The sequence below is a fragment of the Xanthomonas sp. NCPPB 3583 genome, assembly GCF_041475715.2.
Lineage (GTDB): Bacteria > Pseudomonadota > Gammaproteobacteria > Xanthomonadales > Xanthomonadaceae > Xanthomonas > Xanthomonas euvesicatoria.
Genome location: NZ_CM191263.1, coordinates 4,122,395 through 4,234,582 on the forward strand (window position 1 = coordinate 4,122,395; position 112,188 = coordinate 4,234,582).

Annotated in this window: 106 protein-coding genes and 1 other RNA gene (2 of these 107 only partly in view); 48 read left to right on the forward strand and 59 right to left on the reverse strand. The window is 65.1% G+C overall.

The window, feature by feature from the left end:
* Both gph and dinB read right to left on the reverse strand, forming a co-directional pair.
* A protein-coding gene (gph, locus tag ACCQ07_RS17615; protein WP_031424958.1) for a phosphoglycolate phosphatase crosses the window boundary here: on the reverse strand, positions 1–143 show its 5' end (the start). Its footprint begins 508 nt before the window's first position; only the first 143 of its 651 coding nucleotides appear in the window; its start codon is at positions 141–143; its stop codon lies off the left edge, out of view.
* 142 nt (positions 144–285) lie between these two features.
* Positions 286–1,365 (reverse strand): DNA polymerase IV, encoded by a 1,080-nt coding sequence (gene dinB / locus ACCQ07_RS17620; RefSeq protein WP_008571016.1) that lies wholly within the window; start codon positions 1,363–1,365, stop codon positions 286–288.
* A 346-nt stretch (positions 1,366–1,711) separates the two neighbouring features.
* Here dinB and fabA point away from each other — a divergent pair, with 346 nt between their 5' ends.
* Both fabA and fabB read left to right on the forward strand, forming a co-directional pair.
* Entirely contained in the window at positions 1,712–2,227 is a 516-nt protein-coding gene (gene fabA / locus ACCQ07_RS17625; protein ID WP_057681147.1) for a 3-hydroxyacyl-[acyl-carrier-protein] dehydratase FabA, read from the forward strand.
* Complete coding sequence (fabB, locus tag ACCQ07_RS17630; protein WP_372164405.1) at positions 2,227–3,435, forward strand: beta-ketoacyl-ACP synthase I; 1,209 nt, start codon at positions 2,227–2,229, stop codon at positions 3,433–3,435. Before fabA ends, fabB begins: the two co-directional genes overlap by 1 nt.
* Before the next feature lie 98 nt (positions 3,436–3,533).
* On the opposite strand, the gene ACCQ07_RS17635 is transcribed toward fabB, so the two are convergent.
* From ACCQ07_RS17635 to ACCQ07_RS17650, 4 genes are all read right to left on the reverse strand, one after another.
* Positions 3,534–4,364: a hypothetical protein gene (locus ACCQ07_RS17635; RefSeq protein WP_240495954.1), complete on the reverse strand. Its 831-nt coding sequence runs from the start codon at positions 4,362–4,364 to the stop codon at positions 3,534–3,536.
* A 400-nt stretch (positions 4,365–4,764) separates the two neighbouring features.
* Positions 4,765–5,535, reverse strand: a complete 771-nt coding sequence (locus ACCQ07_RS17640) for an SH3 domain-containing protein (RefSeq protein ID WP_372164407.1) — start codon at positions 5,533–5,535, stop codon at positions 4,765–4,767.
* A 139-nt stretch (positions 5,536–5,674) separates the two neighbouring features.
* Entirely contained in the window at positions 5,675–7,699 is a 2,025-nt protein-coding gene (locus ACCQ07_RS17645) for a M3 family metallopeptidase (RefSeq protein WP_372363506.1), read from the reverse strand.
* 183 nt (positions 7,700–7,882) lie between these two features.
* The gene (locus ACCQ07_RS17650; RefSeq protein ID WP_005914733.1) at positions 7,883–8,986 is read right to left on the reverse strand and encodes a PLP-dependent cysteine synthase family protein; all 1,104 of its coding nucleotides are present in this window, start codon (positions 8,984–8,986) and stop codon (positions 7,883–7,885) included.
* A gap of 91 nt (positions 8,987–9,077) precedes the next feature.
* Here ACCQ07_RS17650 and ACCQ07_RS17655 point away from each other — a divergent pair, with 91 nt between their 5' ends.
* The 6 genes from ACCQ07_RS17655 to ACCQ07_RS17680 all read left to right on the forward strand — a co-directional run bounded on the left by ACCQ07_RS17655 (position 9,078) and on the right by ACCQ07_RS17680 (position 16,250).
* Positions 9,078–9,533 (forward strand): CopL family metal-binding regulatory protein, encoded by a 456-nt coding sequence (locus ACCQ07_RS17655; RefSeq protein ID WP_372363507.1) that lies wholly within the window; start codon positions 9,078–9,080, stop codon positions 9,531–9,533.
* Between the two features lie 86 nt (positions 9,534–9,619).
* Positions 9,620–11,425, forward strand: coding sequence for a copper resistance system multicopper oxidase (locus tag ACCQ07_RS17660; protein ID WP_372363508.1), 1,806 nt, complete (start codon positions 9,620–9,622; stop codon positions 11,423–11,425).
* Positions 11,422–12,516: a copper resistance protein B gene (locus tag ACCQ07_RS17665; RefSeq protein WP_011348642.1), complete on the forward strand. Its 1,095-nt coding sequence runs from the start codon at positions 11,422–11,424 to the stop codon at positions 12,514–12,516. Before ACCQ07_RS17660 ends, ACCQ07_RS17665 begins: the two co-directional genes overlap by 4 nt.
* 161 nt (positions 12,517–12,677) lie before the next feature.
* The gene (gloA, locus tag ACCQ07_RS17670; protein ID WP_218555508.1) at positions 12,678–13,202 is read left to right on the forward strand and encodes a lactoylglutathione lyase; all 525 of its coding nucleotides are present in this window, start codon (positions 12,678–12,680) and stop codon (positions 13,200–13,202) included.
* A gap of 323 nt (positions 13,203–13,525) precedes the next feature.
* Positions 13,526–14,284, forward strand: a complete 759-nt coding sequence (locus ACCQ07_RS17675; protein ID WP_372364163.1) for a hypothetical protein — start codon at positions 13,526–13,528, stop codon at positions 14,282–14,284.
* A 106-nt stretch (positions 14,285–14,390) separates the two neighbouring features.
* The gene (locus ACCQ07_RS17680; protein ID WP_136733240.1) at positions 14,391–16,250 is read left to right on the forward strand and encodes a peptidoglycan-binding protein; all 1,860 of its coding nucleotides are present in this window, start codon (positions 14,391–14,393) and stop codon (positions 16,248–16,250) included.
* Between the two features lie 130 nt (positions 16,251–16,380).
* On the opposite strand, the gene ACCQ07_RS17685 is transcribed toward ACCQ07_RS17680, so the two are convergent.
* The 3 genes from ACCQ07_RS17685 to glmS form a co-directional block, all read right to left on the reverse strand.
* Positions 16,381–17,520 carry a hypothetical protein gene (locus ACCQ07_RS17685; protein ID WP_372164414.1) on the reverse strand — a complete coding sequence of 380 codons (1,140 nt, stop codon included), beginning with the start codon at positions 17,518–17,520 and terminating at the stop codon, positions 16,381–16,383.
* Between the two features lie 233 nt (positions 17,521–17,753).
* Positions 17,754–18,227 (reverse strand): hypothetical protein, encoded by a 474-nt coding sequence (locus ACCQ07_RS17690; protein WP_005914723.1) that lies wholly within the window; start codon positions 18,225–18,227, stop codon positions 17,754–17,756.
* A gap of 350 nt (positions 18,228–18,577) precedes the next feature.
* The gene (gene glmS, locus ACCQ07_RS17695; protein ID WP_372363509.1) at positions 18,578–20,407 is read right to left on the reverse strand and encodes a glutamine--fructose-6-phosphate transaminase (isomerizing); all 1,830 of its coding nucleotides are present in this window, start codon (positions 20,405–20,407) and stop codon (positions 18,578–18,580) included.
* Between the two features lie 205 nt (positions 20,408–20,612).
* Here glmS and ACCQ07_RS17700 point away from each other — a divergent pair, with 205 nt between their 5' ends.
* From ACCQ07_RS17700 to ACCQ07_RS17730, 7 genes are all read left to right on the forward strand, one after another.
* A complete protein-coding gene (locus ACCQ07_RS17700; protein WP_008571028.1) occupies positions 20,613–21,884 on the forward strand; it encodes an efflux RND transporter periplasmic adaptor subunit in 1,272 nt (423 codons plus the stop codon).
* A gap of 48 nt (positions 21,885–21,932) precedes the next feature.
* The gene (locus ACCQ07_RS17705) at positions 21,933–22,652 is read left to right on the forward strand and encodes an ABC transporter ATP-binding protein (RefSeq protein WP_011348648.1); all 720 of its coding nucleotides are present in this window, start codon (positions 21,933–21,935) and stop codon (positions 22,650–22,652) included.
* Between the two features lie 11 nt (positions 22,653–22,663).
* Positions 22,664–23,965, forward strand: a complete 1,302-nt coding sequence (locus ACCQ07_RS17710) for an ABC transporter permease (RefSeq protein WP_011348649.1) — start codon at positions 22,664–22,666, stop codon at positions 23,963–23,965.
* 55 nt (positions 23,966–24,020) lie between these two features.
* Complete coding sequence (locus ACCQ07_RS17715) at positions 24,021–25,247, forward strand: ABC transporter permease (protein ID WP_218555505.1); 1,227 nt, start codon at positions 24,021–24,023, stop codon at positions 25,245–25,247.
* Positions 25,248–25,472: 225 nt separating this feature from the next.
* Complete coding sequence (locus tag ACCQ07_RS17720; RefSeq protein ID WP_031424968.1) at positions 25,473–25,778, forward strand: hypothetical protein; 306 nt, start codon at positions 25,473–25,475, stop codon at positions 25,776–25,778.
* A 160-nt stretch (positions 25,779–25,938) separates the two neighbouring features.
* Positions 25,939–27,282 (forward strand): sigma-54-dependent transcriptional regulator, encoded by a 1,344-nt coding sequence (locus ACCQ07_RS17725; protein ID WP_218552571.1) that lies wholly within the window; start codon positions 25,939–25,941, stop codon positions 27,280–27,282.
* An 8-nt stretch (positions 27,283–27,290) separates the two neighbouring features.
* Positions 27,291–28,637, forward strand: coding sequence for a sensor histidine kinase (locus ACCQ07_RS17730; RefSeq protein ID WP_218196589.1), 1,347 nt, complete (start codon positions 27,291–27,293; stop codon positions 28,635–28,637).
* Positions 28,638–28,938: 301 nt separating this feature from the next.
* Here ACCQ07_RS17730 and glmU read toward each other — a convergent pair whose 3' ends face one another.
* The gene (gene glmU, locus ACCQ07_RS17735; protein WP_218555504.1) at positions 28,939–30,303 is read right to left on the reverse strand and encodes a bifunctional UDP-N-acetylglucosamine diphosphorylase/glucosamine-1-phosphate N-acetyltransferase GlmU; all 1,365 of its coding nucleotides are present in this window, start codon (positions 30,301–30,303) and stop codon (positions 28,939–28,941) included.
* Positions 30,304–30,447: 144 nt separating this feature from the next.
* On the opposite strand from glmU, the gene ACCQ07_RS17740 reads away from it, so the two are divergent.
* Positions 30,448–30,831, forward strand: coding sequence for a GtrA family protein (locus ACCQ07_RS17740; protein WP_008571035.1), 384 nt, complete (start codon positions 30,448–30,450; stop codon positions 30,829–30,831).
* A 518-nt stretch (positions 30,832–31,349) separates the two neighbouring features.
* Here ACCQ07_RS17740 and ACCQ07_RS17745 read toward each other — a convergent pair.
* From ACCQ07_RS17745 to ACCQ07_RS17795, 11 genes are all read right to left on the reverse strand, one after another.
* The gene (locus tag ACCQ07_RS17745) at positions 31,350–31,919 is read right to left on the reverse strand and encodes a chorismate mutase (RefSeq protein ID WP_031424971.1); all 570 of its coding nucleotides are present in this window, start codon (positions 31,917–31,919) and stop codon (positions 31,350–31,352) included.
* A complete protein-coding gene (locus ACCQ07_RS17750) occupies positions 31,916–32,086 on the reverse strand; it encodes a hypothetical protein (RefSeq protein WP_154671624.1) in 171 nt (56 codons plus the stop codon). Before ACCQ07_RS17750 ends, ACCQ07_RS17745 begins: the two co-directional genes overlap by 4 nt.
* A gap of 64 nt (positions 32,087–32,150) precedes the next feature.
* Entirely contained in the window at positions 32,151–32,573 is a 423-nt protein-coding gene (locus ACCQ07_RS17755) for a F0F1 ATP synthase subunit epsilon (protein ID WP_003484011.1), read from the reverse strand.
* 143 nt (positions 32,574–32,716) lie between these two features.
* Positions 32,717–34,123 (reverse strand): F0F1 ATP synthase subunit beta, encoded by a 1,407-nt coding sequence (atpD, locus tag ACCQ07_RS17760; protein WP_003484008.1) that lies wholly within the window; start codon positions 34,121–34,123, stop codon positions 32,717–32,719.
* A 142-nt stretch (positions 34,124–34,265) separates the two neighbouring features.
* Entirely contained in the window at positions 34,266–35,129 is an 864-nt protein-coding gene (gene atpG, locus ACCQ07_RS17765) for a F0F1 ATP synthase subunit gamma (RefSeq protein ID WP_008571039.1), read from the reverse strand.
* 197 nt (positions 35,130–35,326) lie between these two features.
* Positions 35,327–36,874, reverse strand: coding sequence for a F0F1 ATP synthase subunit alpha (gene atpA, locus ACCQ07_RS17770; protein ID WP_003484004.1), 1,548 nt, complete (start codon positions 36,872–36,874; stop codon positions 35,327–35,329).
* Between the two features lie 47 nt (positions 36,875–36,921).
* Positions 36,922–37,449, reverse strand: coding sequence for a F0F1 ATP synthase subunit delta (locus ACCQ07_RS17775; RefSeq protein WP_008571041.1), 528 nt, complete (start codon positions 37,447–37,449; stop codon positions 36,922–36,924).
* A gap of 3 nt (positions 37,450–37,452) precedes the next feature.
* Positions 37,453–37,923 (reverse strand): F0F1 ATP synthase subunit B, encoded by a 471-nt coding sequence (locus ACCQ07_RS17780; protein ID WP_003483999.1) that lies wholly within the window; start codon positions 37,921–37,923, stop codon positions 37,453–37,455.
* A 114-nt stretch (positions 37,924–38,037) separates the two neighbouring features.
* The gene (gene atpE, locus ACCQ07_RS17785; RefSeq protein WP_002814105.1) at positions 38,038–38,340 is read right to left on the reverse strand and encodes a F0F1 ATP synthase subunit C; all 303 of its coding nucleotides are present in this window, start codon (positions 38,338–38,340) and stop codon (positions 38,038–38,040) included.
* 72 nt (positions 38,341–38,412) lie between these two features.
* Entirely contained in the window at positions 38,413–39,213 is an 801-nt protein-coding gene (gene atpB, locus ACCQ07_RS17790; RefSeq protein ID WP_005914709.1) for a F0F1 ATP synthase subunit A, read from the reverse strand.
* A gap of 25 nt (positions 39,214–39,238) precedes the next feature.
* Positions 39,239–39,604: a hypothetical protein gene (locus ACCQ07_RS17795; protein WP_005920882.1), complete on the reverse strand. Its 366-nt coding sequence runs from the start codon at positions 39,602–39,604 to the stop codon at positions 39,239–39,241.
* A gap of 522 nt (positions 39,605–40,126) precedes the next feature.
* Here ACCQ07_RS17795 and ACCQ07_RS17800 point away from each other — a divergent pair.
* Entirely contained in the window at positions 40,127–40,939 is an 813-nt protein-coding gene (locus ACCQ07_RS17800; protein WP_008571043.1) for a hypothetical protein, read from the forward strand.
* Positions 40,940–41,077: 138 nt separating this feature from the next.
* Here the strand turns inward: ACCQ07_RS17800 and ACCQ07_RS17805 are convergent, their stop codons facing one another.
* From ACCQ07_RS17805 to ACCQ07_RS17830, 6 genes are all read right to left on the reverse strand, one after another.
* The gene (locus ACCQ07_RS17805) at positions 41,078–41,377 is read right to left on the reverse strand and encodes a hypothetical protein (RefSeq protein ID WP_127166901.1); all 300 of its coding nucleotides are present in this window, start codon (positions 41,375–41,377) and stop codon (positions 41,078–41,080) included.
* Between the two features lie 49 nt (positions 41,378–41,426).
* Positions 41,427–43,250 carry a dihydrolipoyl dehydrogenase gene (lpdA, locus tag ACCQ07_RS17810; RefSeq protein ID WP_011348660.1) on the reverse strand — a complete coding sequence of 608 codons (1,824 nt, stop codon included), beginning with the start codon at positions 43,248–43,250 and terminating at the stop codon, positions 41,427–41,429.
* 16 nt (positions 43,251–43,266) lie between these two features.
* The gene (locus ACCQ07_RS17815; protein ID WP_008572889.1) at positions 43,267–43,914 is read right to left on the reverse strand and encodes a hypothetical protein; all 648 of its coding nucleotides are present in this window, start codon (positions 43,912–43,914) and stop codon (positions 43,267–43,269) included.
* Complete coding sequence (locus ACCQ07_RS17820) at positions 43,911–45,686, reverse strand: dihydrolipoyllysine-residue acetyltransferase (protein ID WP_372167093.1); 1,776 nt, start codon at positions 45,684–45,686, stop codon at positions 43,911–43,913. Before ACCQ07_RS17820 ends, ACCQ07_RS17815 begins: the two co-directional genes overlap by 4 nt.
* 129 nt (positions 45,687–45,815) lie before the next feature.
* Complete coding sequence (locus ACCQ07_RS17825; protein ID WP_372164423.1) at positions 45,816–46,580, reverse strand: DUF2884 family protein; 765 nt, start codon at positions 46,578–46,580, stop codon at positions 45,816–45,818.
* 227 nt (positions 46,581–46,807) lie between these two features.
* Positions 46,808–47,368, reverse strand: a complete 561-nt coding sequence (locus ACCQ07_RS17830) for a DNA-deoxyinosine glycosylase (protein ID WP_011348664.1) — start codon at positions 47,366–47,368, stop codon at positions 46,808–46,810.
* Positions 47,369–47,508: 140 nt separating this feature from the next.
* Between ACCQ07_RS17830 and ACCQ07_RS17835 the strand changes: the two genes are divergently transcribed.
* Positions 47,509–48,195, forward strand: a complete 687-nt coding sequence (locus ACCQ07_RS17835; protein ID WP_014091128.1) for an OmpW/AlkL family protein — start codon at positions 47,509–47,511, stop codon at positions 48,193–48,195.
* A gap of 276 nt (positions 48,196–48,471) precedes the next feature.
* On the opposite strand, the gene ACCQ07_RS17840 is transcribed toward ACCQ07_RS17835, so the two are convergent.
* The gene (locus ACCQ07_RS17840) at positions 48,472–49,029 is read right to left on the reverse strand and encodes a CcdC protein domain-containing protein (RefSeq protein WP_372164425.1); all 558 of its coding nucleotides are present in this window, start codon (positions 49,027–49,029) and stop codon (positions 48,472–48,474) included.
* 466 nt (positions 49,030–49,495) lie between these two features.
* Between ACCQ07_RS17840 and xopAK the strand changes: the two genes are divergently transcribed.
* Positions 49,496–50,284: a XopAK family type III secretion system effector gene (xopAK, locus tag ACCQ07_RS17845; RefSeq protein WP_372364164.1), complete on the forward strand. Its 789-nt coding sequence runs from the start codon at positions 49,496–49,498 to the stop codon at positions 50,282–50,284.
* 34 nt (positions 50,285–50,318) lie between these two features.
* On the opposite strand, the gene ACCQ07_RS17850 is transcribed toward xopAK, so the two are convergent.
* The 4 genes from ACCQ07_RS17850 to ACCQ07_RS17865 form a co-directional block, all read right to left on the reverse strand.
* Positions 50,319–51,119: a MetQ/NlpA family ABC transporter substrate-binding protein gene (locus ACCQ07_RS17850; RefSeq protein WP_011348670.1), complete on the reverse strand. Its 801-nt coding sequence runs from the start codon at positions 51,117–51,119 to the stop codon at positions 50,319–50,321.
* A 145-nt stretch (positions 51,120–51,264) separates the two neighbouring features.
* The gene (locus tag ACCQ07_RS17855; RefSeq protein WP_003489185.1) at positions 51,265–51,960 is read right to left on the reverse strand and encodes a methionine ABC transporter permease; all 696 of its coding nucleotides are present in this window, start codon (positions 51,958–51,960) and stop codon (positions 51,265–51,267) included.
* On the reverse strand, positions 51,957–52,964 hold the full coding sequence (locus ACCQ07_RS17860) for a methionine ABC transporter ATP-binding protein (protein ID WP_008578010.1): 1,008 nt from the start codon (positions 52,962–52,964) through the stop codon (positions 51,957–51,959). The genes ACCQ07_RS17855 and ACCQ07_RS17860 overlap by 4 nt, the downstream gene beginning before the upstream one ends.
* A gap of 218 nt (positions 52,965–53,182) precedes the next feature.
* A complete protein-coding gene (locus ACCQ07_RS17865; RefSeq protein WP_071118094.1) occupies positions 53,183–54,079 on the reverse strand; it encodes a DMT family transporter in 897 nt (298 codons plus the stop codon).
* A gap of 107 nt (positions 54,080–54,186) precedes the next feature.
* On the opposite strand from ACCQ07_RS17865, the gene ACCQ07_RS17870 reads away from it, so the two are divergent.
* From ACCQ07_RS17870 to ACCQ07_RS17895, 6 genes are all read left to right on the forward strand, one after another.
* Positions 54,187–54,672 (forward strand): YajQ family cyclic di-GMP-binding protein, encoded by a 486-nt coding sequence (locus ACCQ07_RS17870; protein WP_372164429.1) that lies wholly within the window; start codon positions 54,187–54,189, stop codon positions 54,670–54,672.
* A gap of 145 nt (positions 54,673–54,817) precedes the next feature.
* Positions 54,818–55,279 (forward strand): hypothetical protein, encoded by a 462-nt coding sequence (locus ACCQ07_RS17875; protein WP_031424982.1) that lies wholly within the window; start codon positions 54,818–54,820, stop codon positions 55,277–55,279.
* On the forward strand, positions 55,272–57,008 hold the full coding sequence (locus tag ACCQ07_RS17880) for an ATP-binding response regulator (protein WP_372363510.1): 1,737 nt from the start codon (positions 55,272–55,274) through the stop codon (positions 57,006–57,008). The genes ACCQ07_RS17875 and ACCQ07_RS17880 overlap by 8 nt, the downstream gene beginning before the upstream one ends.
* On the forward strand, positions 56,995–57,822 hold the full coding sequence (locus ACCQ07_RS17885; RefSeq protein WP_029820349.1) for an alpha/beta hydrolase: 828 nt from the start codon (positions 56,995–56,997) through the stop codon (positions 57,820–57,822). Before ACCQ07_RS17880 ends, ACCQ07_RS17885 begins: the two co-directional genes overlap by 14 nt.
* A 153-nt stretch (positions 57,823–57,975) precedes the next feature.
* The gene (locus ACCQ07_RS17890; RefSeq protein WP_007962251.1) at positions 57,976–58,536 is read left to right on the forward strand and encodes a DUF1415 domain-containing protein; all 561 of its coding nucleotides are present in this window, start codon (positions 57,976–57,978) and stop codon (positions 58,534–58,536) included.
* 411 nt (positions 58,537–58,947) lie between these two features.
* Positions 58,948–59,754: an SDR family oxidoreductase gene (locus tag ACCQ07_RS17895; protein WP_031424985.1), complete on the forward strand. Its 807-nt coding sequence runs from the start codon at positions 58,948–58,950 to the stop codon at positions 59,752–59,754.
* Between the two features lie 85 nt (positions 59,755–59,839).
* Here ACCQ07_RS17895 and ACCQ07_RS17900 read toward each other — a convergent pair whose 3' ends face one another.
* Genes ACCQ07_RS17900 through ACCQ07_RS17910 form a run of 3 tightly spaced genes read right to left on the reverse strand, consistent with a single transcriptional unit; the run spans position 59,840 to position 62,294 of the window.
* Positions 59,840–60,520 carry an HAD family hydrolase gene (locus ACCQ07_RS17900; protein WP_218502256.1) on the reverse strand — a complete coding sequence of 227 codons (681 nt, stop codon included), beginning with the start codon at positions 60,518–60,520 and terminating at the stop codon, positions 59,840–59,842.
* On the reverse strand, positions 60,517–61,230 hold the full coding sequence (locus tag ACCQ07_RS17905) for a pseudouridine synthase (protein WP_372363512.1): 714 nt from the start codon (positions 61,228–61,230) through the stop codon (positions 60,517–60,519). Before ACCQ07_RS17905 ends, ACCQ07_RS17900 begins: the two co-directional genes overlap by 4 nt.
* Entirely contained in the window at positions 61,227–62,294 is a 1,068-nt protein-coding gene (locus ACCQ07_RS17910) for a class I SAM-dependent methyltransferase (RefSeq protein WP_136733222.1), read from the reverse strand. Before ACCQ07_RS17910 ends, ACCQ07_RS17905 begins: the two co-directional genes overlap by 4 nt.
* 330 nt (positions 62,295–62,624) lie before the next feature.
* Between ACCQ07_RS17910 and ACCQ07_RS17915 the strand changes: the two genes are divergently transcribed.
* Positions 62,625–63,098 (forward strand): hypothetical protein, encoded by a 474-nt coding sequence (locus tag ACCQ07_RS17915; protein ID WP_005911251.1) that lies wholly within the window; start codon positions 62,625–62,627, stop codon positions 63,096–63,098.
* A 284-nt stretch (positions 63,099–63,382) separates the two neighbouring features.
* Positions 63,383–63,646, forward strand: coding sequence for a hypothetical protein (locus tag ACCQ07_RS17920; RefSeq protein ID WP_011348681.1), 264 nt, complete (start codon positions 63,383–63,385; stop codon positions 63,644–63,646).
* A 39-nt stretch (positions 63,647–63,685) separates the two neighbouring features.
* On the opposite strand, the gene ACCQ07_RS17925 is transcribed toward ACCQ07_RS17920, so the two are convergent.
* The 5 genes from ACCQ07_RS17925 to ACCQ07_RS17945 form a co-directional block, all read right to left on the reverse strand.
* Positions 63,686–65,023, reverse strand: coding sequence for a PQQ-dependent sugar dehydrogenase (locus tag ACCQ07_RS17925; protein ID WP_372363513.1), 1,338 nt, complete (start codon positions 65,021–65,023; stop codon positions 63,686–63,688).
* 88 nt (positions 65,024–65,111) lie between these two features.
* A complete protein-coding gene (locus ACCQ07_RS17930; RefSeq protein ID WP_011348683.1) occupies positions 65,112–65,420 on the reverse strand; it encodes a DUF3247 family protein in 309 nt (102 codons plus the stop codon).
* A gap of 331 nt (positions 65,421–65,751) precedes the next feature.
* Positions 65,752–67,788, reverse strand: coding sequence for a PAS domain-containing hybrid sensor histidine kinase/response regulator (locus ACCQ07_RS17935; RefSeq protein ID WP_005911255.1), 2,037 nt, complete (start codon positions 67,786–67,788; stop codon positions 65,752–65,754).
* A gap of 105 nt (positions 67,789–67,893) precedes the next feature.
* Complete coding sequence (locus ACCQ07_RS17940) at positions 67,894–68,184, reverse strand: hypothetical protein (protein ID WP_008578030.1); 291 nt, start codon at positions 68,182–68,184, stop codon at positions 67,894–67,896.
* The gene (locus ACCQ07_RS17945; protein ID WP_008578031.1) at positions 68,171–68,617 is read right to left on the reverse strand and encodes a hypothetical protein; all 447 of its coding nucleotides are present in this window, start codon (positions 68,615–68,617) and stop codon (positions 68,171–68,173) included. The genes ACCQ07_RS17940 and ACCQ07_RS17945 overlap by 14 nt, the downstream gene beginning before the upstream one ends.
* Before the next feature lie 249 nt (positions 68,618–68,866).
* On the opposite strand from ACCQ07_RS17945, the gene ACCQ07_RS17950 reads away from it, so the two are divergent.
* Complete coding sequence (locus ACCQ07_RS17950; RefSeq protein ID WP_008578032.1) at positions 68,867–69,442, forward strand: DUF3016 domain-containing protein; 576 nt, start codon at positions 68,867–68,869, stop codon at positions 69,440–69,442.
* Between the two features lie 230 nt (positions 69,443–69,672).
* Here the strand turns inward: ACCQ07_RS17950 and alr are convergent, their stop codons facing one another.
* Positions 69,673–70,770 (reverse strand): alanine racemase, encoded by a 1,098-nt coding sequence (alr, locus tag ACCQ07_RS17955; protein WP_014091138.1) that lies wholly within the window; start codon positions 70,768–70,770, stop codon positions 69,673–69,675.
* Entirely contained in the window at positions 70,770–72,059 is a 1,290-nt protein-coding gene (locus ACCQ07_RS17960; RefSeq protein ID WP_014091139.1) for a D-amino acid dehydrogenase, read from the reverse strand. The genes alr and ACCQ07_RS17960 overlap by 1 nt, the downstream gene beginning before the upstream one ends.
* A 148-nt stretch (positions 72,060–72,207) precedes the next feature.
* Between ACCQ07_RS17960 and ACCQ07_RS17965 the strand changes: the two genes are divergently transcribed.
* Positions 72,208–72,687, forward strand: coding sequence for an Lrp/AsnC ligand binding domain-containing protein (locus ACCQ07_RS17965; protein WP_007963043.1), 480 nt, complete (start codon positions 72,208–72,210; stop codon positions 72,685–72,687).
* 78 nt (positions 72,688–72,765) lie between these two features.
* On the opposite strand, the gene ACCQ07_RS17970 is transcribed toward ACCQ07_RS17965, so the two are convergent.
* Entirely contained in the window at positions 72,766–73,194 is a 429-nt protein-coding gene (locus tag ACCQ07_RS17970; RefSeq protein ID WP_372363514.1) for a hypothetical protein, read from the reverse strand.
* A gap of 240 nt (positions 73,195–73,434) precedes the next feature.
* Here ACCQ07_RS17970 and msrB point away from each other — a divergent pair, with 240 nt between their 5' ends.
* From msrB to ACCQ07_RS18000, 6 genes are all read left to right on the forward strand, one after another.
* On the forward strand, positions 73,435–73,899 hold the full coding sequence (gene msrB / locus ACCQ07_RS17975; RefSeq protein ID WP_011348688.1) for a peptide-methionine (R)-S-oxide reductase MsrB: 465 nt from the start codon (positions 73,435–73,437) through the stop codon (positions 73,897–73,899).
* A gap of 346 nt (positions 73,900–74,245) precedes the next feature.
* Positions 74,246–74,734, forward strand: a complete 489-nt coding sequence (locus ACCQ07_RS17980) for an MliC family protein (RefSeq protein ID WP_029820359.1) — start codon at positions 74,246–74,248, stop codon at positions 74,732–74,734.
* Between the two features lie 97 nt (positions 74,735–74,831).
* Positions 74,832–75,686: a flagellar motor stator protein MotA gene (gene motA / locus ACCQ07_RS17985; protein ID WP_008573335.1), complete on the forward strand. Its 855-nt coding sequence runs from the start codon at positions 74,832–74,834 to the stop codon at positions 75,684–75,686.
* Positions 75,687–75,696: 10 nt separating this feature from the next.
* The gene (gene motB, locus ACCQ07_RS17990; protein ID WP_005911263.1) at positions 75,697–76,854 is read left to right on the forward strand and encodes a flagellar motor protein MotB; all 1,158 of its coding nucleotides are present in this window, start codon (positions 75,697–75,699) and stop codon (positions 76,852–76,854) included.
* Between the two features lie 241 nt (positions 76,855–77,095).
* Entirely contained in the window at positions 77,096–77,680 is a 585-nt protein-coding gene (locus ACCQ07_RS17995) for a hypothetical protein (RefSeq protein ID WP_057680897.1), read from the forward strand.
* Positions 77,681–77,688: 8 nt separating this feature from the next.
* On the forward strand, positions 77,689–77,973 hold the full coding sequence (locus ACCQ07_RS18000) for a DUF4031 domain-containing protein (protein WP_008573332.1): 285 nt from the start codon (positions 77,689–77,691) through the stop codon (positions 77,971–77,973).
* A 432-nt stretch (positions 77,974–78,405) separates the two neighbouring features.
* Here ACCQ07_RS18000 and ACCQ07_RS18005 read toward each other — a convergent pair whose 3' ends face one another.
* A complete protein-coding gene (locus ACCQ07_RS18005; protein ID WP_005911265.1) occupies positions 78,406–78,957 on the reverse strand; it encodes a DUF6630 family protein in 552 nt (183 codons plus the stop codon).
* Positions 78,958–79,121: 164 nt separating this feature from the next.
* Here ACCQ07_RS18005 and ACCQ07_RS18010 point away from each other — a divergent pair, with 164 nt between their 5' ends.
* Positions 79,122–79,388, forward strand: coding sequence for a DUF3297 family protein (locus tag ACCQ07_RS18010; protein ID WP_041469831.1), 267 nt, complete (start codon positions 79,122–79,124; stop codon positions 79,386–79,388).
* Positions 79,389–79,802: 414 nt separating this feature from the next.
* On the opposite strand, the gene ACCQ07_RS18015 is transcribed toward ACCQ07_RS18010, so the two are convergent.
* From ACCQ07_RS18015 to ACCQ07_RS18025, 3 genes are all read right to left on the reverse strand, one after another.
* Positions 79,803–80,564 carry an ABC transporter permease gene (locus tag ACCQ07_RS18015; RefSeq protein WP_372363515.1) on the reverse strand — a complete coding sequence of 254 codons (762 nt, stop codon included), beginning with the start codon at positions 80,562–80,564 and terminating at the stop codon, positions 79,803–79,805.
* Entirely contained in the window at positions 80,561–81,505 is a 945-nt protein-coding gene (locus ACCQ07_RS18020; RefSeq protein WP_011348695.1) for an ABC transporter ATP-binding protein, read from the reverse strand. Before ACCQ07_RS18020 ends, ACCQ07_RS18015 begins: the two co-directional genes overlap by 4 nt.
* Positions 81,506–81,806: 301 nt before the next feature.
* Positions 81,807–83,483 (reverse strand): Na+/H+ antiporter, encoded by a 1,677-nt coding sequence (locus tag ACCQ07_RS18025; protein WP_008573327.1) that lies wholly within the window; start codon positions 83,481–83,483, stop codon positions 81,807–81,809.
* 661 nt (positions 83,484–84,144) lie between these two features.
* Between ACCQ07_RS18025 and ACCQ07_RS18030 the strand changes: the two genes are divergently transcribed.
* Positions 84,145–84,702 (forward strand): fasciclin domain-containing protein, encoded by a 558-nt coding sequence (locus ACCQ07_RS18030; protein ID WP_372363516.1) that lies wholly within the window; start codon positions 84,145–84,147, stop codon positions 84,700–84,702.
* 517 nt (positions 84,703–85,219) lie between these two features.
* Here ACCQ07_RS18030 and ACCQ07_RS18035 read toward each other — a convergent pair.
* The 3 genes from ACCQ07_RS18035 to ACCQ07_RS18045 all read right to left on the reverse strand — a co-directional run bounded on the left by ACCQ07_RS18035 (position 85,220) and on the right by ACCQ07_RS18045 (position 89,174).
* Complete coding sequence (locus tag ACCQ07_RS18035) at positions 85,220–86,656, reverse strand: UdgX family uracil-DNA binding protein (RefSeq protein ID WP_011348696.1); 1,437 nt, start codon at positions 86,654–86,656, stop codon at positions 85,220–85,222.
* Between the two features lie 248 nt (positions 86,657–86,904).
* Positions 86,905–88,149 carry a putative DNA modification/repair radical SAM protein gene (locus ACCQ07_RS18040; RefSeq protein WP_008573323.1) on the reverse strand — a complete coding sequence of 415 codons (1,245 nt, stop codon included), beginning with the start codon at positions 88,147–88,149 and terminating at the stop codon, positions 86,905–86,907.
* 206 nt (positions 88,150–88,355) lie between these two features.
* On the reverse strand, positions 88,356–89,174 hold the full coding sequence (locus ACCQ07_RS18045) for a DODA-type extradiol aromatic ring-opening family dioxygenase (protein WP_071118303.1): 819 nt from the start codon (positions 89,172–89,174) through the stop codon (positions 88,356–88,358).
* Between the two features lie 417 nt (positions 89,175–89,591).
* Between ACCQ07_RS18045 and ACCQ07_RS18050 the strand changes: the two genes are divergently transcribed.
* The 3 genes from ACCQ07_RS18050 to ACCQ07_RS18060 all read left to right on the forward strand — a co-directional run bounded on the left by ACCQ07_RS18050 (position 89,592) and on the right by ACCQ07_RS18060 (position 92,417).
* A complete protein-coding gene (locus ACCQ07_RS18050) occupies positions 89,592–90,488 on the forward strand; it encodes a LysR family transcriptional regulator (RefSeq protein WP_008573321.1) in 897 nt (298 codons plus the stop codon).
* Between the two features lie 226 nt (positions 90,489–90,714).
* Positions 90,715–91,284: a flavodoxin family protein gene (locus tag ACCQ07_RS18055; protein WP_008573320.1), complete on the forward strand. Its 570-nt coding sequence runs from the start codon at positions 90,715–90,717 to the stop codon at positions 91,282–91,284.
* 137 nt (positions 91,285–91,421) lie between these two features.
* The gene (locus ACCQ07_RS18060; RefSeq protein WP_014091147.1) at positions 91,422–92,417 is read left to right on the forward strand and encodes an aldo/keto reductase; all 996 of its coding nucleotides are present in this window, start codon (positions 91,422–91,424) and stop codon (positions 92,415–92,417) included.
* Between the two features lie 22 nt (positions 92,418–92,439).
* Here ACCQ07_RS18060 and ACCQ07_RS18065 read toward each other — a convergent pair.
* Positions 92,440–92,514, reverse strand: a non-coding RNA gene (locus ACCQ07_RS18065) — sX9 sRNA.
* Positions 92,515–92,797: 283 nt separating this feature from the next.
* Here ACCQ07_RS18065 and ACCQ07_RS18070 point away from each other — a divergent pair.
* On the forward strand, positions 92,798–93,493 hold the full coding sequence (locus tag ACCQ07_RS18070) for a glycosyltransferase (RefSeq protein ID WP_008573318.1): 696 nt from the start codon (positions 92,798–92,800) through the stop codon (positions 93,491–93,493).
* A gap of 149 nt (positions 93,494–93,642) precedes the next feature.
* Positions 93,643–95,712, forward strand: coding sequence for a M13 family metallopeptidase (locus ACCQ07_RS18075; RefSeq protein WP_033478725.1), 2,070 nt, complete (start codon positions 93,643–93,645; stop codon positions 95,710–95,712).
* Between the two features lie 203 nt (positions 95,713–95,915).
* Here the strand turns inward: ACCQ07_RS18075 and ACCQ07_RS18080 are convergent, their stop codons facing one another.
* On the reverse strand, positions 95,916–96,899 hold the full coding sequence (locus ACCQ07_RS18080; protein ID WP_014091150.1) for an oxygenase MpaB family protein: 984 nt from the start codon (positions 96,897–96,899) through the stop codon (positions 95,916–95,918).
* Positions 96,900–97,314: 415 nt separating this feature from the next.
* Here ACCQ07_RS18080 and ACCQ07_RS18085 point away from each other — a divergent pair, with 415 nt between their 5' ends.
* Positions 97,315–97,989 carry a hypothetical protein gene (locus ACCQ07_RS18085; RefSeq protein ID WP_008573315.1) on the forward strand — a complete coding sequence of 225 codons (675 nt, stop codon included), beginning with the start codon at positions 97,315–97,317 and terminating at the stop codon, positions 97,987–97,989.
* A gap of 177 nt (positions 97,990–98,166) precedes the next feature.
* Here ACCQ07_RS18085 and ACCQ07_RS18090 read toward each other — a convergent pair whose 3' ends face one another.
* The 4 genes from ACCQ07_RS18090 to ACCQ07_RS18105 all read right to left on the reverse strand — a co-directional run bounded on the left by ACCQ07_RS18090 (position 98,167) and on the right by ACCQ07_RS18105 (position 102,698).
* Positions 98,167–99,762: an APC family permease gene (locus ACCQ07_RS18090; protein ID WP_011348704.1), complete on the reverse strand. Its 1,596-nt coding sequence runs from the start codon at positions 99,760–99,762 to the stop codon at positions 98,167–98,169.
* A gap of 322 nt (positions 99,763–100,084) precedes the next feature.
* Entirely contained in the window at positions 100,085–100,456 is a 372-nt protein-coding gene (locus tag ACCQ07_RS18095; protein WP_218502265.1) for a hypothetical protein, read from the reverse strand.
* Positions 100,457–100,623: 167 nt separating this feature from the next.
* Complete coding sequence (locus ACCQ07_RS18100) at positions 100,624–101,400, reverse strand: LytR/AlgR family response regulator transcription factor (protein WP_011348706.1); 777 nt, start codon at positions 101,398–101,400, stop codon at positions 100,624–100,626.
* Positions 101,397–102,698: a sensor histidine kinase gene (locus ACCQ07_RS18105; protein WP_008577729.1), complete on the reverse strand. Its 1,302-nt coding sequence runs from the start codon at positions 102,696–102,698 to the stop codon at positions 101,397–101,399. Before ACCQ07_RS18105 ends, ACCQ07_RS18100 begins: the two co-directional genes overlap by 4 nt.
* Positions 102,699–103,008: 310 nt before the next feature.
* Here ACCQ07_RS18105 and ACCQ07_RS18110 point away from each other — a divergent pair, with 310 nt between their 5' ends.
* The gene (locus tag ACCQ07_RS18110; RefSeq protein WP_372363517.1) at positions 103,009–104,223 is read left to right on the forward strand and encodes an FAD-dependent oxidoreductase; all 1,215 of its coding nucleotides are present in this window, start codon (positions 103,009–103,011) and stop codon (positions 104,221–104,223) included.
* A gap of 311 nt (positions 104,224–104,534) precedes the next feature.
* Here ACCQ07_RS18110 and ACCQ07_RS18115 read toward each other — a convergent pair whose 3' ends face one another.
* Positions 104,535–104,729 (reverse strand): hypothetical protein, encoded by a 195-nt coding sequence (locus tag ACCQ07_RS18115; RefSeq protein WP_057680890.1) that lies wholly within the window; start codon positions 104,727–104,729, stop codon positions 104,535–104,537.
* Positions 104,730–105,210: 481 nt separating this feature from the next.
* Between ACCQ07_RS18115 and ACCQ07_RS18120 the strand changes: the two genes are divergently transcribed.
* From ACCQ07_RS18120 to ACCQ07_RS18130, 3 genes are all read left to right on the forward strand, one after another.
* The gene (locus ACCQ07_RS18120) at positions 105,211–105,717 is read left to right on the forward strand and encodes a YciE/YciF ferroxidase family protein (protein WP_372363519.1); all 507 of its coding nucleotides are present in this window, start codon (positions 105,211–105,213) and stop codon (positions 105,715–105,717) included.
* Between the two features lie 136 nt (positions 105,718–105,853).
* Positions 105,854–106,753, forward strand: a complete 900-nt coding sequence (locus ACCQ07_RS18125; RefSeq protein ID WP_008577723.1) for a manganese catalase family protein — start codon at positions 105,854–105,856, stop codon at positions 106,751–106,753.
* An 82-nt stretch (positions 106,754–106,835) separates the two neighbouring features.
* Positions 106,836–107,174 carry a hypothetical protein gene (locus ACCQ07_RS18130; RefSeq protein ID WP_071118302.1) on the forward strand — a complete coding sequence of 113 codons (339 nt, stop codon included), beginning with the start codon at positions 106,836–106,838 and terminating at the stop codon, positions 107,172–107,174.
* Positions 107,175–107,314: 140 nt separating this feature from the next.
* On the opposite strand, the gene ACCQ07_RS18135 is transcribed toward ACCQ07_RS18130, so the two are convergent.
* Together ACCQ07_RS18135 and ACCQ07_RS18140 are read right to left on the reverse strand one after the other, a co-directional pair.
* The gene (locus ACCQ07_RS18135; RefSeq protein WP_209261851.1) at positions 107,315–107,887 is read right to left on the reverse strand and encodes a hypothetical protein; all 573 of its coding nucleotides are present in this window, start codon (positions 107,885–107,887) and stop codon (positions 107,315–107,317) included.
* Positions 107,888–108,335: 448 nt separating this feature from the next.
* On the reverse strand, positions 108,336–111,878 hold the full coding sequence (locus ACCQ07_RS18140) for a CheR family methyltransferase (protein WP_372363520.1): 3,543 nt from the start codon (positions 111,876–111,878) through the stop codon (positions 108,336–108,338).
* Positions 111,879–112,086: 208 nt separating this feature from the next.
* Here ACCQ07_RS18140 and ACCQ07_RS18145 point away from each other — a divergent pair, with 208 nt between their 5' ends.
* A protein-coding gene (locus ACCQ07_RS18145; RefSeq protein WP_008577717.1) for a response regulator crosses the window boundary here: on the forward strand, positions 112,087–112,188 show its 5' end (the start). Its footprint extends 279 nt past the window's final position; 102 of the gene's 381 nt are visible here — the first part of the coding sequence; the start codon lies at positions 112,087–112,089; the stop codon falls past the right edge of the window.

Sequence of the window (112,188 nt, forward strand, 5' to 3'; positions counted from 1 at the left end):
CCGATCCAGCTGCGGATCGTGGCTTGGCTGAACTGCTGTAGCCCCAACTCCTGCAAGGTACCGTTGAGAGCCTCGGCGATATTGGGTGCGCTGTCCACCAGCGTGCCATCCAGGTCGAAGATCACCAGCGGATACGGAAACATTCGGACGGCCTCGTGCGTGGGAGAGCCGCAGTGTACGCAGTGCAAGATTCAGCGCGTGTCACTGCCAAGCGCTGGGGATTGCTCGCCACCTGCGTTAGATGCAGTCATCGCCGCATGCGAGACGCAATGCAGCACGGGCCGCTCACTCCAACGGCGGCATCTGGCCGAACAACTGCCCCTGCACGGCGCCATCCTCGACATCGCTGAAACCGCTCAAGCCCACACCGACCAGGCGATAGCGCGTCTGCGTGGGCAGCTCCACGCGGCGGGTCAATGCCAGGGCAATCTGCGCCAGCGCCTCCTGCGAGGTAGGCGGCTGCTCGGGCGTGTAGGAGCGCGTCAGGATGCGAAAATTCGAGGTCTTCAATTTCAGCACGACCGTGCGCCCGATGCGTTCGGTGCGGCGCGTGGCGAGCCAGGTCTTTTCGGCCAGCCGCAGGATGTGCGGGTCCAGTGCATCAAGCGCCAGATCTTCGCTGAAGGTGTCTTCCGAGGAGACCGATTGCACTTCCTGATCCGGCTCGACCGGGCGCTCGTCGATGCCGCGCGCGCGGCGATACAGGCTCTGACCGAAACTGCCGAAATGCGCCTGCAGTTCTTCCAATGGCCGCTGGCGCAGATCGGCCACGGTGACGATGCCCAGCGCCGCCAACTTGCCATCCATCACCTTGCCTACGCCGGGAATGCGATTGACCTTGAGCGGCAACAGAAATGCATCGACGCGGCTGGGCGCAATCACGAACTGGCCATCGGGCTTGCGCCAATCCGACGCGATCTTGGCCAGGAACTTGTTGGGCGCGATGCCGGCCGATGCGGTGAGCTGGGTTTCCTCGCGGATCTGCGTACGGATCAACTGCGCGACCTCGGTGGCCAACTGCATGCCGGTTTTGGCGTGCGTGACGTCCAGATAGGCCTCGTCCAGCGACAACGGCTCCACCAAGTCGGTATGACGATGGAAAATCTCGCGTACTTGCCGCGACACCGCCTTGTAGCGCGCAAAATCCGGCGGCACGAAGATCGCGTCCGGGCACAGGCGCTCGGCACGCACGGCCGGCATCGCCGAGCGAATACCGAAGGTCCGCGCTTCGTAGGAGGCCGCGCACACCACCGAGCGCGCGCCGCGCCAGGCCACCACTACCGGCTTGCCGCGCAGGCCAGGGTCGTCACGCTGCTCCACGGACGCGTAGAACGCATCCATGTCCACGTGCACGATCTTGCGCATCAAGCGGGGTTCTCTGTCGCAGGTCTGCGCCCATGATAAGCCAGCGCCGTCTCACCCCTTGCGTCGAGAGACATCGCCACGGATTGGCGAAGCGAACACGAGCGCGTACTCAATAGCAAGGTAACGCATCCGACGACAGCGCCTGCACGGCCAACCATGCAGGCCTGCCACGCATGTGCCGACGGCGGTCCCGAGCACCGTGACTTCGCCTGCAACAGTGCATCTGCGCACTGCACACTCAGCGGAAAACAGCACGCATGCGTACGGATAAAACGTTTGATTGAACCGCGCGACCTCATGCACCCTTCCCCGCCTCGCCTCTCGCTCCTTGCAGGACACGTTCGTCATGACTCGTCAAAGTACGTACTCGCGCGACCAATTGTTGGCCAGCGCGCGTGGGGAATTGTTTGCGCCCGACAGCGGCCGTCTGCCCAACGATCCGATGCTGATGTTCGACCGCATCACCGAGATCAGCGACGCCGGCGGTACACATGGCAAGGGGCTGATTCGTGCCGAACTGGATATCCGCCCGGACCTGTGGTTCTTCGGCTGCCACTTCATCGGCGACCCGGTGATGCCAGGCTGCCTGGGCCTGGATGCGATGTGGCAACTGACCGGCTTTTTCCTCACCTGGATCGGCGCGCCGGGCCGTGGCCGCGCGTTGGGCTGCGGCGAGGTCAAGTTCACCGGCCAGGTGCTGCCCAGCGCCAAGCTGGTGCGCTACGAGGTCGATGTCAGCCGCGTCATCAACCGCAAGCTGGTGATGGCGCAGACCGATGCACGCATGCTGGTGGATGGGCGCGAGATCTACACCGCCAAGGATCTGCGTGTGGGCATGTTCACTTCAACGGAGAATTTCTGATGCGTCGCGTCGTCATTACCGGAATGGGCATCACCTCATGCCTGGGCAACGATCTGGACACCGTCTCCAGTGCACTGCGCGAGAGCCGCTCCGGTATCACCGCGCTGCCCGATCACGCCGAAGCAGGCCTGCGGAGCCAGGTCGGCGGTGCGGTGGCGCTGGATCTGGACAGCCTGATCGACCGTAAGCTCAAACGCTTCATGGGCGATGCCTCGGCCTATGCATACCTGGCAATGCGCGATGCGATCGCCGATGCGGGCCTGGATGCCGAGCAGGTCAGCGGCCTGCGCACCGGCGTGATTGCCGGCTCCGGTGGCGGCTCCAGCCAATGGCAGGTGGAAACCGCCGATCTGCTGCGCAACCGTGGCGTGCGCAAAGTAGGCCCATACATGGTGCCGCGCACGATGTGTTCGTCGGTGTCCGCATCGCTGGCGACCGCGTTCAAAATACGCGGGCTGAGCTACTCGCTGTCTGCCGCGTGCGCGACGTCTGCGCATTGCATCGGTGCGGCGGCAGATTTGATCCGGCATGGCGCGCAGGACGTGATGTTCGCCGGTGGCGGCGAAGAACTGCACTGGACCATGAGCGTCATGTTCGATGCGATGGGCGCGCTGTCCACCGGCTTCAACGATCGCCCTGCCGTAGCCTCGCGCCCGTACGATGCGCAGCGCGATGGCTTCGTCATCGGCAGCGGCGGCGGCATGCTGGTGCTGGAAGACTACGAACACGCCATCGCGCGTGGCGCACGCATCCATGCCGAACTGCTCGGCTATGGCGTGACCTCCGACGGTGCCGACATGGTCGCGCCCAGCGGCGAAGGCGCCGTGCGCTGCATGCACATGGCCATGCAGGGCTTGCAGCGCCCGATCGATTACCTCAACACGCATGGCACGTCCACGCCGTTGGGCGATGTCACCGAACTGGGCGCGGTGCGCGAGGTATTCGGCGACAACGTGCCGCCGCTGTCGTCGACCAAGGGGCTCTCCGGGCACTCGCTGGGCGCGGCCAGCGTGCACGAGGCGATCTACAGCCTGCTGATGCTGCGCGATGGCTTCATGGCCGGCTCGGCGCATATCGACGAACTCGACCCGCGTGCCGAAGGCTTTCCGATCCTGCGTGAAACGCGCCAGGCCACGTTGAACACCGTCATGTCCAATAGCTTCGGCTTCGGTGGCACGAATGCGGCACTGGTGTTCGGCCGGATCTAAAACCACGCGCGTTCCGTACTACGTCTGAGCCGGTAAAGGCGCACGGACAATCTAGTCGGTTCGCACAGCAACACTCATGTTCGCGCGTGATGGGAGCCTTATCCGGAACTATCGACCAGGCTGCGGTCATCAGGCGGCTCGGCCGACGCAGACGGTGCTTCGCGCGGTCCCGCCAACCATGCCGATCCAAATGCAGCCGCAGCACCGACACCCCATGCCACCGACGAAGCAGTACTGAGATTGACGGCCTTCAGCGGCGCATCTTGCTGAGCGGCCGCAGTGGAGGCGGCGGCCAGCCCGGCAGCCGCGATATTGGCCGCGCCGCTGACACCTTGCAGCACCCGGCTTGGCAGAACGGAGGCGGTGTCGCTGACAGCGCGCACGAGACTCGCTCCTCCATTCAAGGCCCAAGCGGACGCCGACGCATACGCCACGCGACTACTGTCACTTCCACTCAACGACGTCGCCACCGAACTGAGTACGCCAGCGGCGGCGCCTACCGCATTGGCAGTTGAGACAAACGCATTGGCAGGCACGTTGCCGAACTGGTTGACGACCGCGCCACCAGCCCACAATGCGCCGCTGACGATGCCCGTGAGCTTGGCTGATTGCTGCTGCGAAACGGACAGTCGCGCAGCGGCTACCGAGAGACCTGAGGCTGCCGCGTCCACCAGCGGGCCGCCATAGGCCCCTATCTGCTGCAACATGCCCGGCACATTGGCAGGGGAAGGCTGCGTCGATGCGTCCGTACGCACTCGAGCCAGCGACCGGGAGGGTGCTCTACCAAGAGCAGACAACACCGTATCGCCAGGCGGCGTGGTAGAGGCGGATGCTGTCTGGACGGCGGCGCCCAATTCCAAGTCGGTGAATTCCGTGGCGGCGCCAGCGCCAACGTGCGATGCCACCAAACACGGGTTGCTAGTAACCATCTCTACTCCTAGTGGATTAGGACGGCGGCAAATCTAGCGGTTTCGGAAACAAAAAGCAGTAAACCCACGCCTGCCAGGCGTCAATTCTACGTAAATTCTACGCAGCGCTGCGCGCCTCACTGCAGGTGGTTCATCAGCGGAATAGGGCGCACGGGTGGCTCATTCCATGGCTCAAAGCGTCCGAGCGATTACCTTGACAGTCACGAGACTTACAAGCTGCTCGGCGAGGTCACAGATTGGGCGCGCCACGTGAGCTTAGGCGATGACCTGCCGCCGCAGTCGTCCAACAAAGCGCTATCGTGCCATCCGCTGAGTGCAAAAAGTGCGCACGAGGCGATCCTCGGCTTGCTCAGGCCATGCAAACACCGGCAAGTCCTAAAGCATCGGCTTCTGCGACCATCTAATGATCGCTCTGGTCGCGAAGCTTCCGTTCCCGAACCGATTGCTCGTAGTCAATGCTTGCCTGGTCGATACAACTCTGCAAGCTTCCGCTCTGGATTTGCGAGCTTTCGCACCGTTGCCGAACCGATTGCTCGTAATCGCTGCGTGCCTGGGAGATACAGCTCTGCACGGTGCTGTCCTGACTTCCCGAGCGTTCGCACCGATGTATCTTGTCGTCCCGCCTGTCGGCATCTATCCGATTCAGCGCAGCCCGGTCGATCACGGCCCGCTCGCGCTGGGTGCGCTCGGTTTCTGCGCGTGTTTCGGCCTTGGCGCGCCTTGCCAGGGACTGTACTCCGTCCGCCGTCACGCCCTCGCCAGGTGCCAGCAGCTCTAGTGGCAGCGAGTCCCCGGGAGTGTGATCGCGCCAGTAGGCGCGCTCGCTCTCGACGGTCCATTCGCGGCCGCGATAATGCGTGTCCCAGTAGGCATCCAGCGAGAACGTCACTTTCGGCACCACCTGATTCAGGGCGCCGTGAGCGAGCACGATCGAGGCCGCAGGAAGCCAGCCGCGTGCCTCCGGTGAACGCACATCGCACCAGGCGCCGCTCTTGAGACAGCCATAGACCTGCAGCGTACCGCCGGGCTGAACTTCGCCCACGCGCCGGTACTCTTCGGAAGGTCCGGCGCGCAGGCCAACCAGACCGTTGGCGTGGCCGGTGTGCTGCGCCCAAACCGGCAGGGCCGCGGCCATCAGCCATAGTGCACTCCATGAAAAACGTCGCTGCATTGCGCTCTCCTTGTGCCCTATCCCACCGCATGCTGCGCCTCCCGAAGAGGCGCCAGGTCGCGGTTATAGGACAGCTCACCTCAATGCAATGCGAACGCCGTGGCGACGGTAGCAGGTGACGACTGCGCCATCGGCGCCGTCAGCCCGCCATGCCGTTATGCCGTAGCAGCGCATCGATGGTCGGGGCCCGACCGCGGAACGCGCGGAAGTTCTCCGCTGCCGGACGACTGCCGCCACGCGCAAGCACCTCGGCGCGGAACCGTGCGCCGGTCTGCTCCAGTTGGTCGGGCGCCTCTTCGAATGCGGCATAGGCATCGGCGCTGAGCACTTCGGCCCACTTGTAGCTGTAATAGCCGGCCGCATAGCCACCTGCAAAAATATGGCTGAACTGATGCGGGAAGCGATTCCATGCCGGCGGCCGATTGACCGCCACTTCGTCGCGCACGCGCTCGATCAATTGCAGCACGTTGTCCTGCGACGGGTCGTAGGTGCTGTGCAGTTGCATGTCGAACAAGGCGAATTCCAGCTGACGCACGGTGAACATGCCGCTCTGGAAATTGCGCGCCGCCAGCAGGCGATCGAACAGGTTCCGCGGCAGCGGTTCACCGGTCTGCACGTGCGCGGTCATCGCCTGCATGCGCTCCCACTCCCAGCAGAAGTTTTCCATGAACTGGCTGGGCAGCTCTACCGCGTCCCACTCCACGCCATTGATGCCGGCCACGCCCAGCTCGCCAATCCGCGTGAGCAACTGATGCAGGCCGTGGCCCATTTCATGGAACAGCGTGGTGACTTCGCCGTGGCGGAAGGTGGCCGGTGCATCGCCGCTGCCGCGCCCGAAGTTGCACACCAGATACACCAGCGGCGTCTGCACGCCGTTGGCGGTGTTGCGGCGATTGCGGCAATCGTCCATCCACGCGCCGCCGCGTTTGCCTTCGCGCGCGTACAAGTCCAGATAGAACTGGCCAACCAGGGTGCCTTGCGCATCTTCCAACCGGTAGAACCGCACGTCCGGGTGCCACACCGGCGCGCTGTCGGGCTTGACGGTGAGCCCGTACAGGCTGTGGATCACATCGAACAGGCCGGCCAGCACCTTCGGTTCGGTGAAGTACTGCTTCACCTCCTGCTCGGAAAAGCTGTAACGCGCCTGCTTGAGTTTTTCCGAGGCGTAGGCCAGGTCCCAGGCCTGCAGTTCATCCAGACCCAACTCGTCGCGCGCAAAGGCTTCCAGCTCGGCGCGGTCGCGCTGTGCATGCGGCTTGGCGCGCGCGGCCAGATCGCGCAGGAAGCCCATCACCTCGTCGGGGCTCTGCGCCATCTTGGTGGCAACCGAATAGTCGGCGTAACTGGCAAAGCCGAGCAGCTGCGCCAACTCGGCGCGCAGGGCCAGGATGCGATCGATGTTGGCGCTGTTGTCCAGCGTGGCATCGCCGAATTCGGACGCGCGCTCGGCATTGGCGCGATACAGCCGCGCGCGCAGGTCGCGGCTGTCGGCATCGCTCTGCACCGGCAGATAGCACGGCATCTGCAAGGTGAATTTCCAGCCCGGCACGCCGTCCTTTTCGGCGGCGGCGCGTGCGGCGGCGATCACTTCTGCCGGCAGGCCCGACAGCTGGGTCTGGTCTTCGGTCACGTACGACCACGCATCGGTGGCGTCGAGTACGTTCTGCGAGAACTTGGCTGCCAACGCCGAGAGTTCTTCCTGGATCTGTGCGAACCGCGCCTTGGAGGCATCATCGAGTTCTGCACCGCCCAAGCGGAAATCGCGTAGCGCATTTTCCAGCACCTTGCGACGCGCCTCATCGAAGTGTGCGGCTTCCGGCGATTGCGCCAGCGCCTTGTATTGCGCATACAGCGCCAGATTCTGCGCCAGCGCGCTGCCGAAGCGGCTCACCTTGGGCAGGTTGCTGTTATAGGCCTCGCGCAGCTCGGGCGTGTTGACCACCGCCTGCAGGTGACCCACCTGCCCCCACGCACGCCATAGCCGCTCGGTGGCATCGTCCAGCGGCGTGACGAAGCTGTCCCAGCGCACCGGGCTGACCTGCTCGGCTGCCTTCACCGCCGCCTCGGCCTCGGCGAGCAATTGGTCGATCGCCGGGCCCACGTGTTCGGGGCCGATCGCATCGAAGGACGGCAGTCCGGACAGATCGAGCAGCGGGTTGGTCATGGAGCGCTCCGGCAATGGACTGGATGAGTGGATTCAAGGATCGGCAAACGTGGCAGGCAACCGTCAGCAGGTGAGCACGGCACCGAGGGCACGGTGCCGTGCTCACCTGCCGACTGCGAACACCGATCGCACAGGCGTGGCGGTGAGCGCAGCGCCTTGATGCCTACGTCCCGGATATGGCGGTCATTCCAGCGCCGCACAAGGCAAGGCAGGCAAATCGCCGCCGTTCACGGCCAGCGCAATGGCTGTATCGCTGTCGCTGACATCGATCGCGCGCGCCTGGTACCAGGCCGGGTCGTAATAACTGTGCGCGTATCGTTCGCCGGCATCGCACAGGATGGTGACGATTGAACCCTGCCGGCCTTCGTCGCGCATGCGCCGGGCAGCCTGCAACACGCCGACGAAGTTGGTGCCGGTGGAGCCGCCCACGCGGCGGCCCAGCGTGGCGCTGACGTGGCGCATCGCCGCCAGGCTCAGCGCATCGGGCACCTTGATCATCACATCCACGCAGCTGGCAATGAAGCTCGATTCCACCCGCGGGCGGCCGATGCCTTCGATGCGCGAACCGCCGGTGATGGCCAGCTCCTTGGGGCATTGGCCGTCCACTGCGCGGCAATAGCCGTCGAAGAACACCGACACTTCCGGGTCGGCGCACAGGATGCGGGTGGCATGGCGCCGATAGCGCACGTAGCGGCCCAGGGTGGCGCTGGTACCGCCGGTGCCGGGGCTGCAGACGATCCAGTCCGGGATCGGGTGCGGCTCTTCGGCCAGTTGCTTGAAGATCGATTCGGCGATGTTGTTGTTGGCGCGCCAGTCGGTGGCACGCTCGGCATAGGTGAACTGGTCCATGAAGTGCCCGCCGGTCTCGCGTGCGAGCTGGTGCGAGGCGCTGTCCAGGTCGCAGGCGCGTTCGACCAGGTGGCAGCGGCCGCCCTGGAATTGAATCGCGGCGATCTTCTCCGGCGAGGTCGAGGCGGGCATCACCGCGATGAAGGGCACGCCGAGCAAACGCGCGAAATATGCTTCGGAAATGGCCGTGGAGCCACTGGACGCCTCGATCACCGGGCGCCCGGCGCGCAGCCAGCCATTGGTGAGCGCGTACAGGAACAGCGAGCGCGCCAGGCGGTGCTTGAGGCTGCCGGTCGGGTGGCTGGACTCGTCCTTGAAGTACAGGTCGATGCCCGGATAGCCCGGCAGTTCCATCGGAATCAGGTGGGTGTCGGCCGAACGATTGAAATCGGCCTCGATCTTCCGGATGGCGGCGGCCACCCACTGGCGCTGCGACATGGCAGGACTTGGCTGCGAAAGTAGCCTCAATTCTACCGCCCCCACCTGCCCGCTTACGCACCCAGCGCATCGGGCGGACAGCTGGGGGCCGATGCTATGCTCGCTGCACCTGTCACTGCCGCGACTACCTGTGCTGCATCGCCTGCTCCGCCTGCTGCTGTGCCTGAGCCTGGTTGCCAATACGGCCACCGGCGCGTGGGCGTCGGTGGGCATGGCCATGCCGGCAATGGCGTCGGGCGCGATGCCCGCCGCGACCATGGCGGGAGGCACCGCCGCGACCCAGAGCGAGTCGCCGGCAGCCCTGCCGTGCCATGAGGCGATGCCTCCACCGACAGCCATGCAGGGGCACGACAAGGCCACGCGTGCGCACGCGCCCGACTGCTGCAAGCTGGGCAGCTGCGATTGCCTGCAGCACGCCAGCCTCGCCTTGTTGACCTTGCCTGCCGTAGCCGCCGGCCTGCTCGGCCACCCGGCGGTGCCGGACACCCTGACCGAGGGGCGCAGCAGCCCGCTGCCCGACCAACCGGTACGACCTCCCATCGCCTGAGCGCCGACGGCCCTGCCTTGGCCGTCCTCGGCCCCGCGCGTGCTTGCGCGGGTTTCCTCAGTTTTGCGCTGCGCTCCATCTTGCCGATGGAGCGCGCAGGAGATGTCATGTCTTTCGATCCCCCGTTTTCCCACGGCTCAACCGCCAGCGGTCTGAGCCGGCGCCGCTTCGTCCAGGGCCTGGCCCTGGGCGGCGTCGCCGCAGCCAGCGGCCTGTGGCGCTACGACGCGCGCGCCGCCGCCCAGGCCACCACGCCGGTGCTACGTGGAAGCAGCCAGTCGCTGCAGATCGGCCGCCTGCCGGTGAACTTCACCGGACACACCCGCTCCGCAATCACGGTCAACCAGAGCCTGCCGGCGCCCACCCTGCGCTGGCGCGAGGGCGACACGGTGGGCGTGCGCGTGCGTAACGCGCTGGCCGACCAAGCCACCTCGGTGCATTGGCATGGCCTGTTGCTGCCGGCCAACATGGACGGGGTGCCGGGGATGAGTTTCGACGGCATCGCGCCGGGCCAGGAGTATCACTACCGCTTTGCGCTGCGCCAGTCCGGCACCTACTGGTACCACAGCCATTCGATGTTTCAGGAGCAGTCCGGGCTGTATGGCGCCATCGTCATCGACCCGCTGACGCCGCCGCCGTACCGGCACGATCGCGAGCATGTGGTGCTGCTCTCGGACTGGACCGACCTGGACCCGGCCGCCCTGTTCCGCCGGCTCAAGCAGATGCCCAGCCACGACAATTACGCGCAGCGCACGGTCGTCGATTTCCTGCGCGATGCGCGCGACGACGGCCTGCGCGCCACGCTGGCCGACCGCGGCATGTGGGGGCGCATGCGCATGACCCCGACCGACCTGTCCGACGTCAACGCCAACACCTACACCTACCTGCTCAACGGCGTGGCGCCGGCCGGCAACTGGACCGGGTTGTTCAAGCCAGGCGAAAAGGTGTTGCTGCGTTTCATCAACGGCTCGTCGATGACCTACTTCGACATCCGTATTCCCGGCCTGCGCATGACCGTGGTGGCCGCCGACGGGCAGTACGTGCATCCGGTCAGCGTGGACGAACTGCGCATCGCCGCGGCCGAGACCTTCGACGTGATCGTCGAACCGCTCGGCCAGGATGCGTTTACGTTATTCGCGCAGGACATGGGCCGCACCGGCTTTGCCTGTGGCACGCTGGCAGTGCAACACGGCTTGCAGGCGCCGATTCCCGCACTGGATCGGCGCGCCATCCTGACCATGCAGGACATGGGACATGGCGATGGGACGCACCACGCGCTACCCGCAATGCACGGCGCGCCCGGGATGCTGGCGGCGCATGGGACGCACACCATGCACTCGCACGACGATGCCCAGGCACACGACAAGGCGCCGCATCATCCCGCCAGCGAAACCGGCAACCCGCTGATCGACATGCGCAGCAATGCCACCGCACCGCGCCTGGACGACCCCGGCGTGGGCCTGCGCGACAACGGCCGCCGCGTGCTGTGCTACGCCGATCTGCATAGCGTGTTCGAGGATCCGGATGGGCGCGAACCCGGGCGCGACATCGAGCTGCATCTGACCGGGCATATGGAAAAATTCACCTGGTCCTTCGATGGCATCGCGTTCGCTTCCGCGCAACCCTTGCGTCTGCAATACGGCGAGCGGCTGCGTATCGTGCTGGTCAACGACACCATGATGCAGCACCCGATTCACCTGCATGGCATGTGGAGCGACCTGGAAGATGCACACGGCAACTTCCAGGTACGCAAGCACACCATCGACATGCCGCCGGGCACCCGCCGCACCTACCGCGTGCGTGCCGATGCGCTCGGCCGCTGGGCCTATCACTGTCATCTGCTGTACCACATGGAAGCAGGAATGATGCGCGAAGTGCGGGTGGAGGCATGAGTCGCTTTCGCACACAGGCCTGGTTGGCTGCTGCGTTCCTGGCGAGCGCATCTGCACTTGCGCAGGAGCATCAGCACGATGCGCTGGAGGACGCACCGCAGGACATGCAGGACCATGCGATGCAAGTGACCGATGGCATGCAGACGACCCCTGCCTCATCTCAGGCCGCTCACATGGACCACGCTCACATGGCGCACGCTGACACGGGTACCGGCCCCATGGACGATGAATCGATGAAGCATGGATCCATGGGCGATGCATCCATGCACCACCAGGCGATGGATCACGCGTCGATGGATCACTCCAAGATGCACCACACGCAGCCCACACACGCTGCACAAACTCCTGCATCACCCGCCGAGACACGCAGTCACCCACTCCCTCGCGACCCCATTCCCCCACCCACGGCGGACGACATCGCCGCCGCATTCGCACCATTGCACACGCATACGATGCACTCGGCAGGTATCAACCACTATGTCCTGCTCGATCGGCTTGAAGCGTCCAACACGCATCGCGGTAGCGGCCAGGCCTGGGAATCGCGCGCATGGATCGGCGGCGACATCGACCGGCTCTGGCTGCGCAGCGAGGGCGAACGGCACGACGGGCGCACCGAACCTGCCTCGCTGGAGGCGTTCTATGGCCATGCCATTTCGCCATGGTGGGATGTACTCATCGGCGCGCGCCAGGACATCGGCGCAGGCGAACATCGCAGCTGGGCCGCTTTCGGCGTGCAAGGCCTGGCGCCCTACAAGTTCGAAACCGAAGCCACGCTGTATGTGGGCACTGGCAGCCGCGCGGCGCTGCGGCTGGAAGGCGAATACGAGGTACTGCTGACCAACCGTCTGATCCTGCAGCCGCGTGCGGAAGCCGACATCGCGCTTACCGACGACAACCGCCGCGGCATTGGCAGCGGTCTGGAAGCGGTGGAACTTGGCTTGCGCCTGCGCTACGAGATTACCCGCCGCTTCGCGCCGTACATCGGCTGGGTGCACAGCCGCAGCTTCGGCGATAGCGCACAACGCGCCGCGATGGACGATGCCCCCGCACGCGACAGCCGCTTTGTTGCCGGTGTGCGCGTGTGGTTTTGAGGCGATGGCATCGTGCACGGGCAGATGCAGTTGGCCCTCTCCTCCAACGCCAGCGCATTCGAACCGCTGCCCTTTCGCCATGACACGCCGACAACCCTGCCCTGGCTACCATCCCCCTTCGCGCAACACCCCCCACCCGCAATCCACACCAGGAGACCGCCATGCCTTTGAACGATCTGCAACACGTGCCAGGCGCCAATGCCGCGCCCGCCGACACGCACGGCTTCGTGTTCAACCACACCATGCTGCGCGTCAAGGACGCAACACAGTCGCTGAATTTCTATACCCGTGTCCTGGGCTTCCGCCTGCTCGACGCACGCGATTTTGCCGACGCAAAATTCAGCCTGTATTTTCTCGCGCTGCTGCCCGAAGGCACGGCCATTCCCGATGACGACGCGCAGCGTCGCCTGTGGATGGCCGGCATCCCCGGCGTGCTCGAACTCACCCACAACCATGGCACCGAAACCCAGGATGGCCCGGTCTATCACGACGGCAACAGCGACCCACGCGGCTTCGGCCATATCTGTATCTCGGTGCCGGACATCCATGCTGCCTGCGCACGCTTCGACAGCCTCAACGTGCCGTATCAGAAACGCCTGGAAGACGGCCGCATGAAGCACCTGGCCTTCATCAAGGACCCGGACGGTTACTGGGTGGAGATCATTTCCAATACGCCCTTGGCGTAAGTCCGCCGCTCAGCGGCAAGCTGGCGCGTCAGCGGATGCACAGGCCGAACGCAGCGCATCCGCGACGTGGAAGCCCCGCGCCGCAACGACGTGCGGGAGCCGCCAGGCCCGGTGCAACGACTGGACACAACGGCGGGCTGGAGTAGACTTTCGCCGCCCTCCGCAATGGATGCACCCCAATGCTCGTCAGGAAGATTTCACTTGTCCTTGCGCTAGCAACGATCGCCGCCTGCACACAGGCGACACCGGACGCCACCGCTCCGAAGACCGCCGCAGCCGCGGCCGGCACTCCTCCAAAACCGTCAGAAAAGGATGCACCTCCCATGCAGGACGCAACCCAGGGATCGACCCAGCAATTGCAGCCGCCGCGGACCGACAGCGTGTTGTATTTCATCAGCAACGTGGACGGCGATGGCGCAACCTCCTACGAGGTCGCCAATGGCAGCTGGATCAATTATTGGTACGGCTTTCAATTCGAACTCGGCGGTACGCGGTATTACACCGGCTTCGCCTGGGAAACGCCCGAGCTCTATGGCGCCGAGCGCGAGAATCACGATGCTGCCCCTGGTACCAAGGTGACGCTTGCTCACGCCACGTTTGTGGCCAGCGAACCGGGGAGCAAGTCTCCATGGAAGCTGCTTGGCGCAGAGCCCTACATCGGCGAATTCGGCGGTATGGAGCAGGGCAACACCGTCGATACGACGCGTCAACCACAGACCTTTGTCACCGATGACGGCAGGCTGGTCCTGGCCGTGCCGACGTGGAGCCTGCAGTCGGGCGTGCGCATCCTTTCCTACGACGCACTCGTGTTCAACCCGAAAGAAACCGATAACGTCAACGACAAGCATTGGACCTATATCGGCAACATTCCGGCGGGTGAGGACAACAGCGCCAACTGTGGCGAAGATGCGCCCGGCAAGATTGCCTGCGTCAAGAACACCAGCACGCTTGCGTTCGTGAAGCAGCCAGGACTGCCCGCATTGCGGGTAACGGTCTCTGCCGTTCCCCCGACGAGCGGGGGTGACGCGACGGTTGAATACCGCTACGATGCCGCCAGCAAATCGTATTTGCCGACCCTTTGATACAGGACCAAAGGAATTGGTTCGGGCGGCGTACCGCTGCAGCCGCGTGGCTGCAGCACTCAATCAAGGACCTTGAGCGATGCCGACGAACTACTCACGAGCCCAAGTGCTCGACATCATCGAACGCGAAGCGGCCGAGCGGAATATTCCGCGTGACGACTTCCTGCGTTTTGCCCACGTAGAGACTGGCGGCGCCTTCGACGAGTTGGCCAGTCGCGGCCCCGGCGGTGCGAAGGGACTATTCCAGTTCACGCCGCCAACTGCCCAGCAGTACGGCATTGCCGGACGCGAGCTGGACGCGGTGGCCAATACCGACGCAGCAGCGCGGCTGTATCTGGACAACCGGACGAGCCTGGTCAATCGGCATGAACGCGATGGGCGGCCGTACCTGTCGGGCAAGCCCGAGCCCGATGGCCTGGATATGTATCTGGCCCATCAGCAAGGCGCCGGTGGCTATCGCTCTTTGCAGACCGCGATCGCCACGGGATCTTTTGGCCTGGAAAGCACACGCGCCAACATTCTCAACAATGTCGGCGAGAAAGAGCTGAAGTCCCTGACCGGCGTCGATTCGGCGACGTTCCGGCGCATGTCCGACAAGGACATGGCACAGACCTTCGTGCAGTACTGGGATACGAAGATGGACCGTATCCGGATTCCTGAAAAAGGCATCGAGCCGATTTCGACCACGCAGCAGGCACCCTCGCACGCTGCGCCAGCGCACTCTGCGCCTGCCCAGCCGGAAAAACCCGCAGCGCAAGGCATTGCGCTTCACGCAGCCTATGACCTCACCAACAAATACGATCACGTCAAATACGGCCTGGGCGCGAAAGATCCCGACAAAGGCAGGGTCGATTGTTCTGGCTGGGTGGTCGAGATGCAGAACGCGACCATGGACGAGATCAACAAGGGCGCCGGCAAGGCCATCTTCACCAAGGACGAAAAGTTCAGTCCTGGTTTCGACAGTGCATCCGAACTGCTGCGCAAGGCCGAGCTGCGCTCCGGCGTGCTGATCCAAGGCAAGGATGTGACTGCCCAGACCCTCAAGGAAGGCATGATCATCGGCGAGGACAATGGCCCGCAGAGTTGGGACAAGGGGCGCTACAAGGGCATCGACCACATCACGATGGTGGTGCGTGACCCCAAGGATGGCCAGCTCAAGATCAGCCAATCCCGTGGCGGCGAGGGTGTCGAGCTCAGTTCGCTGGATTCCTACCTCGAGCGCAAGCACGCCAAGGGCGTCAAGCTGTATGCGAGCGACCCGCTGTCTGAGGCGCGCGACCTGCTGCAGGAGCGCAGCCAGAACAAGCAGCAATCTCACGCAGCGACCGAGCACAAACCCAGCCAGGCACACGCCGCCGCTGATGCGCCGGGTGTCCTGCGCGAAAATGCGCGTGGCGCAGAAGTGCGCACATTGCAGCAGGCGTTGCAGCAACTGGGTTACAAGGACGCAGGCGGTAACGAACTCAAGGCTGACGGCGCCTATGGCCAACGGACCAGCGAGGCGGTCAAGGCATTCCAGCGTGCGCATGGGCTGCAGGACGATGGCGTGGTTGGCCGCGATACGCAGGCTGCGTTGAAGCAGGCGGAAAAGACGCCCCTGCTCTCGGAGAAAACCAATCCCGACCACCCGCTGTTCAATCAGGCCGTCAACAAGCTGGAGCAGCTCGGTCCGAATGCCTTCGCCAATCGGCAGCAGTTGGTAAATGCGGCCGGCCACATGACCTTCGAAGCCAAGGTCAGCGGCATGCAACGCATCGACATGGTGGCGCAAAGCAAGGACGGCAACGGACTGTTTGCCGTGCAGGGTCAGCCAACCGACCCGGCGCATCAGCGGATCTACACCGACAAGGCAACCGCTGCGGAACGGCCGCTGGAGCAGAGCAGCAATGCTGTGCGGCAGGAAGCGCAGACGCAGGCTCAAGACCAGCAAGAGCAACAACGCAGCCAGGCGCGCAGCGTCGGTTGATCGTCGCGCAACACAAACACAGAAGGGGCACCGATCGATGGATCGGTGCCCCTTCTGGTTTACGCCTGCATTACGCGCTGTTTCCCATCACATCGGGCGCCGGATATCCGGCGCCACCAGCATTGGTCCGTCAGTTGGACGTCGCAACAGCTTCTCTGTCAGGGAACCACTGCGGCAACTGCTCGGCGAATTTCGCTGCGCATTCGTCGCTGTAGGCTTGTGCGGCTGCTTTGACCAACGCGTAATCGTTGGCTTCCCATTCTTCCAGCGAGGCAGTACGCGGTGTCGGCGCGCAGTCCAGACTGACCGGGCTCGCCTTGCGCTTCAAGAAGCCGCTGCGCTCCCCACCGATCGTCACTGCGTAGCGCAGCTCGTAAGGCGACTTGGTATCGGCCAGGCTTTGATACACCAGCAGCCAGTCCGACATCAGCACCTGCAACGGGAACGGTTCTGCCGGTATGGCCCGCGGATGCCCGGTGAAGTAGGTCTTCAAACGCGCGTTGACCGCATCGCGCTGCAATTGATAGCCGGGATTCCCCAGGGCCTCCATCTTTTCGCCTTTCAGCTGATCTTTTCCGAAGGCAGAGACCGCAACACCGCGCGCGAACAGGCTGGTGGCAATCTGCAAACCGACGACCATCCCGGTATGTCCGCGGCGGACGACACGCAGCATTTCGTCGCCGTTGGGCAGGCCGTTCGAGCCCACCCGCATGCTCGAATGCAATGGGAGCTGCAAGGCCCAATCTGCCGAGGGCGTCATGGCAACGCCTGCATCGGACTGCGGACTTGGTTGCGCCTGTGTTGCGGCAACCGCCACAGTGCCTGCAACTGCAGCAGCCGCATAGGCAGTTGCCGTGGAGAAATCCCCGCCTGCAAACGCAGGCACCACCGCAGTGGCTTCGGTCACGCGCGCAGCGGTACAGAAGGTACCAGCCGCCCGCATCTGTGCCTCATGGAAGCCAATGCCGTTGATCTGGTGCACGCCGGCATCCTTGCCGTACTGCTCCACCAGCTTGCCGATCAATGCATCGGACGGCGATTGCTGTTCGCAGACCTTGGCAGCTGCGATGCGCGACCAGGCGAATTGCAGCGCAGGATCCCAGCCCATCGCATCTTCGCCCACGAATCCGTGGTCGTAGTGATACGCATAAATGGCAGGGTCGATCTCCTGCAGCGTCATTCCGCCCTGTCCGGCATAGCCCAGCGGCACGTCTTGCGCAACAGCAAGCCCCGGCAGTGCCAATAGCACCGCCGCGATACACGTCTTCATGAATCCCTGTCCCTATGGATAAGTGCGACGCGCTGCATGTCCCCCATGCAGCGCGACCGATGCGCCACCGCTCGCACACGACGGCTTCCCACATGCAGGGCGCTGATCGACGGGTAATGGCACAACGCACCCGGCCGTTCGTCCTGCAGGGATAGTGTGCCCGCACACGGCAGCCATCGCAGTCGGGGCGGTCCCCACGCATGTGTGGGGACCGCCCCTCAGATGCTCACTGCTTAGGCATGCAAGATTCCGCCTGGGCCTGGTTGCCAATCGCGTGGCGTGCGCAATGCGGCCAATATACGCACCAGCTCGCGATAGCTCTGGGCCAGTTGCGCGAACAGACCTGCATCGCTGCAGCGGGTGTCGGCCACTTCGGAATACGCGCCCCTGCCCAGATCGATGAAGTAATCCACACTGAGGCGCCGGCGTTGCGCCACGCCCGGAAACAGGCCTGCAATCAGCAGGCAACCGTCTCCCACGTCACGCAATGCGTCGGCCCGCACGCTACCGATCTGGTCCTGCGCATGCAGCCATGCCAGCGCCTGCGTGCGCGAAAGCAGATGCGCATCGCGCTGGAAGCGCAGCAACACGAACACCAGATAATGCTCGCGCGATTCGTCCAGCGGACGCGCAATCCGCTGCCCCGCCTCGCGCACCAACGCCTGCCACAACTCGGCCGGCGCCCCCTGTTTGAAAGACTCGTGCATACGTCCTCCTGCGTGGTGTGGACCCTCGCCAGGAGCTTATGCATAACTTGGGCCACTGCGTTGGCAGAGGCTGTGGTGGAGCGCTAAGGACCGGCCGCTGGCAGTGCGACCGCGCCTTCGCCAGACGGATACGGCCACTCCTGGAAGCGGCATCGCCACGTGCATAGGCAGGACGTCGGCGACTGCTTTGCGAGGAGCTGAACCTCGCGCGTTGCGCGTCAGCGCAACCAGCACGACGTTGCACGCAATCGCCATCCTGGAACATGACAGCGATAGAGCCGAACATGCACTGCGTGCATGCATCGACTGCATGCAGCTGGCAGTGCGCGCAGACGACACCGCGGCAGCGCTTACTCCACCGTCACCGACTTGGCCAGATTGCGCGGCTTGTCCACATCGGTGCCGCGTGCCAGGGCGGTGTGGTAAGCCAGCAGCTGCACCGGGATGGTGTGGATCACCGGCGACAGCACGCCGGCATGGCGTGGGGTGCGGATGACATGCACGCCTTCGGAGTCGCTGAAGTGGCTGTCCTGGTCGGCGAACACGAACAGCTCGCCGCCGCGTGCGCGCACTTCCTGCATGTTGGATTTGACCTTTTCCAGCAGGCGGTCGTTCGGTGCGATCACCACCACCGGCATCGCCGCATCCACCAGTGCCAGCGGCCCATGCTTCAACTCGCCGGCCGGATACGCTTCGGCGTGGATATATGAGATTTCCTTGAGCTTGAGCGCGCCTTCCAATGCAATCGGATAATGCAGGCCGCGACCGAGGAACAGCGCATTCTCCTTCGGCGAAAATCGTTCGGCCCAGGCCATGATCTGCGGTTCAAGATTCAATGCATGCTGCACGCTGCCGGGCAAAAAGCGCAGCTGCTCCAGATACTCGGCTTCTTCGGCGTCACTGATGCGGCCCTGCAACTTCCCCAGCACCATGGTGAGCTGGAACAACACCGCCAGCTGGGTGGTGAAAGCCTTGGTCGAGGCCACGCCGATCTCGGCGCCGGCACGCGTGTAGCAGACCAGCTCGCTGGCGCGCGGGATCGCACTTTCCGGCACATTGCAGATCGACAGCGTGTGCAAATGCCCCAGCGATTTGGCGTATTTCAGCGCTTCCATCGTGTCCAGCGTTTCGCCGGACTGGGAGATGGTCACGATCAGATGCTTCGGGTTGGCATACGCGGCGCGGTAGCGGTATTCGCTGGCGATCTCCACGCTGCACGGCAGCCCCGCAATGGCTTCGATCCAGTAACGGGCGGTCATGCCGGCGTAGTAGCTGGTACCGCAGGCCAGGATCTGCACGCCTTCAATGTCGCGCAACACCGCTTCTGCGTTGGCGCCGAACAGCGATGACGGGAAACCCTTGGCATCGATCGCCGCCTCGATGGTGTCGGCCAAGGCGCGCGGCTGCTCGTGGATTTCCTTCTGCATGAAATGCCGGAACGGGCCCAGTTCCAGCGAGGCCAGCGACACGTCCGACAGGTGCAGCGGGCGCTCCACCGGTGCATCGTTGCCGTCGAAGATGCGCACGCCATCGCGGTGCAATTCGGCGGTGTCGCCTTCTTCGAGGAAGATCACCTGGCGCGTGGCCTGCACGATCGCCGACACGTCGGAAGCGACGAAGTTTTCCCCCTCGCCCACCCCGATCAGCAATGGGCAGCCCATGCGCGCGCAGACGAAGCGTTCCGGTTCGGCTTGGCTCATCACCGCCAGCGCATAGGCACCGGTGAGTTCCTTGACGGTGCGCTGCAGCGCGGTGAGCAGGTCGCCGGCGCTGCCCAGATGATGATGGATCAGATGCGCGATGACCTCGGTGTCGGTCTGCGACTCGAAGGTGTAGCCAAGCGCGCGCAATTTTTCGCGCTGCTCCTCGTGGTTTTCGATGATGCCGTTGTGCACCAGCGCCACGCCGGCGCTGATGTGCGGGTGCGCGTTGGCTTCGGTGACGCCGCCATGGGTGGCCCAGCGGGTGTGGCCGATCCCCAGCGTGGCGCCGAACTGTTCGGCCTGCGCGGCCTGCGCCATCTCGGCCACCCGCCCGGTGCGACGCACCCGGCGCACCTGCACGCCATCGAGCACTGCAATGCCGGAGGAATCGTAGCCGCGGTATTCCAGGCGCTTGAGTCCTTCGATCAGGACCGGGACCACATCGCGCCCGGCGATCGCTCCGACAATGCCGCACATAGGACAGCTCTCGCAAAAGAAGTCGGACATTTTAGCGTGTCCGCTCTTGTCCGCTGCATGACCGTGCCCGGACAGCGTGTCCGCCCCCAGTGTCCGCGGACACTGCGGACACCGGTCGCCACACTAACAAAACCATCCATTTCAATGACTTGAACGTTGGCACGGGTCCTGCTTTATCGCAGTGACGCCACCGAGCCAGCCGACCATGATTCGCGATACCTCTGCCCAGGACCAGGTTCTCCGCACACCCGCCCAGCGCGCGCCATGGCGCCGTTGGCTGTGGCCTGGCGTCGCCGCGGTGACGGTGCTTGCCGGGATCGGCTGGGCCGTGACTGCGTGGAGCGCCGGCAGCCGCTCGTTCGACGCCAGCCGCGTGCGCGTTGCCACCGTCACCCGAGGCGACCTGGTACGCGACATCGCCGCCGACGGCCGCGTGATCGCCGCCAACAGCCCGGTGCTGTACGCCATCTCTGCCGGCACGGTGACGCTGAGCGTGGTGGCTGGCGACGTCGTCAAGCAGGGCCAGGAACTGGCGCGCATCGACAGCCCCGAGCTGCGTAGCAAGCTGGCGCAGGAGCAGGCCACCCTGGCCGGCCTGGAGGCCGAATCCAGCCGCGCGGCCCTGGATGCCACCCTGGCGCGTGCCAACGCCAGCAAGCTCACCGACCAGGCCCAGATCGACAAGCAGGCTGCCGCACGCGACCTGGAGCGCTACCAACGCGGCTACGACGGTGGCGCCGTGCCGCAGGTGGAACTGGCCAAGGCGCAGGACACCTTGAAGAAGACCGATATCGACCTGCAGCACGCCCAGCGCGATGCCGCGTTGAAGAGCCAGGGTGCGGACCTGGATTCGCGCAACAAGCGCCTGCTGGCAGACCGCCAACGCGCAGTGGTGGCCGAAGTGCAGCGCCAGGTGGACGCGCTCACGCTGCGCTCGCCCTTCGATGGCCAGGTCGGCCAGGTGCAGGCGGTGCAGCACACCCAGGTGGCGGCGAACGCGCCGATTCTGGGCGTGGTGGATCTGTCCAAGTTCGAAGTGGAGATCAAGGTGCCGGAGAGTTTCGCCCGCGATCTGGCGATCGGCATGCCGGCCCAGCTCACCAGCGGCAGCGGCCAACCGTTCGCCGGCGCCATCTCGGCAGTGTCGCCGGAAGTGGTCAATGGCGAAGTCACCGCGCGCATCCGCTTCACCGACAAGCAGCCGCCAGGCCTGCGCCAGAGCCAGCGCATGAGCGCACGCGTGTTGATGGACACGCGCCGCAACGTGCTCAAGGTCGAACGCGGCCCGTTTGTCGAACAATCCGGCGGCAGCTATGCCTATGTGATGGATGGCAACACCGCCGCGCGGCGCCCGGTCACGCTCGGTGTCAGCAGCCTGGGCGAAGTGCAGGTGCTCTCCGGGCTACAGGTCGGCGACCGCGTGGTGGTCTCCGGTGCAGACAACTTTGGCGACGCACCGCGCGTCACCGTCCACTGATTCACTCATTTCCACTCGTCGCACACTCTCTTCGCAAAGGAATCGGCAATGCTCAAGATGCAAGCGGTCTCCAAGGTCTTCCGCACCGAACAGGTGGAAACGCATGCGCTGCGGTCGCTGGACCTGCATGTGCGCGAAGGCGAGTTCGTCGCGGTCACCGGCCCCTCCGGCTCGGGCAAGACCACCTTCCTCAACCTGGCCGGGCTGCTGGAAACCTTCACCAGCGGGCAGTATCTGCTCGATGGCGAAGACGTCAGCCATCTGTCCGACGATGCACGTTCGCGCCTGCGCAACCGCAAGATCGGCTTCATCTTCCAGGGCTTCAATCTGATTCCCGACCTCAACCTGTTCGACAACGTCGATGTGCCGCTGCGGTATCGCGGTATGGCGGCAGCCGAGCGCAAGCAGCGCATCGAAGAGGCACTGACCAAGGTCGGCCTGGGCTCGCGCCTGCGTCACTACCCCACCGAACTCTCCGGTGGGCAACAGCAGCGCGCTGCGATTGCGCGCGCACTGGCCGGCAGTCCACGCTTGCTGCTGGCCGACGAACCCACCGGCAACCTCGATTCGCAAATGGCGCGCGGGGTGATGGAACTGCTGGAAGAGATCAACAGCCAGGGCACCACCATCGTCATGGTCACCCACGATCCGGAACTGGCCGCACGCGCGCAGCGCAACGTGCACATCGTCGACGGGCAGGCCACCGACCTGGAACGCAATCCCAGCCTGATGCGCACGCCTGCCGCCGTTGCAACCCTGGCCGACTGAGGAGCCCACCCATGTTCGGCTACTACTTCAATCTTGCGGTACGCAGCTTCCGCCGCAACAAGGTACTGACCGCACTGATGGTGCTGGCCATCGCGCTGGGTATCGGCGCCAGCATGACCACGCTGACGGTGTTCCATGTGTTGTCGGGCGACCCGATTCCGCAAAAGAGCGATCGGTTGTTCTATGTGCAGGTGGATGCGGAACCGAAGTCCGGCTATCAGCCGGGAGACGAGCCCGATTACCAGTCCACCCGCTTCGACGCCGAGGCGCTGCTGCGTGAGAAGCGCGCCATGCGTCAGGCGATGATGTCAGGCGGAAGTGTCGCGATCGAGCCACAGCGCAGTGGATTGAGCCCTTTCAAGCTAAACGCTCGTTTCACTTCGGCCGATTTCTTTGCGATGTTCGACGTGCCCTTGCTCTACGGCCAAGCGTGGTCCGGCACAAGCGACGAGCGGCACGAACGTGTCGCGGTGATCAGCAAGTCGCTGAACGAAAAGCTGTTCGACGGTGGCAACAGCGTCGGGCGCGAAGTGCGCGTGGACAAGAACACCTTCCGTATCGTCGGCGTCCTGGATACCTGGAAGATCGACCCACGCTTCTACGACATCACAGACACCTACGGCTCGAACGAACAGCTGTATGTGCCGTTCAGTACGGCGATGGATCTGAAATTGACCCACGCCGGCGGGACCAACTGCTCCGGCAAGGTCGAGGCAGGCGACACCACCGCGCTGAATGCGCCCTGCACCTGGGTGCAGTACTGGGTGGAGCTGGAAAATGCCAAGCAGGCGGGCGACTACAAGGCCTACCTCGAAAACTATTCCGATCAACAACGTGCCGCCGGGCGCTTTACCCGGCCCAACAATGTGCGCCTGCGCAACGTGATGCAGTGGCTGGACTACAACAAGGTGGTTCCCAGCGACGTCCGTCTGCAGTTGTGGCTGGCCATGGGCTTTCTGCTGGTGTGCCTGCTCAACACGGTCGGCCTGTTGCTGGCGAAATTCCTGCGCCGCAGCGGAGAGATTGGCGTGCGGCGTGCGCTTGGCGCGTCGCGCGGCGCAATCTTTGCGCAGTGCCTGGTGGAGGCAGGGACCATCGGCCTGGCCGGCGGCATCGGCGGACTTGGGCTGGCGTGGCTGGGGCTGTGGGCCGTGCGTCAGCAACCGGTGGATTACGCCGCGCTGGCGCACCTGGATATCACGATGCTGCTGCTGACATTCGCCATTGCGATCGCCGCGAGCCTGCTCGCCGGCATCCTGCCGTCCTGGCGCGCCATCCAGGTCGCACCGGCACTGCAATTGAAGTCGTCCTGAACCTCCTGCCCGCCGCATCGCGGCGAGCCACGCTTCCTATCTTCAAGGTCAGCCCATGGACATCCGACCCATCATCTCCACCTTGCGCCGCCATAAGACGGCCGCCGCACTGATCGTGCTCGAGATCGCACTGGCTTGCGCCATCATCTGCAATTCGCTGTTTTTGATCGGCAATCGCCTGGACACGCTCCGGACTCCAAGCGGCATCGCCGAACAGGAGTTGCTCAGTATCCAGCTGGACGGCATCGGCCCACAGGCCAATGCCGATGCACGTACCCGGGAGGATCTGGCAGCGCTGCGCGCGGTACCCGGCGTGCGCAATGCAGTCATCACCAATCAGATCCCCTTCGTCAATTACTCGTCCAACACGGGGCTGACCCTGACCCCGGAGCAGGAACGCCCCACACTCAATGCCGCGCAGTATCTGGTCAGCGAAGGCAGCCTGGATGCACTTGGCCTGCAATTGAATGCCGGCCGCGACTTCAGCCCCGACGAATACATCAGCCAGGAAAAGGCTGATAACGACGATGAAGTCCGCAAGAAGGGTGCGGCGGTCATTCTGACGCAGGGGGCGGCGGACAAGATGTTCCCCGACCACAGCGCGCTCGGCAAGACCATCTACTCTGGCGACGTCCCGCTGCGTATCGTCGGAATCGTGCGCACCCTGGCGCGGCCGAACAATGTCAATGGACTGTCGGCAAAGGACTATTCGATGCTGCTGCCCATCCGTCCACCGTATAACAACGGGCAATACATCGTACGTGTTACCGATCCCTTGCGTCGGGCGGAAGTGCTGAAGGCGGCAGTGGCGGCCTTGATGAAAGTGGACAACAGCCGGTTGGTGCTGAAACAAGAGACCTACACCGAAATCCGCGAAAAGTATTTCCGCAATGATCGCGCCATGATCTGGCTACTCGGCGCAGTGTGCATCGCACTACTGATCGTCACCGCCTTGGGCATCGTCGGCCTGGCGAGTTTCTGGGTGCAGCAACGCACCAAGCAGATCGGTATCCGCCGTGCGCTGGGTGCAACGCGCAGCCAGATCCTGCGCTACTTCCAGATCGAGAATTTCCTGCTCGCCTCGGTCGGCATCGTGCTCGGCATGCTGATGGCCTACTCGATCAACGTCTGGCTGATGGCACGCTATGAATTGCCGCGACTGCCGGCAATCTACCTGCCGATTGGCGCGCTGCTGCTATGGATGCTCGGCCAGCTGGCGGTGTTCTGGCCGGCCCGCCGCGCAGCTGCAGTGCCGCCGGCTGTTGCCACCCGCAGTGCATGATGGCCGGCGTTGCTTTCCCATCGCTTGGCAGTGGGGAAGCAACCAGGCTCGCCATCCACCGTGCGTTTTCACCATCGTTACGAACCGGATTCCCTCATGTCTCGCTCTCTTGCATCATCGGCATTGATCGCCCTGACCGCCTGCTGCCTCCTTCACCCCGGCCAGGCCGATGCGGCAACGCGGGCGCACGCGGCGTCGGCCTCGTCCAGCACTTCGACGCAAGAGGTGCTCGCCATCGACGACACCCGGCTGAACTGGCGCCATGACGATCAAATTCTGGAGCTCGTCGCCAGTAGCGACGGATTGCTGGTGACCCAGGCCAGCGCGTCGCTCAGCCTGCAGTTGCAACGTGGCGACCGCGTGCGCACGGCAGGCCGAACCCAGATCACCACAATCGCAACATTGCTGGCCGCACTGCAGGCTGCTGCAGGCAACCCCATCGCCGTGGATGTCATGCGCGATGGTGTGCAGGTGCACCTGATCTGGACAGCGGCCACGTACACACCGCTGTTGCCGCCCGCGGCTCCATAACCAGCGCCGTGCCGGCAACAGCCGATGCACCCTGCATCGGCCGCTTGAGTCCGCCGACCTTGCCGCCCGGCGATCTGCCGCCCCCGCCGAGCAGCGCGTTGTCGCTGCGTGTTGCCAGTATTCTGTGCCGATCCCATCCCGCGCCTTCTTGAGCAATGCGATGCCGCACATCCTGATCATCGACGACAACACGGCCGTGGCCACTGCATTGGAAGTGCTGTTTTCGTTGCACGACATCGAGGCGCGGCACGCGCATTCGCCGCAGGCCGGGCTGGCGCTGCTGGACGAGCAGGCGTTCGATCTGGTGATCCAGGACATGAACTTCACCGCCGACACCACCTCCGGCGAAGAAGGCGAGGCGCTGTTTACCCAACTGCGTCAGCGTCATCCGGACCTGCCGGTGATCCTGCTCACCGCCTGGACGCACCTGGGCAGCGCGGTGGGCCTGGTCAAGGCCGGTGCGGCCGATTACATCGCCAAGCCCTGGGACGACACCAAGCTGCTGACCACGGTCAACAACCTGCTGGAACTGTCCGAAGCACGCCGCGAACTGGAACGTCGTCGCGAACGCGAACGCCGCGGCCGCGAGCAGCTGACCCAGCGCTACGACCTGCGCGGCGCGGTGTTCGCCGATCCGGCCAGCGAGCGCGCAATCGCCCTGGCCTGCCAGGTCGCACGCTCGGACTTGCCGGTGCTGATCACCGGCCCCAATGGCAGCGGCAAGGAAAAGATTGCCGAGATCATCCAGGCCAATTCGGCCACCAAACATGGCCCGTTCATTGCACTCAACTGCGGCGCCTTGCCAGGTGAATTGATCGAAGCCGAATTATTCGGGGCCGAAGCCGGCGCCTACACCGGCGCCAACAAGGCGCGCGAAGGCAAGTTCGAAGCGGCCGATGGCGGCACGCTGTTTCTCGACGAGATCGGCAACCTGCCGCTGGCGGGTCAAATGAAGTTGCTGCGCGTGCTGGAAACCGGCCGTTACGAGCGGCTGGGTTCCAACCGCGAGCGCCACGCCAAGGTGCGCGTGATCAGCGCCACCAATTCAGATCTGCCGGCGATGATCCGCGACGGCAGTTTTCGCGAGGATCTGTATTACCGGCTCAACACGGTGGAAATCGCACTGCCCGCACTGGCCGAACGCCCCGGCGATATCGGCCCGCTGGCCGAGCACTTCCTTGCCGGTGAAAAGCCGCTATCCGCGCACGCGCGCGATGCCTTGCAACGGCATGCCTGGCCCGGCAACGTGCGCGAGTTACGCAATGTGCTGCAACGCGCCGCCTTGCTCGCGCAGGGCGCGCGCATCGAAGCGGGCGATCTGAATCTGCCGCGTGCAACCGCGCCACGGCCGGCGACGCCGGCTGCAGGCGAGCCGGATCGCGCGCGTATCGAACAGGCGCTGGCACGCGCGCAAGGCGTGATCGCACAAGCGGCCGCCGAGCTGGGGTTGAGCCGCCAGGCGCTGTATCGGCGCATGGACCGCTACGGCATCAGCTCGGAATGAACCTTCGCATGCGGAACCGCTCTTTCACGTTTTCGCTGTTTTTACGCTTGCTGCCAGTGCTTGCGCTGGCGGCTGCATTGCCATGGTTCATGGCGTACTGGCTGGACCACGGCTGGCAGGTGGCGGCGATTTCGGTCCTCGTCCTGCTGGCAGCGATGTGGTTCAGCCTCAACCGCGCCACCGCACCGATGCGCTCGCTGTTTCGTGCGCTGGCCGGCACCACCAGCAGCTACCGCGATGGCGAATACAACTTCGGTGTGTATTGGCGCGGCAACGACGAACTGGCGCAACTGGTGCAGGCGCATGCCGAGCTTGGCGATGTGCTGCGTGCGCAGCGTAGCCATCTGGTACAGCGCGAGCTGATGCTCGACACCATGCTGCAGAACACACCGGTGGCCATGCTGCTGGTGGTCGCCGGCGGCGATGGCCTGCGGCGGATCGGGTTTTCCAACAATGCCGCACGCAAGCTGCTGTATGAAGGACGCAAGCTGGAAGGCCAGCATCTGGACGATGTGCTCGGCCGCATGCCGGCCGAATTGCGCGATGCGCTGGCACGTGGCGGGGATTGCCTGTTCGCGGTACGCGAAGATGGCGACGACGAAGAAGACGAGCAGATCTATCACCTGTCGCGGCGTAGCTTTCACATCAACGGGCGCGGGCACGAGCTGTTGTTGATCCGCACCTTGACCACCGAGTTACGCCGCCAGGAAGTGCAGACCTGGAAAAAAGTCATCCGTGTGATCAGCCACGAATTGAACAATTCGCTGGCACCGATCGCCTCGCTGGCGCATTCGGGCGCCGAGCTGCTGCGCCGCGAACGCACCGATCGCCTGGGGACGGTGTTCGAGACCATCGAAGAACGCGCGCGTCACCTGGAAGGCTTTATCCGCGGCTATGCGCGCTTTGCCAAATTGCCGCAACCGCAGCTGCAGACCATCGAATGGGCGCCGTTTTTGCAGCGCTTGCAGCAGCAGATTCCGTTCCAGATACAGGGCACGCTGACCGATGTCTCCAGCCGGATCGATGCAGCGCAGATCGAGCAGGCGCTGCTCAATCTGCTGAAAAATGCCCACGAGGCCTGCAGCGAAGCACAGCCGCCCAATAGCGATGTCGCCCTGCGCGTCACGCGCGTGCCGCAGTGGCTACGCATCGAAGTGCTCGACCGCGGCAACGGCATGAACGAAGCGGTGCTGCACAACGCACTGATGCCGTTCTATTCGACCAAGCGCAATGGCACAGGTCTTGGGCTTGCCCTCACCCGCGAAATCGCCGAAGCGCACGGCGGCCGCATCTCGCTGCACAACCGCGAACACGGCGGACTGTGCGTGACCTTGCTGTTGCCATTGGCGGCTTGAACGCAGCAAGGCTTGCAGGACTTGCGATGCAATCCATGCGTTGCATCACGCCTTCCGTCAGCGCACGCGCCCCGCGCATGTCATGGCAGCACCCCTGGGCGCGATGGACGGCCGGTCGCGCCCGGGGGCGCTCCTGCACGTTGAGCGCTCCGCCAGCGGCCGGGCCGCCTGGGCCCGCAAGCAGCCTTGACGCGTCGCGCCGAGAACGGCGGAGCTGTTGCGCGCTTCCGATGCATCGGGCCACCAAGCGCAATCAGCGCCGATGCGGCGCTGTTCCCTGCGATCCAGCGTGCACCGCAGCCTATTTCTTGGTCGGCCGCTTCCAGCCTTCGATCACGGTCTGCCGCGCACGCGTCACACTGAGCTGGCCCGCCGGCGCATCGCTCGTGATCACCGAACCGGCACCGATGGTGGAATTGGCGCCAATCTCGATCGGTGCCACCAACGCGCTGTTGGAGCCGACAAACGCACCATCGCCGATGGTGGTCTGCGACTTGTTCACCCCGTCGTAGTTGCAGGTGATGGTGCCGGCGCCGATGTTGACCTTGCTGCCGATCACCGCATCGCCCAGATAGGTCAGATGGTTGGCCTTGCTGCCGACGCCCATGGTGACCTTTTTGGTCTCCACGAAATTGCCGATATGCACGCCATCTGCCAACACGGTGCCGGGGCGCAAACGCGCGAACGGGCCGATCTGCACCGCGCCTTCGGTGACCACGCCTTCCAGATCGCTGTGCGCACGCACGTGCGTGCCGGCACCGAGCGTGACGTCGCGCAAGCGCACGAACGGGCCGATCACCACATCATCGCCCAGCGTCACATTGCCTTCCAGGATCACATCGATATCCAGCTGCACATCGCGCCCCACCCGCACGCTGCCGCGCTGCTCCACACGCGCCGGGTCGGCCATGCGCACGCCCTGCAGGCAAAGCGTGCGCGCGGCGCGCAGTTGCCAGGCACGTTCGAGCTGGGCGAGTTGCCACGGGTCGTTGGCACCCTCCACGTCCTGCGGGTCGGCCACGTGCACCATGTCGGCCGGCGTGAAATCGGCTGCGGCGCTGGCGAACACGTCGGTGAGATAGAACTCGCCCTGCGCATTGTCGTTGGACAAATCAGCCAGCCAACGGCGCAGCGCAGTGGATTCAGCGGTGAGGATGCCGGTATTGATGGTACGAATGCGGCGCTGCTCGTCATTGGCGTCCTTCTGCTCGACGATCGCGGCCACCTTGCCCTCCGCATCGCGCAGGATGCGCCCATAGCCGGTGGGATTGGCCAGTTCAGCAACCAGCACCGCCATGCGGCCCGGTGCATGCAGCAACTGCAACAGGCTTTCGCTGCGGATCAGCGGCACATCGCCATACAACACCAGCACCGTTGCCGCATCGGGTATCGCAGGCATCGCCTGCTGTACGGCATGTCCGGTGCCCAACTGCTCGCGCTGTTCGGCCCACTGCAGATCGCCTTGATCGGCGAAGGCTGCCTGCACCTGGTCGCCACCATGCCCGTACACGATATGGATCGCCGCCGGCTGCAGCTGCCGCGCAGTGGCGATCACATGCGCCAGCATCGGCTGGCCCGCCAGCGGCTGCAGCACCTTGGGCAGGGACGAGCGCATGCGCTTGCCTTCGCCTGCGGCCAGGATCACAACGTGCAGGGGCAGGGTCATCAAGACATTCCAGGCATAGGGATGTCCAAATTCTAGTCGCTGCGCCCCCTCACGTCGTTGCCCGGATGCAGCGTTCGCCCGCACTAACAACGTTTGCGCCTCGCTGCCGCTAGGATGGGCGCCCCTTTCCTTTGCCCCGCACGCATGAGTCTGTTCCGCCAAGGCAGCCAGTTCATGATCATTGGCGCCCTGCAGCTGGTCGTCGATTGCGGCATCTTCATCGCCGCCACCGCCGCAGGCATGCCTGCGGTGCCCGCCAATCTGCTCGGACGCATCGGCGGCGCCATGCTCGGCTTTTGGCTCAACGGCCGCTACACCTTCGCCCAGCAAGGCGATGCGCGGCTGGGTTGGCGACGCTTCGGCCGCTTTGCGGTGATGTGGCTGACGCTCACGCTGATCAGCACCTGGCTGCTCTCGACCACGGTAGACCTACTCGGCCTGCGTCAGGCATGGCTGGCAAAACCGCTGGTCGAAGGCGGGCTGGCGGTCGTGTCGTTCTTCCTGGGCCGGCATGTGGTGTATCGCTGATCGAGGCATGCGCAGGCGCCGAGCGATTGCTCGATCGTGTGGCGATACGACGCAAAAGGGGACACCGCTTGCGCGCAGACATCGCGCAGCACAGGCGCGGCATCTGTTCCAGTGCTGATCGATCGCGCGGATGTCCTTGTCGCTCTTATGCGGCATCCATGCTGCATCGGGTCCACACCCGGTCGGGGAACAAAAACCAGTCGCGTCGGCCGGTGTGCGTGGCATTCAGCCAGGCTGCCAGCGACCTTTCTCGTGCAGCGTCCTCGCCGATTGCATGACAGTTGACGGCATGGATGCCGTCATCGCCTCTCCAGGACGGGTAGAGGGCGCGCCTGGCGAGCGCCGAGTGCACCGCGCCTTGGACACGCTCAGCGTTCGATCTGAACGCCTGACTGCATCCACCAGGATGCGGCCGACAAAACCGCTGCAATCGCCACCAAGCGAACGCGCACACGTGTTGTCGGCCGCTCCAACCGCATGACAGCGCGTTGGTCTCGCAGACACGTTGCCGCTATGGATCAGTGGCAAAAATCGCCCAGGCCGCGCACCAGTGCCGCACGATGCAGCGCATCCAGCTGCCACTGCTCTGCGTAATGCGCAGCGGCACGCGCGGTGCTGGCCGGGCAGTCGGGCGCGCTGCGCGTCGAGGCCACATCGGCCAGCGCATCGAGCAGTTCGCTCTGCAGTTGATCCAGGCGAGCGCGCAGCGCGCTGAGATCCGGACGTGCGGTGTTCGGCGCATGTCCGCGCTCGTGCCAATGGTTGAGCAGCGCGTACTGCACCGACTTGTTGGCCTCGATTTGCGCGCCGAAGAACCGCGCCGCGTCGTCGGCATCCAGCCCATGCGCCGGCGCCTGATCGCGCACGCTCTGCAGCACCGCCGCCTCGCGCGCCTGATCCAGCACCGGCTTGCCGCTGTCCCACTTGCTTAGCGCTACCGCATCGCCAATGGCATTGCGCTGCACGATGCGATCCATCAGCAGATCCAACGGCGGCTGGCTGCGCGCCGGCCATGCGCACCCCAGCAGTCCGGCGGCCAACAGGCCGCTCACCATGTAAGCGCGAATGCCATCGATCGAACGGGTCATGCCATCTTCCTCAACGTGCCGGGATAAGCTTGCCATGCAGCGCTGCGGTGCAGCGGTGCGCCAAGGCACGCAGTGTGCCTGCCGCGCGCCACCGCGGATTCACGCACCCGCACGCGGCGCTCCAAAAACGAAAACGCCGACACGATGGTCGGCGTTTCGAACTTCATATCTGCAGACGAACTTGCAGCAGTCGGACGTGCACGCCCACCCTGGAGGTGGGCAGCCCACCGCTTAGTGCTTGAGGTTGCGACGCAAGCGCTCCAGCGCCTGCAGCTGTACTGTCGCTTCGGCCAGCTGACGCTGTGCCTCGGCCACGTCCACCGTGTTGCCACGGTTGGCCAGCAGCCGCTCGGCCTCTTCCTTGACCTTGCGCACGGCCGCCTCGTCGATGTCCTGCGCACGCACCGCGGTGTCGACCAGGATGGTCACCACCTGCGGCTGCACTTCCAGGATGCCGCCGGAAATGGCGAAATCCAGCTGTTCGCCATTGGCGGTGGTCACCACCACCTTGCCCGGCTTCAGGCGTGTGATCAGCGGCGCGTGCTTGGGCGCAATGCCCAGCTCGCCCAACTCGCCGGTAGCCACGACCAGCGTCGCCTCACCGTGGAAGATTTCCTTCTCGGCGCTGACGATGTCGCAACGGATAGTGCTCATGCTGCCTCACTCTGTGAGGCGGGGATTGGGGATGCGGGATTCGGGATTGGCAACCGCAGCTTTCACTGTGGTCACTCACCTCGTTTCCGCTCCCCAATTACCGCCGTACCAAATCCCGAATCCCGAATGCCAAATCCCGGCTCTTACGCCTTGGCGCTCATCTTGTTAGCTTTCTCGACCGCTTCTTCGATGCTGCCGACCATGTAGAACGCCTGCTCCGGCAGGTGGTCGTATTCGCCGTCGCAGATCGCCTTGAAGCCGCGGATGGTGTCCTTCAGCGACACGTACTTGCCCGGCGAACCGGTGAACACTTCGGCCACGTGGAAGGGCTGGCTGAAGAAGCGCTCGATCTTGCGCGCGCGCGACACCGACTGCTTGTCTTCTTCGCTCAGCTCGTCCATGCCCAGGATGGCGATGATGTCCTTCAGTTCCTTGTACTTCTGCAAGGTCTGCTGGACGCGCTGGGCGGTGTCGTAATGCTCGTGGCCGATCACCAGCGGATCCATCTGGCGGCTGGTCGAGTCCAGCGGATCCACCGCCGGGTAGATACCCAGCGAGGCGATGTTACGGCTCAGCGTGACGGTGGAATCCAGGTGGGCGAAGGTGGTCGCCGGCGACGGGTCGGTCAGGTCGTCCGCAGGCACGTACACGGCCTGGATCGAGGTGATCGAACCGCTCTTGGTCGAGGTGATGCGCTCCTGCAGCACGCCCATTTCCTCGGCCAGGGTCGGCTGGTAGCCCACCGCCGACGGCATGCGGCCGAGCAGCGCCGACACTTCGGTACCGGCCAGCGTGTAGCGGTAGATGTTGTCCACGAACAGCAGCACGTCCTTGCCCTTGCCGCTGGCATCCTTCTCGTCGCGGAAGTACTCGGCCATGGTCAGGCCGGTCAACGCCACGCGCAGACGGTTGCCCGGCGGCTCGTTCATCTGGCCGTACACCATCGCCACCTTGTCCAGGACGTTGGAGTCCTTCATCTCGTGGTAGAAGTCGTTGCCCTCGCGGGTACGCTCGCCCACGCCGGCGAACACGGACAAACCCGAGTGCGCCTTGGCGATGTTGTTGATCAGTTCCATCATGTTGACGGTCTTGCCGACGCCGGCGCCGCCGAACAGGCCGACCTTGCCGCCCTTGGCGAACGGGCACATCAGGTCGATCACCTTGATGCCGGTTTCCAGCAATTCGGTGCTGGAGGACTGGTCTTCATACGACGGTGCGCCGCGATGGATTTCCCAGTGGTCCGAGGCCTGCACGTCGCCGGCTTCGTCGATCGGGCGACCCAGCACGTCCATGATGCGACCCAGCGTACCGGCACCGACCGGCACCGAGATGGCGCGTTCGGTGTTGGTGGCGACCAGGTTGCGCTTCAGGCCGTCGGTGGAGCCGAGCGCAATCGTGCGCACCACGCCGTCGCCGAGCTGCTGCTGCACTTCCAGGGTGATTTCGGTGCCGTCGACCTTCAGCGCGTGATACACCTTCGGCACTTCATTGCGCGGGAATTCGACGTCGACGACCGCGCCGATGATCTGAACGATCTTGCCCTGACTCATTTTGCTGCTCCGGTTAGCTTTGTTCTGTCCGAGTGGCCGATGCCATCTCGTGGAATTTGTGATTTGGGATTCGTGATTGGGGATTCGCAAGGGCGCACTTCGCTGCGCTCCAACCAATCCCGAATCCCCAATCCCGGCGTACTTATACAGCCGCTGCGCCGCTGACGATTTCCGAAATTTCCTGGGTAATCGCCGCCTGACGTGCCTTGTTGTAGACCAGTTGCAAGGTGCCGATCATCTTGTTGGCGTTGTCGCTGGCGGCCTTCATCGCCACCATGCGCGCGGCATGTTCGGACGCAACGTTTTCCAGCACGGCCTGGTACACCAGCGACTCGATGTAGCGCGTCATCACGTGCTCCAGCACGGTGGCGGCATCGGGTTCGTACAGGTAGTCCCAATCGTGGTGCGCCACCTTGTGTTCGGCGGCCGGCAGCGGCAGCAGCTGATCGAAGCTGGCCTTCTGCGTCATGGTGTTCACGAAGCGGTTGTAGACCAGGTAGACGCGGTCCACCTTGCCTTCGATGAAGGCATCGATCATCACCTTGATCACGCCGATCAGCTGCTCCACCTGCGGGCTGTCGCCCAGGTGGGTCACGCTGCCGACCATGTTGACCTTGATGCGACGGAAGAACGCCGAGGCCTTCTGGCCGATGGTCACCACGTCGATCTCGGCACCGGTGTCCTGCCACGGGCGTACTTCGCCCAGCATCTTGCGGAACAGGTTGTTGTTCAGACCGCCGGCCAGGCCGCGGTCGGACGAGATCACGATATAGCCGACCCGCTTGACCTGTTCGCGCTCGACCAGGAACGGATGCTGGAAATCGGTGCTGGCCTGCGCCAGATGCCCGATCACCTGCTTCATCGCCTGCGCATACGGACGCGAGGTCTTCATGCGCTCCTGCGCCTTGCGGATCTTGGAGGCCGAGACCATTTCGAGCGCGCGCGTCACCTTGCGGGTGTTCTGCACGCTCTTGATCTTGGTTTTGATTTCGCGTCCGCCTGCCATACTCGCTCGCTTCGCTCGCTTAGTGAGATTCGGGAATCGGGATTGGGGATTGGCAACAGCCTCCCTACCTCACCGCTTCCGCGAACCCCGGATGCCTAACTTCTGGGATATGGGAACAACGATTCGAAATCGGCCAACGCCCCGAACCATCGCTCCTACGAATCCCGAATGCCCAATCCCAAATCCCGGCGACTGGCTTACCAGCTGCCCGTGGTCTTGAACTCTTCGATGCCTTTCTTGAAGCTGGCTTCGATGTCGTTGTCCCAACCGCCGGTGCTGTTGATCTTGGAGACCAGCTCGCCCTGGGTGTTGGCGAAGTGCGCGTGCAGGCCTTCCTCGAACGCCAGCAGCTTGTTGACCGGCACGTCGTCCAGGTAGCCCTCGTTGACGGCGTAGATCGACAGCGCCTGGTTGGCGATGGACATCGGCGCGTACTGCTTCTGCTTCATCAGCTCGGTGACGCGCTGACCGCGCTCGAGCTGCTTGCGGGTGGCTTCGTCCAGGTCCGAGGCGAACTGCGCGAACGCCGCCAGCTCGCGGTACTGCGCCAGCGAGATACGGATGCCGCCGGACAGCTTCTTGATGATCTTGGTCTGGGCGGCGCCACCGACGCGCGACACCGAGATACCGGCGTTGACGGCCGGACGGATACCGGCATTGAACAGGTCGGTTTCCAGGAAGATCTGGCCGTCGGTGATCGAGATCACGTTGGTCGGCACGAACGCGGACACGTCGCCGGCCTGGGTTTCGATGATCGGCAGCGCAGTCAGCGAGCCGGTCTTGCCGGTCACCGCACCGTTGGTGAACTTCTCCACGTATTCCTCGGACACGCGCGCGGCGCGCTCGAGCAGGCGGGAGTGCAGATAGAACACGTCGCCCGGATAGGCTTCGCGACCCGGCGGGCGCTTGAGCAGCAGCGAGATCTGGCGGTAGGCCACGGCCTGCTTGGACAGATCGTCGTACACGATCAGCGCGTCTTCGCCGCGGTCCATGAAGTACTCGCCCATGGTGCAACCGGCGTAGGGGCTGATGTATTGCATCGCGGCCGATTCGGACGCGGTAGCAGCCACCACCACGGTGTGCGCCAGCGCGCCGTTTTCTTCCAGCTTGCGCACGATGTTGGCAACGGTCGAGGCCTTCTGGCCGATCGCCACGTACACGCACTTGATGCCGGTGCCCTTCTGGTTGATCACCGCGTCGATCGCCAGCGCGGTCTTGCCGGTCTGACGGTCACCGATGACCAGCTCGCGCTGGCCACGGCCGATCGGAATCATCGCATCGACCGACTTGTAACCGGTCTGCACCGGCTGGTCGACCGACTTGCGCCAGATCACGCCGGGCGCAACGCGCTCCACCGGTGCGGTCTGGGTGGCGCCCAGCGGGCCCTTGCCGTCGATCGGCTCGCCCAGTGCGTTGACCACGCGACCCAGCAGTTCCGGACCCACCGGCACTTCCAGGATGCGGCCGGTGGTCTTGGCCACGTCGCCTTCGCGCAGGCTTTCGTAGTCGCCCAGCACCACGGCGCCGACAGAATCGCGCTCCAGGTTCAGTGCCAGCGCGAAGGTGTTGTTCGGCAGTTCGATCATTTCGCCCTGCATCACGTCGGCCAGGCCGAAGATGCGCACGATGCCGTCGGACACGCTGGTCACGGAGCCTTCGTTGCGCGACTCTGCGGACAGCTTGACCGCTTCGATGCGGGTCTTGATCAGGTCGCTGATTTCGGAGGGGTTGAGCGTGGTTGCCATCGTTCAGTCCTAGGTGCCGGCCGCGAGGGCCGTGCGTTTATGTGAATTCAGTGGGCGAGCGAGCTTTGCAGACGCGCAAGCTTGCCCTTCAGCGAGCCGTCGATGACCACGTCGCCGGTGTCGATCACCGCGCCGCCGATCAGCGACGCATCGACTGCGGTGGTGATGTCCACGTCGCGGCCGAAGCGCTTCTTCAGCGCAGCAGCGATCGTGTCGAGTTCGGTCTGGCTCATTGCAGCGGCCGAGGTCACCGTCGCCTTGACGACATGTTCGGCCTCGGCACGCAGTTGTTCGTACAAGCCTGCCACTTCCGGCAGCAGCGACAGCCGCTGCGCATCGGCAAGCACGCCGAGGAAACGCAGATAGTCCTCGCCCGCCTGCGGCGGGGCCAGCAGCGTCACTGCCTGTTCCTGGCCAAGGGCCGGGTTGAGCAGCAATGCGGCCACGCGCGGGTCGCCGGCCACCTGCGCCGAAAACGCCAGCGCATCGGACCAGGGCGCGAAGTTGCCGCCCTCACGCGCGATCGCAAACGCGGCACGGCCGTAGGGACGGGCAAGGGTGAGGGCCTGACTCATCGCTTAAATCTCCGCCGCCAGCTCGTCGAGCAGCGCCTTGTGGGCGTTGGCATCGATTTCGCGCTTGAGCAGCTTTTCTGCACCGCTGACGGCCAGCACCGAGACCTGCTTGCGCAGCTCCTCGCGGGCACGCGTGGCGGATGCGTCGATTTCGGTCTGCGCCAGATCCTTCTGACGGTTGGCTTCGGCAATTGCCTCCAGCTTGGCCGCTTCGATGATCTGGTTGGCGCGCGCATGGGCCTGATCGATGATCTCGTTGGCCTTGGTGCGTGCGTCCTTCAGTGCTTCGTTGACCTTTTCCTGCGCCTGCGCCAGGTCCTTCTGACTGCGGTCGGCCGCAGCCAGACCTTCAGCAATCTTTTGCTGACGCTCTTCGATCGCCTGCAGCAGCGGCGGCCAGATCTTGGTCGCGACGATCCAGATCAGACCGGCGAAGGCCAGCGCCTGGGCAAAGATGGTAAGGGTGATATCCATGGGTCGCTCAATCGCTGTTTAGGGGTGAAAGCGCCACCGCGCGGGCGGCGCTTTCCGACCTTCATCCGCGGATGCAACCGCCAAGGGCCGCATCCACATCCTGCTACCGCTGGATCAGCCGGCAGCCTGCGACAGACGCTCGATGAACACCTGGGCCAGCGGGTTGGCGAAGGCGAACAGCAGGCCGACGGCGACGCTGATGATGAACGCGGCGTCGATCAGGCCGGCGGTGATGAACATACGAACCTGCAGCACCGGGATCAGTTCCGGCTGGCGCGCAGCCGATTCCAGGAACTTGCCAGCCATGATGGCCAGACCGAGGCCGGCACCCAGCGCGGCCAGGCCGATCATGATGCCGACGGCGAGGACGGTGGAGCTCTGGACTTGAGCGAGGTTGGTCAGGACGGCGAGGTACATGGTGATCTCCGAACGAAAGTTTCTAAGGGTGATGGATGAAGCGGAATAAAGCAGATGAAGGGTGACGCAAACTCAGTGACTGTCTTCAGCCAGGCTCAGGTACACGATCGACAGCATCATGAAAATGAAGGCCTGCAGCGGAATCACCAGCAGGTGGAACAGCATCCAGCCCAGGCCGAATGCGCCGCCAGCAACCATGCCGGCGATGCCTGCACCGCCCAGCACCCAGATCAGCAGGAAGACGATCTCGCCGCCGAACATGTTGCCGAACAGTCGCATCGCCAACGAAATCGGCTTGCTCAGCCACTCGACGATGTTCAAAAGCAGGTTGAACGGCATCATCCACTTGCCAAACGGCGCCGTCAGGAATTCCTTGGTCATGCCGCCCACGCCCTTGGAGCGCAGCGAGAACACGATCATCAGGAAGAACACGCTGATCGACATGCCCAAGGTGGCGTTGACGTCGGCGGTCGGCACCGGCTTCCAGGCGTGCACGCCGGCCCAACCCAGCGGAATGGCGATGAAATCGGCCGGGATCATCTTGATGAGGTTCATCAACAGGATCCAGAAGAAGATGGTGATCGCGATCGGCGTCACCAGCTTGCTGCTGCCGTGGTAGGTGTCCTTGGCCTGGCGGTCGACGAACTCCAGGCAGATTTCCACGAACGCCTGCCACTTGCCCGGCACGCCGGCCGTGGCATTGCGGGTCGCCGTCCAGAACGCCAGGACCATGACCAGGCCCATCAACACCGCCATGATCAGGGTGTCGAGGTGGATGGTCCAAAACGTGCCGCCACCATCGCGAACCGGAACGATCAGGTTCTGCAAGTGATGCTGGATATAGGAGGTAGGTGTTGCTGCCTCGCCCGCCATGTGTCCGGAGCCCTTTAAGTTCGAATCAACGCCTGGCCAGAGCCAGAACCTGAAAAATCAGCCCGATGGCGATACCCGCCAACAAAGCCAGAGGAGGCAGCCGCCACAGGCCGAAGCCCAGCGCCAGCGCCACGAAAACCAACACCCACTTCAGCACCATCGCCAGGATCAGCCGCACCATGGCGATGCCCGCTGCCTGGATACCGCCACCTAGCGCGGTACGTGCCGCAACCCAACCGCCCAGCACCGTCGCAAATCCGGTCAATGCCAGACCGGCAGCGTAACGGGGACCGACCAACAGCAACCCCAGACTGGTTATAGCTACGGCGGCGAGCGGATATACCGCAGCGCGCAGCATCAACCGCCGACCCGCGTCAACGGAGTTCAGCACTACGGTTACCTTACGTGTGAATGAGTGGGAAGCGCAGCTGCGCCTCGTCGAGCCGCGAAAGTATAGCAATGGGACAAATTGCGAGACAACCGGCAGAGGTCATCGCTTGCTGCAACGCACCACATGGCTGCCCCGTCGCGGGTGGGAACTTTGCCACAAACCAGCGGTCAGAACTTGCGAGGCCTGCACATCCTCGTCGAAAGGTAGCGCCGCAGGCCGCGTCTGGGAGCCCTGGGAGACCGGGGCTCCTGCTTTTGTACGCATTTTGTCGCACCCTGCGACCTTCCCATCGGCGGTCCAATCGATTTCCTGGTTTGCGTTGCCTCCGAACGACCCTTGGCAGCGCCGCTGCACGTGTTCCGTGACTCCACCAAAGAATTAGCAAAGCGGACCGTTTTGTCCGATTGCTACGGCCGCCTTCACGCCCACTGGACGGCCCCTTCACTTTTGAAAGACGCGCGCTTATCGACTATGCGCTGCACAGGCCGAACCGCCTGACCATTCCAAGAATTCGGAGCCCCCATGAAACACCTCCTCGCACTGGCGATCCCGTGCGTCCTGGCCGTCGCCTATGTCGCGCCCGCACACGCCGAAGACACCGATGATCGCTTCCAGCTCCGCCTTGGCGCGATGAATGTCGACAACGACAACACCCTGCGCGGCAACACCCTGCTGGCCGGCAACAATGTCTCGGTCAACGAAGATTTCAAGTTGGGCGGCAAGGAATGGGAGCCGCGCGTGGATGGCGTGTTCCGCATCAGCACCCGCCAGCGCCTGATCTTCGACTACTTCAAGTACGACAAGGATCGCCGCGAGACCCTGAGCCAGGATCTGAGCGCCGGCGGCGTGACCGTGCCGTCCGGCAGCTTCATCAAGGGCGAGCTGAAGTACCAGGTCGCCACTTTCGTGTACGACTACTCGGTGATCGATTCTCCGGAATTCAGCCTGGGCCTGCAGATTGGTGCCGAGTACGCCAAGGTCGAGGCCAATGCCTACGCCGATCTGGGCACGCTGTTCAGTGGCGACGTCTTGGACGAAAGCGAAGACGGCGTTGCGCCGGTCGTCGGTATCCGCTTCACCGCGCGTCCCAGCGAACACTGGCTGTTCAATGTGCAGGGCCAGTACCTCAACACCAGTTGGGGCGACTTCGGCGACTACGATGGCGACCTGAGCCGCGCCAACGCGATTGCCGAATACCGCTTCACCAAGAACTTCGGCATTTTCGCCGGCTACGACTGGTTCAAGCTGGACGTGGACCGCGAGGGCAGCGACGGCCTGGTCGGCCTGAAGCAGGAGTTCAAGGGCCCGGTGGCAGGCGTGACGTTCGCGTTCTGATCCTCTCGGGCCCCGGGACCCGGGACCCGAAAAGCAGCTTCATGCAGAACCCCGCAGCGATGCGGGGTTCTGTCGTTTGACGGATGCGTGGCACGTAACCGACGCGGCGCCGGCCACAGGGCAGCGGCGGACACAGGCTCAGGGCGGCTTGGTCGCACCCGCTACCAACAGATGCTGGTGCGTGATGCAGTAGCACTCGTCGTGCCACCCGTAGTGCGGATCGGTGCAGATCGCATGCTGCACCGTCGCCGGCAGCGACGCCACGTCGCTGCGCAAGTCGCGCTTCAGCGAGACGAACACCGAGCCCGGATGGGGCCAGTCGGTCCTCCGCGGCGGCTCGGCGATACGGTTGCCGCCGGCCAATTCGCGCTGCAGCAGCGCCTGCAGTTCGGGACACAGATTGCCCTGCCCCACGGCGACCTCCGTGCGTGGCGTCACCGCCGCGGCGACCGTGCCACACGTGGCGGCACGGTCGTGCGGAGCGGCGTCACTTCTTCTTGGGGATGTACAGATCGGTGATGGTGCCGTCGTAGACCTCGGCGGCCATGCCGACCGACTCGCTCAGGGTCGGGTGCGCGTGGATCGTGTGGCCGATGTCTTCGGCCTCGGCACCCATTTCGATCGCCAGGCCAATTTCAGCCAGCAGGTCGCCGGCATGCACGCCGACGATGGCGCCACCGATCACGCGATGCGTCTGTTCATCGAAGATCAGCTTGGTGAAACCTTCGGTACGGCCGATGCCGATCGCGCGGCCGCTGGCGGCCCACGGGAACTTCGCCACGCCCACCTTCAGGCCCTTGGCCTTGGCTTCGGTCTCGGTGACGCCGACCCAGGCGATTTCCGGGTTGGTGTAGGCCACCGACGGGATCACCCGCGCCACCCATTCCTTCTTCTCGCCGGCAGCCACTTCGGCAGCCAGCTTGCCTTCGTGGGTGGCCTTGTGCGCCAGCATCGGGTTACCGACGATGTCGCCGATGGCGAAGATGTGCGGCACGTTGGTGCGCATCTGCCGATCGACCGGAATGAAGCCGCGCTCGGTGACGGTGACGCCGGCCTTTTCCGCACCGATCTTCTTGCCGTTCGGGCTACGGCCCACGGCGACCAGCACGCGGTCGTACGTGGTGGCCTGCAGGCCGGGCTTTTCGCCTTCCACAGCCGCTTCGAAGGACACGGTGATGCCGGCCTTGTCGGCCTTGACGTCGGTGGCCTTGGTCTTGAGATGGACCTCGACGCCCTGCTTTTTCAGGCGATCGGCCAGCGGCTTGACCAGGTCCTTGTCGGCGCCCGGCATCAGCTGGTCCATGAACTCCACCACGGTGACCTTGCTGCCGAGCGCGCTGTACACCGTGGCCATTTCCAGGCCGATGATGCCGCCGCCGACCACCAGCAGGGTCTTGGGAATGTCGTGCAGCTCCAGCGCGTCGGTGGAGTCCATCACGCGCTTGTCGTCCCATGGGAAGTTGGGCAGCTTCACCGCCTGCGAGCCGGCGGCGATGATGCAGTGCTCAAAGCGCAGCAGTTGGGTCTTGCCGTCGTCGCCGACGATTTCCAGCTCGTTGGGCGAGACGAAGCTGGCCACGCCGGTGACGGTGCGCACCTTGCGCTGCTTGGCCATGCTGGCCAGGCCGCCGGTGAGCTTGCCGACCACTTTTTCCTTGTACTCGCGCAGTTTGTCCAGGGCGATCTTGGGCTGGCCGAAGTCCACGCCGAAGTCGCCGGCATGGGCCACTTCGTCGATCACCGCGGCGGCATGCAGCAGCGCCTTGGACGGGATGCAGCCGACGTTGAGGCAGACACCGCCCAGGCTGGCGTAGCGCTCGATCAGCACCGTCTCCAGGCCCAGATCGGCCGCACGGAAGGCAGCGGTGTAGCCGCCGGGGCCTGCGCCGAGCACCACCATCTTGCATTCGATGTCGGCCGGCTTGCCGCTGGCCAGCGCCGGCTTGGGCGCGGCCGGCTCGGCCGGGGCACGGTGCGACGGCGTCACCGGCGGCTTGCTGCCCGGTGCGGCGGCAGGCGCTGCAGCGGCCGGGGCAGCCTTGGGTTCGGCCTTGGCCGGCGCGGCAGCCTCGCCTTCGGTTTCGAGCAGCAGCACGAGCGCGCCTTCGGACAGGGTGTCGCCGACCTTGACCTTGAGTTCCTTGACCACACCGGCCGCCGAGGACGGCACTTCCAGCGTGGCCTTGTCCGATTCCAGCGTCACCAGACCCTGGTCCTTGGCCACGCTGTCGCCGACGGCGACCAGCACTTCGATGACGGGGACATCGCTGTAATCGCCGATGTCGGGAACCTTGATTTCAATGACCGCCATTTGCTTCTCCTGTAGCTCAACCGGCCGTGCCGGCAAGCGTCTGCTGGAGTTCATCCAGCGACGATTCGATTTGGGTCCAGCGCTTGTCGCGCTTCTTTTCCTTGCCTTCGCTGGCTTCGATCAGCAGCGCGGCCTGTTTCAGCAGCAACTCGCCGGCACCGCAGCTGGGGCGCGCGCCGCTGTAGCGCACGCCATCGACCTGGAACGAGAGCACTTCGCCCTCGCTCACCGGCGCGGTGCGTCCGTTCGGTGCGAGCTGGGTCAGCGTGTTGGTCCAGTTGCTGACCAGGCGCTTGGCCAACGGCGCCGGGATCGGGACCTCGACCGTTTCCGGGGTCTGCTCGGTGCGGAACTGCACGCTGCCGCGGTCGGTCTGGCTGACCCAGCTGTAGACGCGCTCGTCGGCGCGGCTATGCCGCAGGGTCCAGTCGGCGCCTTCCTTGCCCGGCACCAGCGACACCGCGCTCTCTACCCCACGTGTGGGCAGCGTCAGCAACGACAAGGCCGGCTTGGTGCCGCCATCCAGCAGCGTGGTCACGGCAGTGCCGTAGTTGCCCACGGCCGGCGGCCAGCCGCGGCCGAGCGTGCTCTCGCATTCGCGTGCGGCCGCGTTTGCCCACGGCAGCACGCCGAGCGCGGCGATGGTCAGCAGCGCGGCCCTCACAGCAGGACGCGACGCATGTCGGCCAGCACCTGGCTGAGGTAGGTGGTGAAACGGGCTGCCAGGGCGCCGTCGATGACGCGGTGGTCATAGCTCAGCGACAACGGCAGCATCAGCTTCGGCGCGAACTCCTTACCGTTCCACACCGGCTGCATCGCCGACTTGGATACGCCCAGGATCGCCACTTCCGGCGCATTGATGATCGGGGTGAACGCGGTGCCGCCGATACCGCCGAGCGAGCTGATCGAGAAGCAGCCGCCGCTCATGTCGGCCGGGCCCAGCTTGCCGTCGCGCGCCTTCTTGGCCAGCTCGCCGCTTTCCTGCGCGATCTGCAGCACGCCCTTCTTGTCGACATCGCGAATCACCGGCACCACCAGGCCGTTGGGCGTATCGGCCGCAAACCCGATGTGGAAGTACTTCTTCAGGGTGAGGTTTTCGCCGGCCGCATCCAGCGAGGCGTTGAACTCGGGGAACTTCTTCAGCGCCGCGGCGCTGGCCTTGATCAGGAACGCGAGCATGGTCAGCTTGATGCCGGCCTTCTCGTTTTCCTTGTTGAGCGCCACGCGCAGGGCTTCCAGGTCGGTGATGTCGGCCGACTCGAACTGGGTGACGTGCGGAATCATGGCCCAGTTGCGCGCCAGGTTGGCACCGGAAATCTTCTTGATGCGCGACAGCGGCTGGGTTTCGGTCTCGCCGAACTTGCTGAAGTCCACCTTCGGCCAGGCCAGCAGGTTCAGGCCGTTGCCGCCACCGGCAGGCGCAGCGCCGGCTGCGGCCGGTGCGCCGCCGCTGAGTGCAGCCTTCACATACCGCTGTACGTCTTCACGGGTGATGCGGCCGCCCTTTTCGCTGCCCTTGAGCTGGTTCAGGTCCACGCCCAGTTCGCGTGCGAACACGCGCACCACCGGGCTGGCGTACGGCACCTTGGACGGCAGCACGCTGTCGGCATCGAAGGTCACCGGCGGGCTGCTCGGGTTGCCCGCGGACGGTTGGCCACCCTGCGCTGCCTGCGTGCCAGCGCCGGAACGCGCGCCCTGCACCTGCGCGATTTCGCGCTGGGCCAGCTTGTCCGGCTCGGCCGGGACGGCAACCGGCTCGACCTTGCCCGCGGTTTCGGCGGTGTCGGTGGTGGGCTTGGCCGGCGACTGCGCCGCACCGGTGCCGCCATCGCTGGCCGCAATGATCGCCACCACATTGCCCTGCGAGAGCGTGTCGCCGACCTTGACCTTGAGTTCCTTGACCACGCCGGCGGCCGAGGACGGGACTTCCATCGTGGCCTTGTCCGATTCCAGCGTGACCAGGCTCTGGTCCTTGGCGACGGTATCGCCCACGGCCACCAGCACCTCGATCACCGGGATGTCGGTGTAGTCGCCGATATCGGGCACGCGCGCTTCGATCAGGCCGCCGTCCGAGGAAGCCGCTGGCGCAGCAGATTCGGCCTTGGCGGCCGGTGCCGGGGCGGCGGCGGGCGCCGCCTTGGCCGGTGCGGCGGGCGCCGCGGCAGCGGCGGGCTTGGCGGTCTCGGCGCCGGCATCGGCCACTTCGATCAACGCCACCAGCGCGCCCTGCGAGAGCGAATCGCCGACCTTGACCTTGAGTTCCTTGACCACGCCCGCCACCGACGAAGGCACTTCCATGGTGGCCTTGTCAGATTCCAGCGTGACCAGGCTCTGGTCCTTGCTGACCGTATCGCCGACGGACACCAGCACCTCGATTACCGGGACGTCGCTGTAGTCACCGATATCGGGGACAAGTGCTTCCTTGATTTCGGCCATACGGGGAACTCCGGCAACAGAATGGGGAAACCCCTATTGTGGCCGGCTGCGGGCCGCAGCGCCAACCATTGCCGTGCAAAAAATCGCGCGCCCGGCGAGATGCAGCGTCCGCATGCGTGCGTACGCCGATCATTTCGCCGCGCGCCGATCGACCCGCAACAGTTGCAGTGGCTCGCCCGACGGCAAACGATACGCTAGCGCATTGTCCAGCGCATCGAGCGCTTCCAGGCGCTGGCACAACTGGTGCGCGCGTGGCCGCAATGCACGCGCCTGCGGCTCGACCAGGCGCTCGATGCGCGCCTCCATGCCATCGAGCGAACGCAGCTGCACGTCATTCCCGGTGATCGCGGACTGCACCGCACCGGCCACCACATCGCCGATCAGCTGCGGCAGCAACTCGGCCACCAGCGCGCCGATGTCGTCGTCGATATCGATCGGGGTCAGCTGGCTCTTGCCGAAGCTCTGCTTCAAGCGCACATCGATCTTCTCGCGCACGTTTGCCAACTGCGCGCGCCTGGCGTCGGGGCTGCGACTGAAGCCGGCGGCCACCTCGCCCAATGCAGTGACTGCGATATCGGCCGCTTCGCGCCCGACTGCCTGCGCCAGCGGCACCACATCGCGGGTCTGGCGCTCGAACTGGACCAGGCGGGCGCGATCGTCTGCGCTCAATGCCACCCAGCGGTCGTCGACGAACAGGGCGCCCTGGCGCATCACCAGCCGCTGCGGCGTGCCGGATTCGCGGATCAGGATCAGGCTGCGGGCGTTGAGCGTGAGGTCGTAATCGCTGCTGACCTCGCAGTGCAGGTCCTGGTCCTTGGCAGCGGCCACCCCTGCGCCGCTCAACAGCCCGAACAGCGCAGCTGCTGCCACCGTGATTGCGTGTTTGATCGCCATCTCGCCACTCCGTTGCGGACCGGTTGCAGCATGCCTGCGCCTGTGGCACGCAGACCTGTGCCGGAGGCTGGCATGACTTCTGGCCAATGGCCGCCACGCGCGCAGCGCGGTGTCGACCGCAGGCAGGCAGGCAGCGTGCGTCAACGATCAGTGCGGGGGCACCGCGACGGCGGCGCGGTCACTGCGACGCTGGCATTCCATATCGACCTCGCGGCATCTCACCTTGGCTAGCGCAGCGCATCGCACAGCGGCTGCCAGGCCGCGGCCAGCCGCGGCAGCGACCAGGCCGCATTGGCCGGGCTGGTGGATGGCAACGCGACGACTGGCAGCGCGCAAAGCTGCGCCGATAGCCGCGGCTGTACATGCCGGCGCCAGGCCTGTGCTGCCGCAGCGCCATTGCAGGCCACCATGCGCAGCTGCGGCAGCGTGGCCAGCAACGCGGGCAGCGGATTGACCACGATGCTCGCCGCCACAATGGACGTATCCAGACTGCCGCGCCGCTCGCATTGGCCGATGACGTCCCACAGGCCCACGCGATGGTCGAGCAATGCTTGCAAGCGCAATGCATAGCTTGCGGCCGCATCAATGCCCAATAGGGCATGCATCAGCGGCCAGAAACGATTGCGTGGATGCGCGTAGTAACGCGCGGCTTCCAGTGACGCGACACCGGGCATCGAACCAAGCAGCAACACCCTGCAATCGCTGCGAACGTGCGCTGGCAAGCCTTGGCTGAGGTGTTTTTTCGTCACGGCAATCGCATCTGCGTGAATGTCTTTTTCAGACTGCATGACGTAACGACGGCCTTCTTGGGGGAATTCCTGAACAAACGAAATTTTAGCGGGCCGCAGGTGGGCGTGGATTCAGATTTTTAGGAATAGTTTTGGCGCGGCCCACTCCACGGGCCCAACAACAAGACGAGGAGACCCTCATGCGTTCCATTTCCATCCTGAGCCTGGCTGCTGTATCTGCACTTGCGATTGCACCGTCCGCGTTCGCGCAGGACACCACCTATACCGGCGACACCTCCTCGACTTCTTCCAGCACGATGTCCACCAGCGGCGATACCGCTTCTGGCAAGCATTGGGCCGTGGTCGGTGGCGTGGCGCTGCTGAACCCCAAGAACAACCCGGCGCCGGGCCTGGACGTCGATGGCGGCCCGGCACCGACGCTGAGCGCCAGCTACTACATCAACGACAACTGGGCCGTTGAACTGTGGGGCGCCGCCGACAAGTTCAACCACCGCGTCAACGCCGATGGCGTGGGCAAGGTCGGTACCGTCGAGCAGCAGCCGATCGCCATCAGCGGTCAGTATCACTTCGGCGAAGCGGACAACGTGTTCCGTCCGTTCGTGGGCGTGGGCTACTACGAGTCGAACTTCAGCAACGAAAAGATCGACGCGGCGTCGACCACCGGCGACCACGTGGGCCTGAGCACCGCCAAGGGCGTCATCGGCACTGTTGGTGTGGACATGAACATCAACTCCACCTGGTTCGCACGTGCCGACGCCCGCTACATGCGTTCGCGTCCGGAACTGCGCGTGGGTGGCCAGGGTACCGGCAGCGAGCTGGAACTGGATCCGTGGACCGTTGGCTTCGGTATTGGTGCGCGATTCTAAGCAGAGCGCTGCCCACCAGGGCGTTGGTTGAAGAAAAAACGGGCCGAAAGGCCCGTTTTTTTTGTGTGTGGCGTGAGATGTGGGGTGCGGGCCGTTACGACCGAGGCCTGAGGTGCCGTGTCAGCTCTCCGGTACGAATGCGAATAGTGGCGTGACTATTTGCCTCCGACTCTGCTTCATCGCTTCCAATGCGTCTGCAACTCCGTGCACCTGCATGCGTCGACACCCCCGTGCATGCGTCGAACACAATCGCCTGGCGCGCGCTTTCAAACGCCCTCACCGCCAATAAACGCTGCCGCGCAAACGTGCGCTGCGCCAGCGCCACCACAGCAAGGTGGCATAGGCGAGCGCATAACCGAGCAAGACGCCCGCAGCGCCGAGCAGGCTGGCATGACTGAGCCACCCGTCGGTTGGCCAGGCCACCCCCTGCCAGGCGCTACGCCAGCCCTGCACCATCCCGGCGATCACCCGGACCACGACCAACGCAGTCAAGCCCAGCACCAGCCACAGGTTGGGCCGGTAAAACAGGCCTTGCGTGGTGCGTTCGAAACGGGTCAGGCGCAACGCCAACGCACCCAGCGCCAACCCGCAGGCCCAGCCGAATGCGGCGTGGCTGATCGCGCCGGGCCAGAACGCCGCCGCGATCAAGCTGAAGATCACAAACAGCACGCTGGAGATGCCCGCCGACACCAGGTTGATCAGCAGCAGCCATCCACGCGCCTGACGACGTGCAGTACTCATGCGGAAGCGCTGCAGCAGCGACAACGGGAACACCACCACGAACACTGCCAGGGCAATGATCACAGCCAGCGGAATGGCAAGCAGCAAAGGCATCGGGAGACTGCCGTAGAAAGATGGCCGATGACGCTACTACGTATACGTGCAGCAGCGCGTGTTCGGTGCCAATTGCGCCCATCTGCAGCACGGCGAACGCGCTCGGCTCGGGGCGAACGCGCCAACGTGATACGCATTGGGAAGGATCGAGCGCGTCCTGCCGAAGATCGGCAGCGACCACGGAGACATCGTCGGCAATGTTGCCGCAGAGCTGCGATCTGGACGCCCTTTGGCAAGAACGGGACACCCGCCTGGCGAGCTGCAACTGGATCGTTGGGCTGTTGATCCCGGTACCGGCGCGCTTCCAGGCGATCAAGACGCGATGTTCGAAGAAGCAGGCCTCGCGCATCCGTTTTCGTCCAAGCAGAACACTTCGTTTTCCAGTCCCATCGGTTCGGCAGCGGGCGTGCCCTCATGCAGGGGCGATGCGAGGATCCAGACGTGTATCGCGGGTGGTCCTGACTCCATGAAGCCGGCTTCCATCAGACCCGACACATCCACCAGCACCGCTTACACCGCGGAGCCGCCGCCGTCGGCCGATCCAGCCGACGGGATTGCGCAATGGCCTGCGCCCCACCCCGACTGCCAGGGGTTGCCGCGCCAACGACCCAGAAAGCGTGTTGCCGACACCGCGGGCGATGGCGATGGCGCACGGGCCGGCAGCCGTGCGCGCCCCTACGGCAGCGACGCATTCGCCATCCCGGACGGCTTTACCCGGGAGCAGATCCAGCCATTTCACGATCTGGAACGACAATACGCCGCACTCTTTTGCACGCCCCACATCCGCGCCGTCCGGTCTGTACGCGATATCCAAGCCAGCCGGACAATGGATGTGGATATGGACGCATGTGTCGTCATCAATCTTGCGCAAGATGGATTTGATTCGATCGGCACGCACGGTTTGTCTTCATGCGTCTGCATTTGTGCAAAAGGAAAAAATCCTCGCGGCCACGACATCCTGGGCCTGCTGCATTATTCGGGGATACAGGATGCACAAGATGCACTTTCCGAAATCCGCGACGATATGCGCGAAGAAGGCGTGCGTAAGCCCGACATATTCCTGGTAGGCGGCATGATCTCCAACCAAGACGAGCTGGGCAGCTTCGAAATCGAGAGAGACCTGCTGGCGCTCGGGCACGACTTCAATATCGTAGGCGCCAAGCTGCACCCCAGCATGAGCGATCGCAACGGCGAGGAGAATGCCATCAACCTGGTCATGACGGCCGATGGCATCTATTACTACAAGTCGTGGTGAAGACGCCTGGGTGTAAAAGCGCCGCTGACCGCACTCAAAACGCCGGCAGCACCGCGCCCTTGTACTTCTGCTCGATAAAGGCTTTCACTTCCGGGCTGGTCAGCGCTTTGGCCAGTTTCTGCACGCGCGCATCGTCCTTGTTGTCGGCGCGCGCCACCAGGAAGTTGACGTACGGCGAGTCCTTGCTTTCGATCGCCAGCGCATCGCGGGTGGGATTAAGCCCGGCGTCGAGCGCGTAATTGGTGTTGATCAGCGCCAGATCGACCTGGTCCAGGACGCGCGGCAGCATGGCCGAATCGAGTTCGCGAAATTTGAGTTGCTTGGGGTTTTCGACGATGTCGCGCTGGCTGGACAGGGCGTTGCTCGGGTCCTTGAGTTTGATCACCCCGGCCTTGTCGAGCAGGATCAGCGCGCGGCTGTTGTTGCTCGGGTCGTTGGGGATCACCACATCGGCGCCGGTGGGTAGCTCGGCCAGCGCCTTGAAGCGGCGCGAATAGGCACCGAAGGGCTCGATATGCACGCCGACGACGGTGACCAGCTGGCTCTTGCGGTCGCGGTTGTACGCATCCAGATAGGGCTCGGTCTGGAAGTAGTTGACGTCGATCTGCTTCTGCACGACCTGGTCGTTGGGCTGCACGTAGTCGTTGAACACCCGTACATCGAGCTTGACGCCCTGCTTGGCCAGCAGCGGTTCGACCACTTCCAGGATTTCGGCATGCGGCACGGCCGTGGCGGCCACGGTCAGGGTGTCGCCGCCGCTGCCGCCACCGCCACCACAGGATGCCAATGCCAGCGTGGCTGCCGCCAGGAGGGAACGAAACGCGAATGTGCTCATGTAGGGATCCGTGGGAGGAGGATGCGGACCTGCCGCAGGCGCTCAACCTACCAGACGCGGCGTGTGGCAGCGATGCACCGCGCGGTGCGGACGGGGCAGCGATGCAGCTGTTGGGTCACGTGCGCTCCAACGGCCGCGCACCGGCTCAGCGCCGGCTGTAATGCGCCACCAGGCGGTCGCCCAGCATCTGCAGCACCTGCACCAATACCAGCAAGGCGATGACAGTGATCAGTGCCACGTCCGAGTGCGAGCGCAGGTAGCCCTCGCGATAGGCCACATCGCCCAGGCCGCCGGAACCGATCGCACCGCCCATCGCGGTGAAGCCGATCAGCGCGATGGTGGTCACGGTGGCACCGGCGATCAGGCCGGGGCGCGCTTCGGGCAACAGCACCCGCAGCACCAGTTGCCGGGTAGTGGCGCCCATTGCCTGGCTGGCTTCGATGATCCCGCGGTCGACTTCGCGCAGCGCGGTTTCCACCAGGCGTGCGTAAAACGGCGCGGCGCCGACCACCAGCGGCAGGATCGCGCCGCGCACGCCCAGCGAAGTGCCCATCAGCATCAGCGTGAGCGGGATCATCGCGATCATCAAAATGATGAAGGGCACCGAGCGCAGCAGGTTGATCAGCGCCGCGAGCGCGCCGTACAGCACCGGGCGCCGGCGCAACTGCGGCGCGCCGCACAGGAACAGCGCAACGCCCAGCGGCAGGCCGATCAGCAATGTCAGCGGCAACGCACCGGCCAGCATCAGCAAGGTATCGAGGGTGGCCTGGCCGATGTCGCCCCACTTGGCGGCATCGAGATTACGGAAGAAACCACCGGCTGCAGCAACGATCGGGGTCATACGCGCAGATCCTCCACCTGCACGCCGGCGGCGACGAAACCGGCGCGTGCAGCGTTCTGGTCGCCGCCGGTCAGGGCGACGATGAGCTGGCCGTAGGGCGTGTCCTTGATGCGATCCACCCGCCCGGACAGGATGTTGTAGTCCACCCCGGTTTCGCGGGCGATGCGGCCCAAGACCGGTTCGTAGGTACCGTTGCCCAGGAAGGTCAGCCGCACGATGCGTCCGCCGACTGCGGCGAAATCGCGATGCAGCTCGGCTTCGTCCACATGTTCGGCTTCGGAGACGAAGCGCCGGGTGGTGGCGTGTTTGGGATGCAGGAACACCTCGGTCACCGGGCCGGTTTCCACCAGCTTGCCGGCGTCCAGCACCGCGACGCGGTCGCAGACACGGCGGATCACATCCATCTCGTGGGTGATCAGCACGATGGTCAGGCCGAGCTCGCGATTGATCTGCGCCAGCAGCTGCAGCACCGAGGCGGTGGTCTGCGGGTCCAGCGCGCTGGTGGCCTCGTCGCACAGCAGGATCTGCGGGCGGGTGGCCAGCGCGCGCGCAATGCCCACGCGCTGCTTCTGCCCGCCCGATAGTTGCGCCGGATACTTGTTGGCGTGCTCCTGCAGCCCGACCCGGGCCAGCAGCTCGGCCACGCGCGCATCGATCTCGGCACGCGGCGTGCCGGCCAGTTCCAGCGGGAAGGCGACATTGCCGGCCACGGTGCGCGAGGACAGCAGGTTGAAGTGCTGGAAAATCATGCCGATGCGGCGGCGCAAGGCGCGCAGGCCCTGGCCGTCCAGCGCGGTCACGTCCTCGTCGCCGATCAGCAGACGACCGCCGCTGGGCTCTTCCAGCCGGTTGATCAGCCGGATCAGCGTGGATTTGCCGGCGCCGGAATGGCCGATGATGCCGAACACCTCACCCGGGCCGATCCGCAGATCGAGCGGGTGCAGCGCCACGATCTGGCGACCGTCGACGGAATAGGACTTGTGCAGGCGCTGAAACTGGATCACCGCGCGTGGCCGGTTGGGGGGTCGTGAAGCCTACCATCGGGATTGGGGATTGGGGATTGGGGATTGGCAAAGGCCACGGCGGCCCCGCTGTTGCCAATCCCGAATCGCGAATCCCGAATCACGGCCGCCAGGGATTCGCAAAGGCCACGGCGCTTCGGCTGTTGCGAATCCCGAATCCCGAATCCCAAATCCCAAATCCCGAATCCCGAATCCCGTCCTCACGGCCTCTCAAGCGGCAACGGCCTGTCCGCCTGGCGTATCCGCTCCCGGCGCAACAAATACAGCCCGCTGGCGACGATGATGCCGGCGCCGGTCCAGGTCCAGCTGTCGGGCAGGGTCTGCCACAGCAGCCAATCCCAGCCGATCACCCAGACCAGACCGGTGTATTCCAGCGGGGCGATCATCGAGGCCTCGCCGCGCATGAAGGCCTGGGTCAGCGCAACCTGGCCCAGCGCACCGGCCAGGCCCATGCCGGCAATCAGCCCGGCGTGCCCGGCCTGTAAGGGCACCCAGCCGGGGATGGCCAGCAACCCGGCGCCGATCGCCATGAACAGCAAGAACCACACCACCATGGCCTGCGGGGTGTCGGTACGGGTCAGCAGGCTCACGGTGATCGCCGCGACGGCATAGGCGGTGGCGGCCAGCAGCACCATCAGCCCGGGCAGCGAGATCAGCCCGTCCACGCCCGGGCGCAGCACCACGATCACCCCGACCAGGCCAATGCCGATCGCGGTCCAGCGGCGCGGGCCGACGTGCTCGCCCAGTAGCGGCACCGACAGCGCGGCCACCAGCAGCGGCGCCACGAAATACAGCGTGTAAGCGGTGGACAACGGCATGCGTTTGATGCCGAAGACGAAGCAGCCGATCATCACCATGCCCAGCACCCCGCGCAGCAGGTGCAGGCCCCAGCGCACCGGCACGATCGCGCGCGGCCCGGCAGTGGCGAACACCCACACCAGCACGAACGGCAACGAGGCAGCGCCGCGCAACAAGGTGACCTGCAGCGGCGGGTAATGCGCCGACAGCAGCTTCATTCCCGCGTCCATCAGCGAGAAACAGGCCACGGCGGCCACCATCCAGGCGATGGCGGGAAGCGGGGAGCGGGTGGTGGGCATGCACGCATTATCGCCGCGGCACTGGCACGCCCGCCAAGGCCCACATGACGGCCGGGCCGGCACGATGGCCTAGAATGGCGGCTGTTTTTCAATTGCAGGAGCTTTGCATGCCTTCCTTCGACGTTGTGTCCGAAGTAGACAAGCACGAACTGACCAATGCGGTGGATCAGGCCAACCGCGAGCTGGACACACGTTTCGACTTCAAGGGAGTCCAGGCCAAGTTCGAGCTGGAAGACGGCAAGGTGATCAACCAGTCCGCGCCCAGCGATTTCCAGATCAAGCAGATGACCGACATCCTGCGCGCGCGGTTGCTGGCGCGCGGCATCGACATCCGCTGCCTGGAGTTTGGCGAGGTGGAAACCAACCTGGCCGGCGCGCGGCAGAAAGTGACCGTCAAGCAAGGCATCGAGCAGAAGCAGGCCAAGCAGCTGGTGGCCAAGTTGAAGGAAGCCAAGCTCAAGGTCGAAGCGCAGATCAGTGGCGACAAGCTGCGCGTCACCGGCAAGAAGCGCGACGATCTGCAGGACGCGATCGCGCTGCTCAAAAAGGCCGACTTCGAACTGCCGCTGCAGTTCGACAACTTCCGCGATTGAGTGCGGCGGGGTGACCGCAACGATCGGGACGGCGCTGCGCGTGCGCGCCGTGCGGCCGGGTGAGCCGGAGTGGCGCCTGCGGCCTGCGCGCGGCACGCGGCGCGGTGGCGCCCGTCACCTCGCCGCACTGGCCTAGCCTGCGAGCATGCGCGACCTGTTCGCCAGCCTGTTGCAACGCCTGCGCATGCACGGGCCGGCCAACGCAGCGGGCGAACATGCCCGGCACGCCGCCGCCCATGCGCAACCACGCATCGAGACCGGCTCGACGCTGCACACCATGGCCGACCTGGATCCGGTGGCGGCAGCGGCGTTTGCCGATGCCTTCCTGGTGGAGATCGAACATGCCATCGCCACCTGCACGCTCGGCGATGCCGGCACGCCGCAGGCGCAGGCGCTGCAGCAGATCCATTCGTTGAAAAACACCATCTCGCTGACCGGCTCGCAGCAACTGCTGAAGGCCTGCGACCAGTTGCGCGATGCCGCAAGCCATGGCGCGCTGGGCGAAACGCTTGCGCAGCGTTTCACTGCGGTGGCGAACGCGGCTGGCCTGCTGGTCAAGCAGTACCGGCGTACCCTTCCCTCCGACGATGCGGACCCTCATGCGTAGCACTCCCAACCGCGCAGCGCCCGGCCTGATCCTGGCCGCCAGGCAGTTGCGCAACGACAGACTGGTGCGGCTGTTCGAGTCGTTCCTGGAATATCGCGCCTGCGTGGGCCGCGTGATCGTGCAGAGCATCGTCACCGCGTGGTGCCTGGGCTGGCTGTACGGGCCGCAACCGGTGCTGGTGGCCGACGCGCACCATGTCTTTCCCACCGCGGTCGGCCTGTGGGTGCTGTCGGTGGTGTGGATGCTGCTGGTACGTCGCCGTGTCATTGCGCCCAGCGAATGGCTCGATGCGATGGACTTTGCGATGAACCTGCTGTTCATCGGCATCCAGACCTACTTGGCCTTCATCCTGTTGATGTCGTTGAATGCATTTTTGCCGTTCATCACCATCGCGGCGGTGGCGCGTTACGGGCAACGCGCGATATTTCCGGTGTTGCTCAGCACCTTCGTGCTGATGCTGTTGACCGCACCGTCAGGCTATTGGCTGTCGCGTCCGGCGTATTTCGTCTATGCCGTGGCGCTGATCATCGTGCTGCCGTTGCTGGTGGCGCGGATCGTGCTTGCGATGCAGGAAGTGGCACTGCAGGCACTGGCCTCGCGCGATGCGCAAAGCCGTTTCATCAGCACCATGAGTCACGAATTGCGCACGCCGCTGAATGCGGTGATCAACTGCGCCCAATTGATCGAAACCGAGCAAATGCCGGCACAGCAACGCGAGCTGCTGCAATCGGTGACCGTCAATGCAACCGCGCTGCGCCATCGTGTCAACGAGGTGCTGGATGTGGCCAGCATCGACGGCGGACGCCTGCAGCTGCATCGCAAGCCGTTAAACCTGCTGGACGTGGTCACCACGGTGAAAGCGGTCTGCGCCACCGCAGCGTCCAGCAAGGGCGTCACGCTCGATGTGCGTGTCGATAGCCCACAGGCACCGCACGTGATGGGCGACGAAGGCCGCATCGAACAGGTGATCAGCAACCTGGTGATCAATGCGATCAAGTTCACCCCGGCCGGCGGCACGGTGGATCTGCTGATCGACGCGACCCAGGTGCAGGAGCGCTGGAGCATCGCGGTGACCGTCACCGACACCGGTATCGGCGTACCGGACGATCAGAAGGCCTACATCTTCACTCCGTTCACTCAGCTCAGTACCGGCTTCAGTCGCGTCGAAGGCGGGGTGGGCCTGGGGCTGTACATCGCGCTGTCGGTTTCCGATGCGATGGGCGGCAGCCTGACCGTGAGCGACAACCCCGCCGGTGGCAGCATCTTCCGCTGGATGTTCGAACTGCCCGCCGCCGCGTCCGGCAGCCATACGCTCGCGCTGCGCGATGCGCTGGCCCAGCACGCAGAAAACGTGCCTTCCCTGCATTGCCTGGTCTTTGAAGACATGGATACCAATCGTCTGGTGATCGGCAATCTGCTGACCCGCGCCGGGCATCGGGTGAGCTTCCAGGTCGATGGCACCGACGCGGTGCAGCGCATCCGCGAGGCAGCGCCGGACCTGGTGTTCCTGGATCTGCACATGCCGGGCACGTCCGGCTGGGATGCGCTGCGGGAGGCGCGCGATGCGATGTCGGCGCTGCCGCCGATCATCGTGCTGACCGCCGACACGCGGACCGATTCGATGCGCGACGCCAGCGCGGCGGGCGTGGCCGGCTATCTGCCCAAGCCGATCAATGCGCACGAGTTGCTGGCACTGCTCGCCCGGCATGCCAGCCATGCACGCCCCTGAGCTCAAGCCGGGCAACGCCGCACGCGCCTACTGGCAGCATGCCGCACACGCCGGCACGCCGCTGGTGGTGCTGTACCTGCACGGCTTCAGCGCCAGCCCGGGCGAAGCAGGCGCGCTACCCGAACAGATGGCCGATGCGCTGGGCGCCAACGGTTACGTGCATCGCTGGCCCGGGCACGGGCTCACCGCCGCCGATGCAATGCAGGGGCTTACACCGGCGGTGTTGCAGGCCTCGGCGCTGGAGGCACTGGCCCAGGCGCAACGCATGGGCGAGCGGGTTGCGATTGTCGGCTCGTCGATGGGCGCGACACTGGGTTTGTGGCTGGCCGCGCGGTACCCGGACGCGGTGGCCGGCGTGGTTGCCTGGTCACCCGGCATCCGGCCAGCCGACCCGGCATTGCTCGAACAGATCTGCGCCGCGCAGGCGCCGTTGATCGACCCGCGCACGCGCACGCCTGCCGCGCGTGCGTTCTGGTCGGAGACGATCCATCCGGACGGATTTCGCGCCTTGCGTGACCTGTTTGCGCTCATCGCCGCCGACCCGCCGTGGCCACAGGTGCGCTGCCCGGTGTTTCTAGGCTATTACCGCGCTGCCGACGGCCGCGAAGACGGCGTTGCCTCGGTGCCGGCGATGCTGCAGATGTTCGCAGCGCTGGGCACTGCGCCGGCACACAGGCAGGCGCTGGCCTTCGACACCGGCGCGCATGCGATCGGGTCGCCGCACAAGACCCCGCTGGCCGGCGCCGTCGCGCAGGCGTCCATCGCGTTCTTGCAGGCACAGCTCCGTGCTGCGCCGCACGGCCTAAATGCGTGAGCGCAAGCTGGTCTGCGCGCGCGGCGGAAGAAACCTGCCGCCTCGCTGGCAGCGTCGCGATGGTGCCCCGCTAGCGCCCGCTGCTGCCAACCACGCGCGCGGTCCGCTGCATGGCGATCGCATACACTGGCGCGCCAGCCCGCTGCCGCCACGATGACCACCACGCCCGCAACCTCCGATCCGATCGCCGACACCCGCAAATGGATCGAACGTGCGGTGATCGGATTGAACCTGTGCCCGTTCGCCAAGGCGGTGTACGTCAAGGAACAGGTGCGGCTGGTGCTCAGCGATGCCAGCACGCCCGAAGCCTTGCTGGAACAACTGGCCGAGGAACTGGTGCTGCTGCGCGATACGCCGGCCGAACAGATCGACACCACGCTGATCGTGCATCCGGACGTGCTCACCGACTTCCTGGACTACAACGACTTTCTCGACAACGCCGATGCGGCGGTGGAAGCGCTGGACCTGCAAGGCGTGTTGCAGGTGGCCAGCTTCCATCCGGATTACCAGTTCGCAGGCGCGGCGCTGGACGATGTGGCCAACTTCACCAACCGCTCGCCCTTCCCCACCTTGCACCTGTTGCGCGAAGACAGCGTGGAGCGTGCGGTGGCGGCGTTCCCGGATCCGGATGTGATTGTGGAACGCAATATCCAGACGCTCGAACGCCTGGGCAGCGATGGCTGGGAGCGCGTGCTCAACGGTGCAGAGCACTGAGTGCTGCACCTGCCGTCCGGGACTGCAGCGAGTGCGATTTTCGCCACTTGCGCCCGCAGGTTGTTGGCATAAAACAGGGCGGAAGTTCTTCAGCCGCATGCGGATCGCGTGCTCAGCGTCGAACTGGTCGAGCGCCGCATGCCGCCGGGCACGCTGCACACGTGTGGCACCGGGCAATTGGGTGATTGAGTGCAGGCGCAGCAGCACCGGCGGCACCGGCGGCACCGGGACATTGCGGAACGCACGCGATCCGGGCAGCTGCCCGGATCAGCCTGCATCCGTCAGGTTCAATGTGGATGACATCGAGCGCACGCATGGCACGTGCGCCGAATCCTCATCCGCGCTCCACGTTGCTGCGACGACGACAGCCCGCGCGCTACAGTGCCGCCACCCTCACCCGTGCCGCATGCCATGGCCTTGATCCCCGCAATTTCCGCATGGAACCCGTCGCCGCTGCAGGACCGCGTGGTGGTGATCACCGGTGGGGCGCAAGGTATCGGCCGCGGCATTGCCCAGGCGGTGCTGGGCGCGGGCGGCAGCGTGGTGATTGGCGATCTGGATGCCGATGCCGGCAAGGCCTGCCTGCAGGAGTGGGCACTGCCGCGCCGTAGCGCTTTCGTCCGCTGCGATGCCGCGCGCCAGGCGCAGGCCACGCGCCTGGTCGCCACGGCGCTCAAGCGCTTCGGGCGCATCGATGGTCTGGTCAACAATGCCGGCGTGCCCGATCCGCATATCGCGGCACTGCCGCAACTGGACTGGGACACCTGGAACAGCCGGCTGTCCAGCCTGCACGGCGCCTTCCTGTGCAGCAGGCAGGCGCTGCCCGCGCTCAGGCAGGCGCCAGCCGGTGGGGCGATCGTCAACATCGCCTCCACCCGCGCCTGGCAATCGGAGCCGCACAGCGAAGCGTACGCCGCAGCCAAGGGCGGCCTGGTGGCCTTTACCCACGCGCTGGCGCTGAGCGAAGGACCGCATGTACGCGTCAACAGCATCAGCCCGGGGTGGATCAGCACCGATGCGTGGCGCGCGCCGCAGCGCCGGCGGGCACCGAAATTGTCGCGTCGCGACCATGCACAGCACCCGGCCGGGCGCGTGGGCACACCCGAAGACATTGCGCAGCTGGCGGTGTATCTGCTTGCGCCGCAGCTGTCCGGTTTCGTCACCGGGCAGGATTTCATCGTCGACGGTGGCATGTCGCGCAAGATGCACTACGCGTAAGCGCAGCGAGGCGGTCGGCAGCACCTGCGTGATCACAGCCGGGTTGGCGCATGAACTGGCCCCGCGACGTATCCACCCGAACCCGTCACCCCGACAAGCGTGCTTCCAGCAAGCGTTGCGCATCACCCAGCGAGGGCAGGATGCGGTGGCCGAGCGCACGCACGGTGGCGTCGGGCTCGAGCAGGTCCGGAATCTGGATCGGTGTCATGCCGGCCGCCAATGCTGCACGCACGCCGGTGGGCGAGTCTTCCAGCACCAGGCAGTGCGCAGGGTCTACCGCCAAGGTGCGCGCAGCCAGCAGGTAGATATCCGGCGCAGGTTTCGGATGGACCACATCGCTGGCCGTGCACACGGCATCGAAGCGCCACAACAGATCGGCCGCTTCCAGCTTGCGCAGCGCCAGCGGGCGCTGGGTGGAGGTGGCCACCGCGCGCGGCATGCGCTGGGCTGCCAGATAGTCCAACAGCGCAACGATGCCGGGCCGATGCGGGACGCCGCGCTCGACCGCAGCGGCATACAGCCGTTGCGCATGCGCCAGCATGGTGTCGGCCGCGGCCTCGCCGATCCGTTCGCCGAGCAGCCGGCGGCAGGCCGCATCGCCGGTGCCCACCATGCGCAACCAGAAGGCCGGTTCGATCTGCAGACCCTGGTCGTCGGCGGCCTGCGCCAGACAGGCCGTGATGGCGCGCTCGCTATCGAGCATCAAGCCATCCATGTCGAAGATCACCGCCTGCGGGCGAAACGGCAGCGCTGCACTGTGGGTCATGCCGGAGCGCCGCGGCCCAACAACACCTCAAGATCGTTCGCTTCCAGCGCACGCCATTGCCCCGACGGCAATCCATCCAGCGACAGGCCGCCGATGCGGCTGCGGTGCAGCGCGACCACGTGGTTACCGGCGGCAGCGAACATGCGCCGCACCTGGTGATAGCGGCCTTCGTGCAAGGTCAGCCGCGCCTGGCGTGGGCCAAGCACCTCCAGCTCGGCCGGCAGCAGCGGCTTGGTTTCGCCGTCCAACAGCAAGCTGCCGCTGGCGAACAGCGCGGCCTCCTCGCCACGCAGGTCCTCGGCCAGGGTGATGTCATACACCTTGTCCAGGGCCGATTTAGGCGAAATGATCCGGTGCAGCAGCGCGCCGTCGTCGGTCATCAACAGCATGCCGCTGGTCTCGCGGTCCAACCGACCCACTGGCGCCAACACCGGCGCGCGCAGGCGGAAACGTGGCGGCAGCAATTCGTAGATCAGCCGGCCGGTGTCCTTGGTCGAGCAGGTGTAGCCGCTGGGTTTATGCAGCAACAGGCTCAAGCCCGCTGGCGGATCGAGCGGTTCGCCATCGATGCGGATGGCGTCGTGCTCCACCTGGTCGTCGGCATACAGCACCTCGCCTTGCGCATCGGTGATCGCGCCCTGCCGGAACAGCTGGGTGACCTGCTTGCGGCTGCCGTAGCCGAGATTGGCGATGTGTTTGACCAGCTTCATGGGCGCGCTCCGCGGCCGCGGATCGCCGCGATCAGCTTGAACCCATCGCGTTCGGCAGCCACGCGGACCTGTCCGAAACTGTCGTTGAGCACCTGTTCGTAAGGCAGGTGCCGGTTGGCGACCAGTATCAATTGCCCGCCCGGGCGCAGTGCCTGTGCGGCCACCGCAATGAAGCGCTGTCCGATGTCCGGGCGGTCGGCACGCGACGGCGTATGGAACGGCGGGTTGCTGACGATGAAATCGTATTGCGCCACCAGCCCGGCGGTGACATCGCGCCAGTGGTAGTGCAGCTGCGCCGGATGCGCGATGTCCTGCAGGTTGCGCCGCGCCAGCGTCAATGCGCGCGCCTCGGCTTCGTACAGATCCAGCGCGGTGACCTTGGGACAACGCGCCAGCACTTCGGCCGATAGATAACCAAAACCAGCGCCCAGGTCGGCGCCATGGCCGGCCAGCGTGGTCGGCAGATGCTCGACCAGCAGCGCGGACGCCGGGTCGATGCGATCCCAGGCGAAGACGCCGGGACGGCTGACAAAGCGGCCGTCCAGAATCTTGCGTGGCGCATCCAGCGCGGCCCAGCGCGCCTGCAGCGCGGCATCGGTGTCGGCCGGCAGCGGCGCGCTCCAATAGGTGCGGCAGTGGTACTTGGTCAGGCTGCCGGCCAGCCCGGTGAGCTGGCGCAGATCGGCTTCCCCCGAGCGTGCGCCTTCGTTGTTGGACTGGCAGGCCACCACACGGCCACCGGGCGCAGTCAGCGCCACCGCACGTGCGAACAGCGCGCGCGCCTCCTCGCGCTGCCGCGGAGGCAGCACCAGCACCAGGGCATAGCGCGTACTGTCGGCCTCGATCTCGCTTTCTTCGCGCACGGTCCACCCATTGCGCTCCAGCGCTTCGGCGAACGGACGGAAGCTCTGCTCGCAGGTCAGCGTTTGGGGGCTTGCCTGCTCGCGCAGCGGAAAACCGTCGCGCGCGCGCAGGAACAACACCGGTCCTTCCGACCATGGCAGCGCGCCTTGGGCAAAAGGCAGGAACAGGGCTTGAAGCGGGGCGTCGTGCGGGCCAGCCATTGGTCGTCGGAGCGGAAATGGGCGGCCATTGTAAGGGAGCGGTGGCGGTGTGACGCCCGCTGCGGTTGCATACTGACTGTCCGGAACAGAAGGGGGAGGCTTGCGTGGCATCCAGATGATTCCATTTGACTGATAAGTAACAAATATGGTGTTGAGCGCAAAGTGATAATGCGATAGCGATCACGTGATTCAATCTCATCCACAGGCTGCCTTCGAATGGCTTACCGAGGCTTGGATGGCTTCTTTAATGAGCGCATTGACAGCGGCAGAGCAAAGGCCCACGCTTGAGCTCGCAGGAAGACCTGCCGATCATTAATAGGAATACTGGATATGAGATATAGGAAATATTTCGGACTGTTTTCCGCAACACTATTTTTGGCGACGTCCGCATATGGTCAGAATTATCGTGCGGCGACGACGCCATCCAGCTCGCTGGTAACAACGCAGAAAAGTTTATATCGCGCCGGATCTAACGAATCGCAATCCATCGTCGCTTGGATCAAGCAGCACTCACCAAAGTATCCGCCGCTGTTACCGACGAGTAGCCTGAGTGTCTCCCGCAGCATAGTCTCGACCGGATTGATTAGTATTCAGTCCGGGCCGGATGGTCCACCGGTTCCTTTGCCCGCCAGCGGCGTCCCTGGCGAGAAAATTACAATCCGTAACGAATTTCCTGGCGGGGCATTTGAACAATGGGATTACGAATGGGCTGGTCAGTCAGGTGGATCATGGCAACTGACAGGCTATCAATTCAGTGCCCCGACAAGTAAAGGCGACAACGACAACCCGCGTCAGCCTTTCTGATTTCTTTTCCTCCGCATAATTGTCGGCCAGCTCCTCTCGCTTGTTTGGGAAGAGGAGCATGGGATATTTGCAGAAGTTCCGGCGAGGCCCAGCATCGCGTCAGAGTCAGCGCTTTCAGTCAACTTTGCGCAGCACTTGGCAATAGACCGTCTTGCGGGCCGGCTATTGCAGGGGATCGATGGAGTTACACCGCCCACTGTGTTGCCGCGCCTGCACAGGCCATTGATGCGCACGCAACATTCCTCCACCTAGGCTGAGGTCAGGCACACACCGGAGAAAGCATTATGACGCGCGCCTTATTCGTAGGTGGAGTGGTCGATAACAGCGAAATGGACTTGGACGACATGCCCCCGCCCATGCACTACCCCGCCAATACCGGCGCAGGTCGCCCCCGATACCGCCTGCACCAGATCGGCGAGCGCGCCGATGGCAGCGTGGCCTACGCAGTCTATGGCGCACCAGAATTGGCCGACGAGGAAATCCAGCGCGTTGCCGAAGAAAGGGGATATGCGCGTCGCTTCTGCGCCTCGCCGGAGGTGCCTCGCTGAAGGGGCTAGTCCACTTGGCCACGCGGCCCGCTGCCCGGCTCAACGCGCCTTCGGCGTCACCCGCCAGATCACATTGCCCACATCGTCGGCCACCAGCAGTGCGCCGCGACTGTCCGACGCCACACCCACCGGGCGGCCCTGCGCATTGCCTTCGGCATCCAGGAATCCATCCAGCACCGTGATCGGCGGGCCGTTGGGTTTGCCATCGGCGAACTGGACAAACAACACCTTGTAGCCGCTGGGCGGGTCGCGATTCCACGAGCCGTGCTGGCCGATGAAGGCGCCCTGGCGGAAACGCTCGGGCAGCAAGGTGCCGCTGGCGAAGCTCAGGCCGAGCGACGCGGTATGCGGGCCGAGCGCGTAATCGGGCTTGATTGCCTTTGCCACCAGTTCGGCATTCTGCGGTTTGACCCGCTCGTCCACATGCTGGCCGTAGTAGCTGTACGGCCAGCCGTAGAAACCGCCGTCGCGCACCGAGGTGAGGTAGTCCGGCACCAGGTCGCTGCCGATTTCGTCGCGCTCGTTGACCACCACCCACAGCGATTTGCTCTGCGGCTCCCATGCGGTGCCCACCGGGTTGCGCAAGCCGCCGGCGAAGATGCGGCTGCTGCCGGTGGCCGGGTCGATTTCCAGGATCGCCGCACGATTGAGCTCGGCTTCCATGCCATTTTCGGCCACGTTGCTGTTGGAACCGACGCCGACATAGAGCTTGCTGCCGTCCGGGCTGGCCAGTAGCGACTTGGTCCAATGATGGTTGATGCCACCGGGCAGATTGGCCACGAAAGTCGGCTTGGCGGTGAGATGCGTGTCGCCGGGCTTGTACGGAAAACTCACCAGCGCATCGGCGTTGGCGACATAGAAGCGGTCGCCGATCAGCGCCATGCCGAACGGCGAAAACAGCCCGCTGACGAACTGCGTGCGCACTTCCGCCACGCCGTCGCCGTCGGCATCGCGCAGCAAGGTGATGCGATTGGCGCTCGCCACCGCCGCGCCGGCCTTTTTCATCATCGCGCCCTGCACTTTCTTGCGCAGCCCACCACCGGCTTCGGCATCCTCGGGCTTGGGCGGCTCGGCCGTTTCGGCCACCAACACATCGCCATTGGGCAGCACGTAGATCCAGCGCGGGTGATCCAGATCGCGCGCAAACGCAGCCACCTGCAGATCGTCGGCCGCGATGGGCTTGGCATTGGCTGCCCAGCGTTTGACCGGCGCCACCTTGACGGTGGGAATCAGACGCTTCACCGGCTCGGGCAATTGCGGGTCCGGCCCGGTCCCCTGTTCGATCGCCAACGTTGCCGTGTCGCCGCACGCGGCGAGCACGGCCAGCGCCATCAACGACAGCGGCCAGCGAGCGAACTTCAATCGGGATGCATTCATTGCGGGCAAATCCTGGACGGTTGCGTCAGCCAGCGATCATGCCGCCAACGCGACGGCGAGAAGTAAACACACCGTCAACACACCACCATCACGGCATGACTTGCGGATCGGCGCCCAGCAACAACGGGTGCACCGCCACGATCCGGTCCATCCAGATCCATTGCGGCTCTTGCGATGCATCCAGCTGGTCCAGCCGCAGCTGACCGTTCAATCCCTCGTTGTCGTGGTCGTCCAGATAGGTCTGCAGGCTTGGGCGCACGGCAACCGTGCCGCTGATCATGCTGCCGTCGTCGAGCTCGATGCGCACACGCTCCTGACCATCGAGCAGGGACACCCAATGTTCGAGCGTGGCGATCTGGACCTGTTCGGAATACACGTGCGGGGCATGCTTGGGCATTGCGCGATCTCCGTGAGCTGAGCGCACCACGCTAGGCCAGCATGCGTGAAAGAGGCAGAAAACGTGTCGTGTGCCGGTGCTCGGCATTGGCGCGGCATTGGCGCCAAGCATGCGCACGCATCCGTCTTCCAGCGCGGCCGCGCTGCAACGGTGGTGAAAGGCTCATCCACGAAACCACCTGTGCGTCGCATGACGATCGGTTGTTCTGGGGTAGATCGGCGCCTCATGGAAAGACGCCAGGTACGCAAGCCACACACACGCTACTGCGCATCCAACGCGTCGCCTCACCACCTTGCGGTGACCCGCTGCGCGGCTGTGCGCTGCGCGCCGGTTACTCCACCGCCTGGCGCGCGGCACGCACGGCCGTGACCAGTTGCGCCACGCTGTAGGGCTTGGCCAGATGTTCCTGAAACCCGGACTCCAGCGCGCGCTTGCGGTCGTCTTCGCGGGCCAGCGCGGTGACTGCCACGGCCGGCAACGCGGTGGCATCCAGCCCGAGGTTTTCGCGCACGGTACGGATCAAGCCGTAACCGTCCATGCCCGGCATGCCGATATCGGTCAGCATCAGATCGAAGCGAGCGTGGCCACGATGATCGATCAATGCCAGCGCATCGGTGGCGCTGCCGGCGACCACCACTTCGGCGCCCTGCTCTTCGAGCAGACGCCGCAGATAATCGAGCATGTCCGGTTGATCTTCGACCGCCAGCAGGCGCAAGCCGTTGAGCGCGCGCGCTTCGACGATCTGTTCGGACATCAGACGCCGCCGCAATTCGCGGCGTGGGCGCTTGGCCTGGTCGGGAATATGTTCCGGCAGCCGCACGGTGAAGGTCGCGCCCTTGCCACGGCCGCCACTGGTGGCGCCGACCTGTCCGCCGTGCATTTCCACCAGCTGCTGCACGATGGCCAGGCCCAGACCCAGCCCGCCATGCTGGCGCGTGGTGGTGCCGTCGGCCTGGCGGAAACGACCGAACAGGTGCGGCAGGAATTCGGCTGCAATGCCATCGCCGGAATCGCAGACCGAGACCACCAGATGCCCATCGTCGCGCTCGATTTTGACGTCGATACGACCATGTGCCGGGGTGAACTTGATTGCGTTGGACAGCAGGTTCCACAACACCTGCTGCAGGCGCGTGGCATCGCCAAGCACCAGACAGGGCGTGGGCGGCACGTGCAGCTCCAGGACCTGGTCCTTGCCTTCGGCAGCCAGTTCCTGGGTGTTCAAGGCTTCACGCACCTGCTCGACCAGATCCAGCGATTCGACTTCCAGCTGCACCTTGCCCAGCAACATGCTGCTGAGATCGAGCATGTCGGAAATCAGCCGCTTCTGCGCGCGTGCGCTGCTGGCGATCACCGACAGCCCCTTGTAGTACGGCTGGCCTTCTTCGACCCGCTGCAGCAGCAACTCGCTCCAGCCCAGGATGGTGGTCAGCGGGGTACGCAATTCGTGCGACAGCGTGGCCAGGAACTCGTCCTTCAACCGCGCCATGCTTTCGGCCTCGTTGCGCGCGCTGCGCTCGGATTCCAGCAATTGCTCGCGCGCCAGTTCGATCTCGCGCTGCTCGGTCACGTCCGGGCTGCTGCCGGCCAGCCCGATGAAGCGGCCGTCGGCCGAATAGCGCGGGGTTGCGGTCATTTCGATCCAGCGCCACTGCCCATCATGGCGGCGCGCACGCACCAGCGCGCGCAGGCCGCGCTGTTCCTGCAGCGATGCGGCCAGCTCGAACTGGAACGTCGGCAAGTCGTCCGGATGCAGCAGTTCGCTCCACGCCGACACCGTACCGCTGGAAATATCCAGGCCAAAAAATTCGCCATACGCGCTGTTGACGAAGCGCACCACGCCTTGCGCGTCCAGCACCCAGACCGGCATCGGCAAGCCGTCGGCCAGCGCACTGAAGCGCGCCTCGCTCTCGGCCAGCTCGCGCTCGACGCGTTTGCGCTCGGTGATGTCCATGAACAGGATCGCCACCCGTGCCTGCTCCGGCTGCCCGACCCGGAACGCATCCACCGAATACCAGCGCTTGAGCGCCTTGGCCTGCATTTCGAAGTGGATGCGGTTGCCGGTGCGCGCGACGTGGCCGTAGCGGTCGAACCATTCCTGCTCGTGCTCGGGGAGCAGGTTGCGGATGGAGACGTTCAGTGCGTTGGGCGACAGGCCGGTGTAGCGCTCGAAGGCACCATTGGTGGTGCGGATCACATAGTCCACCGCCTGCTCGCCGTCGAATACCATGTCGATGACGCAAAACCCGGCATCGATGTTGTGGAAAATCTCGTGATACATCGCCGGGTCCAGAAACGGCTCGGCGATGGCGGCCGGCAGTGCGGCAGCCAGCGTGGGGCTGGAAGAAGGAGTGCTCAAATCGGAAACCACGGATGCTGCCGGAGCGGATGACGGGCAGATGAAACCATGCCTGATGTCGTCAGCGGGTGCACGTGGGGCTGGGCAAGTTCACGCTTTCCTCGCCCAGCCCCGTGTTCACCACAAGGTGGTGGCGGCGAATCCGATGCAGGTTGCCAGCACCACGATGCCGGCGATCACGCCGCGGAACACCCATTCGCCCTCGCGACGCAGCTGTTCGTCCATCCAGCGTTGCGCTTCCTCGCGCCAGGCAGTGGACCGTGCGTAATCGGAATCCAGCAGCAACAGGCGGACCCGCGCCACCCCCATCTGCGCGCATTCCTCGCGGCAGCGCTGGCTGAAGCCGTCTTCCCCACCGGCAATCTGCGCGCCCACCGGCAATTGCAGTTCGAGTTCATGCCTGGACATAACGGGGACGCTCCTGATCAAGCTCATGTTCCAGCGCCATGCGCGCCAGCTGGGTGTAGTTAGCACGCGGACCCTGCCCACGGCCGGTGAGCATTCCCTGATAGTCCAGGTCGTGCCAGACCCGGCCGGTCCACTCCACGCAATCTTCAGCAATGACCAGCATCAGCGAGTAGCGGTAATCCAGGCCATTGGCCGCGGTATAGGTGTAGACCGGCGGGAACTGCACGGCCACATCCACCTGGCGCGCCAGTGCAGCCAGATGCTCGCGAAGCGCCGCGCGCGAATCGGCACCGGGCTCCAGCTGCAGCGCGCGTGTGGCCAGGTCCAGGTCGACCTCGCTCTGCAGTGCCACGAAGGCGGCCGCGCCGGAGGCGGGGTTGTGCCCGTGCTGCTTGGCCCAGTCGATGAATTGCAAACGCACATCCGACGGCATGTGAGCCGGCGCCGAAGACGCTGATTTTGTGCGGAAAGTGTGGGTGTCCATGCTGGCGATCTTCCGGGCTGTGCCGTGAAGCGCGGGCGCAGGCGCAGTGAACCCGCCGTCATGGTGTTCCGCAAGCTGATTAACCGCGCGGCAACGTGGTGACGAACCCAGGCGTGCAGCGCGTTGCGGGCGTTCCGAGGCGCCCCCACACTGCGAAAACAGCCGGTACACACCGTACCTTCCGCTTGGAGGCTTTCGATGAAACTTTCCAATCTTTCCGGCGCCAGCCTGCTGCTGGCGGGTGTGCTTGCCGCGACCGGTGCGCAGGCCGGGGTGCGCAACGTCACCGACCCCGATGCGCCGCGCGCGCTTGGCAGCGACGGCAAGGTGGACGTGCGCTGGACCGACCCTGCGCAGTTCTCCGAGATGCGCTTCAGCGGCAACCGTTGGGAGGCGCAACGCGGCGATTGGGTGACCCAGCTGGCCACCCACTTTCAGAAGAGCGCAGCGCGCCAGTTGCCCGATGGCCAGCATCTGAGCGTGACCATTACCGACATCCGCCGCGCCGGCCAGTACGAGCCCTGGCACGGGCCGCGCATGCAGGACGTGCGCGTGGTCAAGGACATCTACCCGCCGCGCCTGAGCTTCACCTACACGCTTACCGGCGCCGATGGCCGCGTGATCGACCAGGGCGAACGCAAGCTGGTGGATTCGGCCTTTCTGATGAGCGGACCGCGCCTGACCGACAGCGATCCGCTGCGCTTCGAAAAGGCGATGATCGACGATTGGGTGCGCAAGCAGTTCCGTGGCGATCGCAGTACCGCCAGGTTGTGAGTTGCCGCTGAAAGCCCCTCTCCCGTCGGGGCGCCACGGCACAGCTTGCGCGCCACTGGCGCGCGTGCCTTGGTGCGCCTGCGCCGCTGGCGCAGGCCGGCGCGCGGAGCGGGGGTTGGGGGAGAAGGTACCGCGCGCAGCACGCCTGGCATTCAAACTGCACGCAGCTTCGCTCGCACCCTCATCCGGCGCTACGCGCCACCTTCTCCCTGGGGGAGATAGGGATGCACCTACGCTGAAAGTTTGCTTACTTCCGCCTCACCCACATAGATCCGCGGTACCCGCTTGAGCCCGCACAGCAGCTGGTAGGCGCTGACGTTGCATTGCGCTGCCAGCGCGCTGACCTGCGGTGCGTCGCCCCACAGCTGCACCGGCGTGCCGATGTCGGCCTGCGGGTGGTCGGTGAGGTCCACGGTGAGCATGTCCATCGAGACGCGACCGATCAACGGGCAGATCTGCCCGTCCGCCAGCACCGGGGTGCCGTTGGGCGCGAACTGCGGATAGCCGTCGGCATAGCCCATCGCCACCACGCCGACACGCGTGGGTCGTTCGGCAACGAAGCGGGCGCCGTAGCCCACCGGCTCGCCGGCCGGCAACTCGCGCACCGAAATGATGCGCGAGCGCAGCGTCATCACCGGACGCAGCTGCGCGGTGTTCTCGGTATGCTGCGGGAACGGGTTGGCGCCGTACAACATCAACCCGGGGCGCGACCAGTCGTTGCGCAGCGCCGGCCAGCCAAGCAGGCCGGGCGAATTGCGCAGGCTGGTTTCTGCGCGCATGCCGCCGGCGGTGAGCGCAAAGGCCACCGCCTGCTCGTCGGTGCGGCTGCAGTCCAGCTCGTCGGCACGTGCCAGGTGGGTCATCAGCACCAGCGAGGCGATCTGCGGTAGCCCGCGCAGGCGCAACCAGGCGGCGCGGAAATCCTCCGGCGACAGGCCCAGCCGATGCATACCGCTGTCCATCTTCAACCACACCCGCAACGGCCGCGGGCTCTGGAACTCGGCCAGCGCGCGCACCTGCTGCGGCGTGGCCGCCACCGTCCACAGATCGTGCTCGGCGATCAGGCGCAACTCGTCGTGTTCGAAAAATCCCTCCAGCAACAGAATCGGCGCACGGATGCCGGCCTGGCGCAGTTCCAGCGCCTCTTCGATGCAAGCCACCGCGAAGCCATCGGCCTCCGGTTCCAGCGCCTGCGCGCAACGCACTGCGCCATGCCCGTAAGCATCGGCCTTGACCACCGCCAGCGCCTTGCTGCCGCCCAGGCGCCTGGCCAGGCGGTAGTTGTGGCGCAACGCTTCCAGATCGATCGACGCTTGCGCAGGACGCACTACGCGGCCTCCCGCTGCGGGCGTGCGCTGCGTGGCGACAGGTACCGGAACACGTCCAGACCTTCGGTATCGATCTCCGGCGTGCGGCCCTGCATGAGATCGGCCAGGTAGCGTCCGGAGCCGCAGGCCATGGTCCAGCCCAGCGTGCCATGCCCGGTGTTGAGGAACAGGTTGGCATAAGGCGTGGCGCCCACCACCGGGGTGCCATCCGGGGTGGCCGGGCGCAGGCCGGTCCAGAACTCGGCCTGGGCCAGATCGCCGCCGCCGGGGAACAGGTCGTTGACGACCATTTCCAGGGTGGCGCGGCGACGCGGATTCAACGACAGATCGAAGCCGGCCACCTCGGCCATGCCGCCGACGCGGATGCGGTCGTCGAAACGGGTGAGCGCGATCTTGTAGCTCTCGTCCAGCACGGTGGAGGTCGGCGCGCGTTGCGCATCGACGATCGGGATGGTGAGCGAATAGCCTTTGAGCGGGTACACCGGCAGGTGCAGGCCGAGCGAGAGCAGCAAATCGGCCGAATAGCTGCCCAGCGCCAGCACGTAGCGGTCGGCCGTTTCCACGCGGCCATCGATCTGCACGCCGCTGACCTGGCCGCCGCCGTGCTCCAGCCGCTCGATCTGTTGCCCGTAGCGGAACGTGACCCCCGCCTGCGCGGCCAGTTCGGCCAGGCGCTGGGTAAACAGCCGGCAGTCGCCGGTCTGGTCTTCGGGCAGGCGCAGCGCGCCGGCCATCTGCGCGCCGCCGCCGGCCAGGCCGGGTTCGAACTGCGCGATCTGCGCCGGGCTCAGCAGCTCGTACGGTACGCCGTACTGGGCCAGCACCTCGATGTCCTGCGCGGCCGCATCCAGCTGCTGCTGGGTGCGGAACAACTGCGTGGTGCCAAGCTGGCGGCCTTCGAATTCGATGCCGGTCTCGGCGCGCAGGGCGTTGAGGCAATCGCGGCTGTAGTCGGACATGCGCACCATGCGCGCCTTGTTCACCGCATAGCGTTCGGCGGTGCAGTTGCGCAGCATCTGGCTCAGCCAGGCCAGCTGGCGCAGGTCGCGGGTAGGGCGGATCGACAGTGGTGCGTGCTGCTCGAACAGCCATTTCACCGCCTTGCCGGGAACGCCGGGCGCCGCCCACGGCGAGGTGTAGCCGAACGACAGCTGGCCGGCGTTGGCGTAGCTGGTCTCCAGCGCCGCTGCCGGCTGGCGGTCGACCACGGTCACTTCGCAACCGGCCTGCGCCAGGTACCACGCACTGGTCACGCCGATGACGCCGCTACCGAGAATGAGCACACGCATGTCGTTCTCCTGAAAAGGGCATTCCCCCACAACCAAGCGCCGAGGGGGACAGTTAGACGCAGTATATTGCGAGCCAGGCAGTGCCATTTCTGGAATCGGCACGGCTTTGCAGTGAAACTTCCTGCCAAACCCTGCGCAGACAAACCCCATGAGCACCCGCGCCCGCGAGCTGGACAAGATCGACCGCAAGATCCTGCGCATCCTGCAGCAGGAGGGGCGGATTTCGTTCACCGAACTGGGCGAGCGGGTCGGCCTGTCGACCACGCCGTGCACCGAGCGCGTGCGCCGGCTGGAGCGCGACGGCGCCATCACCGGCTATTACGCGCGGCTGGACCCGCACTATCTCAAGGCCAGCCTGCTGGTGTTCGTGGAGATCAGCCTGGCCTACAAGTCCGGCGACATCTTCGAAGAATTCCGCCGCGCCGCGCTGAAGCTGCCCAACGTGCTGGAGTGCCACCTGGTCTCCGGAGACTTCGACTACCTGCTCAAGGCGCGCATCAGCGAGATGGCGTCCTACCGCAAGTTGCTCGGCAGCACCTTGCTGACCATGCCGCATGTGCGCGAATCCAAGAGCTATATCGTGATGGAAGAGGTCAAGGAGACGCTGGCGTTGCCGATCGCCGATTGAGGCGGGGATTCGGGATTGGCGATTGGCGATTGGCGGTTGGCGGTTGGCGGTTGGCGCCATCAGATCGCGCTGCTGCTGTCAGCGCACCACGCGCATGCCATCGCCCGCCGGCACCGCGTCGTAGTAGCGGCCGGTCTTGGTATCCAGCACCCGGTTGGCGCCGGCCGGCTGCATGCCATGCAGCAGACGGCCGTTGCGGTCGTAGACCATCGCCTTGGTCGGCGCCACCTGGCTGCCGGCAGGCGCGACCGGCATTTGTGCCGGCCCATGCGTGGGGATGCTCGGCGCGACCGGGCGTTGCCCCAGTTGCGAAGGCACCGGTGCGGCCGAAGGCGCCGGCTGCAGCGCGCGCGGCGGCGTTACCGTGGGCGGGACGGGCGTCGGCGTGGTGATGGGTTGCAAGGTCGTGGATGAGCGCGTGGTGGTGGCCGACTGCGCCGCCACCGCGCCGGTCAGCGCCAGTAGAACGCATAGCAGAACGCGGCGGCTTGATGCGTGGATCGCCATGACAGGCACCTTGTGTGTTCGAGGGTCATGCAGTGATTGGGGCGCAAGGACGCTGCGGCAATGCATGCGACCGGCCAGGGGATGAACGCTTTCGCAAGGTGGTTGCGGTGCGAAGAAGGGCTGCCCCTCCGCCGCAGTGGCGGGCCGCTGGCTGCGTCTCACCGGTTGAACCACCCCGACACTGCCCACATCACGGAAGCAGGCGCCGGCACCCCGCTGGCGAGCGCATGCGAGAGCCCCATGAGCCAGTTCGATCTGACCCCTCCCTCCCCCGCCCAACGCGATGCCCTGATCGCCGGGCTCAGCGACGAGGAACAGCGCGTGCTGCTGCACCATGGCACCGAGGCGCCATTCTGCGGGGTGTTTCTGGACAACAAGCTGGACGGTGTCTACACCTGCCGGCTGTGCGGGCTGCCGCTGTTCCGTTCCAGCGCCAAATTCGAGTCCGGCACCGGCTGGCCGAGCTTCTTTGCGCCCTACGACCCGGCCCATGTGCGCGAGATCCGCGACACCAGCTACGGCATGATCCGCACCGAAATCGTCTGCGCGCGCTGCGACAGCCACCTGGGCCATGTGTTCCCGGACGGCCCGCCGCCCACCGGCGAGCGCCACTGCCTGAACTCGGTCTCGCTGGGCTTCACCGAAAACGGCCAGGCCCTGCCGAACCCGCTGCAGCGCCAAGGTGCCGAGGCGCAACCGGCCTGATGGCGCCGCGTCTGTGGGCCACCGCCGTTGCAATGCCCGGGAGGAAGTAAACAACGCCTGCCTGCGCTTTTGCGCGCCATGACAGGCACCGCCTGCACGCGGCTCGAGCCGGCAATGTCGATGTGCAGATCGGTTGCCGGCGCGCGAGACGCAGATACGGCTTGATTTCCATACGGCCGCCCACACGCAGGCTAGGTCCCTGCGGTAAAGCGGTCGCATGCTTAGTCGTAGCAGGCCGTCCCGGCCCCGGCGCGCAAGATGCAGGCCCTTGGGGCGCCGGGCCCGGCGCCCCAGGTCCCAACCGCCGCAAACACGGCGGCAATCCGAACCAGGCAGGAGTACGCAGATGCACACGTCCTCATCCCTGATGCTCACCGGCCTGCTGGCGGCCGCACTCGCCGGCTGCAGCGCAGGTAGCCCGCCCCCGGCAGCGCAGGCGGGCAAGCCCGCACATGCCCAGCCAGCCGGTGTCCAAACCGATGCCCGCCCGCTTGCCACAGGCACCGACGCCAGCGTGACCGGCCCGCTGCCGCGTCCGGCCAAGACGCCCGCTCCAGCGGCGGCGGCGGCCGACCCCGCGCTTCCCGCGCAGACGGTGGCCTGGCGCTGCGGCCCGCGCACGGTCGCGACACGTTTCGATGCGGCCACCGATGCCCTGCAGCTGACCCTCGACGACCGCAGGCTGATCCTGCTCAGTGCCCAGGCAGCATCCGGGGCGCGCTTTGCCGATGCACAGGGCAACCAATTCTGGGAACACGCCGGCGAAGCGACACTGTCGCTGGCAGGCGGCGAGGCGATCAGATGCGTGCATGAGACCGCCACCACAATCGGTTAGACATTCAGCTACAGCGCACGTCTTCACGCCACGCGCTTCAAGAATCGGCCGCGCAAGCCGAAACCACTAGCAACCCCAGTTTGCTTCCGGCTGCGCCATGCTCATCATCGTTGGCTTCATCGTCGTCATCGTCAGCGTCCTCGGCGGCTACGTGCTGTCGCACGGAAAGCTGGGCGCGCTGTGGCAGCCGTACGAGCTGATGATCATCGGTGGCGCAGCGCTGGGCGCGTTCCTGGTCAGCACGCCGGGCAAGATCGTCAAGGAAACCCTCAGCGGCATCATGGGCGTGTTCAAGGGCCCGCAGTACAAGTCCGAGGACTACAAGGACACCCTGAGCCTGATCTACGAACTGCTGAACAAGGCGCGCCGCGACGGCTTCATGGCGCTGGAAGACCACGTCGAAAAGCCGCAGGACAGCACCATCTTCGGCAACTACCCCAAGGTAGTGGCCGACCATCACCTGCTGGATTTCATCACCGACTGCCTACGCCTGATGATCGGCAGCAACATCGAGCCGCACGAGCTGGAACCGCTGCTCGAACTGGAACTGGAAAAACACCATCACGAAGCCCTGGCGCCGTCGCATGCGCTGAGCAAGGTCTCCGACGGCCTGCCCGGCTTCGGCATCGTGGCGGCGGTGCTCGGCATCGTGATCACCATGGGCTCGATCGGCGGGCCGATCGAGGAGATCGGCCACCACGTCGGCGCCGCGCTGGTGGGCACCTTCCTCGGCATCCTGCTGGCCTACGGTTTCGTCTCGCCGCTGTCGGCGGCGATGGAAGCGCGGGCCGAGCAGGACGGACGCATCTACGAAGCGGTCAAGACCGCGCTGCTGGCCTGCCTGCGTGGCTACAACCCGAAGATCGCGCTGGAATTCGCGCGCAAGACCCTGCCCTCCAACGTGCGTCCGAGCTTCGGCGATTTCGAAACGCACCTGAAAACGATCAAGTAGGGCCGCGGTCATGGCCGAGGCCAAATCCACCGTCATCATCCGACGGGTCAAGAAGGTACAGGGTGGCGGCCATCATGGCGGCGCCTGGAAGGTGGCGTTTGCCGACTTCGTGACCGCGATGATGGCCTTCTTCCTGGTGCTGTGGCTGATGGCGGCCACCACCAAGGAACAGCGCGCGGCGATCTCCGAATACTTCCGCAACCCCAGCCCGCTGTCCGGCAAATCGCCGGCGCCTTCGCCCGGCATGAACGGACCCGGTGGCGCCAGCACCTCGATGATCAAGCTCGGCGGTACCGCCGACATGGCCAAGGGACAGAAGGACGAAATGGGCCGCAAGCGCGACAACGCGGCCGATACCGACGTGGACAGCCGCGCCAAGGACAAGAGGCGCCTGGAAGCGCTGATGCAGGACCTGAAGGAGGCCATCGACAAGAGCCAGGCGCTGGAGCCGTTCAAGGACCAGCTGCTGCTGGACCTCACGCCAGATGGCCTGCGCATCCAGATCGTGGACAAGCAGAACCGCCCGATGTTCGACATCGGCCGCGACCAGCTCAAGCCGTATACGGTGGCGATCCTGCGCGAGCTGTCCAGCTTCATCAACCAGGTGCCCAACCACATCAGCATCACCGGCCATACCGACACCACCGCCTACAGCAGCGATGCCGGCTACACCAACTGGGAACTCAGCGCCGACCGCGCCAATGCCGCGCGCCGCGCCCTGGTGGCCGGGGGCATGTCCGATGCCAAGGTGACGCGTGTGGTGGGGCTGTCCTCGTCGGTGCTGTTCGACAAGACCGATCCGCAGAACCCGATCAACCGCCGCATCAGTATCGTGGTGATGACCCAGGACGCCGAAAACGCAGCGCTGGCCGGCGCAGACCAGGGCGTGGCACTGGGCAAGTCGCTGCACGATGCCGACACCCAGGTGCCGGATCTGAGCGGCGCCGCGGCCACCGGCACCGCCACCGTGGGGACGCCTGCCGAAAGCGCAAAACCGGCCGCGGCCCCGCCGGTCGCCGCCGCCGCGGCTGCGACCCCGGCTCCGGCCCTGGCATCGGCAGGAACTGCTGCTGCGCGTCCGGCAGGACCACGCATGTCGTCCAGCGCGCAGGTGGCCTCTGCCACGGCGCTCGCCAAAGCGGCCGAAGCGGCGGTGGAGAAGCGGTAACGCAGGCCGGCAGGCTTGGTGGCGCGGGCCGGGATTTTCCGGATTCGCCAGGCACTCGACACCGGGAGATGGCCTGCGGCGGTTCGGGCTTGGGGCGTCCTGGTGGCGGCTCTCAGGTCGGTGCCTGCGGAGACGGTGCCCCCCCGGCGGCCGGTTCGCATCCACGGGCCAACTCCGCTACGCATCGCATCGTGCGGCGCACGCTCTAGAATGGCCGGCCATTCCCAGCGTCGAGAACACCGTGTCCCGTAATTCCAAGGCCAAGCGCGACAAGCGCAAGAAGCAGCAGCCCAAGCGCCCCTTCGTCCGTCTGGGCCAGGCGCCCCAGGTCACCAACCATGCCGTGCTGCAGGACGCCGATGGCCGCGTGGTCGCCGCGATCGGCCTGCAGGGTGGCAGCGAGTGGATGCTGTCGATCGGCGGCCAGACCATGGGCAGCGCCGACAACCCGGTCCCGATGCTGGCCATGCTCAAGCACCTGGCCAACCTGCAGGAAGCCGAAGGCAAGACCATTTCGCTGGAATATTCGACCCAGCTGCAGCAGATGATCGACGACCTGGCCGCCGACGAAGGCCAGACCGCCGAGGAATACCTGACCAAGCTGGTGTCCGAGTTCCAGAACGCCGATGCGGATGAAGACGGCGAGGCGGAAGACGCAGCACAGGACGCCGGCACCGAGGCCGGTGCTGACGACGCGGCTGAAGACGACACTGCCAGCGCCACCGACAGTGCTGCAGATGCCAGCGACCAGGCTTCCGACGCTGCAGCGGACGCGCCCGACGGCGACAGCGCCGGCAAGAAGCCGAAGAAGTCCAAGAAGGCCTGACCCGGCCGATGGCCGTCTACGTCGACGATGCGGTGCACCTGTGGCGCGACCAGCGCTGGGCGCACCTGCTCGGCGATACGCTGGACGAGCTGCATGCCATGGCGGCGCGGCTGGGCATTCCCCGCCGCGCCTTCCAGAACAAACTCAGCGGTGCGCACTACGACGTGCCCGCGCCGCTGCGCCTTGAGGCCATTGCCCTGGGCGCCATTCCCATCTCCCGCCACACCGACCGCGCGCTGCTCAAGGGCTTGATCGCCAATGCGCGGGCGCAGGCGCGCGGCCAGGCGCCTTGAAAACCGGGATTGGGGAGTGGAGATTCGGGATTCGCAAGTGCCGGGCGATTGCGTCGATCACGTGCGCATAAGCACATCGGGAGGCCTGATTTGAACGCACGAGCAAGGCCATTTCCATCACGCGTCATGCCGGCAAGCGTGCTCCCAACCAAGCAGCGCATCTGTCTTGCTGCCGCTTGCCCAAACTTTCCGACCAGCCAGTGCGCGCATCAGCGTGGCGAACAAAACGTTGTGAACAGCCGTCAGGCGGATGCGAACGCCGCGGTGGTCCACCGATTCCGAGCAACAGCCGCACTCGCTCGGCGTCCGCACAGCCTGATGAGTGCGGCTTTACGTTTGTCGCAATTCAGCGCGCGCAAAGATCGACTCACGCGACAGCAAGCACGGGACCGCCCCTGCGAATCCCGAATGCCAACTCCCCAATCCCAACCCTCAGAACGCCTCATTCCCGAGCCGCACTTCCACCCCCAGCAACGAGGTTAGCGCCAGCATGGCGTCGTCGTCGCGGCTGAGCGCAATCCAGCCGGCGTAGGCGTCGCCACCGGTGTTCCAGTTCCACAGCGAGTAGCCGTGCTCGCGCAGGCGATCGAATGCCACCGCCATCAAGTCGGGGACCTCCAGGTTGCCGGCGAAGTCTTCGTCGTCCAGGTCGCCGCCCCAATCGATGCGCAGGTTCCAGCGCGCACTGAGTTCGTCGATGGCGGCGATGAACGCATCGGCGTCCTTCCAGTCCACATAGAAACCCGAGCGCCAATCGATCACGTCCTTCAGCGCCCACAACCAGGCATCGTCGCCGTCGTCGCCATCGGTCTCGGCCTGCGTTTCGCGCCAGGCGTCGAACTGGGCCAGCGCGGTGTCCTCGTCGCCGGGGTTGATCAGCACCAGCAGGTTCCACACCCGCGCCGGATGGTCATCCACATCGTCTTCGTCGCCCTCGGGCTGCAGGCCTTCGTCGTCTTCGTAGTCGGCACTGTTGTCAGGCATTGCGGTCTCGTTTGCTGGAGTGCAGGGCATAAAGTGTGAGGCCTGACGGCGCGCAAGCAAACCGATGGCGCACGTCGCTGCGTCGCCGGGGCTGGTCTTCCCGGCGCAGGCCCGTATCCTGTGCGGCCGAAGACGGCTATCCCGGCCGCCATGACGCCTTTCCCATGAGCGATACCCCTCCCGATCACCTGGCCATCGACGCACGCAGTCCGTTCCACAACGCCGATGCCCTCAACCGCGGCGTCGGCGTGCGCTTCAACGGTATCGAACGCGACAACGTGGAGGAATACTCGGTCAGCGAAGGCTGGATCAAGGTGCAGGTCGGCAAGGCACGCGACCGTCGCGGCAACCCGATGACGATGAAGATCAAGGGCGATGTGGTGGCCTATTACCTGGACACCAAAGACGGCGCCAAACCAGCTGCCGAGTAAGAGCGGCTGACCAAACGACTTCACGCTGTTCCATTGCAGAGATGCTGAGCGGCGAGTTTGCTGCAGGCTGCTTACCCGCCCACCATCGCCGGACACGCTGCAAGTACGTCCCTACAAGCTCTTACTCGGCATCCATGCCGTGTAAGGTCCGGCGACGGTAGGCGGGCAAGCACCTGTCGAGAGTGTCGGTCCGCAGGGTTCAAGCAAAGCAATCGACCAACTTTCTAGCGCGGTGCCCTTGTCGCTTGCGGGACCGTGTGGCGGCATGGATGCCGCCACCGAGCCTACATGGACGTACTTGCGGCGTGTCCCGCGAGCGGCGAGGGCACCGCGCCCTCGCCTCGCTCACCGTTCGACCCGGACCTCTGGCCGCATCCGCCAAACTGCAGCGACAAACACCACTGCCTTCACCACTCACGCCTTGAGCCGATAGCCGCTGCGGAAGATCGCCGCCACCACGCCCAGGCACACCAGCAGGAACAGGAACGTCATGCCGGTGCTCACCGCGATATGCACATCGGCCTTGCCGTAGAAACTCCAGCGAAAGCCGCTGATCAGATACACCACCGGGTTGAACAGGGTGACCTTCTGCCACAACGGCGGCAGCATGTTGATCGAATAGAAACTGCCGCCCAGGAAGGTCAGCGGCGTCACCACCATCAGCGGAATCACCTGCAGTTTTTCGAAGCCATCGGCCCAGATGCCGATGATGAAACCGAACAGGCTGAAGGTCAGCGCGGTGAGCACCAGAAAGCCCAGCATCCACACCGGGTGCGCGATCTCGTATGGCACGAACAGCCGTGCGGTCAGCAGGATCAACAAGCCCAGCATCACCGATTTGGTCGCCGCCGCGCCCACGTAGCCGATCACGATTTCCCACCACGCCACCGGCGCGGACAGCACCTCGTAGATGGTGCCGGCCCAGCGCGGCATGTAGATGCCGAACGAAGCATTGGAGATGCTCTCGTTGAGCAGCGACAACATCACCAGGCCGGGAATGATGAAGGCGCCGTAGCTGATGCCGTCGATATCGCCCATGCGCGAACCGATCGCCGCGCCGAACACCACGAAGTACAGCGAGGTCGACAACACCGGCGAGGCGATCGACTGGTTCAGCGTGCGGAAGGCGCGCGCCATTTCGAAGCGGTAGATCGCCGCAATCGCATGCAGGTTCATGCGCGCACCTCCTGCTGACGTGCGCCATGCACCAGGTTGACGAAGATCTCTTCCAGCGAACTCTCGCTGGAATGCAGGTCCTTGAAGTCGATGCCCTGCTCGTTGAGCCGGCGCAGCAGCGCACCGATGCCGGTCTGCTCGGCCTGGGTATCGAAAGTGTAGATCAAGGCGTTGCCTTCGGCGGCCAACTCCAGCGGCAGGTCGGCCAGCGCGGCGGGCAGCGCCTGCAACGGCGCCTGCAGGCTCAACGTGAGCTGTTTCTTGCCCAGCTTGCGCATCAGCGTGTGCTTGTCTTCCACCAGCACCAGCTCGCCGCGATTGATGACACCGACGCGGTCGGCCATGTCTTCGGCCTCTTCGATGTAGTGGGTGGTCAGGATGATGGTGGTGCCCTGCTCGCGCAGCCGCCGCACCATCTGCCACATGTCGTGACGCAGCTCCACGTCCACACCGGCCGTGGGCTCGTCCAGGAACAGGATGCGCGGCTCGTGGGCGAGCGCCTTGGCGATCAGCACACGCCGCTTCATGCCGCCGGAGAGCGTGGAAATCTTGTTGTTGCGTTTCTCCCACAGCGACAGCTCGCGCAGGATGGTTTCCAGGTACTGCGGATTGGCCGGCTTGCCGAACAGGCCGCGGCTGAAACGCACCGTGGCCCACACCGTTTCGAACGCATCGGTGGCCAGTTCCTGCGGCACCAGGCCGATGCTGGCACGCGCGGCGCGGTAGTCGCGCACGATGTCGTGCCCGTCGGCCAGCACAGTGCCGGTGCTGGGGTTGATCAAGCCGCAGATGATGCTGATCAAGGTGGTCTTGCCGGCGCCGTTGGGGCCGAGCAGCGCGAAGATCTCGCCGCGCCGGATCTCAAGATCCACCTGTTTGAGCGCCTGGAAACCGCCGGCGTAGGTCTTGCTCAAGCCCTGGATGGAGACGATCGAAGTCATGGGTCTGGCACGGGAGGATAAGCGCCACAGGGTAGGCCGTGCGCCATGAAAATGGCAGCAGTGCGAGTGGGATGGTGTCTCCCGACACACGCGCAGGAGCGTGAGCGAACTGGGCTGCGCACGCACGCTGCATCTCGGTGTTGGCGTATCTCTATGTAGGAGCGCGCCTGAGCGCGACGGGGCTTTCCCGCCAACGCCCCATCGCGCCCAGGTGCGCTCCTACCCAAACACGGCAACCGCCTTGGCTCTTGCGATTCCCCACTCCCGATTCCCGATTCCCGATTCACGCGCGTCAGCGCGCTCACGCGCGCTTGCGCGACTCGATCAGATCCAGATTGCGCACCAGCCGCCGCGACAGGTCGTCGGAAATTTCGCGTCGTCGCGCAAGCTTGAACAGCTCATTGCGCTCGGCCACCAAGGCCGCATGGCGAAACTGGCGCAGCGCCTTTTCGTAGGCAACCGCCTCTTCCGGATCGGTCTCGGCCATGTCCACCGCGCCGAGCTTGCGCTGATAGCGCTGGCTCACCTGGTTGGCCGCCGCGTTGTAGCGCTCGGCATGCTTGCTGTCTTCCACCAGCCGCTGGCGCAGCTTTTCCACTGCATCCAGCGCCGCCTGCGAAGCGGCCTTGACGGCCAGGTCTTCCTTGAGCTGCTCGTCTTCTTCTTCGGGCAACTCCAGCCCACGCAACAGCCGCGGCAACGCGACGCTGGCCACCAGCAACGACACCAGAATGACCGAGGCCGCCAGGAAGATCGCCAACTGACGGGCCGGGAAGGGCGAGCCGTCCTCCAGCATCAACGGCAGCGTGAGCACGCCGGCCAGGGTGATCGCACCGCGCACGCCGGCCAGCGACACCGCCACCACGATGCGCCACGGCGGGCTGACATGCGCCTCGCCGCGTCGCTGCGCCTTGAAGATGTTCCAGCGCAACGACAGGAACACCCACACAAAACGCAACGCCATCAGGCTGAGACTGATGGTGGCCACGTACACCGCCAGCCACCAGGGATTGAGGTGCCCGGCCTCCTGCACGCTGCGCACCGCACCGTCCAGGATGCCCGGCAACTGCTCGCCCAGCAGCACGAAGATGATGCCGTTGAAGGTGAACTGCACCGTGTCCCACACCGCCGAACGCTGCAGGCGCATATTGCCCGGGGCGTTGCCGGCCATTTCCACGTAGCTCATGGTGATGCCGGCGGCCACTGCGGCCAGGATGCCGGAGGCATGGAAGGCTTCGGCCAGCAGATACGCCGCAAATGGGGTAAGTAGGTTGACCAGGATCGCCGAACCGGGCTCCTCGCCGAAATGCCGCCAGATCCAGGCCTGGATGCGGCTCAACCCAAAGGTCGTCGCCACGCCCAGGGCCAGGCCGGCCAGCGCCACCCACAGAAAGGTCAGCGAAGCGGCCGCCACCGAGAAGGTGCCGGTCAGCACCGCTGCCACCGCGAACTGGAAACACACCAGGCCCGAGGCGTCGTTGAGCAGCGACTCGCCTTCCAGGATGTGCATCAGGCGCTTGGGGATCGGCACCTTGGAGGCGATCGAGGACACCGCCACCGGGTCGGTTGGCGAAATGATCGCTGCCAGCGCAAACGCCACGGCCAGCGGCATCGCCGGTATCAGCCAATGGATGAAGAAGCCGGCCCCAATCACGGTGAAGATGACCAGCCCCAACGCCAGTTCCAGAATGGCCGCCTTGTCGCGGAACAGGCCTTGCTTGGGAATGCGCCAGCCATCCAGAAACAGCAGTGGCGGCAGGAACAACAGGAAGAACAGCTCCGGTTCCAGCTCGTGCCCGGCATCGAAGACGCCGGAGACCACCGCGCCCAGCGCGATCTGGACCAACGGCAGCGGCAGCGAAAACGGCAGGATGCGGATGAGGTAACCGCTGGCCGCGACCGCCAGCAACATGGCGAGGACGACATCGATCGAATGCATGAAAAACCCGGAATGAAGAAACGGCCGCACGCGCGGCATCGCATATTGCGACGCACAACAACGCACCTACCGGACCATACCGTGTTGCACCCGGTGATGAAAACCACCGCATTGCCTCGCACCTTGGCAGGTTGGGCGATGCGGCAGGGTTGTTGCGGATCGGTTCAATCGGCCGGCGTCCGATACGCTGGCGAATGGAGGCAGGCGCGGTGACGCGCTTCAAGTGCGCGCCCTGCGGCAAACCGATCGTGCAGCGACGCGGTGGCGAGCGGCTGCGGCTCGATCGGTGACGAACGATGCAATGACGCACAGGCGTTTCCGCAACCGCAGCCGGCATGTTGGACACAGGCACGTCTGCGTCGGCCGCAGTGCATGAACGCTCGATCCGATCGAGCCGAAGGCATGTCGCGCCCACGGCATCGAAGGGCGTTGCGCATCGCCTTGCCGCTTTCTTGGAAGGGCACGAACCATCGCGCTATAGCCACGGATGACGCGCGAGCGCGTGCGGGTGCAGCGACCGCTGTCGTATCGCTGTCGGTCGTGGCCCACGCGGGCACCAGCCACCTGTGACGCCACCATCACCACGCCAAACGTGGTGATGAATGTCAAAACAGCGTGATGCATCCGGCCGTTTCGCAGGCGCGTATTGACGTTACGGTTGCCATCCAGGCGATCGCCAACCCAAAAGGATCGATGCCTCATGAAGACTTCATTCCAGTCGCTTGCCGTTGCCACCGCCATTGCCCTGAGCAGCGCCATGGCTCCCGCCTATGCTGCGTCCAATCCGACCGTTGGCGGCGCGCCGATGCTGGCGACCAAGGATATTGTCGACAACGCGGTCAACTCCAAGGACCACACCACGCTGGTCGCTGCCGTCAAAGCCGCCGGCCTGGTCGAGACGCTGAAGGGCCCGGGCCCGTTCACCGTGTTCGCACCGACCAATGCGGCCTTCTCGGCACTGCCGGCCGGCACCGTCGACACCTTGCTGAAGCCCGAATCCAAGGCGACGCTGACCAAGGTGCTGACCTATCACGTGGTGCCGGGCAAGGTGGATGCGGCTTCGCTGATCGCCAAGATCAAGGCCGGCGGCGGCAGCGCCACGCTGACCACCGTGCAGGGCGAACCGCTGACCGCAAAGCTCAATGGCAAAAAGGTCACCATCACCGACGTCAAGGGCAATACCGCCAACGTCACCATTGCCGACGTCACGCAGAGCAATGGCGTGATCCACGTGGTGGACAAAGTGCTGATGCCGTAATGGCCTGCCGTCGCACTGCGACGCGTCGCGGCTGACGCAGGCACGCTGCCATCGGCGGAATGTGGTTTTTCCGCCGATGGCGCAGCGCTTTCATGCAGCGTCATGGCCTCAGACGCGCTGTCTTGAAGAAGTTTCCGTCGATGAGGCGACCGTTTAGCAAGCGCAGACCTTATGCGACATCGACACACAAGATGTCTCGGCTAGTGCGGTATCGGGCAACCAGAGGCACCGCATGACGGCTGCCCTGTGGGTTCTGTTTGTCGCTAGTGGATCAGCAACTCCAAGCCACCGATCGACGGTGGAGGGCAGTGGATCTGCGAACGTCCTACCGAAGGCAGGTCTTCGTTCAACATGCTGTGCGTCGCGCGAGCCAGCCTCCAGCGACCGCAATCAAACCGTCAAGCGGCGGTGATGGAGTGACCGGCGTGCCGGTGGCTCCGCTTGGTGTCCTGATTCTCCGACACCGTGCGCGTGCCCTTGCACGCGTATTTTTTTGCCCGTGCGACGCGCGGTTTCCCTATCTCGACTGATCGCTGGACGGCGGCGGTGGATCCAGCAATCGACGGAGATCTTCGACAAATCCGCGATACCCTTCTTCGCGCGCATCGGTCGATGGCTGGCGCAACACCCAGGACGGATGCACCGTGGTCAACACCGGCGTGCCGTCGTCCAGGCGTTGCCATTGCCCGCGCTCGCGCATCAATCGGAAGCTGCTTCCCAACACCGCTTGCGCCGCAGTCGCGCCCAGGCAGACGATCTGGGCCGGACGCAATTGCGCCCGTTCGGCCTGCAACCACCCGCTACAGGCCTGTACATGGGTGCGCTCGGGATTGCGATGCAGCCGCCGTTTGCCGCGCTGCTCGAAACGGAAATGCTTGACCGCATTGGTGACGTAAAACTTCTCTCGGTCCACACCCAGCTCGCCCAATGCCATGTTGAACAGGCGCCCGGCAGGCCCGACAAACGGACGACCGCTCAAGTCCTCTTCATCGCCAGGCTGCTCGCCGATCACCATCACCGACGCATCGTCGGGCCCTTCGCCGAACACTGTTTGCGTTGCTGGTTGCCACAGCTCGCAACGCCGGCAATCGCGTGCGGCAGTGCGCAACTGGGCCAGGCTTTGGGTGACCACGTCCGGCAGTGGCGCAGGCGCCGCCGGCACCCGTCGCCGTACCGGCTCGGGCGCGCGCTCGGCCATCTCGCGCACGCGCACGCCGGCTTCGCGGATCAGCTCCGGCAACAGCGTGGCTTCGGGCAGGTTCTTCCAATATTTCTGCGGCATTTCCTGCCGCATCATGGTCGGGTTGAGCCGCGCCGGGTTGAAGATGTGCGCGTAGTACGTGCGCCAGAGCGTCTCCTGCGCATCGTCGGCCGGGACCTGGGTGCGCACCGCGCCTTCGCCAAAGGCCAACGCCTGCCCATCCCAACGCACGCTGCGGTACGGGGTCAGGATCGCCCAGCGCATGCCGGCAAACCGGCGCGCAAAAAACGGCGCCACGCGATCCACGATCCAGTGCTCGGGCTCGAACCAGGACACGAAGTCTTCTTCTTCCCCGGGCAGGCGGCGAAAGCGCACGAAGGCCTTCATCTTGTGCGTATCGCGCTGCACCGCTTTTTGCCACTGCCGTAGCCGGTGCACATCCACATCGGTGGCGCGCTCCAGCAAGGCTTTTTCTCCAGAGGCAACGCGCCACAGCAAGCGATACAACACGGCATGCCGTTGCGGGTCGCGGTGACACAGCACCGAGGCCGCCAGCTGCATGAAATCCGCAGAGACCCGTGGTGGTGGCACCACAGCCGGCAAGGCCAACAGGCCCTGCCCCATCAACAAGCCGCCCTGCGCCCCGCCATTCCAGGCCACATCGTCCGGCTCCACCTGCGCGCACCAGCCCGCCCGCGCCAACGCGCGCCACGCCTCAAAGCTCCACGGCGGCTCCACCTCAGCGCTGAACATCGCTCACACCGCACTCCCCAGAGACTAACGCCACCATCAACACCAAGACCCTATCGCCGCTGCTATTGCTATTGCCGTGGCCGTGGCCGTGGCCGTGGATCTTGCTTCACCCCGTCGCCTTAAAGCGAGCCGAGCACCGCAGTCATGCGTGGCCGAAGCGGCGCCCTTGTTTGAGCGTAGCGAGTTTGGGCGCCGTGCCGCGCGTGGCGAGGAGCGCAGGGGACCGGTGCGGCCTTATCGCAGAGGCACTAATCAAACAACCCCGCCTGCCTAGGCGCAGGTGCCAATTGCGCCCGCAACCGCACAGGATCATCCAAGCGTTGACGCGGATGATGATCCAGCACACTCACAAACGGCAGCAACTTCTTCATTGGCACGCGCAGCCGTGCCAGATCCCCAACCCGCAAGCGCGCATGCCGCCGCGACAACAACAGACGCTCCACGTTGCGCGTGCCCAGGCCAGGTACGCGCAGCAGCATTTCGCGCGGTGCCGCATTCAGATCCACCGGAAACCGCTCGGGATTGCGCAATGCCCAGGCCAGCTTGGGGTCCACGTCCAGGTCGAGCATGCCGCTGGACTGCGCCGGCGCAATGTCTTCCACGCTGAACTCGTAGAAACGCAGCAACCAGTCGGCCTGGTACAGCCGGTGCTCGCGCTGCAGGGGCGGCGCCTGCAACGGCAGCTTGGACGAGGCGTCCGGGATGGGGCTGAAGGCAGAGTAATACACCCGGCGCATGCGGTAATTGCCGTAGAGGTTGTGGCTGGTGTCCAGAATGCTGCGGTCGTTGGCATTGTCGGCGCCGACGATCATCTGCGTGCTCTGCCCGGCCGGTGCAAAGCGTGGCGGCTTGGCGCGGCGCACCGTTTCGGCCTTGCGTTCGAGCTGGTTTTCTTCGATGCGCCAGCGCAACTCGCCCATCGCCGAGCGAATGCCGCCCACGCTTTTTTCCGGCGCCAGCAGCGTCAGGCCCTGTTCGGTGGGCAACTCCACATTGATGCTCAAGCGATCGGCATAGCGTCCGGCCGCTGCCAGCAACTCCGGGGCCGCATCCGGGATGGTCTTGAGATGGATGTAACCGGCGAAATGGTGCACCTCGCGCAGCTGCCGCGCCACTTCCACCAGTTGCTCCATGGTGTAGTCGGAGTTGCGGATGATGCCGCTGGAGAGAAACAAGCCTTCGATGTAGTTGCGCTTGTAGAAATCCAGCGTGAGCGTGACCACTTCCTCCGGCGTGAAGCGCGCACGGCGCACATTGCTGGACACGCGATTGACGCAGTACGCGCAGTCGAAGATGCAAAAATTGGTCAGCAGGATCTTCAACAGCGACACGCATCTGCCATCGGGCGTGTACGAGTGGCAGATGCCCATGCCCTCGGTGCTGCCGATGCCGCCGGTGCCCAGCGAGTTGCGCTTGTTGGCGCCACTGGAAGCACAGGAGGCATCGTATTTGGCGGCGTCGGCGAGGACGGCGAGCTTGTCGAGGATTTTCACGCGGGCAGCATGCAGCGGTGGCGTCTCAGCCTATGAGACTCGCATGCACCCGATCGTGAATGCTTCAGAGCGCTGCGGGTTGGCGCGATCCGGCGCTCGCAACTGCATGCGTCCCCGCCCTTGCCGACCGTGCGATTGCACCATCCCGATCGGCATTGCAGCACTTGGCGCAAACATGCCGATGCGCCCACGTCCGCACCCCGGCGCTATGCCGCGATCGGCTCCGCCGCCGCTGCAGGGCCATCGAAGCGATACAGATCCATGGCCATCAAACCCGCATCGATGCCGGCGTCGATGCGCTGCGCACCAAGCCGGTCATCGCCGGCCGCCCCCATCGCCACGTACAGCGGCAGCCAGTGCTCGTCGCTGGGATGCGCGCGTGCGGCATGCGGCGCCTGGCGGCGGTAGTCCAGCAGCGCGGGGATGTCGTTGTCCAGCAGCTTGCGTTCGGTCCATTCGATGAAGGGCCGCACGTACGGCGCTTGCCGCTCGGCGCTGTAGCCGTGGCGCAAGTCGTGCAGGTTATGGGTGATGCTGCCTGAGCCGACCACCAGCACGCCGTCATCGCGCAATGGCGCCAGCGCACGCCCCAACGCGAACTGGTGCGCCGGTCCCAGCTCGGGCTGGATCGATAGCGACACCACCGGGATGTCGGCGTCCGGATACAGCAGGCGCAGCGGCACCCAGACGCCGTGATCGAAGCCGCGCTGCGGGTCCAGCTGCGGATGCAGGCCGGCCTGTTCCAGCCGGCGCACGATCTGCTGCGCCAATGCCGGCTCGCCGGGCGCCGGATAGTCCAGCGCATACAACGGCGCCGGGAAGCCGCCAAAGTCGTGAATGGTCGGCGGCCGCAGCGCACCGCTGACCAGCGGGCGACGGCCCAGCCAGTGCGCGCTCGCCACCACGATGGCACGCGGCCGCGGCAACGCGTGCCGCAGGTCGGCCAGGCGCTCGCCGACCTGCCCCGGCTGCAGCGCAGTCATCGGCGAGCCGTGCGAGATGTACAGGGAAGGCAAGCGGGTCATGGACAGCTCCTTGATCGATGAAAACAGCATCGGCGCGACGGCCTCATGGCGAATGCGCCTGGTCGGGCAAGGCCCGGGCGATCACCGACTCCGCCCATGACGCCAGGTCCCCGGTCGCCGCCCGGGTTTCGGGCGCCAGCCACGGTGACAAGCGTGTCTGTCGGCGGCGGCAAGCCCACAAGCGCCAGGCAGCGCGTGCGAGTGCCGGCCGGAGCGCACGCCATCACTCGGGTCATGCCGGGCACTGCAAACGCCCACGCTGATGCAGACAGGCGTGCCGATGGGGACGCGAAGATGCAAGGCCAGCCGTCATGGCGGACTCCAGTAGGCACCACACCAGCCTATTCATTACAGAATTCTGATAAATACAGTTACTTCAGATAAATTATTTCACTTAAGGTAACAATCGGACCCGCCATGGATACCCTCGATGCGATGCGCGTGTTCGCCGCGGTGGCCGAGCGCAACGGCTTCAGCGCCGCCGCCGATGCATTGGACCGCTCCACTGCCAGCGTCACCCGCCAGGTCGCCGCGCTTGAACAGCGGCTCGGCACCCGCCTGCTCAACCGCACCACCCGCCGGGTCAGCCTGACCAGTGCCGGCAGCGCCTACTACCAGCGCTGCCTGCAGCTGCTGGCCGATCTGGACGACCTGGAGGCCACCATCGGCGCGCAAGCGCTGGAGCCGGCTGGCGTGCTGCGGGTGAACGCGCCGGTGAGCTATGGCATCGAGCGCCTGGGCGCATTGCTGCCGGGCTTTCGTGCACGCTACCCGCAGGTGGAACTGGACCTGTCGCTGTCCGACCGCCTGGTGGACATGGTCGAAGAAGGCTTCGACGTCGCCATCCGCATCACCCGCCAGCCGGCGCCGATGTTGATCGCCCGGCAGTTGGGCAAGGTCCGCATCCTGGCATGTGCATCGCCGGCCTATCTGGCGCGTGCCGGAACACCCCGGCACCCATCCGATCTGGCCGGCCACGAATGCCTGCTCTACCACTACTCCCCCAGCGGCGACGAGGTGCGCTTTCAGGGCCCGGAGGGCGATATCGACGTGCGCCTGCGCGGCGGCCTGCGCGCCAACAACGGGCATGTGCTGAACGCTGCCGCGCTGGCCGGGCAAGGCATCGTGATGCAGCCGGATTTCCTGGCCGAGCCGCACCTCGCCGCAGGGCGGCTGGTGCGCATCCTTCCGGACTACGCACTGGACGAAATCGGCATCTTTGCGGTGTACACCAGCCGCAGCCACCTGGCACCGAAGGTGCGCAGCTTCATCGATTACCTGATCGAATGCATGGCCGAGCCCGGACCTGGTTGAGCCAGCGGCGACGCCAAGAAACAGGTCGCTGATCCGGCACGTGAGCCAATGCGGCCGGGATGTGGGATCGGGGAACTGGGCGCGCAAGCACGCGACATTTCGACAAACGCATCCCGGTTCACCCGCGGCGGCAAACGACCGCGGCAACAGTTCGTCCCGTGCGTGGTCATTCTGCTGTCGCGACCGGTGTGCGCACAATCCGGCTCCCCGTTCAACAGGAGTGCCCATGAGCAAGATCGCCATCGTGTATTTCAGCGGCTACGGCCACACCGTCAAGCAGGCCGAAGCCGTGCACGCGGGCGCGGCCAGCGTTGGTGAGGCCACGCTGTACCGCATCGACCAGGACGGCAACCTGCCCGACGACGCGTGGGATGCCATCAGTGCCGCCGACGCCATCATCTACGGCAGCCCCACCTACATGGGCGGCCCGGCGTGGCAGTTCAAGAAATTTGCCGATGCCAGCTCCAAACCGTGGTTTGCGCAGGCCTGGAAGGACAAGGTCGCTGCCGGCTTCACCAATTCGGCATCGGCCAACGGCGACAAGGCCACCACCATCCAGTACTTGTGGACGCTGTCGCAACAGCATGGCCAGATCTGGGTCGGCACCGGGCTGCCGCCGGCCAACACCAAGGCGCATGGGCCGCAGGACGTGAACTGGACTGGCGGCTGGGGCGGTGCACTGGCGATCTCGCCATCGGACGCGTCGCCGGACGAAGCGCCGCGTCGCGGCGACCTGGAAACGGCCAAGCTGTTCGGCAAGCGCGTGGCCGAAGTGGCCGCCAAGCTCAAGGGCTGATTGCACGCCGCGCCGGCCCGCGCAGATCGCAGCATGGCCTGCCGATCTGCGCGGGCCGTGCGTTAGCGCGTGGGCCACATCGCGCTAACGCCTTTCACGCCATTGTCTCCCGACCTTTTGCTGCACGGAGTCCCCCCATGCAAACCCGCACGCTTGGCCGTTCCGGCCCCACCGTTTCGGCCCTGGGCCTTGGCTGCATGGGGATGAGCGCGTTCTATGGCGACCGCAGCGACGAGGCCGCCTCGATCGCGGTGATCCACCGCGCGCTCGATCGTGGCATCAGCTTGCTCGACACCGCCGACATGTACGGCCCGCACACCAATGAAGTGCTGGTCGGCAAGGCGATTGCCTCGCGCCGGCATGAAGTGTTTCTGGCCACCAAATTCGGCATCAAGCTCGACCCCAACGACCCGTCGGTGCGCGGCATCGACGGCAGCCCGGCGTATGTGCAGTCCGCGTGCGAAGCCAGCCTGCGTCGGCTGGGCGTGGAGCATATCGACCTGTACTACCAACATCGCGTCGACCCCAACGTGCCCATCGAAGACACCGTAGGCGCGATGGCGCGCCTGGTCGAACAGGGCAAGGTGCGCTTTCTCGGTTTATCGGAAGCGGCCGCAGCCACCATTCGCCGTGCGCACGCGGTGCACCCCATCACTGCGGTGCAGACCGAATATTCGCTGTGGTCGCGCGAGCCGGAAGACAACGGCGTATTCGCCGCGGTGCGCGAACTCGGCATCGGGTTCGTGCCGTACTCGCCGCTGGGGCGCGGTTTTTTGACCGGCGCGTTTTCGTCGCCGGACGATTTCGATGCCGACGATTACCGCCGCCATTCGCCGCGTTTTCAAGGCGAAAACTTCACCCGCAACCTGCAACTGGTGGAGCAGGTCAAGACCATTGCTGCCGACAAGGGCATCACACCGGGGCAACTGGCATTGGCCTGGGTGCTGGCGCAAGGCCAGGACCTGGTTCCGATCCCGGGCACCAAGCGGTTGGCCTATCTGGAAGAAAACATCGCTGCGCTGGATGTGGCCCTGATGCCGGACGAACTGGCCCGCATCGATGCCATCTTCCCGCCGCAAGCTGCGGCTGGCACGCGCTACCCGGAAGCGATGATGGGCGCAGTCAACCGCTGAGCCGTGCTGCGTGGCCTAGGTTGGCTGACACGCAGCGGCCGCTGCCAGGTGGGTGCGGACGGCGCGCTTGGAACCGGCGTGTACGAACGTGGCACATGCCGATTCCGGGCACGGCCGCGCCCGCATGGCGGTGAGCGCAATCGCCTTGCGGTGTGCCGCGGGTCCTCGCAGCGCACCGCCAGCGCTGCGGCACTGCGTTGGCGCCGGTGGAGCTTGCTGCGCGCCACTGCTGCCATCCAACTGTCACACCGCAATCGATAGACGCGTGTGTGTTTCGCAGCGCTCGTTCGATCGCGCGCACTGGATGCTGACCGCCCCTGCTCACACTCCCGCTTCGCAGTCCCTTGCACACTGGCTGCAGTTCACACGCCTATTGCCCCATGCTGTCCTTCGTGATTCCCGCCCATGACGAGGCTGCCCTGATCGGCGACACGCTGCAGTGCCTGCATGCCTGCGCGCAGGCCATGCAGCTGGACTATGAAGTGATCGTGGTGGCCGATGCCTGCGAAGACGCCACGGCAGCCATCGCACGCAGCCATGGCGCGCAGGTGCTGGAGGTGCAGTTGCGCCACATCGCCGCCACGCGTAATGCCGGCGCACAGGCCGCACGAGGCGAGCGCCTGTTGTTTCTGGATGCCGACACACTGATCAACCCGCACGTCGTTGGCGCAGCACTGGCTGCGCTCGATGCCGGCGCGGTAGGCGGTGGGGCGCAGGTGCATCTGCAGGGCAAGCGGGTGTGGTCCGAGCGCATGGCGCAGGCGGTGTTTGGCTGGTTTTTCCGTGTTTCCGGCATTGCGCCCGGGTGCTTTCTGTTTTGCACGCGGGTGGCCTTCGTCAGTGCAGGGGGCTTCAACACGCGCTACTACGCCGGTGAAGATGTGGCACTGAGCCGCGCCCTGGCACGCTGCGGACGCTTTGTGATCTTGCGCCAGACCGTGCACACCTCCGACCGCAAGCTGCGCAGCTTTTCCAAGCGCGAGCACCTGAGCCTGCTGTTGCGGTTTCTGTGGCGCGGGCGGCGCATGCTGCAGACCCGCGACGCGCTCGGCTTCTGGTATCAACGCCGGCGCTGAACCGAGCGTGTCCGCATCACCGCGATCCGCGGCGAAGCCTACGCTGGAACCGGCACCCGGCACTGCAGGCCACTACACTGTGCTGTCCGTTTTGGTTATACGAGCTGCGCCGCATGGCTTCTTTGCATCGCCCCGTCCTCATCGCCGCCATGTCTGCCGCGCTGCTGACCAACGCCGCATGCCACCGCGATGGCGCGACACCGGCCGCGAGCACGCACCCCGCGCCGCCCCCTAGCAAGCCCAAGCTCGGCGATTTCGGCTTCGATGCGGCCGGTATGGATCGCAGCGTGGCGCCGGGCGACGACTTCTTCGATTACGCCAGCGGCAACTGGGTCAAGCGCACGCAGATCCCGGAAGATCGCGCCAGCTTCAACAGTTTCGTTTCCATCGCCATCGAGACCGAGCGGCATAGTCGCGACATCATCGAAGGCGCTGCCGCCAACGACCGCGTCACCGGTGAAGACAAACAGATCGGCGACTACTACGCCGCCTACATGGACGAAGCCAGCATCGAGGCCAAGGGCGTGCGCCCGGTGCAACCGGAACTGGAAGCGATCGCCCAGCTCGACGACAAGCAGGCCCTGGCGCGCACCTTGGGCGGCCAGCTGCGTGCCGATGTCGATCTGCTCAACGCCACCAATTTCCATACCGACCGGCTGTTCGGCCTGTGGGTGTCGCAGGACCTGCATCATCCGGGCCGCTACGTGCCCTATCTGGTGCAAGGCGGCCTGGGCATGCCCGAGCGCAGTTTCTACCTGGACGGCGGGCGTATGGCGCAGCTGCGCGAAGCCTACCGCGCGCACATCGTCACCTTGCTGGAGCTGGCCGGCATCGACGATGCGCCCGCCAGGGCCGAGCGCATCCTGGCGCTGGAAATCGCCATGGCACGCGTGCACGCGACTCCCGAGCAGACCAACAACGTGCAGGCCGGCGCCAATGCCTGGAAGCAGTCCGATTTCGCGCGCAATGCGCCCGGCCTGGACTGGGCGGTGTTCTTCGAGGCAGCCGGCCTCAACGCACAACAGGATTTCATCGTATGGCAGCCGCGCGCGGTGAGTGGGTTGTCGGCGTTGGTGCAGTCCGAGCCGCTGCAGACCTGGAAGGATTACCTGAGCTTCCGCGCGCTGGATCGCGCCTCGCCCTACCTGTCCAAGGCCTTCGCCGACGAGCGCTTCGCGTTTTACGGCACCACGCTGGAAGGTACCCCGCAGCAGCGCCAGCGCTGGAAACGCGGCATCGACGCGACCAACGCCGCATTGGGCGAAGCGGTCGGCAAGCGCTACGTGCAGAAGTACGTCAGCGCGCAGACCAAGACGCGTGCCGAAGAGATGGTGAAGAACATCATCATCGCGTTCGGCAAACGCATCGACGCACTGGAGTGGATGAGCGCCGAAACCAAACAGCATGCCAAGGCGAAAATCGCCGGCCTGACGGTGGCGGTCGGCTACCCGGACACCTGGCGCGACTACAGCGGGCTGGACGTGCGCCGCGATGATGCGCTCGGCAACGTGCAACGCGCCGAGGTCTTCGAATACCGCCGCAACCTGGCCAAGCTGGGCAAGGCAGTCGATCATCGCGAGTGGTACATGCTGCCGCAGGAGGTCAACGCGCTGAACGTACCACTGGAAAACCGCCTGATCTTCCCGGCGGCGATCCTGCAACCGCCGTTCTTCGACCCCGCCGCCGACGATGCGGTGAACTATGGCGCGATCGGCGCGGTGATCGGCCACGAGATCAGCCACAGCTTCGACAACATGGGCGCGCTGTTCGACGAACACGGCGAGCTGCACAACTGGTGGACACCGCAAGACCTGAAAAAATTCGAGAGCGCCGGCAACGCCTTGGCCGCGCAGTTCAGCGCCTACCAACCGTTCGACGACTTGTCGGTCAACGGCAAGCTGACGCTGGGCGAAAACATCGCCGACGTTGCAGGCCTGGCCACTGCATATGACGCCTACCAGCTGTCGCTGCAGGGCAAGCAGCCCCGGACCCTGGACGGTTTCAGCCCGGATCAGCGCTTTTTCCTTGGCTTTGCACAGGCCTGGCGCGGCAAGTATCGCGACGCGGCACTGCGCAATGCGCTACTCACCGATGTGCATGCACCTGGCCGCTTCCGCGCGCAAACCGTGCGTAACCTGGATGCCTGGTACCCGGCCTTCGATGTGACACAGGGTCAGCAGCTGTATCTGGCGCCGGAGCAGCGGGTCAGGATCTGGTAGGTGCTGGTCGAGGTCGATGCAGCGCCAATGGAGCTGGTGTCTGCGGCATTGTTTGTCGTGGCGCGCGGCAGTGCCATGCCGGGGGATGGCGAAGTGCGTGAGTACCCACGTCGTGGTTGCCGTCGAAAAAGCGGCACGACCAGCGATTGCCTATCGCGCCACCAGCGCACCTCAGAACACCCGCTCCGCCCGGCCCACCGCCGTTACACGCTGTCAGGCCACTCCAGCAACATCGCCGGCGGCAATTGCATGCGCCTGCATGCGCGCGCAGACAGTCCGTCGCGCAAGGCCGTGCGGAACAGCGGCGACAGGCTGCGCAGCAACCGTGCCGATGCGCGCGCCTGCGCGCGTTGGGTGGTGGTGCGGCCGAGCATGTCGCTGGCCCAGCCGGGCAACAAGGCCGTGCCGGCGCCGAGAAATACCCCGCGCGACAGACCCGCGGCGGGCACCGGCAGCTGGATGCTGGTGAGGATGTCGAGCACCTCGCGCGAGCGCGCGTCCATGCGTAACTCTCCCAGCACCGATGCGAAATACGCATCCACCTGCGCCTCGCTGGCCGGCACATCGGCTGCGCCCAACGCCTCGGCCACGCGTCGCGCTTCGTCGTAGTAGCGGTCGGCGATGGCAGCAGGCACCTGGCGGCAATAACGCCGGCATCCCTGCAAGAACCCATAGGCCTCGGTGACATGCACCCAGGTGAGCAACTGCGGGTCGTTGGCCTCGTAAGGCACGCCGTCGGCAGTGTGGCCGCGAATCTGCGAGTGGATCTTGCGCACGCGCGCAATCAGCTGTTCGGCTTCCGCGGCTGGCGCGTAGGTGGTGCCGGCGACGAAGTTGGTGGTGCGCCGCAGCCGTCCGATCAAATCGGTGCGGAAGTTGGAATGGTCGTAGACCCCGGCCAGCGCCCGCGGATGCAACAACTGCAACATCAATGCGCACAGGCCGCCGGACAGCATGCCCGGAAATTCGGAGTGGATGCGCCAGGTGATGCTGTCGGGCCCGAAGATGCCGGGATCGCCCAGCGGCTGATCGTATTCGATGGTGCTCTGACCACGCGGAAACGCGTCGAGCACCCAGCGATGGATCTGTTTGGCGGCGGGGGCAGTGAGAGTGCGCAGGACGGCTGACATGCGGCAATGATACGCAGCCCATCTGCAACGCCAGGTCAGCGTAGCGCTGACCGGCATCCGTTCGGCACGTCAGCGCGGCGGTGGCGACCAGATGCTGACGGGCATCGTGACCGCGAAGCCGGAAGAACGCGACCTGGCATCTGGGTGGGGTACTGACCATCCGGGCAATCAGGCCCGCTGAGCTTTCTACCAACGGGCCCGGCGTCGCCGAACGCCCTTCCAGCATGTCCGGCAAGCCAGCTTGCCTGTCCTTGGAACCCGGCAATTGCCGCAGCGCCGAGTGTGCAGTGCAGCAAGATCGAAGGCGCCGCGCAGGCACGCGGCGGCGGCATGACCGCAAATCCGCCTGAATTCAGCAATTTGTGCGCGTCCGCGCAAAATTGCGCGGCCAGCGCTTCGTTTGAGGCATTGCCATGCACAGCGAAAGTGCTAGAACTAAGGCCGTCCGTCGACGCACTGCTTCGCCAGCACGTTGAGGACGCTCCAGGGCACCGGCCGCGGCCAGTGCAGCAAGTCGTTCGTACCAGCCATCCGTCAGGAGCTTGTCATGATCGCTTTGTTCCAGGGTTTAGGCCTGCTATTGCAGGACAACGCACTCCATCGGCTCCCCTTCGACGAGCAGGTGGCTCACTGGCGCGACAAGACCGACGCGCAGCTCGACGAAGAGCTCTCGCTGCTCAAGGTGGCCAAAAAGCAGTGGGTGATCGCCTCGATCATCGGCTGGCAGGCGATCTCGCTGATATTGTTGGGCGTGATCACGCACCAGCTGTGGCAGAACGACTACCACCTGACCTTCAGCCGGGTGGTGATCATCTTCACCTCGTGGGCGTCGATCCTGTTCGTGATGTGGTACATCGCCGACCTGTTCGACCACAGCGCCGGTTTCGAACGCTGGCTACGCGCCTTCAACAGCCGCGCGCGGGTGACGCCGGACGCCGACTCGGTCGAATGCGTTGCCGACGCGCTGGACATGACGCGCCGCTACCCGGAGGTGCTGCGCTACAAGCAGGAGGTCACGTCCAAGCGCGAGTTGCGCCACGAAGACATCGTCAACATGCGCGAAATGGGCCGGCTACGCCGCTATACCGAACTGCTGCGCGACCTCGACCGCTTCGATGGCGCGCCACGGCTGGTGGTCAATTCCTGACCAGGGCCCCCCGTGGCGATGCAGCGACGCGTTGACCGAGAAACACGCTACCTGCAGCAATGATTCGGCTGCAAACAGGAACGGCCGGTGCGCACTGCGCCGGCCGTTCTTGTTTATTCCCAGCGGTGACCGCCAGCCGGTTTCCGGGAGTCGGCGCCGGCTAGCGCCTGTGAACATTCACGCCTGCGCAACCGCCTTCTCCACCGAGGGTGTCCGCCAGCCGCTGCGCACGCCCCAGACGTAGAACACCGCGCCCACGACTGCGACCACGACCAGATCGGTGCCGTAGCTGAGGTAGCCATGGCCACCGAAATCGGTGCTGCCGGCCCACGAGACCAGTGCGATGGTGGGCAGGTAGCAGATCATCCAGGCCGCACCCTTGAGGTTGCGGCGCAGATCCGGCCAGCCTTGCTTGGCCTGGTAATAGCAATACACCGGCAGCGCCACGACCATCAGCAGGATGATCTCGCCGGTCAGCGGCCAGCGTGCCCAATACAGCAGTTCGGTGGCCATCACGAAGGCCACGCCGGCCAGCACCGGCAGTGCGGCGATACGCAGCGGGCGGTGCAGTTCCGGCGCGTGCCGGCGTAGCGCCATCGCGCTGATCGGGCCGGTGAGGTAGGAAATGATGGTGGCCACCGAGATCACGGCCGCCAGCGTGCCCCAGCCGCGGAAAAAGAACAGGAACACGAACGACACGGCCAGGTTGAAGAACATCGCCATGCGCGGCACGCCCCAGACCGGGTGCAGCTTGCCCAGCACGGCCGGCATGGTGCCGTTCTTTTCCATGCCGTAGACCATGCGTGCAGTGGTCGCGGTATAGGTGATGCCGGTGCCGCTGGGGCTGACGAACGCATCGATGTAGAGCAGCATCGCCAGCCAATGCAGGTTGACGATGATGGCCAGCTCGGCGAACGGCGAGCGGAAATCGATACCGTGCCAGCCGGCCTTGGCCAGCAGATCCGGCGGCACGGCGCCGATGTAGGCCACCTGCAGGATCACGTACACCACCGTGGCCAGCGCGATCGAACCCAGCACCGCGAACGGAATGCTGCGGCCGGGGTTACGCGCCTCGCCAGCCAGATTCACCGGGCTCTGGAAGCCGTTGAAGCTGAAGACGATGCCGGCGGTGGCCACCGCCGTGAGCACCGCAGCCAGGTCGAGCACATGCGAATCGCCGTGGATGCCGACGCTGAAGTTCTCGCTGTGGAAGCCGCTGGCGATCAGCGCCACGCCAGTGGCGGCAGGCACCACCAGCTTGAACACGGTGATCAGCGTATTGGAGCGGGCGAACAGCTTGACGCTCCAGAAATTCAGAAAGAAATACACCAGCACCAGCACCGCGGAAATCAGCAGGCCGGGCACAGAGAGCTCGCCTGCCCCACCAGGCGCCTGCACATACAAGCCCTGCGCCCAGGCCCATGGCCAGGACGCCATGTACTGCACCGAGGCCTCGGCCTCGACCGGGATCACCGAGACGATGGCGATCCAGTTGGCCCAGCCGGCAATGAAACCCACCAGAGAGCCGTGCGAATAGTGGCTGTAGCGCACCATGCCGCCGGATTCGGGGAACATGGCGCCCAGCTCGGCATACGACAGCGCGATGGTGGTGATGATCGCCGCGCCCAGCACCCAGGCCCAGATCGCGCCGGGGCCGGCCAGGCCGGCCGCGCGCCAGGCGCCGAACAGCCAACCAGAGCCAATGATCGAGCCCAGGCCGGTGAGCATGAGGGCGAAGGGGCCAACGTCGCGGCGTAGCGAGTGTTCGGACATGAGGAGCCTGGCAGTGAGGACGCCGTGAACCGGCAACAAGCCGGTAATGATCGCAGAAGCGACCGCTTGCCGTCAGTGCGTATTCAGGCATGACCGGATTGTCGCTACCGACATCCTGCCGATCCGGCAGTGCGCAGCCGATCCACGCACGCCAGTGCTCGTTATCTGCAGCAGCGACCAGCAGTGCCTGCACAGCCGCCAGGCTGGCCCCGCCGGTGCCCGGAACCCGCAGGCACCCCGCGATGGGCACTAAGGCTTCTGCGCGTGGCCTATGCACACGCACGCACGCCCCACCACAGCTCGGTGCGTGCGTGTGCCTTCCTCAGCCGTGGCAATCGGCCTGCGGTGCGGTGGTCTCCACGCAGGTGTGCGCCTGGCCGGGAACGCCGCGCACTTCGCGCACTTGCCCTGGCACCAGCGCAAAGCTGTCCAAGGTCTTGCGGGCACACGTCGGTGTGCTTGCGCCATCGCCGCTGCCGCGCGCGCCGCACTGCTCCTCAAAGATCAGGTAGTAGCAATGGCCGGTATCGCTGGCCAGGCAATGCACGCTGGTACTGCTCGCGGTGATCAGCGTCTTGCTGAAGATCACATCGTGGCCATCGCGGGTGGCACGGGTGATCGAGGTGGTGCCATTGCGTTCATGGCAGCCGGCCAGGGCAAGCAGGCAATACACCAGGGAGGCGATCAGGCGCATGGAGACAGTCCTTTCAGTCGATGCAAACGGGGGAATCAAAGCAGGCTGCAGCGCGTCAGGCAGCGGTTGTCGGTCATCGGAACGCTGTGGCACTCACGCGCATACGTAGGTTCCACGCGCGCTGTCCGCATCCATCCGGGACTGCGCGCGATGTCTTGCAGTCGCACTTACATGCCGCGGAACAGGCTCATGAACGGCTGGCTGACGGTCAGCGTTTCGCTGCGGCCGCGCAGCGCCAGCCGGCCCTTGCCGGTGTCCTCGCGCACCACCGAGGCAACTGCCTTCATGTTGACGATGGTCGAGCGGTGGATCTGTTTGAACACCTGCGGGTCCAGCACATCCAGCAGTTCGCGCAATGGCGTGCGCAACACCGCGTCGCCGGCCGCAGTCATCACCGTGGTGTACTTCTGATCGGCCTGGAAATACGCCACCTCGTCCAGCGCGATCAAGCGCGTCTCGCGCCCGCTGCTGGCGGTCAGCCAGGCGAGCGGCGGCGTGTGGCTGGCAGCGGCCGGGCGCGCGGACAGACGCTGCAGCAAAGCCTCCAGCAGCGCGCCATCCGGCTGGCCGGCAGTAGCGCGTTGTTGCACGCGCTGCCAGGTGGCCTGCAGCCGCTCGCGGCCGATGGGCTTGAGCAGGTAATCCACTGCGCCGTGTTCGAACGCATCGATGGCGTACTGGTCGTAGGCGGTGACGAACACCACCTGGCTGCGCGGGCTGACCTCGCGCATCGCACGCGCCACCTCGATGCCGGTGAGGCCGGGCATGCGGATATCCAGAAACACCACCTCCGGCTGCTGCGCGGCGATGGTCTCCAGCGCGCTGGCACCGTCCTCGCAGTCGCCCACGATCTGCAACTGCGGGCACACCTCGGCCAGCAGCGTCAGCAACGACTGCCGCAGCAAGGCCTCGTCTTCGGCCACCACGGCGCGCAGCGCGCTCATGCCCGCACCTGTGCGGCGTGTGCGGCCTGCGCGCCCGCAACGGGCAACGGCGGCGGTGGCGCGGCACCCAACTGCGTCGGCAGCGGCAGGCTCAAGGTGGCCGCCACCCCGCTGGGGAAGTTGGACACGATGGCAAAGCTCGCCTTGTCGGCATAAATCAGCTTCAGCCGCTCGCGCAGGTTCTTCAAGCCGATGCCGGTGCCGTGGCTGTGCGTGTTGAAGCCCTGGCCGTCGTCGGCCACGGTGAGCGTGACATGGTCATCGTGGCGACGCGCCAGGATCCACACGGTGCCGCCACCGGGCTTGGCTTCCAGCCCGTGCTTGATGGCGTTTTCCACCAAGGTCTGCAACATCATCGACGGTAGCGGCAACGCACGCAGTTCGTAGGGCACTTCCACCTGCAGGGCCAGCCGCGTGCCCATGCGGATGCGCAGGATCTCCAGATACGCCTGGGTGCGTTCGAGTTCCTCGCCCAGGGTGGCGATGGCACCGTCGGCGCTGGGCAGCGAGCTGCGCAGGTACTGGATCAGATGGCCGATCATGATCTCGGCGCGCGGCGGGTCGGTGCGCGCCAGCACCTGCGCGCTGGCCAGCGTGTTGTAAAGAAAGTGGGGCTCGACCTGGGCGTGCAGCAGATTCAGGCGCGCCACGGCCAGTTCCTTTTCCATGACCGATTGCTCGGCGGCGGCCTGTTCGTCACGACGTTGCTCACCGACCCGGCGCACCACCGCGCGATTGATCGCCTCGGCGTTTTCGTAGTTGCTGCCTTCGTCCACCGCGAACAGATCCACCCAGGCGCCAGCGTCGGGCTCGCACAACACGGTGACGCTGCTGGTGCCCTGCCCCGGCGCGATCGTCGCCAGGATCTGGTTGTGGGTGATGGCAAAGCGCGCGAACAGGTTCCAGCGCGAGGGCTGGCGACCTGCGTACGGGTCGATGCGGCGCACCTTGGCGCGAATCAGCAGGCTGCCCGGCGCGCATTCGATGTCCTGCACACGCGGTAGCGCACGCACCGCCTCTTCCATCACCGCGAAGCTGGCCTGCACATCCAGCGGTACTTCGATCTGGCGGCGCTGGCGGGTGGACAAGGTGGTGTGGTCCAGCCGATCGGCGATCAGGCGCACGCGCCGCACATGGGTGACCGAACTCATCAACGCCAGCGTCAGCAAGACCATGCAGGCCAGCGCGAAGATCGGGCCGATGGAGCCGAACAACTGCGTCCACATGATCCCTGCCACCACCAACGCGGCGGCCCAGGCGAACACGATGCGCACGATCAGGAAGACACTGGCAGACACGGGTGGGCCGCTCGTTGAGATGGGACGGGAGCGAGCATAGCCGGCGCGCGCCACTGCGAAAGCCCCGGGCGACGAATGGCCGCCAGCGTGGCATCAAACGCCAGGATTGCGGTGCGAAACCCTGGTGCCGGGCCATGGCCGCGGCAGATGCGCGCGCTATGCTGGATGCACGCTTGCGCTGCGCATGCCGCGCTCGGTTGCTGCCACGCGGCAGACAGCATCTGAAGATGGCCTCGGCATGCCTCCGCGCAGGCGTGGCGAGCCGCATCATGGCGACCCCATCACCCACCACACCTTGTAAGGGAGTTGCATGCACCGTCGTCATTTTCTACGCAGCGCCGGTGTTGCGCTGGCGGCCGCCTCCACCGCGAGCTGGGCAGCAACGAACAAGGCGCTCGCCGTCCCGCCCGCCACCCAGCCGGTCACGCCGCCGGGTGGTCTGCCTGCGCCGTTCGCAGCTGCCTCGCCATTGGCACCGATGCGCGCCTCGGTCGATCGCATCATCGCCATCAACGGGTGCACGCGCCCGTTCCGCGTGCAGGGGCCGCGGATCGAAGCCGAGCGCATCGGCCGCAAGACGGTGGTGCACAACTATGGGCATGGCGGCAGCGGGTGGTCGCTCTCGTGGGGTGCCGCCGAACAGGCATTACGGTTGGTGCGTGCCGCCGACCCGGCCGCGCGCGCGCTGGCGGTGATCGGCTGCGGCGCGATCGGCTTGACCACTGCCCTGGTGGCGCAACGCGCCGGCCTGCGTGTGCGCATCTACGCGCGCGAGCGCCTGCCGGATGTGCGCTCGTTCTATGCCACCGGCGTGTGGTCGCCGGATTCGCGCGTGTGCACCAGCGAACACGCCACTGCCGACTTCAAGAGGCGCTGGGAAGACATGGCGCGCACGTCGTTTCGCCGCTACCAGACCTTGCTGGGCCTGCCCGGCGAGCCGATTGAATGGCGCGATGGCTACGTGCTCTCGGACGTGCCCTTCGATCAACCTGTCGCCTCTGCCGAAGCGCATGAGCCGGACTATCCGCCGCTGGAGCGCGAACTGCTCGATGATCTGGGCCCGCGCTCGCAGCCGGTGGCGCCCGGTGATCATCCATTTCCGGTGGCGTTCGTGCGCCGCTACAGCCAGCTCACCTTCAACCTCAGCGCGTATGCGCGCTTGTTGATGGATGACTTCCTGAAGGCAGGCGGCGAGCTCTACACGCGCGAGTTCGAGCATCCGCGCCAATTCGGCGATCTGCGCGAGAAGATCCTGATCAACGCCACCGGTTACGGGGCGCGCGCCTTGCTGGGCGACGACAGCGTGATTCCGGTGCGCGGGCAGACCGCACGCCTGATCCCGCAGCCGGAAGTCACCTATGGCCTGGTCTGGCGCGGCCACAATCTCAACGTCGTGCCGCGACGCGACGGGTTGTTGGTGCAGGCGCAAGGCGCACACGACTTCAATAACGCAGACGCCATGCCCGACCGCGCCGCAACGGAAGCGGCGGTGCGCGAACTGGCGCGGCTGTTTGCCACACGCTGAGCGACGCGAGCGCGGTGGTGGCCTGCGTGCATTGCAGAGCGCATCGGTGCTGGCAGTAACGTGCAATGGCCTCTACCGGACGCCGGCATTGCAGGTGGTCGTGCCGAACCAGCCATTGCACTTGTTCTGGTCGTTGGAAGGTCGAGCCACGCCAAGCGCAGCGTCGACCACCATCAAGCACGCCTCAGGTCGGCATGGACGGCGCAGGTGAACCGCGGAGGACGCGCGACCGCACGGTCACCAGCCGCGCCCGCCAGGCGGTGCACGCAGTGGTTCCATTCGCGCTTCACACGCTGCCCGGCACCGCCAGGCTAACGGTCTTCAAGCGAAGCCTGCAATGCACTGGCCAGCGCAGCGTCGCCGCTGACCAGTTCTTCCCAGCGGAAGGTCACGCCTTTGCGCCTGCCTTTTTCGACCAGTTTCAAACCTTGCGGATCGATGATCAAGGTATATGCCTGATCGCCGATCTGCAGTTCGCGACGTAAGGGTTTGTCCAGCGGCGTCATCGCACGGTCTCGCAAAAGGTTCGATCGTCGTTGTACCGCATCGACGTGGATCGATGCTGGAGTGCAGCGATGCGCAAAGCCTAGCCGCATCGGCGCCGAGGTGATGGCTGTAGTAGGTGCGCCATTGCACCCCTTCGTTGCAGGCGCAGCGAGCGCGGCCTGCTCCACAGCACAGCTCGCCATCGCATCGGGATCACCGTTTCCACCAATCCCGCTAACACTCGCAGGGCTAGCGTAGCGACCACGCGGTACTGCCTGGAGATCGACGCGATGACCACGGTGTACTTCGAAGAACGTCAGGTGAAGTGCGCACGACCCTGCGCTGCAGGCGAGTGACACGCACCAGAACGATTTCGGAGTTGTCGCACGTGCTGCATCGGCACGCTTGTTCGCAGGCGTGCAACGCGAGCTCATCAAGGCATCGCCACCAACATGGCCAACCGCAGCAACCCATCCTCTGACCAACCCCAAGGAGCCACACATGGCGATCAAGACTGTCGAAGAACTTTTCATCCACGAACTGTCGGACATCTACAGCGCCGAGAAGCAGCTGACCAAGTCGCTGCCGCGTCTTGCGCGTGCGGCCACCGAGCCGAAACTCAAGCAGGCCTTTGAAACCCACCTGGAAGAGACCCAGGGCCAGATCGAACGCATCGATCAGGTCGTGGAAACACTGGGCATCAAGCTCAAGCGCATCAAATGCGCTGCGATGGAAGGCTTGATCGAAGAAAGCCGCGAGGTCATCGACGAAATCGAGGCCGGCCCGGTGCGCGACGCTGCACTGATCGGCGGCGCGCAGAAGGTGGAGCATTACGAAATCGCCTCGTACGGCACCATTGCCGCCATGGCCAAGCAACTCGGTTATGCCGATGCATTGCCGCTGCTGCTGGCCACGCTGGAAGAAGAAAAGGCCACCGACGAAAAGCTGACCCTGCTCGCCGAGCAAGGCGGCAACCAGAAGGCATCCAAGGCCAGCAAGGCCGCCTGAGTCACCGCGCAGGACGCTCGCCGCCGTCCTGCGTCGCTTGCATCCCTGCGGGCATCCCCCCGAAGCCAAAGCCCCACGTTTCTGCCCGCTCGTTGAGTGGTCGTAGTTGCCGGGCGTCAGCCATGGAGCACCACCCATGTTCATGCACAACAAGCGTTTGATGTACACCGTCCGCGTCGCCCAGCCCAATCCGGATCTGGCCACGCTGATGTTGGAACAGTTCGGCGGACCGCAGGGCGAACTCGCCGCTGCAATGCGCTATTTCACCCAGGCACTGGGAGAAGACGATCCGGGCCGCAAGGACCTGCTGTTCGACATCGCCACCGAAGAGATCAGCCACCTGGAGATCATCGGCTCGATCATCGCCATGCTCAACAAGGGGCCCAAGGCGGTGCTCTCCGAGGGCATGGAAGAAGCCATGGACATGCGCAACATGACCCAGAACAGCACCAGCCATACCCAGCAGATTCTGTATGGCGGTGGCCCGGCCCTGGTCAATTCCAGCGGCGTGCCGTGGACGGCGGCGTATGTCGACAGCATCGGTTGCCCCACGGCCGACATGCGCTCCAATATCGCGGCAGAAGCGCGTGCCAAGCTGGTGTATGAGCGCCTGATCAACGTCACCGACGACCCGGGAATCGTGGATGCCTTGCGTTTCCTGATGACGCGCGAAGTGGCGCATCAGAAGTCGTTCGAAAAGGCCTTGTACTCGATCGAGCCGAATTTCCCGCCGGGTAAGCTGCCGGGCGATCCGCGCTTCACCGACAAGTACTACAACACCTCCCAGGGCGAAGGCGACATGATCGGTCCTTGGAATGCCGGCGAGCAATGGGAAGTGGTGGCCGACCGCGAGGCACAGGCCGCCGTCGATGGTGGCGACGGCTCTGCCACGGTCGCGCTGGATGCCACGCAAACCGCGGCACTGGATGCCATGTCCGAGCGGCTGCTCTCCAACCCCGAGCTGGACCGCGTGACCGGCGCAGACCTGGGTGCAGGCCCGGGCGCCGGTTCCACCACCGGCGATATCCAGCGTTAGACCTGATGGGTGCAGCTGCACCCATCACCAGCCTGGAGCCAGTACGCTCCGGGCTTTTTCATTGCACTGCACAGGAGTTGCCATGAACGAAAAATCCACGCTCGACACACACGACGAACGCCAATCGGCCTATCGCGGGAACGGTACCGACGCATCGGTGGATGGCCAGGGCCGCAACGATCCATCGGCTGTCCAGACCCGCGATGCACTGCCGCCGCGTGGCGACGCGCCGGAAGCGTTGCATCAACGCGGTCATGGCCGCGGCGGCACCTTGGGCGAAGGCGAACCCGACGGCCACCCAGAACGTGACGGCAGCACGCAACCCAATTTCGGCCAGAGCGGCACTTACGGCAAGCAGCAACACATCGACGCGCAGCAACGCGCCCTGGACGACAACGCCGAGGAAGCAGAAGACAACTGATCGATTGCGAGCCTGCCGTCGGTGGGTTGACCTGTTCGCGGCGCGATCGTTAGCAGGCAGCGATCAGGATCGACCCACACTACCGAAACGATGAAGGGGCCCGCTGGGCCCCTTCTTTGTTGGCTGCATGGCGCACGCGCTTATGCTCGCGCAATCGGTGCCGGGGCCCCTTCGCTCGCCCACTCCGGGCGTACGCCTGCCGCAGCGGCGCAGCGTTCCAGCCGCCAGGGCGTGAGATGGCGCATGGCTTCGGCGCCGCCCATGTGCAGCCACTTGCTCAGGTCCGCGTCGATACACAGCGGCCGGTAGGTGGGCATGCTCGCCGATGAGGCGACGAGCAGCGAGAATCCCATCTGCAGGCGTCCGCCGATGTCCATCACGTTGCGCAATCCGGCGGCATACACCGCGCTGCCATCCTGGCTCAACCAGGTCGCGGCGGTGGTGCCATCCGCCGATGCAGTGCAGACGAAACCGCATAGCGCAATGGCGCAGCGTTGGGTTTCCCAGATGGCCAGATCCACGCCGCCCAATCCGCCGGGCTCCTGCAAATGGATCGAACGCTGCTGCCCCGGTGCGCGGCGGCCGAAGGTCGCGCGCTCCTCGCGTTTGCCGCCACGGTCGGCGACGAAGATGTCGGCATCGGCGCCCACCCCGACTTCGACCCATGCGTTGCTCGCCATGCGGGCGGACAACTGAAGAATGCGCGTAATCATGCCTACTCCACTATGTGCATCTCGATGACCTCAGTGGCTACGCACAATGCGCGCCAACTTTTTGACTTCGGCAAAGCTCGGTGCTGCAAGAGTTTCAAGTAACTTCAGTTGCACTACACGCACAGCGGAAGCCGAATAGGCCGCAGGATCTGCATCATCGCGCAGTATTTTCCGTGGGCTGTGCGTGTACACGCAGCGCTACATTGCTAGATGTAGATGCACGTGCAGCAGAGTCTGCTATCAAAGGCACGCTCAATGCATAGGCGTCTTGTGTGCAGCACAGCGCTCTTTCACTAGCCGTCTCGATGGTCGCGCAAGTCTCATCGTTGCGAGGGCGCGTGCGTGCCCGGCACTCAGACCTGCGCATCGCGGCGTGGGCGGGCGGTGCATGTGCATACGTTGCTCACCCAGCGGCCACGTCCATGCAGGCCCGAGGTCTACGGTCCACTCACCCGTTCACAGGATTGAGCGGCAACTGGATTTCGCATTCCAGGCGCGTATCGCTGAGCTCGTAGCGCGTCTGCGCGCCATGGCTGTACGGCAAGGCCTTTTCGATCAGGCGGCGACCGAAGCCGCTGACTTCATCACGGTCGCCGCGCAGCTGATTGTTGGCGCCTTCTTCGATCCACAACAGCTTGAGGCGCGCAGGTATTTCGCTGTCAGACACGACCTCCCAGCGGATCGACAAGGTGCCGGTGTCCACCGCCAGTGCGCCATGCTTGACCGCGTTGGTGGCCAATTCGTGCAATGCCAATGCAAGCGTCTGCACGGTGGATTTACGCAGCGCCACGTTCTGACCTTCCAGCACGATGCGTTTTTGATCCGGCTCTGCCCCCAACGCATCCAGCTCCATACGCAACAACGCGCCGATGGTGGTGGGCATATTGTCCGATTGCGACAGCAGCCCCTGCACGCGCGACAATGCGGCCAGCCGATCCTCGAACTTGGCCGCAAACTCGGGCATGCTTTGGGTGGTCTGTACAGTCTGCTTGGCTACAGACTGCACCACCGTGATCAGATTGCGCGTGCGGTGCTGCAACTCGGCCACCAGTACACGCTGTTCTTCCTGCAGCCGGCGCAGGTTGTCCGATTCGGTGGAGGTACCCAGCCATTCCAGCACCTGGCCGCGTTCGTCGCGTACCGGAGCGCTGCGCGTTTGAAACCAGCGATAACCCTGCTCATCCGCGTTGAAAAGGCGGTGTTCGATATCCAGCCCGCCACTGGACGCACTCCCCAGCCAGGCGTTCATGGTCAGCTCGCGATCGTCCGGGTGCACCGCCTGCAACCAGCCCAGGTCAAGGCTCTCAGCATCGCTCTGGCCGGTGTAGCTGGACCATTGCGGGCTGGACCAGGTCCAGCGGCCGCCATCGAGCGAGCGCCACACCAGCTGCGGGATGCCTTCCATCAAGGTGCGCAGGCGTTGCTCGCTGCTGCGTAGCGCACGCTCGGCGCGCGTGAGCGGGGTGACGTCCATGAAGGTCAGCACCGCACCACCGATGAAATTGTCCACGGTGCGATACGGCAGCACGCGCACCATGTAGCGCGCATGCGTGGTGGGGTTTTCGACCTCGCGATCGAGCACCGCCAGGGTGCGGATCACCCGGCGCGCATCGTCTTGCAGTTCGTCGTAATCCACATGCAGCTTGATGTGGCTGATCGGGCGATGGATATCGCTTTCCACCAGCGGCAGGATGTCGGTGACGGCCGGCGTGAAGTTGGTGACGCGCAATTCGTTGTCCAAAAACACGGTAGCGATCTGGGTGCTTTCCAGCAGGTTCTTCAGATCGCTGTTGGCATGCGCCAGCTCCTGCACGCGATGGGCCAGCTCACCGTTGACGGTGGTCACTTCCTCGTTGACCGATTGCAGCTCTTCCTTGGAGGTTTCCAGCTCCTCGTTGGCGCTCTGCAGTTCTTCGTTGAGCGACTGGTATTCCTCGTTGGAAGACTTGAGCTCCTCGTTGGTGCTTTCCAGCTCTTCGATCATCGATTGCAGGCGCTCGCGGGTGATGCGCAGCTCGTTCTCCAGCACTTGCACATGCCCATCGTCGTGCACGCTGTCGTGTGGGGCGGGCAGCTCCACCGGTTCGCGCGCTTCCACTTCCTGGAACAGCACCACGTAGCCGCGCGGCACCTCCGAGTCGGCGGTCGGCTCGACGAACAGGTTCACCGCCCAGGTCGCCGCATCTTCGTGCACCTGGATGCCCTTGACGTGCACCGGTGAGCGGTCGCGTTCGGCGCGGCTGAGCGCGCTGCGCAAGTCCAGGCGCAAATCGCGATGAATCAGGTTGAGCAGGTTGAGGCTGGGGGTGCCGCCGCCAGGACGGATGAAGCGCCCCGCCTGCGACGAGAAATGCAGCACCTCGAACTGCTCGTCCAGCACCGCATACGCCGGCGCATAACGGTCGGCGATGCGCTCGCCGGCGCGCACCAACGCATTGCTGGACGTGCGCTGCCGCTGCGGTGGTGCAGGCACCCTGGCGGCCGCAGCCGGCTGCATGGTCGGGAATGTTGCATGCACGTTGCTCTGCGCATCGATGCGCTGAAACACCCGAAAGCTGCGCTCGACCGGCGTAAACAACTGCGCGTGCCGCGAGACGTTTTCGGCATTGCCCAGGAACAGGTAGCCGCCCGGACGGATGGCGAAATGAAAGATCGGGATCACCCGATTCTGCAATTCGGCATCCAGATAGATCAGCAGATTGCGGCACGACACCATATCCAGCCGCGAAAACGGCGGGTCCTTGACGATGCTGTGCTGGGAGAACACGCACAGCTCGCGCAGCTCCTTGCTCACCACATAGGTGTCGCCTTCCTTGACGAACCAGCGCCGCAGCCGTTCGGGTGCAACTTCACCGACGATGCTGGAGGCATAGCGCCCCACCCGTGCAGTGGCCAGTGCGCGCCCGTCGATATCGCTGGCGAAGATCTGGATGCGTGGCGCGGTGTCCAGGGTTTCGGCGTGTTCGCGCAGCAGCATCGCCAGCGAATAGGCCTCTTCGCCCGTGGAGCAGCCCAGCACCCAGATGCGCAGGCTGTCGCCGGTGTGCTTGCCCTGGAACAACCGCGGAATCACCTGCTGCTCGAGGAATTCGAACTCGCGGCGGTCGCGAAAGAACTTGGTCACGCCGATCAGCAGGTCGTTGAACAGCTGCAACGGTTCGTCGAAACGATTGCGCAACACCTCCAGATACTGCTCCAGCGTTTCCACCTGCGCGACCTGCATGCGCCGCTGCACGCGGCGCAGGAAGGTGGCGCGTTTGTAGCCATGAAAATCGTGGCCGGTGGTATTGCGCAGGATGGCGGCGACCTGGCTGAGCTTGTCGCTCTCGCTGCCATTGCGCACGCCGGTCGGCACCGGATGACCGTAGCCGTGATGGCGTTGCATGTGCGCCGCGATACGCGCGGCGATCTGTGGCAGGGGCAGGATGTCGTCGGTGATGGCGGCCGGGTTGCTGGCGCTGCGCAGGTCCAGCCCATGCAGTGCGGCATCGTCCACGGCCAGCGCCAGACCGCCGCACTCACGGATCGCCGCGGTCCCCAGCGTGCCGTCGCCGTCGAAGCGCCCCACGATCAGGCCGATCACATTGCCGTCCTGATCGTGCGCCATCGAGACGAAGAAGCTATCGATCAACCCGTGGTCGCTCTCCCCACCGGGCAAGGCGCGCAGACGGATGCGCCCTTCCTCCAGCGTGACGACCGTATCGGCCGGCGGCAGATAGAAGCGCCCCGGTTGCAGCCGGTCGCCATCGCTGGGTACCGACAGCAGGGTGGCCTGACTGCCAAGCAGTTCGCGCAGGCGTGCCTCATCCAATAATTGGCGGTCGCGCAACAACAGCATGATGGCCAGATTCGACGCGCCAGCAATCGCATCGAGCAATTCTGCCAGGCGATCGGCGTCCATACCGGCGGCGCCCACGCCAAGCACGAACAAGGGCGGCTGCGTATTCGCATCCGTAGCGATGTCGTTATTGGAAGTTTCGTCGTCGGTCATGGCGGCACTATCGTTGCAACGCTGGATTCAAGCGCAATCGGCCATGATCGCGTAAAGCGCGGCGGACTACCATGCAGCACATGCGTCATCGCGTGCGCACATTGCAGAGACCGGTCCTGGAAGCGTCTGCTTGCGCGCGGTGTTAACCTGCAGTGCGAGCACCATGCGCACGCGTGTTGTCCGAAACGCCACTGCTTTGGAGCCTGTCATGCACGACACTGCACTTGCCGGCCGCCGCATTCTTGTTGTCGAGGACGATTACTTGCTGGCCGAATCGCTCAACGACTTGTTGGTGGAAGCTGGCATCAAC

What these genes read in the sequence shown, in the direction of transcription:
- dinB (WP_008571016.1), bottom strand. Translation starts at nt 1,365, where the DNA reads ATGCGCAAGATCGTGCACGTGGACATGGATGCGTTCTACGCGTCCGTG.
- fabA (WP_057681147.1), top strand. Translation starts at nt 1,712, where the DNA reads ATGACTCGTCAAAGTACGTACTCGCGCGACCAATTGTTGGCCAGCGCG.
- fabB (WP_372164405.1), top strand. Translation starts at nt 2,227, where the DNA reads ATGCGTCGCGTCGTCATTACCGGAATGGGCATCACCTCATGCCTGGGC.
- ACCQ07_RS17635 (WP_240495954.1), bottom strand. Translation starts at nt 4,364, where the DNA reads ATGGTTACTAGCAACCCGTGTTTGGTGGCATCGCACGTTGGCGCTGGC.
- ACCQ07_RS17640 (WP_372164407.1), bottom strand. Translation starts at nt 5,535, where the DNA reads ATGCAGCGACGTTTTTCATGGAGTGCACTATGGCTGATGGCCGCGGCC.
- ACCQ07_RS17645 (WP_372363506.1), bottom strand. Translation starts at nt 7,699, where the DNA reads ATGACCAACCCGCTGCTCGATCTGTCCGGACTGCCGTCCTTCGATGCG.
- ACCQ07_RS17650 (WP_005914733.1), bottom strand. Translation starts at nt 8,986, where the DNA reads ATGTCGCAGCGCCAGTGGGTGGCCGCCGCCATCCGGAAGATCGAGGCC.
- ACCQ07_RS17655 (WP_372363507.1), top strand. Translation starts at nt 9,078, where the DNA reads ATGCTATGCTCGCTGCACCTGTCACTGCCGCGACTACCTGTGCTGCAT.
- ACCQ07_RS17660 (WP_372363508.1), top strand. Translation starts at nt 9,620, where the DNA reads ATGGAGCGCGCAGGAGATGTCATGTCTTTCGATCCCCCGTTTTCCCAC.
- ACCQ07_RS17665 (WP_011348642.1), top strand. Translation starts at nt 11,422, where the DNA reads ATGAGTCGCTTTCGCACACAGGCCTGGTTGGCTGCTGCGTTCCTGGCG.
- gloA (WP_218555508.1), top strand. Translation starts at nt 12,678, where the DNA reads ATGCCTTTGAACGATCTGCAACACGTGCCAGGCGCCAATGCCGCGCCC.
- ACCQ07_RS17675 (WP_372364163.1), top strand. Translation starts at nt 13,526, where the DNA reads ATGCAGGACGCAACCCAGGGATCGACCCAGCAATTGCAGCCGCCGCGG.
- ACCQ07_RS17685 (WP_372164414.1), bottom strand. Translation starts at nt 17,520, where the DNA reads ATGAAGACGTGTATCGCGGCGGTGCTATTGGCACTGCCGGGGCTTGCT.
- ACCQ07_RS17690 (WP_005914723.1), bottom strand. Translation starts at nt 18,227, where the DNA reads ATGCACGAGTCTTTCAAACAGGGGGCGCCGGCCGAGTTGTGGCAGGCG.
- glmS (WP_372363509.1), bottom strand. Translation starts at nt 20,407, where the DNA reads ATGTGCGGCATTGTCGGAGCGATCGCCGGGCGCGATGTGGTCCCGGTC.
- ACCQ07_RS17700 (WP_008571028.1), top strand. Translation starts at nt 20,613, where the DNA reads ATGATTCGCGATACCTCTGCCCAGGACCAGGTTCTCCGCACACCCGCC.
- ACCQ07_RS17705 (WP_011348648.1), top strand. Translation starts at nt 21,933, where the DNA reads ATGCTCAAGATGCAAGCGGTCTCCAAGGTCTTCCGCACCGAACAGGTG.
- ACCQ07_RS17710 (WP_011348649.1), top strand. Translation starts at nt 22,664, where the DNA reads ATGTTCGGCTACTACTTCAATCTTGCGGTACGCAGCTTCCGCCGCAAC.
- ACCQ07_RS17715 (WP_218555505.1), top strand. Translation starts at nt 24,021, where the DNA reads ATGGACATCCGACCCATCATCTCCACCTTGCGCCGCCATAAGACGGCC.
- ACCQ07_RS17725 (WP_218552571.1), top strand. Translation starts at nt 25,939, where the DNA reads ATGCCGCACATCCTGATCATCGACGACAACACGGCCGTGGCCACTGCA.
- ACCQ07_RS17730 (WP_218196589.1), top strand. Translation starts at nt 27,291, where the DNA reads ATGCGGAACCGCTCTTTCACGTTTTCGCTGTTTTTACGCTTGCTGCCA.
- glmU (WP_218555504.1), bottom strand. Translation starts at nt 30,303, where the DNA reads ATGACCCTGCCCCTGCACGTTGTGATCCTGGCCGCAGGCGAAGGCAAG.
- ACCQ07_RS17740 (WP_008571035.1), top strand. Translation starts at nt 30,448, where the DNA reads ATGAGTCTGTTCCGCCAAGGCAGCCAGTTCATGATCATTGGCGCCCTG.
- ACCQ07_RS17745 (WP_031424971.1), bottom strand. Translation starts at nt 31,919, where the DNA reads ATGACCCGTTCGATCGATGGCATTCGCGCTTACATGGTGAGCGGCCTG.
- ACCQ07_RS17750 (WP_154671624.1), bottom strand. Translation starts at nt 32,086, where the DNA reads ATGAAGTTCGAAACGCCGACCATCGTGTCGGCGTTTTCGTTTTTGGAG.
- ACCQ07_RS17755 (WP_003484011.1), bottom strand. Translation starts at nt 32,573, where the DNA reads ATGAGCACTATCCGTTGCGACATCGTCAGCGCCGAGAAGGAAATCTTC.
- atpD (WP_003484008.1), bottom strand. Translation starts at nt 34,123, where the DNA reads ATGAGTCAGGGCAAGATCGTTCAGATCATCGGCGCGGTCGTCGACGTC.
- atpG (WP_008571039.1), bottom strand. Translation starts at nt 35,129, where the DNA reads ATGGCAGGCGGACGCGAAATCAAAACCAAGATCAAGAGCGTGCAGAAC.
- atpA (WP_003484004.1), bottom strand. Translation starts at nt 36,874, where the DNA reads ATGGCAACCACGCTCAACCCCTCCGAAATCAGCGACCTGATCAAGACC.
- ACCQ07_RS17775 (WP_008571041.1), bottom strand. Translation starts at nt 37,449, where the DNA reads ATGAGTCAGGCCCTCACCCTTGCCCGTCCCTACGGCCGTGCCGCGTTT.
- ACCQ07_RS17780 (WP_003483999.1), bottom strand. Translation starts at nt 37,923, where the DNA reads ATGGATATCACCCTTACCATCTTTGCCCAGGCGCTGGCCTTCGCCGGT.
- atpE (WP_002814105.1), bottom strand. Translation starts at nt 38,340, where the DNA reads ATGTACCTCGCCGTCCTGACCAACCTCGCTCAAGTCCAGAGCTCCACC.
- atpB (WP_005914709.1), bottom strand. Translation starts at nt 39,213, where the DNA reads ATGGCGGGCGAGGCAGCAACACCTACCTCCTATATCCAGCATCACTTG.
- ACCQ07_RS17800 (WP_008571043.1), top strand. Translation starts at nt 40,127, where the DNA reads ATGAAACACCTCCTCGCACTGGCGATCCCGTGCGTCCTGGCCGTCGCC.
- lpdA (WP_011348660.1), bottom strand. Translation starts at nt 43,250, where the DNA reads ATGGCGGTCATTGAAATCAAGGTTCCCGACATCGGCGATTACAGCGAT.
- ACCQ07_RS17820 (WP_372167093.1), bottom strand. Translation starts at nt 45,686, where the DNA reads ATGGCCGAAATCAAGGAAGCACTTGTCCCCGATATCGGTGACTACAGC.
- ACCQ07_RS17825 (WP_372164423.1), bottom strand. Translation starts at nt 46,580, where the DNA reads ATGGCGATCAAACACGCAATCACGGTGGCAGCAGCTGCGCTGTTCGGG.
- ACCQ07_RS17830 (WP_011348664.1), bottom strand. Translation starts at nt 47,368, where the DNA reads ATGCAGTCTGAAAAAGACATTCACGCAGATGCGATTGCCGTGACGAAA.
- ACCQ07_RS17835 (WP_014091128.1), top strand. Translation starts at nt 47,509, where the DNA reads ATGCGTTCCATTTCCATCCTGAGCCTGGCTGCTGTATCTGCACTTGCG.
- ACCQ07_RS17840 (WP_372164425.1), bottom strand. Translation starts at nt 49,029, where the DNA reads ATGCCTTTGCTGCTTGCCATTCCGCTGGCTGTGATCATTGCCCTGGCA.
- xopAK (WP_372364164.1), top strand. Translation starts at nt 49,496, where the DNA reads ATGAAGCCGGCTTCCATCAGACCCGACACATCCACCAGCACCGCTTAC.
- ACCQ07_RS17850 (WP_011348670.1), bottom strand. Translation starts at nt 51,119, where the DNA reads ATGAGCACATTCGCGTTTCGTTCCCTCCTGGCGGCAGCCACGCTGGCA.
- ACCQ07_RS17855 (WP_003489185.1), bottom strand. Translation starts at nt 51,960, where the DNA reads ATGACCCCGATCGTTGCTGCAGCCGGTGGTTTCTTCCGTAATCTCGAT.
- ACCQ07_RS17865 (WP_071118094.1), bottom strand. Translation starts at nt 54,079, where the DNA reads ATGCCCACCACCCGCTCCCCGCTTCCCGCCATCGCCTGGATGGTGGCC.
- ACCQ07_RS17870 (WP_372164429.1), top strand. Translation starts at nt 54,187, where the DNA reads ATGCCTTCCTTCGACGTTGTGTCCGAAGTAGACAAGCACGAACTGACC.
- ACCQ07_RS17875 (WP_031424982.1), top strand. Translation starts at nt 54,818, where the DNA reads ATGCGCGACCTGTTCGCCAGCCTGTTGCAACGCCTGCGCATGCACGGG.
- ACCQ07_RS17880 (WP_372363510.1), top strand. Translation starts at nt 55,272, where the DNA reads ATGCGTAGCACTCCCAACCGCGCAGCGCCCGGCCTGATCCTGGCCGCC.
- ACCQ07_RS17885 (WP_029820349.1), top strand. Translation starts at nt 56,995, where the DNA reads ATGCACGCCCCTGAGCTCAAGCCGGGCAACGCCGCACGCGCCTACTGG.
- ACCQ07_RS17890 (WP_007962251.1), top strand. Translation starts at nt 57,976, where the DNA reads ATGACCACCACGCCCGCAACCTCCGATCCGATCGCCGACACCCGCAAA.
- ACCQ07_RS17895 (WP_031424985.1), top strand. Translation starts at nt 58,948, where the DNA reads ATGGCCTTGATCCCCGCAATTTCCGCATGGAACCCGTCGCCGCTGCAG.
- ACCQ07_RS17900 (WP_218502256.1), bottom strand. Translation starts at nt 60,520, where the DNA reads ATGACCCACAGTGCAGCGCTGCCGTTTCGCCCGCAGGCGGTGATCTTC.
- ACCQ07_RS17905 (WP_372363512.1), bottom strand. Translation starts at nt 61,230, where the DNA reads ATGAAGCTGGTCAAACACATCGCCAATCTCGGCTACGGCAGCCGCAAG.
- ACCQ07_RS17910 (WP_136733222.1), bottom strand. Translation starts at nt 62,294, where the DNA reads ATGGCTGGCCCGCACGACGCCCCGCTTCAAGCCCTGTTCCTGCCTTTT.
- ACCQ07_RS17915 (WP_005911251.1), top strand. Translation starts at nt 62,625, where the DNA reads ATGAGATATAGGAAATATTTCGGACTGTTTTCCGCAACACTATTTTTG.
- ACCQ07_RS17920 (WP_011348681.1), top strand. Translation starts at nt 63,383, where the DNA reads ATGACGCGCGCCTTATTCGTAGGTGGAGTGGTCGATAACAGCGAAATG.
- ACCQ07_RS17925 (WP_372363513.1), bottom strand. Translation starts at nt 65,023, where the DNA reads ATGAATGCATCCCGATTGAAGTTCGCTCGCTGGCCGCTGTCGTTGATG.
- ACCQ07_RS17930 (WP_011348683.1), bottom strand. Translation starts at nt 65,420, where the DNA reads ATGCCCAAGCATGCCCCGCACGTGTATTCCGAACAGGTCCAGATCGCC.
- ACCQ07_RS17940 (WP_008578030.1), bottom strand. Translation starts at nt 68,184, where the DNA reads ATGTCCAGGCATGAACTCGAACTGCAATTGCCGGTGGGCGCGCAGATT.
- ACCQ07_RS17945 (WP_008578031.1), bottom strand. Translation starts at nt 68,617, where the DNA reads ATGCCGTCGGATGTGCGTTTGCAATTCATCGACTGGGCCAAGCAGCAC.
- ACCQ07_RS17950 (WP_008578032.1), top strand. Translation starts at nt 68,867, where the DNA reads ATGAAACTTTCCAATCTTTCCGGCGCCAGCCTGCTGCTGGCGGGTGTG.
- ACCQ07_RS17960 (WP_014091139.1), bottom strand. Translation starts at nt 72,059, where the DNA reads ATGCGTGTGCTCATTCTCGGTAGCGGCGTCATCGGCGTGACCAGTGCG.
- ACCQ07_RS17965 (WP_007963043.1), top strand. Translation starts at nt 72,208, where the DNA reads ATGAGCACCCGCGCCCGCGAGCTGGACAAGATCGACCGCAAGATCCTG.
- ACCQ07_RS17970 (WP_372363514.1), bottom strand. Translation starts at nt 73,194, where the DNA reads ATGGCGATCCACGCATCAAGCCGCCGCGTTCTGCTATGCGTTCTACTG.
- msrB (WP_011348688.1), top strand. Translation starts at nt 73,435, where the DNA reads ATGAGCCAGTTCGATCTGACCCCTCCCTCCCCCGCCCAACGCGATGCC.
- ACCQ07_RS17980 (WP_029820359.1), top strand. Translation starts at nt 74,246, where the DNA reads ATGCACACGTCCTCATCCCTGATGCTCACCGGCCTGCTGGCGGCCGCA.
- motA (WP_008573335.1), top strand. Translation starts at nt 74,832, where the DNA reads ATGCTCATCATCGTTGGCTTCATCGTCGTCATCGTCAGCGTCCTCGGC.
- motB (WP_005911263.1), top strand. Translation starts at nt 75,697, where the DNA reads ATGGCCGAGGCCAAATCCACCGTCATCATCCGACGGGTCAAGAAGGTA.
- ACCQ07_RS18000 (WP_008573332.1), top strand. Translation starts at nt 77,689, where the DNA reads ATGGCCGTCTACGTCGACGATGCGGTGCACCTGTGGCGCGACCAGCGC.
- ACCQ07_RS18005 (WP_005911265.1), bottom strand. Translation starts at nt 78,957, where the DNA reads ATGCCTGACAACAGTGCCGACTACGAAGACGACGAAGGCCTGCAGCCC.
- ACCQ07_RS18010 (WP_041469831.1), top strand. Translation starts at nt 79,122, where the DNA reads ATGAGCGATACCCCTCCCGATCACCTGGCCATCGACGCACGCAGTCCG.
- ACCQ07_RS18015 (WP_372363515.1), bottom strand. Translation starts at nt 80,564, where the DNA reads ATGAACCTGCATGCGATTGCGGCGATCTACCGCTTCGAAATGGCGCGC.
- ACCQ07_RS18020 (WP_011348695.1), bottom strand. Translation starts at nt 81,505, where the DNA reads ATGACTTCGATCGTCTCCATCCAGGGCTTGAGCAAGACCTACGCCGGC.
- ACCQ07_RS18025 (WP_008573327.1), bottom strand. Translation starts at nt 83,483, where the DNA reads ATGCCGCGCGTGCGGCCGTTTCTTCATTCCGGGTTTTTCATGCATTCG.
- ACCQ07_RS18030 (WP_372363516.1), top strand. Translation starts at nt 84,145, where the DNA reads ATGAAGACTTCATTCCAGTCGCTTGCCGTTGCCACCGCCATTGCCCTG.
- ACCQ07_RS18035 (WP_011348696.1), bottom strand. Translation starts at nt 86,656, where the DNA reads ATGTTCAGCGCTGAGGTGGAGCCGCCGTGGAGCTTTGAGGCGTGGCGC.
- ACCQ07_RS18045 (WP_071118303.1), bottom strand. Translation starts at nt 89,174, where the DNA reads ATGACCCGCTTGCCTTCCCTGTACATCTCGCACGGCTCGCCGATGACT.
- ACCQ07_RS18050 (WP_008573321.1), top strand. Translation starts at nt 89,592, where the DNA reads ATGGATACCCTCGATGCGATGCGCGTGTTCGCCGCGGTGGCCGAGCGC.
- ACCQ07_RS18055 (WP_008573320.1), top strand. Translation starts at nt 90,715, where the DNA reads ATGAGCAAGATCGCCATCGTGTATTTCAGCGGCTACGGCCACACCGTC.
- ACCQ07_RS18060 (WP_014091147.1), top strand. Translation starts at nt 91,422, where the DNA reads ATGCAAACCCGCACGCTTGGCCGTTCCGGCCCCACCGTTTCGGCCCTG.
- ACCQ07_RS18070 (WP_008573318.1), top strand. Translation starts at nt 92,798, where the DNA reads ATGCTGTCCTTCGTGATTCCCGCCCATGACGAGGCTGCCCTGATCGGC.
- ACCQ07_RS18075 (WP_033478725.1), top strand. Translation starts at nt 93,643, where the DNA reads ATGTCTGCCGCGCTGCTGACCAACGCCGCATGCCACCGCGATGGCGCG.
- ACCQ07_RS18080 (WP_014091150.1), bottom strand. Translation starts at nt 96,899, where the DNA reads ATGCCGGTCAGCGCTACGCTGACCTGGCGTTGCAGATGGGCTGCGTAT.
- ACCQ07_RS18090 (WP_011348704.1), bottom strand. Translation starts at nt 99,762, where the DNA reads ATGTCCGAACACTCGCTACGCCGCGACGTTGGCCCCTTCGCCCTCATG.
- ACCQ07_RS18095 (WP_218502265.1), bottom strand. Translation starts at nt 100,456, where the DNA reads ATGCGCCTGATCGCCTCCCTGGTGTATTGCCTGCTTGCCCTGGCCGGC.
- ACCQ07_RS18100 (WP_011348706.1), bottom strand. Translation starts at nt 101,400, where the DNA reads ATGAGCGCGCTGCGCGCCGTGGTGGCCGAAGACGAGGCCTTGCTGCGG.
- ACCQ07_RS18110 (WP_372363517.1), top strand. Translation starts at nt 103,009, where the DNA reads ATGCACCGTCGTCATTTTCTACGCAGCGCCGGTGTTGCGCTGGCGGCC.
- ACCQ07_RS18115 (WP_057680890.1), bottom strand. Translation starts at nt 104,729, where the DNA reads ATGACGCCGCTGGACAAACCCTTACGTCGCGAACTGCAGATCGGCGAT.
- ACCQ07_RS18120 (WP_372363519.1), top strand. Translation starts at nt 105,211, where the DNA reads ATGGCGATCAAGACTGTCGAAGAACTTTTCATCCACGAACTGTCGGAC.
- ACCQ07_RS18125 (WP_008577723.1), top strand. Translation starts at nt 105,854, where the DNA reads ATGTTCATGCACAACAAGCGTTTGATGTACACCGTCCGCGTCGCCCAG.
- ACCQ07_RS18130 (WP_071118302.1), top strand. Translation starts at nt 106,836, where the DNA reads ATGAACGAAAAATCCACGCTCGACACACACGACGAACGCCAATCGGCC.
- ACCQ07_RS18135 (WP_209261851.1), bottom strand. Translation starts at nt 107,887, where the DNA reads ATGATTACGCGCATTCTTCAGTTGTCCGCCCGCATGGCGAGCAACGCA.
- ACCQ07_RS18140 (WP_372363520.1), bottom strand. Translation starts at nt 111,878, where the DNA reads ATGACCGACGACGAAACTTCCAATAACGACATCGCTACGGATGCGAAT.